This window comes from Micromonospora terminaliae (genome assembly GCF_009671205.1).
Taxonomy (GTDB): Bacteria; Actinomycetota; Actinomycetes; order Mycobacteriales; family Micromonosporaceae; genus Micromonospora; species Micromonospora terminaliae.
In genome coordinates, this window is sequence record NZ_CP045309.1 from 4254796 (window position 1) to 4364335 (window position 109540).

123 protein-coding genes, 1 tRNA gene and 1 pseudogene (2 of these 125 running past the window's edge) are annotated in these 109540 nt (G+C 72.8%); 59 read left to right on the top strand and 66 right to left on the bottom strand.

The window, feature by feature from the left end:
• The 11 genes in view from GCE86_RS19340 to GCE86_RS19390 are tightly spaced (at most 53 nt apart) and all read right to left on the bottom strand, a layout consistent with a single transcriptional unit that may run on beyond the window.
• A protein-coding gene (locus GCE86_RS19340) for an amidohydrolase family protein (RefSeq protein ID WP_154228257.1) crosses the window boundary here: on the bottom strand, positions 1 to 407 show its 5' portion. 595 nt of this gene lie to the left of the window's left edge; the window shows 407 of its 1002 coding nt (coding positions 1-407); the start codon lies at positions 405 to 407; its stop codon lies off the left edge, out of view.
• The gene (locus tag GCE86_RS19345) at positions 407 to 931 is read right to left on the bottom strand and encodes a 3-hydroxyanthranilate 3,4-dioxygenase (RefSeq protein ID WP_154228258.1); all 525 of its coding nucleotides are present in this window, start codon (positions 929 to 931) and stop codon (positions 407 to 409) included. Before GCE86_RS19345 ends, GCE86_RS19340 begins: the two co-directional genes overlap by 1 nt.
• Positions 928 to 1350 carry a RidA family protein gene (locus tag GCE86_RS19350; RefSeq protein ID WP_154228259.1) on the bottom strand — a complete coding sequence of 141 codons (423 nt, stop codon included), beginning with the start codon at positions 1348 to 1350 and terminating at the stop codon, positions 928 to 930. Before GCE86_RS19350 ends, GCE86_RS19345 begins: the two co-directional genes overlap by 4 nt.
• Positions 1347 to 2120, bottom strand: a complete 774-nt coding sequence (locus GCE86_RS19355; RefSeq protein WP_154228260.1) for a 2-keto-4-pentenoate hydratase — start codon at positions 2118 to 2120, stop codon at positions 1347 to 1349. Before GCE86_RS19355 ends, GCE86_RS19350 begins: the two co-directional genes overlap by 4 nt.
• Entirely contained in the window at positions 2117 to 3178 is a 1062-nt protein-coding gene (gene dmpG / locus GCE86_RS19360; protein WP_154228261.1) for a 4-hydroxy-2-oxovalerate aldolase, read from the bottom strand. The genes GCE86_RS19355 and dmpG overlap by 4 nt, the downstream gene beginning before the upstream one ends.
• The gene (locus GCE86_RS19365; RefSeq protein WP_154228262.1) at positions 3175 to 4164 is read right to left on the bottom strand and encodes an acetaldehyde dehydrogenase (acetylating); all 990 of its coding nucleotides are present in this window, start codon (positions 4162 to 4164) and stop codon (positions 3175 to 3177) included. Before GCE86_RS19365 ends, dmpG begins: the two co-directional genes overlap by 4 nt.
• Entirely contained in the window at positions 4161 to 4955 is a 795-nt protein-coding gene (locus tag GCE86_RS19370; RefSeq protein WP_154228263.1) for a 2-keto-4-pentenoate hydratase, read from the bottom strand. The genes GCE86_RS19365 and GCE86_RS19370 overlap by 4 nt, the downstream gene beginning before the upstream one ends.
• Positions 4956 to 5008: 53 nt before the next feature.
• Entirely contained in the window at positions 5009 to 6490 is a 1482-nt protein-coding gene (locus tag GCE86_RS19375; protein ID WP_154230590.1) for a 2-hydroxymuconic semialdehyde dehydrogenase, read from the bottom strand.
• Positions 6491 to 6510: 20 nt separating this feature from the next.
• Complete coding sequence (locus GCE86_RS19380) at positions 6511 to 7845, bottom strand: FAD-dependent oxidoreductase (RefSeq protein ID WP_154228264.1); 1335 nt, start codon at positions 7843 to 7845, stop codon at positions 6511 to 6513.
• The gene (gene kynU, locus GCE86_RS19385; RefSeq protein WP_154228265.1) at positions 7842 to 9119 is read right to left on the bottom strand and encodes a kynureninase; all 1278 of its coding nucleotides are present in this window, start codon (positions 9117 to 9119) and stop codon (positions 7842 to 7844) included. The genes GCE86_RS19380 and kynU overlap by 4 nt, the downstream gene beginning before the upstream one ends.
• Positions 9120 to 9133: 14 nt before the next feature.
• A complete protein-coding gene (locus tag GCE86_RS19390; RefSeq protein ID WP_154228266.1) occupies positions 9134 to 10018 on the bottom strand; it encodes a tryptophan 2,3-dioxygenase in 885 nt (294 codons plus the stop codon).
• Positions 10019 to 10160: 142 nt separating this feature from the next.
• Here GCE86_RS19390 and GCE86_RS19395 point away from each other — a divergent pair, with 142 nt between their 5' ends.
• The 3 genes from GCE86_RS19395 (at position 10161) to GCE86_RS19405 (ending at position 12094) form a co-directional block, all read left to right on the top strand.
• Positions 10161 to 10631: an Lrp/AsnC family transcriptional regulator gene (locus GCE86_RS19395; RefSeq protein ID WP_154228267.1), complete on the top strand. Its 471-nt coding sequence runs from the start codon at positions 10161 to 10163 to the stop codon at positions 10629 to 10631.
• Positions 10632 to 10723: 92 nt separating this feature from the next.
• Positions 10724 to 11233 carry a hypothetical protein gene (locus tag GCE86_RS19400; RefSeq protein WP_154228268.1) on the top strand — a complete coding sequence of 170 codons (510 nt, stop codon included), beginning with the start codon at positions 10724 to 10726 and terminating at the stop codon, positions 11231 to 11233.
• A 12-nt stretch (positions 11234 to 11245) separates the two neighbouring features.
• Positions 11246 to 12094, top strand: a complete 849-nt coding sequence (locus tag GCE86_RS19405) for a class F sortase (RefSeq protein WP_154228269.1) — start codon at positions 11246 to 11248, stop codon at positions 12092 to 12094.
• Positions 12095 to 12101: 7 nt separating this feature from the next.
• Here GCE86_RS19405 and GCE86_RS19410 read toward each other — a convergent pair whose 3' ends face one another.
• Together GCE86_RS19410 and GCE86_RS19415 are read right to left on the bottom strand one after the other, a co-directional pair.
• Positions 12102 to 12641, bottom strand: a complete 540-nt coding sequence (locus GCE86_RS19410; protein ID WP_154228270.1) for an HNH endonuclease — start codon at positions 12639 to 12641, stop codon at positions 12102 to 12104.
• A 316-nt stretch (positions 12642 to 12957) separates the two neighbouring features.
• Positions 12958 to 13353 carry a hypothetical protein gene (locus GCE86_RS19415; RefSeq protein WP_154228271.1) on the bottom strand — a complete coding sequence of 132 codons (396 nt, stop codon included), beginning with the start codon at positions 13351 to 13353 and terminating at the stop codon, positions 12958 to 12960.
• A 192-nt stretch (positions 13354 to 13545) separates the two neighbouring features.
• Here GCE86_RS19415 and GCE86_RS19420 point away from each other — a divergent pair, with 192 nt between their 5' ends.
• Positions 13546 to 14244 (top strand): hypothetical protein, encoded by a 699-nt coding sequence (locus GCE86_RS19420; protein WP_154228272.1) that lies wholly within the window; start codon positions 13546 to 13548, stop codon positions 14242 to 14244.
• 269 nt (positions 14245 to 14513) lie between these two features.
• Positions 14514 to 15110, top strand: a complete 597-nt coding sequence (locus tag GCE86_RS19425) for a hypothetical protein (RefSeq protein WP_167537055.1) — start codon at positions 14514 to 14516, stop codon at positions 15108 to 15110.
• A gap of 326 nt (positions 15111 to 15436) precedes the next feature.
• Here GCE86_RS19425 and GCE86_RS19430 read toward each other — a convergent pair whose 3' ends face one another.
• Positions 15437 to 15994, bottom strand: a complete 558-nt coding sequence (locus GCE86_RS19430; protein WP_154230591.1) for a DinB family protein — start codon at positions 15992 to 15994, stop codon at positions 15437 to 15439.
• A gap of 367 nt (positions 15995 to 16361) precedes the next feature.
• On the opposite strand from GCE86_RS19430, the gene GCE86_RS19435 reads away from it, so the two are divergent.
• From GCE86_RS19435 to GCE86_RS19465, 7 genes are all read left to right on the top strand, one after another.
• On the top strand, positions 16362 to 17150 hold the full coding sequence (locus GCE86_RS19435) for a maleylpyruvate isomerase N-terminal domain-containing protein (RefSeq protein WP_154228274.1): 789 nt from the start codon (positions 16362 to 16364) through the stop codon (positions 17148 to 17150).
• 154 nt (positions 17151 to 17304) lie between these two features.
• Positions 17305 to 18495: a GNAT family N-acetyltransferase gene (locus tag GCE86_RS19440; RefSeq protein WP_154228275.1), complete on the top strand. Its 1191-nt coding sequence runs from the start codon at positions 17305 to 17307 to the stop codon at positions 18493 to 18495.
• 109 nt (positions 18496 to 18604) lie between these two features.
• Positions 18605 to 19267 (top strand): tyrosine-type recombinase/integrase, encoded by a 663-nt coding sequence (locus GCE86_RS19445; protein WP_244317021.1) that lies wholly within the window; start codon positions 18605 to 18607, stop codon positions 19265 to 19267.
• A 299-nt stretch (positions 19268 to 19566) separates the two neighbouring features.
• Complete coding sequence (locus GCE86_RS19450; RefSeq protein WP_154228277.1) at positions 19567 to 20040, top strand: response regulator; 474 nt, start codon at positions 19567 to 19569, stop codon at positions 20038 to 20040.
• A 256-nt stretch (positions 20041 to 20296) separates the two neighbouring features.
• The gene (locus GCE86_RS19455; RefSeq protein WP_244317023.1) at positions 20297 to 21358 is read left to right on the top strand and encodes a mechanosensitive ion channel family protein; all 1062 of its coding nucleotides are present in this window, start codon (positions 20297 to 20299) and stop codon (positions 21356 to 21358) included.
• A 248-nt stretch (positions 21359 to 21606) separates the two neighbouring features.
• Positions 21607 to 22992 carry an MFS transporter gene (locus GCE86_RS19460; protein ID WP_154228279.1) on the top strand — a complete coding sequence of 462 codons (1386 nt, stop codon included), beginning with the start codon at positions 21607 to 21609 and terminating at the stop codon, positions 22990 to 22992.
• Positions 22993 to 23071: 79 nt separating this feature from the next.
• A complete protein-coding gene (locus tag GCE86_RS19465; protein WP_154230592.1) occupies positions 23072 to 23461 on the top strand; it encodes a globin in 390 nt (129 codons plus the stop codon).
• Between the two features lie 27 nt (positions 23462 to 23488).
• Here the strand turns inward: GCE86_RS19465 and GCE86_RS19470 are convergent, their stop codons facing one another.
• The 4 genes from GCE86_RS19470 to ettA all read right to left on the bottom strand — a co-directional run bounded on the left by GCE86_RS19470 (position 23489) and on the right by ettA (position 26982).
• Complete coding sequence (locus GCE86_RS19470; RefSeq protein WP_154228280.1) at positions 23489 to 24073, bottom strand: type III secretion system chaperone family protein; 585 nt, start codon at positions 24071 to 24073, stop codon at positions 23489 to 23491.
• A 149-nt stretch (positions 24074 to 24222) separates the two neighbouring features.
• The gene (locus GCE86_RS19475) at positions 24223 to 24873 is read right to left on the bottom strand and encodes a DUF8185 domain-containing protein (protein WP_154228281.1); all 651 of its coding nucleotides are present in this window, start codon (positions 24871 to 24873) and stop codon (positions 24223 to 24225) included.
• Positions 24870 to 25313, bottom strand: coding sequence for an acyl-CoA thioesterase (locus tag GCE86_RS19480; RefSeq protein ID WP_154228282.1), 444 nt, complete (start codon positions 25311 to 25313; stop codon positions 24870 to 24872). The genes GCE86_RS19475 and GCE86_RS19480 overlap by 4 nt, the downstream gene beginning before the upstream one ends.
• A complete protein-coding gene (gene ettA / locus GCE86_RS19485) occupies positions 25306 to 26982 on the bottom strand; it encodes an energy-dependent translational throttle protein EttA (RefSeq protein ID WP_154228283.1) in 1677 nt (558 codons plus the stop codon). The genes GCE86_RS19480 and ettA overlap by 8 nt, the downstream gene beginning before the upstream one ends.
• A 308-nt stretch (positions 26983 to 27290) precedes the next feature.
• On the opposite strand from ettA, the gene GCE86_RS19490 reads away from it, so the two are divergent.
• A complete protein-coding gene (locus GCE86_RS19490) occupies positions 27291 to 28694 on the top strand; it encodes an alpha,alpha-trehalose-phosphate synthase (UDP-forming) (protein WP_091319030.1) in 1404 nt (467 codons plus the stop codon).
• Between the two features lie 35 nt (positions 28695 to 28729).
• Positions 28730 to 31291, top strand: coding sequence for a trehalose-phosphatase (gene otsB, locus GCE86_RS19495; protein ID WP_154230593.1), 2562 nt, complete (start codon positions 28730 to 28732; stop codon positions 31289 to 31291).
• A gap of 63 nt (positions 31292 to 31354) precedes the next feature.
• On the opposite strand, the gene cobA is transcribed toward otsB, so the two are convergent.
• The 3 genes from cobA to cobC are packed head-to-tail and all read right to left on the bottom strand — an operon-like array spanning position 31355 to position 34778.
• Entirely contained in the window at positions 31355 to 32629 is a 1275-nt protein-coding gene (gene cobA, locus GCE86_RS19500) for a uroporphyrinogen-III C-methyltransferase (RefSeq protein ID WP_154228284.1), read from the bottom strand.
• A complete protein-coding gene (gene cobT, locus GCE86_RS19505; protein WP_154230594.1) occupies positions 32626 to 33696 on the bottom strand; it encodes a nicotinate-nucleotide--dimethylbenzimidazole phosphoribosyltransferase in 1071 nt (356 codons plus the stop codon). The genes cobA and cobT overlap by 4 nt, the downstream gene beginning before the upstream one ends.
• Positions 33696 to 34778 carry an Rv2231c family histidinol phosphate aminotransferase CobC gene (gene cobC / locus GCE86_RS19510; RefSeq protein ID WP_154228285.1) on the bottom strand — a complete coding sequence of 361 codons (1083 nt, stop codon included), beginning with the start codon at positions 34776 to 34778 and terminating at the stop codon, positions 33696 to 33698. The genes cobT and cobC overlap by 1 nt, the downstream gene beginning before the upstream one ends.
• A 133-nt stretch (positions 34779 to 34911) precedes the next feature.
• On the opposite strand from cobC, the gene GCE86_RS19515 reads away from it, so the two are divergent.
• A complete protein-coding gene (locus GCE86_RS19515; protein ID WP_154228286.1) occupies positions 34912 to 37047 on the top strand; it encodes a transglycosylase domain-containing protein in 2136 nt (711 codons plus the stop codon).
• A gap of 146 nt (positions 37048 to 37193) precedes the next feature.
• Here GCE86_RS19515 and GCE86_RS19520 read toward each other — a convergent pair whose 3' ends face one another.
• Complete coding sequence (locus tag GCE86_RS19520; protein ID WP_154228287.1) at positions 37194 to 37763, bottom strand: GNAT family N-acetyltransferase; 570 nt, start codon at positions 37761 to 37763, stop codon at positions 37194 to 37196.
• Positions 37760 to 39124, bottom strand: a complete 1365-nt coding sequence (locus GCE86_RS19525; RefSeq protein ID WP_154230595.1) for a cobyrinic acid a,c-diamide synthase CobB — start codon at positions 39122 to 39124, stop codon at positions 37760 to 37762. The genes GCE86_RS19520 and GCE86_RS19525 overlap by 4 nt, the downstream gene beginning before the upstream one ends.
• A 135-nt stretch (positions 39125 to 39259) precedes the next feature.
• Here GCE86_RS19525 and GCE86_RS19530 point away from each other — a divergent pair, with 135 nt between their 5' ends.
• A complete protein-coding gene (locus GCE86_RS19530) occupies positions 39260 to 40075 on the top strand; it encodes an SURF1 family cytochrome oxidase biogenesis protein (protein ID WP_154228288.1) in 816 nt (271 codons plus the stop codon).
• Positions 40076 to 40106: 31 nt separating this feature from the next.
• Here GCE86_RS19530 and GCE86_RS19535 read toward each other — a convergent pair whose 3' ends face one another.
• From GCE86_RS19535 to GCE86_RS19550, 4 genes are all read right to left on the bottom strand, one after another.
• Positions 40107 to 41690 carry an ATP-dependent DNA ligase gene (locus tag GCE86_RS19535; protein ID WP_154228289.1) on the bottom strand — a complete coding sequence of 528 codons (1584 nt, stop codon included), beginning with the start codon at positions 41688 to 41690 and terminating at the stop codon, positions 40107 to 40109.
• A gap of 113 nt (positions 41691 to 41803) precedes the next feature.
• On the bottom strand, positions 41804 to 42010 hold the full coding sequence (locus GCE86_RS19540) for a hypothetical protein (RefSeq protein WP_154228290.1): 207 nt from the start codon (positions 42008 to 42010) through the stop codon (positions 41804 to 41806).
• Between the two features lie 78 nt (positions 42011 to 42088).
• Positions 42089 to 43441 carry a dipeptidase gene (locus GCE86_RS19545; protein WP_204342502.1) on the bottom strand — a complete coding sequence of 451 codons (1353 nt, stop codon included), beginning with the start codon at positions 43439 to 43441 and terminating at the stop codon, positions 42089 to 42091.
• A gap of 36 nt (positions 43442 to 43477) precedes the next feature.
• Positions 43478 to 44131 carry a uridine kinase family protein gene (locus GCE86_RS19550; protein WP_244317025.1) on the bottom strand — a complete coding sequence of 218 codons (654 nt, stop codon included), beginning with the start codon at positions 44129 to 44131 and terminating at the stop codon, positions 43478 to 43480.
• A gap of 110 nt (positions 44132 to 44241) precedes the next feature.
• On the opposite strand from GCE86_RS19550, the gene GCE86_RS19555 reads away from it, so the two are divergent.
• Positions 44242 to 44643 (top strand): rhodanese-like domain-containing protein, encoded by a 402-nt coding sequence (locus GCE86_RS19555; RefSeq protein ID WP_154230596.1) that lies wholly within the window; start codon positions 44242 to 44244, stop codon positions 44641 to 44643.
• Positions 44644 to 44799: 156 nt separating this feature from the next.
• On the opposite strand, the gene GCE86_RS19560 is transcribed toward GCE86_RS19555, so the two are convergent.
• The 3 genes from GCE86_RS19560 to ssb form a co-directional block, all read right to left on the bottom strand.
• Positions 44800 to 46341 carry a cobyric acid synthase gene (locus GCE86_RS19560; RefSeq protein ID WP_154228292.1) on the bottom strand — a complete coding sequence of 514 codons (1542 nt, stop codon included), beginning with the start codon at positions 46339 to 46341 and terminating at the stop codon, positions 44800 to 44802.
• The gene (locus GCE86_RS19565) at positions 46338 to 47423 is read right to left on the bottom strand and encodes a cobalamin biosynthesis protein (RefSeq protein ID WP_154228293.1); all 1086 of its coding nucleotides are present in this window, start codon (positions 47421 to 47423) and stop codon (positions 46338 to 46340) included. The genes GCE86_RS19560 and GCE86_RS19565 overlap by 4 nt, the downstream gene beginning before the upstream one ends.
• A gap of 93 nt (positions 47424 to 47516) precedes the next feature.
• The gene (gene ssb / locus GCE86_RS19570) at positions 47517 to 48257 is read right to left on the bottom strand and encodes a single-stranded DNA-binding protein (RefSeq protein ID WP_154228294.1); all 741 of its coding nucleotides are present in this window, start codon (positions 48255 to 48257) and stop codon (positions 47517 to 47519) included.
• Between the two features lie 279 nt (positions 48258 to 48536).
• Between ssb and GCE86_RS19575 the strand changes: the two genes are divergently transcribed.
• Positions 48537 to 48947 (top strand): HPF/RaiA family ribosome-associated protein, encoded by a 411-nt coding sequence (locus GCE86_RS19575; RefSeq protein WP_154228295.1) that lies wholly within the window; start codon positions 48537 to 48539, stop codon positions 48945 to 48947.
• An 87-nt stretch (positions 48948 to 49034) separates the two neighbouring features.
• Positions 49035 to 50045: an alpha/beta hydrolase gene (locus tag GCE86_RS19580; RefSeq protein WP_154228296.1), complete on the top strand. Its 1011-nt coding sequence runs from the start codon at positions 49035 to 49037 to the stop codon at positions 50043 to 50045.
• Between the two features lie 10 nt (positions 50046 to 50055).
• On the opposite strand, the gene GCE86_RS19585 is transcribed toward GCE86_RS19580, so the two are convergent.
• Positions 50056 to 50793, bottom strand: a complete 738-nt coding sequence (locus GCE86_RS19585) for a hypothetical protein (protein ID WP_154228297.1) — start codon at positions 50791 to 50793, stop codon at positions 50056 to 50058.
• 167 nt (positions 50794 to 50960) lie between these two features.
• On the opposite strand from GCE86_RS19585, the gene GCE86_RS19590 reads away from it, so the two are divergent.
• A tRNA-Arg gene (locus tag GCE86_RS19590) sits at positions 50961 to 51033 on the top strand.
• 73 nt (positions 51034 to 51106) lie between these two features.
• On the opposite strand, the gene GCE86_RS19595 is transcribed toward GCE86_RS19590, so the two are convergent.
• Entirely contained in the window at positions 51107 to 52252 is a 1146-nt protein-coding gene (locus GCE86_RS19595) for a tyrosine-type recombinase/integrase (RefSeq protein WP_154228298.1), read from the bottom strand.
• The gene (locus GCE86_RS19600) at positions 52249 to 52815 is read right to left on the bottom strand and encodes a hypothetical protein (RefSeq protein ID WP_154228299.1); all 567 of its coding nucleotides are present in this window, start codon (positions 52813 to 52815) and stop codon (positions 52249 to 52251) included. The genes GCE86_RS19595 and GCE86_RS19600 overlap by 4 nt, the downstream gene beginning before the upstream one ends.
• A gap of 147 nt (positions 52816 to 52962) precedes the next feature.
• Here GCE86_RS19600 and GCE86_RS19605 point away from each other — a divergent pair, with 147 nt between their 5' ends.
• The 12 genes from GCE86_RS19605 to GCE86_RS19660 all read left to right on the top strand — a co-directional run bounded on the left by GCE86_RS19605 (position 52963) and on the right by GCE86_RS19660 (position 61430).
• Positions 52963 to 53166: an excisionase family DNA-binding protein gene (locus GCE86_RS19605; RefSeq protein ID WP_244317027.1), complete on the top strand. Its 204-nt coding sequence runs from the start codon at positions 52963 to 52965 to the stop codon at positions 53164 to 53166.
• Positions 53163 to 53624: an HNH endonuclease gene (locus GCE86_RS19610; protein ID WP_154228300.1), complete on the top strand. Its 462-nt coding sequence runs from the start codon at positions 53163 to 53165 to the stop codon at positions 53622 to 53624. Before GCE86_RS19605 ends, GCE86_RS19610 begins: the two co-directional genes overlap by 4 nt.
• 312 nt (positions 53625 to 53936) lie before the next feature.
• Positions 53937 to 56393 carry a DUF3987 domain-containing protein gene (locus GCE86_RS19615; protein ID WP_163636833.1) on the top strand — a complete coding sequence of 819 codons (2457 nt, stop codon included), beginning with the start codon at positions 53937 to 53939 and terminating at the stop codon, positions 56391 to 56393.
• Entirely contained in the window at positions 56390 to 56725 is a 336-nt protein-coding gene (locus tag GCE86_RS19620; protein WP_154228302.1) for a hypothetical protein, read from the top strand. The genes GCE86_RS19615 and GCE86_RS19620 overlap by 4 nt, the downstream gene beginning before the upstream one ends.
• On the top strand, positions 56722 to 57357 hold the full coding sequence (locus GCE86_RS19625) for a hypothetical protein (protein WP_154228303.1): 636 nt from the start codon (positions 56722 to 56724) through the stop codon (positions 57355 to 57357). Before GCE86_RS19620 ends, GCE86_RS19625 begins: the two co-directional genes overlap by 4 nt.
• Positions 57354 to 57623: a hypothetical protein gene (locus tag GCE86_RS19630; protein WP_154228304.1), complete on the top strand. Its 270-nt coding sequence runs from the start codon at positions 57354 to 57356 to the stop codon at positions 57621 to 57623. Before GCE86_RS19625 ends, GCE86_RS19630 begins: the two co-directional genes overlap by 4 nt.
• On the top strand, positions 57620 to 57820 hold the full coding sequence (locus GCE86_RS19635; protein ID WP_154228305.1) for a hypothetical protein: 201 nt from the start codon (positions 57620 to 57622) through the stop codon (positions 57818 to 57820). Before GCE86_RS19630 ends, GCE86_RS19635 begins: the two co-directional genes overlap by 4 nt.
• Positions 57821 to 57867: 47 nt before the next feature.
• Positions 57868 to 58632 (top strand): hypothetical protein, encoded by a 765-nt coding sequence (locus tag GCE86_RS19640; protein ID WP_154228306.1) that lies wholly within the window; start codon positions 57868 to 57870, stop codon positions 58630 to 58632.
• Between the two features lie 138 nt (positions 58633 to 58770).
• On the top strand, positions 58771 to 59013 hold the full coding sequence (locus GCE86_RS19645; protein WP_154228307.1) for a hypothetical protein: 243 nt from the start codon (positions 58771 to 58773) through the stop codon (positions 59011 to 59013).
• A gap of 41 nt (positions 59014 to 59054) precedes the next feature.
• On the top strand, positions 59055 to 60746 hold the full coding sequence (locus tag GCE86_RS19650; RefSeq protein WP_154228308.1) for a hypothetical protein: 1692 nt from the start codon (positions 59055 to 59057) through the stop codon (positions 60744 to 60746).
• A 20-nt stretch (positions 60747 to 60766) separates the two neighbouring features.
• Complete coding sequence (locus GCE86_RS19655) at positions 60767 to 61189, top strand: hypothetical protein (RefSeq protein WP_154228309.1); 423 nt, start codon at positions 60767 to 60769, stop codon at positions 61187 to 61189.
• A 7-nt stretch (positions 61190 to 61196) separates the two neighbouring features.
• The gene (locus GCE86_RS19660) at positions 61197 to 61430 is read left to right on the top strand and encodes a hypothetical protein (RefSeq protein ID WP_154228310.1); all 234 of its coding nucleotides are present in this window, start codon (positions 61197 to 61199) and stop codon (positions 61428 to 61430) included.
• A gap of 279 nt (positions 61431 to 61709) precedes the next feature.
• On the opposite strand, the gene GCE86_RS19665 is transcribed toward GCE86_RS19660, so the two are convergent.
• From GCE86_RS19665 to GCE86_RS31675, 8 genes are all read right to left on the bottom strand, one after another.
• On the bottom strand, positions 61710 to 61970 hold the full coding sequence (locus GCE86_RS19665; protein ID WP_154228311.1) for a hypothetical protein: 261 nt from the start codon (positions 61968 to 61970) through the stop codon (positions 61710 to 61712).
• Between the two features lie 143 nt (positions 61971 to 62113).
• Positions 62114 to 64129, bottom strand: a complete 2016-nt coding sequence (locus tag GCE86_RS19670; RefSeq protein WP_154228312.1) for an FtsK/SpoIIIE domain-containing protein — start codon at positions 64127 to 64129, stop codon at positions 62114 to 62116.
• A 1-nt stretch (position 64130) separates the two neighbouring features.
• Positions 64131 to 64319, bottom strand: a complete 189-nt coding sequence (locus GCE86_RS19675; protein WP_154228313.1) for a hypothetical protein — start codon at positions 64317 to 64319, stop codon at positions 64131 to 64133.
• Positions 64312 to 64461, bottom strand: coding sequence for a hypothetical protein (locus GCE86_RS19680; RefSeq protein ID WP_154228314.1), 150 nt, complete (start codon positions 64459 to 64461; stop codon positions 64312 to 64314). The genes GCE86_RS19675 and GCE86_RS19680 overlap by 8 nt, the downstream gene beginning before the upstream one ends.
• Positions 64458 to 65387: an ABC transporter permease gene (locus tag GCE86_RS19685; RefSeq protein ID WP_154228315.1), complete on the bottom strand. Its 930-nt coding sequence runs from the start codon at positions 65385 to 65387 to the stop codon at positions 64458 to 64460. Before GCE86_RS19685 ends, GCE86_RS19680 begins: the two co-directional genes overlap by 4 nt.
• The gene (locus GCE86_RS19690) at positions 65384 to 65560 is read right to left on the bottom strand and encodes a hypothetical protein (RefSeq protein WP_154228316.1); all 177 of its coding nucleotides are present in this window, start codon (positions 65558 to 65560) and stop codon (positions 65384 to 65386) included. Before GCE86_RS19690 ends, GCE86_RS19685 begins: the two co-directional genes overlap by 4 nt.
• Positions 65557 to 66156: a DUF6907 domain-containing protein gene (locus GCE86_RS19695; protein WP_154228317.1), complete on the bottom strand. Its 600-nt coding sequence runs from the start codon at positions 66154 to 66156 to the stop codon at positions 65557 to 65559. Before GCE86_RS19695 ends, GCE86_RS19690 begins: the two co-directional genes overlap by 4 nt.
• A 331-nt stretch (positions 66157 to 66487) precedes the next feature.
• Complete coding sequence (locus tag GCE86_RS31675; protein WP_163636831.1) at positions 66488 to 66652, bottom strand: hypothetical protein; 165 nt, start codon at positions 66650 to 66652, stop codon at positions 66488 to 66490.
• A gap of 368 nt (positions 66653 to 67020) precedes the next feature.
• Here GCE86_RS31675 and GCE86_RS19705 point away from each other — a divergent pair, with 368 nt between their 5' ends.
• Positions 67021 to 67629 (top strand): LysE family translocator, encoded by a 609-nt coding sequence (locus GCE86_RS19705; protein WP_244317029.1) that lies wholly within the window; start codon positions 67021 to 67023, stop codon positions 67627 to 67629.
• Between the two features lie 209 nt (positions 67630 to 67838).
• Here GCE86_RS19705 and GCE86_RS19710 read toward each other — a convergent pair whose 3' ends face one another.
• Positions 67839 to 67991, bottom strand: a complete 153-nt coding sequence (locus GCE86_RS19710; RefSeq protein WP_154228320.1) for a hypothetical protein — start codon at positions 67989 to 67991, stop codon at positions 67839 to 67841.
• Positions 67992 to 68368: 377 nt separating this feature from the next.
• Between GCE86_RS19710 and GCE86_RS19715 the strand changes: the two genes are divergently transcribed.
• The gene (locus tag GCE86_RS19715; protein ID WP_154228321.1) at positions 68369 to 68752 is read left to right on the top strand and encodes a VOC family protein; all 384 of its coding nucleotides are present in this window, start codon (positions 68369 to 68371) and stop codon (positions 68750 to 68752) included.
• A gap of 9 nt (positions 68753 to 68761) precedes the next feature.
• On the opposite strand, the gene GCE86_RS19720 is transcribed toward GCE86_RS19715, so the two are convergent.
• The 5 genes from GCE86_RS19720 to GCE86_RS32155 all read right to left on the bottom strand — a co-directional run bounded on the left by GCE86_RS19720 (position 68762) and on the right by GCE86_RS32155 (position 71671).
• A complete protein-coding gene (locus tag GCE86_RS19720) occupies positions 68762 to 69352 on the bottom strand; it encodes a dihydrofolate reductase family protein (protein WP_154228322.1) in 591 nt (196 codons plus the stop codon).
• Positions 69353 to 69455: 103 nt separating this feature from the next.
• Positions 69456 to 69992, bottom strand: coding sequence for a GrpB family protein (locus GCE86_RS19725; protein WP_167537056.1), 537 nt, complete (start codon positions 69990 to 69992; stop codon positions 69456 to 69458).
• Between the two features lie 58 nt (positions 69993 to 70050).
• Positions 70051 to 70485: a hypothetical protein gene (locus GCE86_RS19730; protein ID WP_154228324.1), complete on the bottom strand. Its 435-nt coding sequence runs from the start codon at positions 70483 to 70485 to the stop codon at positions 70051 to 70053.
• A 40-nt stretch (positions 70486 to 70525) separates the two neighbouring features.
• Positions 70526 to 71134 (bottom strand): dihydrofolate reductase family protein, encoded by a 609-nt coding sequence (locus GCE86_RS19735; protein ID WP_154228325.1) that lies wholly within the window; start codon positions 71132 to 71134, stop codon positions 70526 to 70528.
• Positions 71135 to 71257: 123 nt separating this feature from the next.
• A complete protein-coding gene (locus GCE86_RS32155) occupies positions 71258 to 71671 on the bottom strand; it encodes a methyltransferase domain-containing protein (RefSeq protein ID WP_338106353.1) in 414 nt (137 codons plus the stop codon).
• 338 nt (positions 71672 to 72009) lie between these two features.
• Here GCE86_RS32155 and GCE86_RS19745 point away from each other — a divergent pair, with 338 nt between their 5' ends.
• The 6 genes from GCE86_RS19745 (at position 72010) to GCE86_RS19770 (ending at position 77774) form a co-directional block, all read left to right on the top strand.
• On the top strand, positions 72010 to 72588 hold the full coding sequence (locus GCE86_RS19745) for an alpha/beta hydrolase (protein ID WP_244317031.1): 579 nt from the start codon (positions 72010 to 72012) through the stop codon (positions 72586 to 72588).
• A 367-nt stretch (positions 72589 to 72955) separates the two neighbouring features.
• Entirely contained in the window at positions 72956 to 73783 is an 828-nt protein-coding gene (locus tag GCE86_RS19750; protein ID WP_154228327.1) for a class I SAM-dependent methyltransferase, read from the top strand.
• 120 nt (positions 73784 to 73903) lie between these two features.
• The gene (locus GCE86_RS19755; RefSeq protein WP_154228328.1) at positions 73904 to 75079 is read left to right on the top strand and encodes a sensor histidine kinase; all 1176 of its coding nucleotides are present in this window, start codon (positions 73904 to 73906) and stop codon (positions 75077 to 75079) included.
• A gap of 22 nt (positions 75080 to 75101) precedes the next feature.
• Positions 75102 to 76271, top strand: a complete 1170-nt coding sequence (locus GCE86_RS19760; protein ID WP_154230598.1) for a hypothetical protein — start codon at positions 75102 to 75104, stop codon at positions 76269 to 76271.
• Positions 76241 to 76957: a response regulator transcription factor gene (locus GCE86_RS19765; protein WP_154228329.1), complete on the top strand. Its 717-nt coding sequence runs from the start codon at positions 76241 to 76243 to the stop codon at positions 76955 to 76957. The genes GCE86_RS19760 and GCE86_RS19765 overlap by 31 nt, the downstream gene beginning before the upstream one ends.
• Positions 76958 to 77030: 73 nt before the next feature.
• Positions 77031 to 77774 (top strand): hypothetical protein, encoded by a 744-nt coding sequence (locus GCE86_RS19770; protein WP_154228330.1) that lies wholly within the window; start codon positions 77031 to 77033, stop codon positions 77772 to 77774.
• 25 nt (positions 77775 to 77799) lie between these two features.
• Here the strand turns inward: GCE86_RS19770 and GCE86_RS19775 are convergent, their stop codons facing one another.
• A complete protein-coding gene (locus tag GCE86_RS19775; RefSeq protein ID WP_154228331.1) occupies positions 77800 to 78549 on the bottom strand; it encodes a lysophospholipid acyltransferase family protein in 750 nt (249 codons plus the stop codon).
• Positions 78550 to 78659: 110 nt separating this feature from the next.
• Between GCE86_RS19775 and GCE86_RS19780 the strand changes: the two genes are divergently transcribed.
• Positions 78660 to 79307, top strand: a complete 648-nt coding sequence (locus GCE86_RS19780; protein ID WP_154228332.1) for an alpha/beta hydrolase — start codon at positions 78660 to 78662, stop codon at positions 79305 to 79307.
• A gap of 19 nt (positions 79308 to 79326) precedes the next feature.
• On the top strand, positions 79327 to 79719 hold the full coding sequence (locus GCE86_RS19785; RefSeq protein WP_154228333.1) for a VOC family protein: 393 nt from the start codon (positions 79327 to 79329) through the stop codon (positions 79717 to 79719).
• 54 nt (positions 79720 to 79773) lie between these two features.
• On the opposite strand, the gene GCE86_RS19790 is transcribed toward GCE86_RS19785, so the two are convergent.
• The 7 genes from GCE86_RS19790 to GCE86_RS19820 all read right to left on the bottom strand — a co-directional run bounded on the left by GCE86_RS19790 (position 79774) and on the right by GCE86_RS19820 (position 87216).
• A complete protein-coding gene (locus GCE86_RS19790) occupies positions 79774 to 81834 on the bottom strand; it encodes an amylo-alpha-1,6-glucosidase (protein WP_154228334.1) in 2061 nt (686 codons plus the stop codon).
• Complete coding sequence (locus tag GCE86_RS19795; protein WP_154228335.1) at positions 81834 to 82205, bottom strand: SCP2 sterol-binding domain-containing protein; 372 nt, start codon at positions 82203 to 82205, stop codon at positions 81834 to 81836. The genes GCE86_RS19790 and GCE86_RS19795 overlap by 1 nt, the downstream gene beginning before the upstream one ends.
• Before the next feature lie 162 nt (positions 82206 to 82367).
• Positions 82368 to 82784, bottom strand: a complete 417-nt coding sequence (locus GCE86_RS19800; protein ID WP_154228336.1) for a CBS domain-containing protein — start codon at positions 82782 to 82784, stop codon at positions 82368 to 82370.
• Between the two features lie 75 nt (positions 82785 to 82859).
• Positions 82860 to 83291, bottom strand: coding sequence for a PPOX class F420-dependent oxidoreductase (locus GCE86_RS19805; RefSeq protein ID WP_154228337.1), 432 nt, complete (start codon positions 83289 to 83291; stop codon positions 82860 to 82862).
• A gap of 5 nt (positions 83292 to 83296) precedes the next feature.
• Complete coding sequence (locus GCE86_RS19810; RefSeq protein ID WP_154228338.1) at positions 83297 to 84322, bottom strand: aspartate-semialdehyde dehydrogenase; 1026 nt, start codon at positions 84320 to 84322, stop codon at positions 83297 to 83299.
• A 258-nt stretch (positions 84323 to 84580) separates the two neighbouring features.
• Positions 84581 to 85927 carry a M16 family metallopeptidase gene (locus tag GCE86_RS19815; RefSeq protein ID WP_154228339.1) on the bottom strand — a complete coding sequence of 449 codons (1347 nt, stop codon included), beginning with the start codon at positions 85925 to 85927 and terminating at the stop codon, positions 84581 to 84583.
• Complete coding sequence (locus GCE86_RS19820; RefSeq protein ID WP_154228340.1) at positions 85924 to 87216, bottom strand: M16 family metallopeptidase; 1293 nt, start codon at positions 87214 to 87216, stop codon at positions 85924 to 85926. Before GCE86_RS19820 ends, GCE86_RS19815 begins: the two co-directional genes overlap by 4 nt.
• An 81-nt stretch (positions 87217 to 87297) precedes the next feature.
• Between GCE86_RS19820 and GCE86_RS19825 the strand changes: the two genes are divergently transcribed.
• Positions 87298 to 88020 carry a phosphodiesterase gene (locus tag GCE86_RS19825; RefSeq protein WP_154228341.1) on the top strand — a complete coding sequence of 241 codons (723 nt, stop codon included), beginning with the start codon at positions 87298 to 87300 and terminating at the stop codon, positions 88018 to 88020.
• Here the strand turns inward: GCE86_RS19825 and GCE86_RS19830 are convergent.
• On the bottom strand, positions 87987 to 88199 hold the full coding sequence (locus GCE86_RS19830; protein WP_154228342.1) for a hypothetical protein: 213 nt from the start codon (positions 88197 to 88199) through the stop codon (positions 87987 to 87989). The genes GCE86_RS19825 and GCE86_RS19830 overlap by 34 nt on opposite strands.
• Before the next feature lie 264 nt (positions 88200 to 88463).
• On the opposite strand from GCE86_RS19830, the gene GCE86_RS19835 reads away from it, so the two are divergent.
• The 3 genes from GCE86_RS19835 to GCE86_RS19845 are packed head-to-tail and all read left to right on the top strand — an operon-like array spanning position 88464 to position 90088.
• Positions 88464 to 89549, top strand: coding sequence for a 3-deoxy-7-phosphoheptulonate synthase (locus GCE86_RS19835; protein ID WP_154228343.1), 1086 nt, complete (start codon positions 88464 to 88466; stop codon positions 89547 to 89549).
• A gap of 53 nt (positions 89550 to 89602) precedes the next feature.
• A complete protein-coding gene (locus tag GCE86_RS19840) occupies positions 89603 to 89836 on the top strand; it encodes a hypothetical protein (protein WP_204342497.1) in 234 nt (77 codons plus the stop codon).
• A 42-nt stretch (positions 89837 to 89878) separates the two neighbouring features.
• On the top strand, positions 89879 to 90088 hold the full coding sequence (locus GCE86_RS19845) for a hypothetical protein (RefSeq protein WP_154228344.1): 210 nt from the start codon (positions 89879 to 89881) through the stop codon (positions 90086 to 90088).
• A 58-nt stretch (positions 90089 to 90146) separates the two neighbouring features.
• Here GCE86_RS19845 and GCE86_RS19850 read toward each other — a convergent pair whose 3' ends face one another.
• From GCE86_RS19850 to GCE86_RS19860, 3 genes are read right to left on the bottom strand one after another with little or no spacing between them, the layout of a single operon-like run.
• Positions 90147 to 90686, bottom strand: a complete 540-nt coding sequence (locus GCE86_RS19850; protein ID WP_154228345.1) for a DUF1360 domain-containing protein — start codon at positions 90684 to 90686, stop codon at positions 90147 to 90149.
• A 33-nt stretch (positions 90687 to 90719) separates the two neighbouring features.
• The gene (locus tag GCE86_RS19855) at positions 90720 to 91043 is read right to left on the bottom strand and encodes a hypothetical protein (RefSeq protein WP_154228346.1); all 324 of its coding nucleotides are present in this window, start codon (positions 91041 to 91043) and stop codon (positions 90720 to 90722) included.
• Positions 91043 to 91342: a DUF6158 family protein gene (locus GCE86_RS19860; protein WP_091269715.1), complete on the bottom strand. Its 300-nt coding sequence runs from the start codon at positions 91340 to 91342 to the stop codon at positions 91043 to 91045. Before GCE86_RS19860 ends, GCE86_RS19855 begins: the two co-directional genes overlap by 1 nt.
• Before the next feature lie 121 nt (positions 91343 to 91463).
• Here GCE86_RS19860 and GCE86_RS19865 point away from each other — a divergent pair, with 121 nt between their 5' ends.
• Both GCE86_RS19865 and GCE86_RS19870 read left to right on the top strand, forming a co-directional pair.
• Complete coding sequence (locus GCE86_RS19865; RefSeq protein WP_154228347.1) at positions 91464 to 91883, top strand: hypothetical protein; 420 nt, start codon at positions 91464 to 91466, stop codon at positions 91881 to 91883.
• A 25-nt stretch (positions 91884 to 91908) separates the two neighbouring features.
• A complete protein-coding gene (locus tag GCE86_RS19870) occupies positions 91909 to 92238 on the top strand; it encodes a DUF3817 domain-containing protein (protein ID WP_154228348.1) in 330 nt (109 codons plus the stop codon).
• Between the two features lie 10 nt (positions 92239 to 92248).
• Here GCE86_RS19870 and GCE86_RS19875 read toward each other — a convergent pair whose 3' ends face one another.
• Positions 92249 to 92767 (bottom strand): DUF6232 family protein, encoded by a 519-nt coding sequence (locus GCE86_RS19875; RefSeq protein WP_154228349.1) that lies wholly within the window; start codon positions 92765 to 92767, stop codon positions 92249 to 92251.
• A gap of 497 nt (positions 92768 to 93264) precedes the next feature.
• On the opposite strand from GCE86_RS19875, the gene GCE86_RS19880 reads away from it, so the two are divergent.
• Complete coding sequence (locus tag GCE86_RS19880; protein ID WP_154228350.1) at positions 93265 to 94233, top strand: C40 family peptidase; 969 nt, start codon at positions 93265 to 93267, stop codon at positions 94231 to 94233.
• 71 nt (positions 94234 to 94304) lie between these two features.
• Here GCE86_RS19880 and GCE86_RS19885 read toward each other — a convergent pair whose 3' ends face one another.
• From GCE86_RS19885 to GCE86_RS19895, 3 genes are all read right to left on the bottom strand, one after another.
• Positions 94305 to 95294 (bottom strand): sigma-70 family RNA polymerase sigma factor, encoded by a 990-nt coding sequence (locus GCE86_RS19885; protein WP_189197923.1) that lies wholly within the window; start codon positions 95292 to 95294, stop codon positions 94305 to 94307.
• A gap of 460 nt (positions 95295 to 95754) precedes the next feature.
• Positions 95755 to 96699 (bottom strand): N-acetylmuramic acid 6-phosphate etherase, encoded by a 945-nt coding sequence (gene murQ / locus GCE86_RS19890; RefSeq protein ID WP_154228352.1) that lies wholly within the window; start codon positions 96697 to 96699, stop codon positions 95755 to 95757.
• Positions 96696 to 97610, bottom strand: a complete 915-nt coding sequence (locus GCE86_RS19895) for a MurR/RpiR family transcriptional regulator (protein WP_154228353.1) — start codon at positions 97608 to 97610, stop codon at positions 96696 to 96698. Before GCE86_RS19895 ends, murQ begins: the two co-directional genes overlap by 4 nt.
• A 301-nt stretch (positions 97611 to 97911) precedes the next feature.
• Here GCE86_RS19895 and GCE86_RS19900 point away from each other — a divergent pair, with 301 nt between their 5' ends.
• Positions 97912 to 98601, top strand: a complete 690-nt coding sequence (locus GCE86_RS19900) for an SDR family NAD(P)-dependent oxidoreductase (protein ID WP_154228354.1) — start codon at positions 97912 to 97914, stop codon at positions 98599 to 98601.
• On the opposite strand, the gene GCE86_RS19905 is transcribed toward GCE86_RS19900, so the two are convergent.
• Positions 98586 to 99248, bottom strand: coding sequence for a dTMP kinase (locus GCE86_RS19905; protein ID WP_154228355.1), 663 nt, complete (start codon positions 99246 to 99248; stop codon positions 98586 to 98588). The two genes, GCE86_RS19900 and GCE86_RS19905, sit on opposite strands and share 16 nt — an antisense overlap.
• Positions 99249 to 99399: 151 nt before the next feature.
• On the opposite strand from GCE86_RS19905, the gene GCE86_RS19910 reads away from it, so the two are divergent.
• From GCE86_RS19910 to GCE86_RS31680, 4 genes and pseudogenes are all read left to right on the top strand, one after another.
• A complete protein-coding gene (locus GCE86_RS19910) occupies positions 99400 to 99981 on the top strand; it encodes a nucleotidyltransferase (protein ID WP_091269725.1) in 582 nt (193 codons plus the stop codon).
• Between the two features lie 56 nt (positions 99982 to 100037).
• Positions 100038 to 100247, top strand: a complete 210-nt coding sequence (locus GCE86_RS19915) for a hypothetical protein (RefSeq protein ID WP_204342491.1) — start codon at positions 100038 to 100040, stop codon at positions 100245 to 100247.
• A gap of 10 nt (positions 100248 to 100257) precedes the next feature.
• Positions 100258 to 101035: pseudogene (locus GCE86_RS19920) on the top strand (metallophosphoesterase family protein).
• A complete protein-coding gene (locus tag GCE86_RS31680; RefSeq protein WP_167537057.1) occupies positions 101026 to 101169 on the top strand; it encodes a GPGG-motif small membrane protein in 144 nt (47 codons plus the stop codon). The pseudogene GCE86_RS19920 and the gene GCE86_RS31680 overlap by 10 nt, the downstream one beginning before the upstream one ends.
• Before the next feature lie 198 nt (positions 101170 to 101367).
• On the opposite strand, the gene GCE86_RS19925 is transcribed toward GCE86_RS31680, so the two are convergent.
• Positions 101368 to 102144, bottom strand: a complete 777-nt coding sequence (locus tag GCE86_RS19925; protein ID WP_154228357.1) for a M23 family metallopeptidase — start codon at positions 102142 to 102144, stop codon at positions 101368 to 101370.
• Positions 102145 to 102407: 263 nt separating this feature from the next.
• Between GCE86_RS19925 and GCE86_RS19930 the strand changes: the two genes are divergently transcribed.
• The 5 genes from GCE86_RS19930 (at position 102408) to GCE86_RS19950 (ending at position 108639) form a co-directional block, all read left to right on the top strand.
• On the top strand, positions 102408 to 103748 hold the full coding sequence (locus tag GCE86_RS19930; RefSeq protein WP_154228358.1) for an ABC transporter substrate-binding protein: 1341 nt from the start codon (positions 102408 to 102410) through the stop codon (positions 103746 to 103748).
• A gap of 71 nt (positions 103749 to 103819) precedes the next feature.
• A complete protein-coding gene (locus GCE86_RS19935) occupies positions 103820 to 104866 on the top strand; it encodes a carbohydrate ABC transporter permease (protein WP_154228359.1) in 1047 nt (348 codons plus the stop codon).
• Position 104867: 1 nt separating this feature from the next.
• Positions 104868 to 105827 carry a carbohydrate ABC transporter permease gene (locus GCE86_RS19940; protein WP_154228360.1) on the top strand — a complete coding sequence of 320 codons (960 nt, stop codon included), beginning with the start codon at positions 104868 to 104870 and terminating at the stop codon, positions 105825 to 105827.
• 62 nt (positions 105828 to 105889) lie between these two features.
• A complete protein-coding gene (locus tag GCE86_RS19945; RefSeq protein ID WP_154228361.1) occupies positions 105890 to 106960 on the top strand; it encodes a LacI family DNA-binding transcriptional regulator in 1071 nt (356 codons plus the stop codon).
• 35 nt (positions 106961 to 106995) lie between these two features.
• Positions 106996 to 108639 (top strand): glycoside hydrolase family 13 protein, encoded by a 1644-nt coding sequence (locus GCE86_RS19950; RefSeq protein ID WP_154228362.1) that lies wholly within the window; start codon positions 106996 to 106998, stop codon positions 108637 to 108639.
• A gap of 53 nt (positions 108640 to 108692) precedes the next feature.
• On the opposite strand, the gene GCE86_RS19955 is transcribed toward GCE86_RS19950, so the two are convergent.
• A protein-coding gene (locus GCE86_RS19955; RefSeq protein ID WP_154228363.1) for an MFS transporter crosses the window boundary here: on the bottom strand, positions 108693 to 109540 show its 3' portion. It continues 568 nt past the right edge of the window; 848 of the gene's 1416 nt are visible here — the last part of the coding sequence; the start codon falls outside the window, past its right edge; it ends in the stop codon at positions 108693 to 108695.

Below are 109540 nucleotides of genomic sequence, written 5' to 3' on the forward strand. Positions count from 1 at the left end.
AGGCAGCGGTCGAGTTCCGCGCAGGCGGCGTCCGGGTCCTGCAACGGCACCTGGCAGAACGGCACGAGCCGGTCACCGCCACCGGCGGTGACCTCCAGCGTGCGGTCGTTGAAGATCCGGGCCACCTTCACCGCCTGGTCGGCGGGCCGGTCGTAGCTGAAGAAGACCGGGGTGGGCGAGACGACCTGCACGTCCACGCCGTCCGCGGCCATGTCGGCGAGCCGGGTCTCCGGGTCCCAGCACTCCGCGCCGACCGGCCGGAACTCCGTCTCCCCCACCATGATCATGGCGGCCCGTTCGGAATCCACCCGGAGCCAGGGCCAGCCGGACCCGCCGCAGGCCGCGGCGAGGTCCGGCCACCCCTTGGGTACGACGTGCGTGTGCACGTCCACGACGGGCCCGGGCATCAGCCCTTGCCCGGGTGCAGCGCGCCGCAGTTGGTGCAGGTGCGGGCCTTCTCGTCGCCGTAGAACGCCGCGAAGACCGGCGGCAGGTCGGCGGCGATGTCGCGCACCTGGAGCTCGACCTCGTGCACCTTGTGGCTGCACTCGGGGCAGTACCACTGGAACTTCTCCAGCGTGCCCTCCTCGCGGACCCGCTCGATCACCATGCCGATCGAGCCGGCCTCGGGACGCTGCGGCGAGTGCGGGGTGTTGCGCGGCAGCATCCACATCTGGCCCTCGCGCACGTGCACCGTACGCGGACCCTCGGGCAGCATGAGGTTGATGTGCATGTTGCCCTTGACCTGGTAGAAGAACTCCTCGTACGGGTCGACGTGGAAGTCGGTCCGCTGGTTCGGGCCGCCGACCACCATGACGATGAAGTCGTCGCTGCCCGGCAGCATCTCCTTGTTGCCCACCGGCGGCTTGAGCAGGTGCTGGTTCTCCCCGATCCAGCCGGAGAAGCTGAACGGCTCGGCGATCTCACTCATGACGGACCTCCCGACGGAAGTAGGGCCACGGCCTGCATCTCGATGAGCAGGTGCGGGTGCGGAAGCTGGTGCACGGCCACCGTGGTGCGGGTCGGCCCGGTGGCGTCGAAGAACTCCGCCCACACCTCGTTGTAGCCACCGAAGTCGTTCATGTTGACCAGGTAGCTGGTGACCTGCACGAGGTCGGCCAGGTCGGCGCCGGCCGACCGGAGCAGGTCCCGGATGTTCTCGATCACCGCCCGGGTCTGCGCCCGGATGTCGAGGTCGGTGGTGCCGAACTCGTCCACCGCCACGCCGGCGAAGGTGTTGTCCGGCCGGCGCGACGACGTACCCGAGACGAAGACGAACCCGCCGGCGACCTTGACGTGCGGGAAGGCGCCGCGCGGCACGGCCTTCCCGGCGACCACCCGGGCCGTCATGCCGCCGCCTTCAGGGACGCCGTTCCCAGCTTCTCCACGACGGCCCGGACGTGCGCGCCGGGGCGCAGCGGCACGGCGGCGGTGGCCGCGCCGGCCAGGAAGACCCAGCCCTTGCGGAGCCGGACGCCGTGCCGGCCGGCCAGGCGGATGCCCTCGTCGAGTGCGCGGCGCGGGTCGCCGAGGATCGCCGCGGTCGAGCCGACCTGGGCCACCCGGCCGTCGATCTCCAGCAGCACGCCGAGGTTGTCCAGGCCGTCCGGCACCGGTGACCAGGGCCCGACCACGAACGCGGCGGCCGAGGTGTTGTCGGCCACGACGTCCGGGAGGGAGAAGGTGAAGTTCGCGTACCGGGAGTCGATCAGCTCGAGCGCCGGGGCGACCGCGCGCACGGCCCGGGTGAAGGAGCCGACCGGCTCGCCCGGGTCGGGCAGGCGGTCCAGCAGGAACGCCACCTCCGGCTCGACCCGGGGGTGGATGAACCCCGCCACGTCGACCGTGCCGCCGTCGGGCACCCGCATGGCGTCGGTGAGCCGGCCCCAGATCACCTCGTCCACGCCGACCTGCGCCATCTTCGCCTTGCTGGTCAGGCCCATCTTCAGCCCGACCAGCCGCTCGCCCCGGTCGAGGCGGCGCTGCAGCAGCGCGGTCTGCACGCCGTACGCGGCGTCGACGTCGAGGCCGGTCTCGGCCGCGAGCTGCGGGATCGCGGTGGCCGAGTCGGCAGCCGCGCCCAGCTTCTCGGCGATCCCTGCGATGTCCGGCCCGATCATGAGTTCTCCTTGCCGGCCAGGTCGAGTGCCACGTCCACGATCATGTCCTCCTGGCCGCCCACCATGCGGCGCCGGCCCAGCTCGACCAGGATCGAGCGGACGTCCACCCCGTACTTCGCCGAGGCGCGCTCGGCATGGCGGAGGAAGCTGGAGTAGACCCCCGCGTACCCGAGGGAGAGCGTCTCCCGGTCGACCTGGACCGGCCGGTCCTGGAGCGGGCGGACCAGGTCGTCGGCCGCGTCCATGAGCGCGAACACGTCGCAGCCGTGTTTCCAGCCGTGCAGTTCGGCGACCGCGACGAAGACCTCCAGCGGGGCGTTGCCGGCGCCCGCGCCCATGCCGGCCAGCGACGCGTCCACCCGGACGATCCGGCCGTGCGGTGCGTCCGCGCCGGCCGGCCCGGGGCCGGCGATCCGGCCGTGCTCGACGGCCAGCACGCTGTTGGCGACGCCGAGCGACAGGTTGTGGTGGGCGTGGATGCCGATCTGCGTCTCCGGGTCGAGCACCTGCCGGTACGCGTCGACCCGCTGCGCCACGTCGGACATGAGCAGCCGCCCGCCGGAGTCGGTGACGTAGACGCAGTGCGCCCCGTACGACTCCATGAGCTTGGCCTGGGCGGCCAGCCCGGCCGGGTCGTTCATGTGCGACATCATGAGGAACCCGGAGACGTCCATGCCGTTCTCGCGGGCCCAGGAGATGTGCTGGGCGGAGATGTCCGCCTCGGTGCAGTGGGTGGCGATCCGGACGCTGGTCACGCCGAGCGCCCGGGCGGCCTTGAGGTCGGCGATGGTGCCGATGCCGGGCAGCAGCAGGGTGGTGAGCCGCGCGCCGGTCAGCACCTCGGCGGCGGCGGCGATCCAGTCGGCGTCGCCGGCCGCCCCGTGGCCGTAGTTGACGCTGGAGCCGGCCAGGCCGTCGCCGTGCGCCACCTCGATGGCGGCCACCCCGGCCGCGTCGAGCGCGGCGGCGATCGTCCGCACCTGGTCCACCGTGTACCGGTGCGCGATGGCGTGCATGCCGTCGCGCAGGGTCACGTCCTGGATGTAGAGGTCGGTCATGCGATCCCCCCGTTGTTCGCGACTGCGGGGCTCCGCTCCGCTGCACTCCTCGCGCTCACCCCGACCCCCGTCGCGCGCAGGGCCACCAGTCGCTCCGCGGTGCGCAGCGCGGCCGAGGTCATGATGTCCAGGTTCCCGGCGTACGCGGGCAGGTAGTGCCCGGCGCCGGAGACCTCCAGGAAGACCGAGACCTGGAGCCCGGTGAAGTGCCGGCCCAGCACGGGCGCGCACGTGTCCACCCGGTCGAACTGCACGTCCTGCTTGAGCCGGTAACCCGGGACGTACTCCTGCACGGACTTCACCATGTCGGCCACCGAGGCGGCGATCGCGCCGCGGTCGGCGTCGGCGTCGGGGCACAGGCAGTAGACGGTGTCCCGCATGAGCAGCGGCGGGTCGGCCGGGTTCAGCACGATGATGGCCTTGCCGCGCTCGGCGCCGCCCACCACCTCGATGGCCCGGGCCGTGGTCTCGGTGAACTCGTCGATGTTGGCCCGGGTGCCCGGCCCGGCCGACTTCGAGGCGATCGATGCGACGATCTCCCCGTACACGACCGGGGTGACCCGGCCGACCGCGTGCACGATCGGCACGGTGGCCTGCCCGCCGCAGGTCACCATGTTCACGTTGGTCTCGCGCAGGTGCTCGTCGAGATTGACCGGCGGCACCACGTACGGGCCGATGGCGGCGGGCGTCAGATCGACCACGGTCCGGCCGTGCGCCCGCAGCACCGCATCGTGGTGCCGGTGCGCGCCCGCCGAGGTGGCGTCGAACACGAGCTCGACGTCGGCGAACTCCGGCATGGCGACCAGGCCGTCCACGCCCTCGGCGGTGGTCGCCACACCGAGCCGGCGGGCCCGGGCGAGGCCGTCGGACTCGGGGTCGATGCCGGCCATGGCCACCATCCGCAGGCTGTCACTGAGCCGCAAAACCTTGATCATGAGGTCGGTGCCGATGTTGCCCGACCCGAGCACCGCCACGCCGACGGTCATGAGGCCTCCTTGGAGAAACAGGTCCGCACCGAGCCGAGCCCGGAGATCCGCGCCTCGTACGCCGCCCCCGGCGTCACGGGCACCATCGGGCCGAGCGCCCCGGAGAGCACCACGTCCCCGGCCTTCAGCGGGTCGCCGGCGCGGGCCATGGTGCCGGCCAGCCATTCGAGCGCGTGCAGCGGGTTGCCGAGGCAGGCCGCCCCGGCGCCCACTGAGACCGGCTCGCCGGCGTGCTCCAGCACCATCCCGCACAGCCGCAGGTCCACGTCGGCCAGCCGGCGCGGCGCGGTGCCGAGCACGAACAACCCGCTGGAGGCGTTGTCCGCCACGGTGTCCACGATGGAGATGTCCCAGCCGGCGATCCGCGAGTCGACGATCTCGATGGCCGGCAGCACGTGGTCGACGGCCCGGATCAGGTCGACGGTGGTGACCCGCTCGTCGGGCAGGTCCGCGCCCAGCACGAAGGCGATCTCCGCCTCCACCCGGGGCTGGAGCAGCCGGCTCATGGGCACCTCGACGCCGTCGCCGACCGCCATGTCGTCGAAGAGCACCCCGAAGTCGGGCTGGAAGACGCCGAAGTTCTCCTGCACGGCCCGGGAGGTGAGACCGATCTTCGCGCCGACCCGGCGGTGGCCCTTGCCGAGCCGCTGCCGGGTGTAGACCTGCTGCACCTGGTAGGCGGCCGCGATGTCGCCCTCCGGCAGCAGCCGGCCGCGCAGCGGCGGGCACGGCTTCTCCTCCTGCCGGGCCACGGCCAGTTCCCGGTTGGCGGCTTCGATGTCCACGGTCATCCCGGCTCCTCGCGTTCGCTTGCGGCGCGAGCCATTCTGCCCCGAGTGCGCACTCATGAGAGGTCCACGCAGACGTTGGTGAGTTCGGAGTAGAAGTCGAGCGAGTGCACCCCGCCCTCCCGGCCGATGCCGGACGCCTTCACCCCGCCGAACGGCGTGCGCAGGTCGCGCAGGAACCAGGTGTTCACCCAGACGATGCCGGCGTCCAGCCGGGACCCGGCCCGGTGCGCCCGGCCCACGTCCCGGGTCCAGACCGTCGCCGCCAGGCCGTAGTCGGTGCCGTTGGCCAGGGCGTACGCCTCGTCCTCGTCGTCGAACGGCGCCACGTGCACCACCGGGCCGAAGATCTCCTCGCGGTTGGTGCGGGCGTCCGGGCCCAGCCCGGTGAGCACGGTCGGCTGCACGTACGCGCCGCCGTCGCGGGCGTCGCCGAAGCGCGGCGTCCCGCCCCCGGCGCGTACCTCGGCGCCCTCGGTGCGGGCCACGTCGTAGTGGCCGAGCACCTTGTCCCGGTGGGTGTGCGAGATCAGCGGCATGTTCGCGGTGGCCTCGTCGGCCGGCCAGCCGTACGCCAGCTCGTCGGCGCGCTTGGCCAGCCGGGCCGTGAACTCCTCGAAGACCGGCCGCTGCACGTAGATCCGCTCGGTGCAGAGGCAGACCTGGCCGCCGTTGGTGAAGCTGGACCGGACCGAGCCGGCGACCGCCGCGTCCAGGTCGGCGTCGGCGAAGACCAGGCCGGCGTTCTTGCCGCCCAGTTCGAAGCTGACCGCCTTCACTCCGTCGGCGGCGGCCCGCATGATGGCGCTGCCGGTGGCCGACTCCCCGGTGAAGGTGATCGCGTCGACACCCGGGTGCCGGGTGAGGTGCTCGCCGGCCGAGCCGGGGCCGAAGCCGTGCACCAGGTTGAACACGCCCTCGGGCACGCCCGCCGCGGCCATCACCTCGGCGAGCAGGGTCGCCGAGGCGGGGGTCTCCTCGCTGGGCTTCACCACCACGGCGTTGCCGCAGGCCAGGGCCGGGGCGACCTTCCAGGTGAGCAGCAGCAGCGGCAGGTTCCAGGGCACGATGATCGCGACCACGCCGACCGGCTTACGGACCGCGTAGTTCAGGGCCCGGCCGCCGGTCGGGGTGACCGTGGTGAACGACTCGGTCGGCGCGGTCGCCACGATCTCGGCGAACGCCCGGAAGTTGGCCGCCCCGCGCGGGATGTCCAGCGTGCGGGCCTGCGAGATGGCCTTGCCGGTGTCGGCCACCTCGGCGGCGACCAGGTCGTCGAAGCGGCGCTCCAGCTCGTCGGCGACCCGGCGGAGCACCTCGGCGCGCTCCCGCTCCCCCATCCGGCCCCACGGGCCGCGCAGCGCCGCCCGGGCCGCGGTGACCGCGTCGTCCACGACGGACTCGCCGGCCTCGACCACCTCGAAGACCGGCTCGCCGGTGACGGGGCTGCGCTTGACGAACCGCGGCCCGGCGTCGGTGAAGGAACCACCCACGAAGTTGCGCAGCAGGCCGGGGCCGTCCGGCGCGTGCCCGGCCATCAGCCGGGGATCCCAGAGCGTCATCCTCGCCTCCCTCGGCCGAGCGCCACCGCTGCCCCGGCCAGCGCCGCCACCGCCCCGGCGGCCACCGCCCCCACCACCCGGTACTGGCGGCGCACCCGGCGGCGCACCTCGGCGTACGGGGTGGTGGAGAAGGAGACCAGCTCGTACTGCGAGACGTAGCGGCCGGGCAGGGCCCGCTCCAGCGCGTGCTCGATCTTCTTGCGGGTCTGGAACACCGGGGAGGCGACCTTGTCCCGCATCTCCACGAAGTTGGTCAGCGCCATCCGGGCGATCGCCTCGGCGTTGGCCTGCCGGCGGTGCTGGAACAGCGGCAGCGCCGAGGCCCACTGGTCGCCGCACTCGTCCAGGCAGCGGTCCAGCTCGACCACGTCCTCGAACGCGCAGTTCGCGCCCTGGCCGTAGAACGGCACGATGGCGTGCGCCGCGTCGCCGAGCAGGCCCACCCGGCCGTCCAGCTGCCACGGGGTGCAGCGGACCGTGCCGAGCACCCCGACCGGGTTGTGCTGGTAGTCGTCGACCAGGTTCGGGGCGAGCGGCACCAGGTCCGGGTAGTGGGTGGCGAAGTACCGCTCGATGGCCGCCGGGCTGCCCAGCGACGCGAAGCTCTGCGTGCCGTGGGTCGGCCAGAACAGCGTGCAGGTGAACGAGCGGTCCGGGTTGGGCAGCGCGATCATCATGGAGGTGCCGCGCGGCCAGATGTGCAGCGCGCCCGGGTCCAGGGCGAACTCGCCGCCGATCGGCGGGATGGTGAGTTCCTTGTAGCCGTAGTCGAGGAAGTCCAGACTCTCGGTCAGCGCCCCGTACGCGAGCAGCTGCCCGCGCACGGCGGAGCCGGCGCCGTCGGCGCCCAGCACCACCGACGCGGTCTCGGTGACCTTGCCCTGCGGGGTCTCGAAGGTCATCTCGCCGGTGGCCGGGTCGAGCCCGACGAGCCGGTGGTCGAAGGCGATCCGCACGCCCGGCAGCGCGGTGGCGGCGTCGAGCAGCGCATTGTTCAGCGCGCCCCGGCTGATCGAGTTGATCGCCCGGTCGCCGGCGACGCTGTACGACTGGAACTGCGGCTCCCCCTCCACCGGGTGGATCATCCGGCCGCGCATCGGCAGCGCGTCGGTCATCACCTGGCGGTCCAGCCCGATCCGGCGCAGCGCGTCCAGGCCGCGCTCGGAGAGCGCCAGGTTGATCGAGCGGCCCCGCTCGACCTTCCCGGTGCGCGGGTCCGGCCGCCGCTCGTAGAGCGCGACCGGGTAGCCGCGCCGGGCCAGGAAGCAGGCCAGCAGGCAGCCGGCCAGCCCCGCGCCGACGACGGCGATCTCCTCGCGGTCCGTGCTCATGAGGTGGCCTCCACCGTCGCGGCCAGCGCGTCGGCGACCCGCCAGCAGTCGTGGTACGTCGAGTAGAGCGGCACCGGCGCGAACCGCACGATGTCCGGCTCCCGGGCGTCGGCGATCACGCCGTGCTCGTGCCGCAGCCGCTTGGTCAGCTCGTTGGCGCTGCCCGCGCCGATCCGCACGGAGAGCTGGCAGCCCCGGCGGGCCGGGTCGCGCGGGGTGACCACGGTCAGCGGCCGGTCGGCGGTCACCTCGTCGAGCAGGCCCTCCAGGTAGCCGGTGAGCCGGAGGCTGCGCTCGCGCAGCGCGGGCATGCCGACCGAGTCGAACAGTTCCAGCGAGGTGCGCACCGGGCCCATGGCGAAGATCGGCGGGTTGGAGATCTGCCACGCCTCGACGGTGGCCGGCGGCCGGGACACCGGGGTCATCTCGAACCGGGTGGCCGCCTCGGTGCTCCACCAGCCCTCGAAGCGCGGGAGTTCCGGGTCGCCCAGGTGGCGCTCGTGGACGAAGACACCGCCCAGCGCCCCGGGCCCGGAGTTCAGGTACTTGTAGGAGCACCAGGCGGCGAAGTCGACGTCCCAGTCGTGCAGGGCGAGGGGCACGTTGCCCGCCGCGTGCGCCAGGTCCCACCCGACGACGGCGCCGGCGGCCCGACCGGCGGCGGTGATCGCCGGAATGTCCATGAGCTCGCCGGTCAGGTAGTTGACGCCACCGAGCAGCAGCAGCGCCACGGTGTGCCCCTCGGTGGCCAGGAAGTCGAGCACGTCCTGGGTCCGCAGGGTGTCCTCGCCGGGGCGCGGCGCGAGGCGGACGACGGCGGTGTCCGGGTCCAGGCCGTGGAAGCGCGCCTGGCTGCGCACCGCGTAGCTGTCGGAGGGGAAGGCGCTGTCCTCGATGACGATCCGGGTCCGCTTCCCCGCCGGCCGGTAGAAGCTCACCATGAGCAGGTGCAGGTTGACCGTGAGGGAGTTCATCACCACGGTCTCCGCGGGGCGGGCGCCGACCAGTCGCGCGGCCGGCGCGGTCAGCAGTTCGTGGTACGGCAGCCAGGGCCGCTCCGCCTCCAGGTGCCCCTCCACGCCCAGCCGCCGCCAGGCGTCCAGGTCGGCGAGGAGTTCGTCACGGGTGGCGCGGGGTTGCAGGCCCAGCGAGTTGCCGGCCAGGTACGCCACCTCGGGATAGCGCCCACCCTCGGCCGGCGGAACGAGGAACAGGTGCCGGTGGCCGGGGTCGGCGGCGTCGCGGGCGCGGGCGTCTTCTTCGGGGGTGTGCATGCTGCTCTCTCCGGTCACATCGCGGTACGGGCGGACCACAGCTCCGGGAATACCACCCGGGCCATGCTCCGCTGCAACCAGGCCAGCCCGGCGGAGCCGCCGCTGCCGACCTTGGCGCCCATCGAGCGCTGCACCGCCTTGATGTGGTGCCAGCGCCAGTCGCTGAACCCCTCGGCCACCTCGCTCAGCGCGTCGCCGAGCAGGCGCAGGTGGTTGTCGGGGCCGCCGTCGGCGTAGATGCGCACCCAGGCCGCCTCGACGGCGGGGTGCGACTCGTGCTCGGTCGCCACGTCCCGCTCCAGCAGGTCGTCCGGCAGCTCGAAGCCGCGCCGGGCGAGCAGCGCGACCACGTCGTCCCACAGGCTCGGCGTGGCCAGCGCGGCGGTCAGCTCGGCGTGCACCTCGGTCTGCCGGCGGAACGGGCGGATCAGCGCCGGGTCGCGCAGGCCGAGCACGAACTCCAGCTGCCGGTACATGGCCGACTGGAAGCCGGACCCCTCGCCGAGCCGGTCGCGGAACCGGTTGAAGTCGGCCGGCGTCATCCAGCGCAGCCCCTGCCAGGCGGCGTTGAGGCCCTCCAGGTGCAGGGCGGCGCGGCGCAGCGGGGGCAGCGCGTCCCAGACCCGGTTGGCCCGCAGCTCGCGCTGGGCGTGGCGCAGCTCGTGGCAGGTCAGCTTGAAGTACAGCTCCATGATCTGGCTGACCATGAGGAAGGACATCTCGCCCGGGTCGTCGCTGAGCGGCTGCTGGAGCTGGTGCAGCGTGCTGGCGTGGACGTACGCGTCGTAGGGCACCCGCTCGGCGAACTCCAGGGTCGGTTTGCCACCGTTGCGCGCCGCCCTGGCCGCCCGCTGCTGCGGGGTGGCCGGCCGCACCGCCGTCGTCTGTTCCACCGTCATCTCCCTCCGTACGCCGGGGTAGACGACATGATGCCGCTGGTTGATCCGCAGATGGAATGCCTGTTCAACGGCGGTACGGTGGTCTCACCTGTCACGCCGAAGGCGTGTCCGGCCCTCGACTTCACGGAAGAAAGGTCACCGCGTGGACGACATGGACTGGGCGCTGCTGCGCGAACTCCAGGCGGACGCCCGGCTCTCCTACAGCGAGCTGTCCCGCCGGGTGCACCTGTCCCCGCCCGCGGTGGCCGAGCGGGTCCGCCGGCTGGAGGAGTCCGGGGTGATCACCGGCTACCACGCGCACGTGGACCTCACCCGCGCCGGCCGCACCGTGCTCGCCCTGATCCGGATGTCCTGCTACGGGTCCCGCTGCATCCTCAACGACCCCGAGGTGGCGGACTGGCCGGAGATCATGGAGATCCACCGGATCACCGGCGACGCGTGCAGCATGCTGAAGGTGGCCGCCGGCACGATGGGCGAGTTCGAGGGGGTCATCGACCGCCTCGCCCCCTACGGCCAGCCGTCCAGCACCATGGTGCTCTCCACCCCGCTCGACTGGCACCCGGTCACCCCGCTCCCGCCGCCCGGAACCTCCCCGGCCGGCCGGCGCCGCTGACCGCCCCCCGGGTTTGCCCCCACGTCAGGGGGAATGCAGCCCGCGCTGCCCGTCAGCAGGATTCCGGTGCGCCGCACCGGAAGGGGGGAATCATGCGAGGGCTTCTGTCACACCGCGCGCTCCGGGCCGTTCTGGGGCTGCTCGGCCTCGTCGCGGCGTTCGTCCTGACCATCGCCTCGCCGGCCCGCGCCGGGGAGAACGTCTTCGTCGAGGTCACGCCGAACAGCGTCCAGGCCGGCTCCCGGGTGAGCATCCGGGCGAGTTGCGACAACAACAACGACCGGCAGGCACAGGTGACGTCGGACGCCTTCGGCCGGGTGATGCTCCGGCCGGACAACGGCTTCCTCACCGGGGCGGTCACGGTGCCCGGGAACAAGGCGCCCGGCGACTACCCGGTGAACCTGGACTGCTCCAACGGGCGGACCGCCTCCACCATGCTCACCGTGCTGAACATGGCCCAGCCGAGCAAGGGCCCGGCGACCGGCGGTGGTGGCACGGCGGGCGGCCGGGGGCCCGGCTCGCTGCTGCTGGTCGGCGGCCTGGTGGCGGTGGCCGTGGTGGCCGGCGTCGGCGCCCGGCGCAAGACCGGTAGCCGCTTCTGACGAGGTGCGGCCATGGCCCGCTCACCGCGCCGCCGGACCGAGGACACCGGCCGCCGGGCGCGCCGGGGCCGGCACCGGGCCGGGTCCCGGGTCGGAACCGGCCTGCGGCTGGTGTCCCGCGCCTCGCGCCGGTTCGCCCGCGCCGCCGGGCACGCCTTCTCGGCGAGCGTCACCACCGCCGACCCGCACGCCCGCCCGCTGCCACCGGCCCGGCCGGCCGCGGCCGCCGGGCGCTGGCGGTACGCCGTCCAGCGCGGCCCCGGCGTCCCGGTGCTGGTGGTCGCGGCCGTGATGGCGCTGATCGTCGCCATGCTCGGGGTGGAACGGCTGACCGGCATCAGCGTGCTGCCCGCGCAGCTCACCGCCGGGCTGCGCCCGCCGCCGAAGAAGTTCCCGGTGCTGTCCGGCAGCCCGCCGACCGACCTCACGATCAACAAGATCGACCTGCGGGCGCCGGTGCACCGGGTCGGCATCGCACCGGACGGCAGCATCGCGGTGCCGGACGTCGGGCGGGCCGGCGAGGTCGGCTGGTACGACCAGGGGCCCACCCCCGGCCAGTACGGCCCGGCCGTCATCGTCGGGCACGTCGACACCACCACCGGGCCGGCCGTCTTCCACGACCTCAAGGACCTCGACGACGGCGACCGGATCGAGGTGACCCGGCAGGACCGGTCGGTGGCCGTCTTCGAGGTGACGTCGATCGAGCGGTACGGCAAGGAACGGCTGCCGGTCGGCGAGGTCTACGGCGACTTCAGCCGGCCCAACCTCCGGCTGATCACCTGTGGCGGGCGCTGGGTGGGCGGCGAGACCGGGTACGCGGACAACCTCGTCGTCTACGCCTCGCTCGTGAAGGCCCGGTGACCGCCGCTCAGGCCGCCTCGGGCTCCGGCTCGCGCAGGTCGAGCCAGTCGGCCCAGCGCGGGTCGGGCGCCCGGTGGCCGAGGACCCGCCAGGCCGTGCCCTTCGGGGCCGCCGGCAGGTTGTGCAGCCGCCACCCCAGCTCGGCCGGCGTCTTGTCGCCCTTCGTGTGGTTGCAGCGGGCGCAGGCGGCGACCACGTTCTCCCAGGCGTGCCGGCCGCCGCGGCTGCGCGGGAAGACGTGGTCGATGGTCTCTGCCGGGCCGCGGCAGTAGGCGCAGCGCCAGCCGTCCCGGGCGAAGATCGCCCGGCGGGAGAGCCCGACGTGGGTGCGGTAGGGAACCCGGACGTAGCGGGTCAGCCGGACCACCGAGGGAACCGGGAGCGCGTTGCGCGCGCTGTGCAGGATGCCGTCGCCGTCGGCCACGCAGACGGCCTTGGCGGAGAGGACGAGGATCGCGGCGCGACGCACCGACACGACACACAGGGGCTCGTAGGTGGCGTTGAGAACGAGTGCACCGGAGCCCACCGCGGGTCGTATGTCAGGCATCGTGCTCACCCTCCCGGTCCAGCCGCTCCTGCCGCCGCCGCGCCGGGACCGCCCCGCGGGCAGCGGGGAACGACACCGACGCCGGCCGGATCACCGACGTCCGTTGCGCCAATAGTCCCTGATCGCGCCTCGGATTGCACGCACTAATCCCTCCTCTGGTATGAGGATCATCCGCTTCGGGACGGATCACCGGCCCGACTTGGGCGAACTCTGCCGTCGCCTGACACTGTTTGACAGCCCTTGCCGACCTCAGTTGTGCCGGATCTGTGCCCGATGACCTCCATCGCCTACCCCTCGGGCTATGGCAGGAAGCCCGTCACTTGAAGACGCCGATGATCCCGGTGACCGTACCGACGACACCGCTGACGGTCGCCAGCTTCGCCGACGCTCCCGTCCAGATGCCCCTGGTCTTGTCGCGCCAGCCGAGGGTCCACCAGTCGCGCCCGAACTTCTGCCACTTGTGTTGCCGGAGGTGACAGCCCAAGACAAGACCGGTCGAGTTGTTGCGGCAGAACTCGACCACCCCACCGCGCTTCCGGTTGATCGCGCCGCAGTAGACGGGCGCCTGGAAGAGGACAAAGATGATCAAGAGGCCGACGAGAACGCCGTAGATCCCAGGGCCGACGGCGTTGTTGCCGAGAGACAGCAGGAGCACAGCCAGGACGCCGTAGCCCCAGTACCGCCAGAGGCTCGGCTTGCCGCGAGATGCCATGAGTGCGAAGAGTACCGACGTGAACGCGCGACGTGAAGATCCATCACGCGGCAACCAGGTCGGCTCCGGCCGGGACTGGAACTAGATGAAGTGCAGCCCATGTCTCGGCTCAACTCAAAGCACCATATGGGGTATCGTGCCAAGAATTGACCCCAGGAAGGACCCCTCGCGGCCAGTTAGGTTAGGCGCAAAGTGGCGATCGATATCTTATCCGGTAGTTACTTCAACCTGACAACCTTGGTCCTCGCGGGCATAGGCATCGTTATCGCATTCTTTGGCGCCAAATATGCGCGAGCAGCCCTCGCCCCGCCGCGCAGAGAGGTTCGAGTTCGCTGGGTTTCGCCCAGCCCCTTAATCGGGAAGAGCTCGACTGACCAGATCTCCTTCCTCTTCGAGGTCAACAATCATGTCTTGGAAGGGCCGCATCTTACCCATGTCGAGATATCGGTTGGCGGAAGGCATGACATCAAGTCAACCGACTTTGATCAGGGTAAGCCCTTCGAGCTAGACTTCGGAAAGACTGCCGCCCTCGCGTCACTCCAATCAGCCACCCCCGAGCTGGTGTCCGCGGAGCGCACGAAGGTGGTACTGCGGCCCGGCTTGCTGAAACGAGATTCGGTAATCCGTTTCGATGTAGTCACTGAGGGGCGGCCGGAACACATTCAACATGCGGACTCGTTGATTGACACTAAAGTTATCCTGTCGGAAGAGCCGACCGCAGCCGAGTATTGGCGGCGAGAGTTCCGTAGGTCGCTGGTCACGAACGGGGTTTGGGCAGTCCTGAGCTTTCTGCTGGTCGCTCAGTCATTCTGGATGCTGCACGACTACCGCGAATCAACTAATAGGTTGCTCCGTCTAAGCCGTGAAGTGATGGATCTCTGCTTTCCTTGATCATCGTTGGACCCGTAACTCCGACGCTTTCCCGCTTGCACCTAGCCATCCCGTCGGCCTTCGTCCGCACCTTGGTGGAGCGGGTGGGGCCTGCCCGGTCAAGGTGGAGCACCCCACTGTCTGACCGACCTTGACCGGGCAGGCCCCACCTGCTCGGCTTTGCCCGGACGGAGGTCGTCGGGATGGCGCCCACCATCCCAGAGCGCCCGAGCGCCCCGCCGGCGGCACCGGTTGATCGCGTGATCCGCTTTCGTAGGAGACAATGCCTCATGACCTGGGAATGGCTCGCCCCCACCACAACCGCCGTCGTGGGCCTGGCTGGTATCGCTGGCACGGTGGCCGCTGCCAGCTTGGCTAGACGGACGCAGATCGAGACGGCCCGCATGGCCTCGGTGAATGAGCTACTTCAAGAGAAGCGCGTCCTATACGCAAAGTACTTGCGTGCCGCGGAGGACTTCCGGGATGCCTCGGTTGAGCTACGGCGCCTCAACGAGGCCAAGGCTGCGATGATGGCACGCCTTGGCGACCATTTAGACCTGGGCGACGAACCTATACCTCAAGAGCTCAAAGTCGAGATATCAGCGCTAGCCGCCCGGGCCCAGGAGATGCAGAAGGACCTGCATGCTTCGGAGAAGAACCTTCGGCGCCTACGCGCCGAGCTCTCGGTCATCGGCGGCACCGCGCTGTCCATCATTGCCGTAACACTTGAGACCAAGCTCGCCGCTGCCGCGCTCGGCACAGCAGAAGACCATGACGAGTTGACCAACGCGATGAGCAACTTAACGGCCGCGATGCATGCTGATGTCGACCCCACCAACGACCGAAGCGAACAATTCATAAAGGCCTTGGCTGGCCTCAACAAGTAGGTAAGTGAGCCCGGATCTGCCACTACGCGTGGCGGCCCGGGGCTTCTTCGTATGTCGCGCCGCCGGCGGGCTATCACCGTCGCGCTGGCGGCCGAAGGCCAGAGGCGCGGCGGCGGGCCTCCGGCCCGGCCCAGGTTCGGCGGCGCGAGCGGCCTGCGAAGCGGGCCGCCTTGATCTCGTACAGAAAGTTCTCACACCTACAGTCAGAACGCTCTTGTCCTCCGTCGACTGATGCGCGACACTCGTTCGCCAACTGATCTGCGACACCTCAGTGCGCTGATCGGGACATGGGCAGCGTGCACCAGATGGCAACGGCTACCGGGAAGTCATGTCACCTTGGCCGCTTTCCATAGGTAGAGGTCCCGCAGCAGGCAGATCTCGGCACCGTGGTGAATGACCTCGCGGTGTACGTGCAGGATGAGCTTCGCCATCGGTGCATCCGCGTACTCCGGCGGATGGCCTTGTGGCCACGCTAATCCGGCCGCGCCGAGATGGCGGACATCGCCGATCCACGCATCGTGCCCCTCGTCGAGCTGCCGCAGTGCTGCCGAGGCGGTGCCTGCAAAGGCAACGGCCCGACGATCAGCAAGCGAGCCATCGAAGTGGGGTGCAGTCGGCGGCCCGAACACATCAATGAGATGGGCCAGCCGCCAAGCGATCGTGGTGACTGGCGCGCGGTCGGGTGGCGGGCTGGCGTAGTCCAAGGTGAATTCGCCTGCGCCGATCGAGATCGGCGCGGAACTTTGGCCGCGCCGGCTGAGGGTCCAGGAGCCCGGAACCGGCTTCCAGAAGTACTCGTCATCGGTCAGCCCGTCTAGCCGTGGTCGAAGCTGATGCTGCCAGTGCCACTCAAGTTGGTCGACCAACTCTGCGTTCCAGTTCACAGCCACCCTGAGACAGTAGGGATGGACAGGCGACCCGATCAACACTTGGGGTGAGCGGCCAGCCTGTCACCCCCTAGTTCGCCGGATCTGTCGCACATCACCTGGCGGAGCCGCGTCGCACATCAGCTGTCGGACCGCACAGTCAGAACGCTCTGTCCGACTCCGGTTGATGCGTTACACGATGGCTTCACTTGATGCGCGACACTCCCCTCCCATGGGGAACCAGCCAGCGAAGGTCGCGTTCGACTTTGAGCAGTAGGCGCGTCGGGTGAACGGAGGGGCCTTGCTTCGCCTGGGCGTTTGCGCCAGCCGCGTCGGCTGTGGAAATCGCTGTCCAGTCGTAGGAGCACACTGATAGAACGTCGGGGTGCACAAAACTCTCACGTTCCCTGATCATCTGCGGCTGATCAACGAACGGTCGGCCGCCTTCCGCGCTGCGGTCGCCGCGGCACCCAGCCTCGACCTGCAGGTGCCGACCCATCCCGAGCGGACGCTGTTCGATCTCGTGCAACACGTGGGCATGGCCCGCCGCAAATCGGCCGCCATCGTCGCCGCGGGGCCTGCGGACGCGCCCCCGGAGAAGTCGGCTTGGGACGACGGGATGGGTGCGCCTCGGGAACGCGAGGCGCTGCTGGCCTGGTGGACCGAGTCCGTCGAGCTACTGACGAGCGTGCTGCGTGAGGCCGGCCCGGATCGCGGTTGTTGGACGTGGTGGGATGACTCGCCGTCACCGCAAACCTCTGGTGCCTGGGCGCGGCGCCAGGTTCCCGAGATCGCGGTGTACACCTACGACGTCCAGCTCACCGGAGGTGCCCCGCAGCCGATACCGGAGGAGATCGCCCTCGACGGTTTCGACGACTGCCAGTTCACCCTCTGCGCGACGACGGTCGCCTGGCCACACGAACCCGCCGTCGTCGACTACCACGCCACCGAGGGCCACTCCTGGCGCCTGCGGCTGTCCCCCGACGGCGCACAGGTCGCCCGCCTCGGCGCTCCCGCTGCCGACAAGGACTCGGACACGGCCGACGCCTCCGCCCTGGGCACGGCCAGCGACCTGGTCCTGTTCTTCTACAGCCGCATACCGTTGGACTCCCTAAAGTTCGAAGGCGACCGTCGCATCTTCGATCAGCTCGCAGCCTGGGACCCGTCCGTGTAACGGCATCAAGTGGATCGGGGTCGTGAACATCCCGCAGCACTGATACCTGCGGGATTGCGGGACGCGGGGCCGGGCGAGGAGGTCGCACCGGCCCCGCGGGCGGTCCGACGAAAATCGCTGCACCGGCCCGATCAGGCGCGACTATGGTGGCGCGATGTCCGCCACCGCGCACGTGCGTGAGCTCACCCTCGACAACCTCACCGACGCCTGGCAGCTCGGCCGGCACGCCTTCGGCTTCGACCCGCAACCGCCACCGCAGGTCACCGTCGCGCTGCCCGGCCTGACCCGCTACGGCGCGTTCGACGCCACCGGCCGGATCCTCGGCAGGGCCGTCGACCTACACCACGAGCAGTGGTGGTCCGGGCGCGCGGTGCCGGCCGCCGACGTCGCCAGCGTCGCCGTCGCTCCCGAGGCCCGCGGCCGGGGCGTGGCCCGCGCCCTGCTCACCGGTCTGCTGCGCGGCGCCCACGACCGGGGCGCCGCCGTCAGCGCCCTGTTTCCGACCGTCATCGCCCCCTACCGCGCCTGCGGCTGGGATGTCGCCGGGGTGATGCGCACCGTCGACCTGCCCACCGTGGCGCTGCCCCGGCACCGCCCGGCCGCGCACCTGACCGTCCGCGGCGGTACGCCCGCCGACCTGCCCGCCGTCGCCGCCCTCTACGAACGACTCGCCCGGGACCGGCGCGGGCTGCTCACCCGACGCGGCGCCCTGTTCGACGCGCACACCACCGCCGACACCCTGCCCTTCGACGGCCTCACCCTGGTCGAGGAGGACGGTCGCCTCGTCGGCTACGCCGCCTGGGACCGTGGTCGCGGCTACGGCGACGACGCCGTGCTCACCGTCGAGGACGTCTTCGCCACCACCGCCGACGCCGCCCGGGAACTCGTGGGCGTCCTGGCGAGCTGGCACAGCGTCGCCCCGAAGGTGCGGCTCTGCCTGCTCGACGGTGACGCCGTCAGCGCCCAGCTGCCGCTGGAAGCCGCCCGGGAACACGAGTCGCAGCCGTGGATGCACCGACCGGTGGACGTCACCCGCGCCGTCGCCGCTCGCGGCTGGCCCGCCCACGTACGCGGCACCGTCGAGTTCCACCTCACCGATCCGCTCGCCGACTGGAACACCGGCACCTGGCGGCTGGCGGTCGCCGACGGGTCGGCCGAGCTGACCCGGATCAGCGGCGACGCCGACCTGCATCTGACCGTCCGCGGCTTCGCCCTGCTCTACAGCGGCGCCAGCACCGCCGCGTCCGTCGCCGACGCCGGTCTGCTGCACGCCGTCGGCGCCGACCCGCGGGCGCTGGACCTGCTCGCCGCCGGGGGAGCGGCGCAGCTGCTCGACTACTTCTGACCCGCACCGGCGCCGCGCCCGCCGTCGCCCCGCGCCCGGCGTCGGGCAGCTTGCGCAAGTCCTGCGGGGGATGTCACGGGCACCGAGGTGGGTGCCGACTGAGGACCAGGTGCTCACGCTCGTGGAGGTCGTGCCCCGCCGGTTCCGCGCCGCCATCTGGCTCGGGGCCGGTGAGGGTTTGCGAATCGGTGAGGCGTTGGGCATGGAGGACGACCCTCGGTGTTTCGACGTTGCTCGGGAAGAGCTGCATGTCGTCGAGCAGTTGCGGCACTCCGCAGAGCACTTCGGCGGCTTCTACCTCGCCCCGCCGAAGAGCGGATCGGCGGGAACGGTCGATCTGGATGCCGTTGTGGCTGAGGAAGTGGCAGCGCACATCAAAGAGGTCGGCCCCGTTGAATTCGAGCTCCCCGACATCACCAGGGAAGGACGGGCAACTCGTACCGCGGCTCTCCTGTTCACCACCAAGCGAGGAAAGCTGATAACCGACCGATATTGGTCTGAGCTGTGGGAGGGCTGGCGGTCCGCTGCGGGCTGGCCGAAGGAAGGCACTTTCCACTCGCTGCGCCACTTCTTCGCCACGACCCTGATGAGCAACGGCGTTGAGCCCCAGGAGGTGCAGCACGCCCTGAGACACGCCAGCCTGCGGATCACGCTGGAAACCTACGTGCACTGGCTACCCAAGAAGGACCGGCAGCGTGGCCTGTTGGGGCGGATCCTCCGGCCCGTCGCGGCTGTACAGCCGGTCACACCTCCCGGCCAAAATCACTGCTAGGTTGTGCCCTGGTTGTGCCGGATGATCTTTCCCGAGCGTTTTAGCAGGTCATGGCCCCTCTGCCCCCCGTTTTCAGGGATTGCACGCACTAATCCCTCCTCTGGTATGAGGATCATCCGCTTCGGGACGGATCACCGGCCCGACCCGGCGAACTCTGCCGTCGCCGGACACTGTTCGACAGCCCTTGTCGGCCTCGGTCGTGCCGGATCTGCGCCCGATGATCTTCACTCGCCACCACCGTCGCCAGGGTGGGAAGCCCGTGGGGGCCTGGCGTCAGATTCAGGAAGTACTCTTCGGCTGTGAACGCTGCCGGAGATATCGCTCGCGGCCGGTCCGAGCCGCTGCGGGTGCTGCTGGTCGAGGACGATCCCGCCGATGTCGCCCTCATCGAGGAAGCCCTCGATGCTCATGCCCTGCCCACCACGTTGCGCCACGTGCCCGACGGAGTGGAGGCGATGGCGTTCCTGCGTCATCAGGGCCAGTACGCTGACGCCCCGCGTCCGGAGCTGATCCTGCTCGACCTGAACATGCCCCGCATGAACGGCCGCGAGGTCCTGGCCGCGGTCAAGGCCGACCCGTGGCTGCAGTCGATCCCCGTCGTGGTCTTCACCACCAGCTCGATCGACGCCGACGTGCTGGCCAGCTACACCGCGCACGCCAACGCCTACATCAGCAAGCCCATCGACATGGACGACTTCGAACGCGTCGTCGGGCAGATCCACCGCTTCTACGGCCGCACCGCAACCCTGCCGCCCAGCCCTCGCGCCGACTGAACGAGCAGGTGCCGGCGGTTCGGTGGACGCCCCCCGGATCTTGTCGCAAGGGCCGCCCAAACGAGGCGGCGCAAGATCATCCGCGCCTGGCCTTCGCGACAGGGTCTCACGCACTAATCCGGGCTACCCTCGGGAAGCTTCGCCCGCCCGTGCCAAGATGACCGGTTCCGTCCCAGATGATTAGTTCGCCGCCCCGTGGGCGGGAGCCGGGCGGGTCGCCAGCGGGCGTCCAGCGGCATTGCGGTACGAAAGCAGGGTGAGCCCCGCCAACCTGCTACTCCACGCGCTGTCCGCCGTCGACCCCAGCCCGTCGCCGTCCCCGTCCGCCGACTGCCGCTCCGACACCTGGTGCAAGAACGTCTGGGACATCACGGGCTCGGCCTGGTTCGCCGAGGGCAGCTACTGGATCGTCCTGAAGCCGCTGCGGATCGCACTGATCCTGCTGCTCGCCGTGGCCGCCCGCTGGGCGCTGCACCGCACCATCAACCGGCTGGTCCGGACGACCACCGAGGGCGCGGTGCCCACCATGCTCCGCCCGCTGCGCGAGCGGATCCCCAGCGCCACGCTCGACCCGGAGCAGTTCGTGCCGGAGCGGCGGCGGCAGCGCGCCGAGGCGATCGGCTCGGTGCTGCGCAGCATGGTCACGGCGTTCATCTTCGGCATCGCCCTGCTCATGGTGCTGAAGGAGTTCAGCTTCGACCTGGCCCCGCTGCTGGCCAGCGCCGGCATCGCCGGCGTGGCCCTCGGCTTCGGCGCACAGAGCCTGGTCAAGGACCTGATCGCCGGCCTGTTCATGCTGATCGAGGACCAGTACGGTGTCGGCGACACCGTGGACCTGGGCGAGGCGACCGGCGTGGTGGAGGCCGTGGGCCTGCGGGTCACCACGGTCCGCGACGGCCGGGGCGTGCTCTGGTACATCCGCAACGGCGAGATCGTCCGGGTGGGCAACAAGAGCCAGGGCTGGGCCCTCGTCGTGGTCGACCTGCCCATCGGCTTCGCCGGCACCGAGGAGGCCACCGCGGTGCTGCGTACGGCCGCCGCCTCGGTCGCCCTCGACCCGGAGCTGGCGCCGCAGATCGTCGAGGAGCCGGAGGTGCTCGGCGTCGAGCAGATGACGGTCGACGGCGCGGTGATCCGTACCGTCGTGAAGACCACCGCCGACGGGCAGTTCGCGGTCGGTCGCGAGCTGCGCCGCCGGCTCGCCGAGGCGCTGGAGAACTCGGGCATCACGGCGCGGATCGCGGCGGCGCGGCTCTATTCCGGGCTGCCGACCCGCACCCCGGCCGGGGGCGAGACGGGGACCGGCGGGGCCACCTGACATGGGCCGCCGGCCGGCTGGCCGGGCCCGCCGATTTTCGGGGGTCGCGCACCGCGCGGCCCCTCGGGTATCGTCCGTTCGTTCAGTCGGAGATGCGACGATCAATCCGTTCACCCTAGCCAGTTGTCAGACGATCGGGCAGAATCCGGTGAACACGCTCCCCTAGGGAGCGTGCTCGTGTCCTCGCTGATCCGTAGATCTGACGACGGTTTCCAGGTCAGGCCATCACGAGTGGCGATCTGGAGACGATGGAGGCGACGGTGTCCGACGAGCGACCCGCCCAGGAGGGCCCGGCCACCTTCCGCGAACTGTTCAACCTCGTGGAATACCGCGTCCTCTTCACGGCAAGCGCTCTGTCCTGGATCGGTGACTACGTGGCGAAGGCCGCGGTCACGGTCCTGGTCTACCGGCAGACCGACTCGGTGGCGCTCTCCGCCGCCGCCTTCGCGGCCAGCTACCTGCCCTGGCTCGTCGGCGGCCCGCTGCTCTCCGCGCTCGCCGAGCGCTACCGGTACCGGCAGGTCATGGTGGCCTGCGACCTGGTCCGGATGGTGCTGATGGTGCTGGTCGCCCTGCCCGGGATGCCACCCTGGGCGGTCCTGGCCCTGATCTTCGCCGCGACCCTGGCCAACCCGCCGAGCCAGGCCGCCCGGTCGGCGCTGATGCCGCAGATCCTCGCCGGCGACCGGCTGGTGGTCGGCCTCTCGGTCTCGGCGAGCACCGGCCAGGCCGCCCAGGTCCTCGGTTACCTGCTCGGCGCCGCGGTGGCCGCGGTCAGCCCGGCCGCCGCGCTGCTGATCAACGCGGCCACCTTCGGCGTCTCCGCGGCGCTGGTCCGCTTCGGCCTGCGCGACCGGCCGCCGGCCATGACCGAGGCGCACCGCAGCCACCTGCTGAGGGAGACGGCCGAGGGGTTCGCGCTCGTCTTCGGCCGGCCGGTGCTGCGCGCCATCGCCGTGCTGGTGTTCAGCGCGATGCTCTTCTCGATCGTGCCCGAAGGGCTCGCCGCGGCCTGGGCCGCCGAGCGGGCCGGGGACGGGATGGACACCGGCACGGCCCAGGCGGTCATCATGGCCGCCAACCCGGTCGGCTACGTCCTGGGCGGGCTCGTCGTCGGGCGGCTCGTCGCGCCGGCCCGCCGGGTGGCCCTGATGCGGCCGCTGGCGGTGATCGCTCCGGCGGTGCTGATCCCGGCGCTGCTCGACCCGTCACCGATCGTGGTGGCAATCCTGGCCGCCGCGTGCGGCTTCGCGGTGGCCGGGCTCATCCCGGTCGCCAACGGCCTCTTCGTCCAGGCCCTGCCGGACGGCTACCGGGCCCGGGCGTTCGGCGTGATGGCCAGCGGCACCCAGATCCTCCAGGGCGCCGCCGTGCTGGCCACCGGTGCGCTCGCCGAGCGCTTCGCCATCCCGTCCGTGGTCGGCGCCTGGAGCGCCGCCGGCCTGCTGCTGATGATCCTCGCGGTGCTCACCTGGCCACGCCCGGCAACCGTCCAGGCGGCCATCGAGGCCGCCCGGATGGAGTCCGGCGCGACGGCCGCCTCCGGCGAGCGCGGCGGGCACTCCCCGGTCCGCGGGGCGGCGGTGGGCGACCGGTCCGGCGAGCGCAGCCGGCGCCGGCACGCGGTGACCTGAGTCCCGCTCCGGCGGTGGGCGCGGGCCGGCGCCCCGCGGCACCTGGCAGGATGGGAGCGTGACTTCCCCAGGCGAGTCGATGACCCTCTTCGAGGCGATCGGCGGCGAACCCGCCTTCCGCAAGCTGGTGGACGAGTTCTACGCCGGTGTCGCCACCGACCCGCTGCTGCGGCCGATGTACCCGGAGGAGGACCTCGGGCCCGCGGCGGACCGGCTGACCCTCTTCCTCATCCAGTACTGGGGTGGCCCGCACACCTACTCCGAGCAGCGCGGCCACCCACGGCTGCGGATGCGGCACGCCCCGTTCCGGATCGGCGCGGTCGAGCGGGACGCCTGGCTGCGCCACATGCGGCGGGCGGTGGACCGGCTGGACCTGCCGCCGCAGCTCGCCGCCGCGCTCTGGGACTATCTGGAGCGGGCCGCCTATTTCATGGTGAACGTGATGGAGGACCCGGCTGCCGAGGGCTGACCGGCGTCCCGGGGGCCCGCCCGGCCGTCAGAGCAGGGCGCCCTCGTCGTGCAGCCAGTCGACGAAGGTGGTGGCCACCGCCGCGCCGCAGTCGAGCATCTCGACCAGCAGCGCGTCGTGGGTGCCGGCGCCGAGCGGGACCTGGAGCTCCGCGTAGATGGGCAACTGGCCCCGCTCGGTCGGGTCGCCGATGTAGGCCTTGCAGAACCGCCGGGTGTGGTTCCACTCGTTGACCACCCGGTAGGCGCGGTCGGCCCAGTCCGGCGGGACCGTCGCGTGCGGCCGGGCCCGCATCACGAGGATCTCGTCCTCGGGGCCCTCCAGGGTGACCAGCACGGCGTGCCGCTCCCACATGGCCAGCAGGTTGCCGTCGCCGTCGGCCAGGTAGCGCACGTCGAGCAGGTCGAGCGCGTCGCAGACCCGGCGGAGGGTGACCGGGGCGACGGTCGCCGGCATGTCGGCGATCACGGGCCGCTCCGCGGCCGCCGCGTCGTCCCCCGGCTGACGGGGGGTCGGTGGTCCGACCCGGACGGTGTCATCCACTGTGATCCCGCTTCGAGTTTCCGAGTCGCCGCCGCCGACGGGACCTGGGCGCCATGACCACCACGGCATCGCTCGCGCACCTCACTCCCCAGCGGATCCAGCCGCCTACGGTGCGTTGGATCCGAGGATGGACGGTACCCGGACAGCCGGGATGAGGCATCCCCCCAACGGTCGCCCCAAACCGGAAGAACGAACTGGGGTCATCCGTTCGGATGAACTCAGATGGGCGTCAGGCCGAGGTCCGCGACCTTCCGCGACCAGGCTGCTCCGTACGGTCCGACGAGCCCGACCCAACGGGCGGCGACGCGTACCTGAACGTCGCCGGCGCCGAGGAAGCCCATCCGGACCAGCCCCTGCACCAGCCGCTGGGGCACCTCCACGGGGGCGTCGGGAGCGTCGTCGGGCGTCACCACGACCGCGACGTGGTCCAGCAGCGCGTCCCGCAGCGCCCGCTGGCCCACGGCGCGGCCCGCCACGCCATGGGTGGCCGCCTCGCGCAGCGTCCCGGCCGCCGCGGCGGCGATCCGCTGGACCTCGCCGGCGGGCAGCGCCTCCACGGCCCGGCTGGTTGCCGGCGGCAGCGGCCAGCGCCACCCGTCGTCCCGCCGCCGGGGCAGCGCGTCGCCGCCCGCCGACAGCTCCGCCAGCAGCTCCCCGGCCGCCACCGTGACGTCGCCCGGCGCCGTGCCGGGGACGGTCCGGACCACGAGCACGTCCCACGGCAGGCGGGCCCAGAGGGCGGTACGCCCGCCGCCGGGCACCGGCCGGAGCCGGACCAGGGTGGCCGGGTCCAGCCGGACCAGGCGGGCCAGGAAGGCGCCCGCGTCGGCCACCCCGTCCAGCCCGTGCCTGTCCGCCGGAGTGGTCATGCCGGGCGCCCGGGTGCGTACCGGAGCAGGAAGGCCCGCTCGTCCGCGGAGATCCGGCGGGGGCGCTGCGCGGCCAGGTCGAACGGGACCAGCACCGAGCGGGCGCGGCTGGCCAGCACGTCGCGGTCGTAGAGCTCGTACGCGACGGTGAACGACGCCGCCCGGATCTCCTCCACCCAGAGCTCGATCCGGACCGTGGGGGCCGCCTCCGCGGTGGCCCGGCCCAGCGCGTAGTCGACCGGGCGCAGGTAGTCGACCTCGTGCCGGCGGATGACCACCCCGTCGGCGAACGAGTCGACGCCCCACGCCCGGCCGCCGGCGAACATCATGGCCACCCGCGCCTCCTCGTAGAGGGTGAGGAAGCGCGAGTTGTTGACGTGGCCGTACGCGTCCAGGTCGGACCAGCGCAGCGTGCAGTCGTAGACGAACCGGTCAGTCACGGGTGAGCTTGCGGTACGTCACCCGGTGCGGCCGGGCGGCCTCCGCGCCGAGTCGGTCGATCTTGTTCTTCTCGTACGCCTCGAAGTTGCCCTCGAACCAGAACCAGCGCGCCGGGTTCTGGTCGTCGCCCTCCCAGGCCAGGATGTGCGTGGCGACCCGGTCGAGGAACATCCGGTCGTGGGAGATGACCACGGCGCAGCCGGGGAACTCCAGCAGCGCGTTCTCGAGGCTGCCGAGCGTCTCGACGTCGAGGTCGTTGGTCGGCTCGTCGAGCAGGATGACGTTGCCGCCGATCTTGAGGGTCAGCGCCAGGTTGAGCCGGTTCCGCTCGCCGCCGGAGAGCACCTTGGTCGGCTTCTGCTGGTCCGGGCCCTTGAAGCCGAACGCCGCGATGTACGCCCGGGACGGCATCTCGACCTTGCCCACGAGCAGGTGGTCCAGCCCGTCGGAGACCGTCTCCCAGACCGTCTTGTCGCCCGCCAGGCCGGCCCGGCTCTGGTCGACGTAGGACAGGGAGACCGTCTCGCCGACCCGGACCGAGCCGCCGGTCGGCTCCTCCAGGCCCACGATGGTCTTGAACAGGGTGGTCTTGCCGACGCCGTTCGGGCCGATCACGCCGACGATGCCGTTGCGCGGCAGCGAGAAGCTGAGGTCGTCGATGAGCACCCGGTCGCCGAACGCCTTGACCAGGTTCTTGACCTCGATCACGGTGTTGCCCAGGCGCGGGCCCGGCGGAATCTGGATCTCCTCGAAGTCCAGCTTGCGGGTCTGCTCGGCCGCCGTGGCCATCTCCTCGTAGCGGTCGAGGCGGGCCTTGGACTTGGTCTGCCGGGCCTTCGCGTTGGAGCGGACCCACTCCAGCTCCTCGTCGAGGCGCTTCTTCATCTTGGCGTCGCGCCGGCCCTCGACCGCCATCCGGGCGGCCTTCTTCTCCAGGTACGTGGAGTAGTTGCCCTCGTAGCCGATGGCCCGGCCCCGGTCCAGCTCCAGGATCCAGCCGGCCACGTTGTCGAGGAAGTACCGGTCGTGGGTGATCGCGATCACCGTGCCGGCGTACTTGGCCAGGTGCTGCTCCAGCCACTGCACGCTCTCCGCGTCCAGGTGGTTGGTGGGCTCGTCGAGCAGCAGCAGGTCCGGCGCCTCCAGCAGGAGCTTGCACAGCGCCACGCGGCGGCGCTCACCGCCGGAGAGCTGGGTCACGTCGGCGTCCGGCGGGGGGCAGCGCAGCGCGTCCATGGCCAGTTCGAGCTTGGAGTCGACGTCCCAGGCGTCGGCGTTGTCGAGCTCCTCCTGGAGCTTGCCCATCTCCTCCATCAGCTCGTCGGAGTAGTCGGTCGCCATCTGCTCGGCGATCTTGTTGAACCGCTCCAGCTTGGTCTTGATCTCGGCGACCGCCTCCTCGACGTTGCCGAGGACGGTCTTGGCGTCGTTGAGCGGCGGCTCCTGGGCCAGCATGCCCACGGTGTAGCCGGGCATGAGCCGGGCCTCACCGTTGCTCGGCTGGTCCCAACCTGCCATGATCTTGAGGAGGCTGGACTTACCGGCGCCGTTCGGACCGACCACACCGATCTTGGCCCCCGGCAGGAAGTTCAGCGTCACGTTGTCGAGCACGACCTTGTCGCCGTGCGCCTTGCGCGCCTTTTCCAGGACGTAGATGAACTGGGCCACGGTGCGGGCTACCTCCGTCGGTTGCGATCGCGAGCTGGCGGGCGCCGGCGCGGGCTGCGAGGTCCGCCCGCCGCCGCCGGCCGGGGCCGGCCGCGCGCACGCCGTCGTCAATCCTGACAGGTACACCCCGCTCCGCCCACATCACCCCGCCCCGGCGTGTGTGGCGGGCCCGGCTGTCGACAAGATCACGAACGAGGTTCGACCGGCGCGGGACGGGTAGGGAACTCCGGCACGGGGCAACAGAGGCCGCAGCTACGCTCAGTACGCTCAGCGCGGTGGACCCGTCAGCAACCCGGAGGTGGCCGATCGTGACCGTCCGTAGCTCCTTTGTCGTGGTGGCGAACCGACTGCCGGTCGACGAGGTGAGCACACCCGAAGGGGAGCGGCAGTGGCGACGCAGCCCGGGCGGCCTGGTGACCGCACTGCACCCGGTGCTCGCCGAGCACCAGGGCACGTGGGTCGGCTGGGCCGGCGGCACCGGCGCCGCCCCCGAGCCCTTCGACCTGGAGGGGATCCGGCTGCACCCGGTGCCGCTGAGTGCCGAGGAGCTGGAGCGGTACTACGAGGGGCAGTCGAACGCGACGATCTGGCCGCTCTACCACGACGCGGTCGAGACCCCGGCCTACAAGCGGCGCTGGCGCGAGGCGTACCGCCTGGTGAACGCCCGGTTCGCGGAGGCCGCGGCGGACGTCGCGGCCGAGGGCGCCACGGTCTGGGTGCAGGACTACCAGCTCCAGCTCGTCCCGGCGATGCTCCGCGAGCTGCGGCCGGACCTGCGGATCGGGTTCTTCCTGCACATCCCGTTCCCGCCGATCGAGCTGTTCATGCAGATGCCGTTCCGCACGGAGATCCTGCGCGGCCTGCTCGGCGCGGACCTGGTCGGCTTCCAGCAGCGGCTGGCGGCGCAGAACTTCGTGCGCCTGGCCCGGCACCTGCTCGGCCTGCGCTACGAGGGGCAGATGATCCAGGTCGACGGCCGGCAGGTGAAGGCCGGCGCGTTCCCCATCTCGATCGACACCCGGGAGATGGAGCGGCTGGCCGAGGACCCGGCGATCCAGGCCCGCGCCAAGCAGATCCGCGAGGAGCTGGGCAACCCGAAGACGATCATCCTGGGCGTCGACCGGCTCGACTACACCAAGGGCATCGAGCTCCGCCTGAAGGCCTTCCGCGAACTCCTCGCTGACGGAAAGTTGACAGTCCCGGACGCGGTTATGGTGCAGGTCGCCACGCCGAGTCGCGAGCGTGTGGAGCACTACCAGGCACTTCGGGTGAAGGTGGAACGCGAGGTAGGCCGGATTAATGGCGAATTCGGACGGGTCGGCGTGCCGGCGGTGCATTATCTGCATCAGTCGTACAGTCGCTCCGAACTGGCCGCGATGTACGTCGCGGCCGATGTGATGATGGTGACCCCGCTGCGAGACGGAATGAATCTGGTGGCCAAGGAGTACGTCGCATCGCGCGCCGACCAGGGCGGCGCGCTCGTGCTCAGTGAGTTCGCCGGCGCCGCCACCGAGCTGCGCCAGGCGTTCCTGTGCAACCCGCACGACCCCGACGCGGTCAAGGACGCGCTGCTGCGCGCCGTGCACGTCGAGAAACCCGAGGCCCGGCGCCGGATGCGGATAATGCAACGCCACCTGCGCAGCCACGACGTGGGCCACTGGGCCAAGTCGTTCCTGACCGAACTCGGCGTCACCGATGCGGAGGCGGCGTGACCTCTCCTGCCACCACCACTCCGCACGGCGGGGTGATGGATCCCGAGCTGCGCGCCGCCATCGGCCGGATCGCCCGGGTCCCCCAGCTCCTGGTCGCCTGCGACTACGACGGCACCCTGGCCCCGATCGTCGAGGACCCGAGCAAGGCCGTGCCGCTGCCCGAGTCGGTGGCCGCGGTCCGCGCCCTCGCCTCCCTGCCGCAGACCAGCGTCGCGGTGGTGTCCGGCCGCGCGCTGCGTGACCTGGCGACGCTCTCCCGGCTGCCCAGCGAGGTGCACCTGGTGGGCAGCCACGGCTCCGAGTTCGACATCGGCTTCGTCGAGCGGCTCACCCCGGAGCTGATCGCGGTCCGGCACCGGCTCCGCAACGAGCTGCGGGAGATCGCCGCGGCCCACCCGGGCGTACGCCTGGAGCGCAAGCCGGCCAGCGTCGCCGTGCACACCCGCGGGGTCGACCCGCAGATCGCGGCCGCGGCCATCGAGGCGGTCCGCAGCGGCCCCGCCACCTGGGACGACGTCACCGTCACCCAGGGCAAGGAGGTCATCGAGCTGTCGGTGGTGGCGACCCACAAGGGCACCGCGGTCGACCAGCTCCGGACCCAGCTCGCGGCCAGCGCCGTGCTGTTCATCGGCGACGACGTCACCGACGAGAACGCCTTCGGCAACCTGCACGGGCCGGACGTCGGCATCAAGATCGGCCCGGGTGACACCCAGGCCGACTACCGGGTGGCCGAGCCGATCGAGGCGGCCCGGGCGCTGGGCCTGCTGCTGGAGACCCGGCGACACTGGCTCTTCGGCGAGCGGGCGGTGCCGATCGAGCGGCACTCGATGCTGGCCAACGGCCGTACGGTCGCGCTCGTCACCCCCGAGGCCAAGATCACCTGGCTGTGCCACCCGAAGCCGGACTCGGCGGCGATCTTCGCCGACCTGGTCGGCGGCAGCCCGGCCGGGCACTTCACCGTCGGCCCGCAGCGCGGCGGCATCCCGCTGGGGCAGCGCTACCGCAGCAACACCATGACGGTGGAGACCCGCTGGTCCGGCCTCACGGTGACCGACTGGCTGGACCTGCCGGCGAAGGAGACCACGCCGGACGGCCCGGCGATCGTCACCGGCGACTCGAGCCTGGTCCGGGTGCTCAGCGGCACCGGGCGGGCCCGGATCGAGTTCGCCCCGCGTCCCGAGTTCGGCCAGGTCGCCGTGCAGCTCCAGCCGCTGGACGACGGGCTGCTGGTGCTCGGCTCCAACGAGCCGGTGGCGCTCTACTCGCCCGGCGTCGAGTGGGAGGTCACCAGCGACGCCGGCTACGAGACCGCCAAGGCCGTCGTGGACCTGTCGGCCGCCGGCGGCCAGGTGGTGCTGGAGCTGCGCTTCGGCACGCAGAGCCTGGAACACCACCGGGTGCCGATCCACGAGCGGCAGGCCGCCGCCGAGCAGCCCTGGAAGGACTGGGTGGCCTCGCTGCGGCTGCCCGCCACGGCCCGGGACCTGGTGGCCCGCAGCGCGCTCACCCTGCGCGGGCTCTGCCACGAGCCGACCGGCTCGATCCTCGCCGCGGCGACCACCTCGCTCCCCGAGGAGCTGGGCGGCGTCCGCAACTGGGACTACCGCTACTGCTGGTTGCGGGACGCGGCCATGACCGCCCGCGCGCTGGTCGACCTCGGCTCCACCGAGGAGGCCGAGGGCCTGCTGCGCTGGGTCGACGGCGTCATCGACCGCACCGGCGGGCACCCGGAGCGGCTGCACCCGCTCTACACGGTCGACGGCTACGAGCTGGGCGCCGAGGCCGTCATCGACACCCTGCCCGGCTACGCCGGCTCCCGGCCGGTCCGGGTCGGCAACCTCGCCAACCACCAGCTCCAGCTCGACGTCTTCGGCCCGGTCGCCGACCTGATCGCCGCGGTGGCCGACGCCCGGGGCTCGGTACGCGACGACGAGTGGCGGGTGCTGGAGAACATGGTCGAGGCGGTCCGCCGCCGCTGGCACGAGCCCGACCACGGCATCTGGGAGGCCCGCCTCCCACCCCGGCACCACGTCTTCTCCAAGGTCATGCTCTGGATGACCGTCGACCGGGCGCTGCACGTGGTGCGGCAGCACGGCGGCGAGGACCGGCCGGAGTGGGTCGAGCTGCGCGACCGGATCGCCGACAACGTGCTGGAGCACGGCTGGCACCCGGAGGCCGAGGCCTACAGCGTCGCCTACGGGTACGAGGAGATGGACGCCTCGTCGCTCTGGATCGGCATCTCCGGGCTGCTCGCCGGCGACGACCCGCGCTTCCTGTCCACGGTGCTGAAGATCGAGGCAGAGCTGCGCAGCGGCCCGGTCGTCTACCGGTACCACTGGGACGACGGCCTGCCCGGCCGGGAGGGCGGCTTCCACATCTGCACGGCGTGGCTGATCGAGGCGTACCTGCGCACCGGCCGGCGCACCGACGCGGAGGAGCTGTTCGCGCAGATGGTCGACACGGCCGGGCCGACCGGGCTGCTCCCCGAGCAGTACGACCCGCTGGCCGAGCGCGGGCTGGGCAACCACCCGCAGGCGTACAGCCACCTCGGGCTGATCCGCTGCGCCCTCATGCTGGACAACATGCTCAAGCAGTGACCTGAGCGGCGGCACGACGGCGGCCCGGGACCGGCTGGTCCCGGGCCGCTCGCCGTCCGGCGGTCAGGTGTCGAGAGTGCCGACCACGTCCCCGACGACGACGATGGCGGGCGGGCGGAGGCCGGCGGCCGCGACATCCCCGGCCACCGTGCCGAGGGTCGAGCGGAGGGTCCGCTGACCGCTCGTGGTGCCCTCCTGGATCACGGCGGCCGGCGTCTGGGCGGGCCGGCCGTGCGCCACGAGGGTGGCGCTGATCGCCGCGAGGTTCTTCAGGCCCATGAGGATGACCAGGGTGCCGCGCAGGCCCGCCAGGGACTCCCACCGGACCAGCGAGGCCGGCGAGTCGGGGGCCACGTGCCCGGAGACCACGGTGAACTCGTGCGCCACCGCCCGGTGGGTGACCGGCACCCCGGCCGAAGCGGGCACCGAGATCGCGCTGGTCACCCCGGGCACCACGGTCACCGGCACGCCGGCCTCGGCGCAGGCCAGCAGCTCCTCGCCGCCCCGGCCGAAGACGTACGGGTCGCCGCCCTTGAGGCGCACCACCACCTTGCCGGCCCGGGCGCGGTCCACCAGGATCCGGTTGATCTCCTCCTGGGCCCGCGACGGCCCGTACGGGATCTTGGAGGCGTCGACCAGCTCGACATCCGGTCGCAGCTCGTCGAGGAGCAGCCCGGGGACGAGCCGATCGGCGACCACCACGTCCGCCTCGGTGAGCAACCGCCAGCCCTTCACGGTGATCAGCTCGGGGTCGCCCGGCCCCGCGCCCACCAGCGCCACCCGGCCAGCCGACGGCGCGACCCCGGCGGCATCGGGCTCGCCGGCAGGCGGCGTGGCCGGCCGGGCCGGCGCGGCAGCACCCGGCTCCGGGGCCTGCTGCCCGGCGCGCGCGGCGAGCAGTTCGCGGACCGCGTCGCGGACGCTCATGGCGCGGCGGGGGTCGCCGCCGCCCAGCACGGCCACGGTGACCGGACCGTGCCGGGTCACCGCCGGGGTCCACGCGGTGGCGGCCGCCCGGTCGTCGGCGCGGACGCAGAAGATGCGGCGCTCCGCGGCGGCGGCGCTGACCGCGGCCGCGGCCACCCGGTCGTCCACGGCCACCTGGACCAGCCAGGCGCCGTCCAGGTCGTCGGGCACGAACCGGCGCGGCTCCCAGCGCAACCGGCCGGCGTCCACGTGCCCCCGCAGCGCCGGGGTCAGCTCCGGCGCCACCAGCAGGACGTCCGCGCCGGCGTCGAGCAGCGCGGGCACCCGCCGGGTGGCCACCGCTCCCCCGCCGACCACGACCACCCGCCGGCCGGCCAGCCGCAACCCGAGCGGGTACGGGTTGCCGGTCACTTCTCGGCCACTCCCGCCGAGTCGAAGGTGGCGACCTCGTGCAGCACCCGGACCGCGCCGGTGACGACGGGGAGCGCGAGCAGCGCGCCGGTACCCTCGCCGAGGCGCAGCCCGAGATCGATGAGCGGGTCCAGGCCGAGGTGCCGCAGCGCCGCCGTCGCGCCCGGCTCGGCCGAGCGGTGCCCGGCGACCATGGCACCGACCGCGTCCGGCGCGAAGGCGGCGGCCGCCAGCGCGGCGCTGACCGCGATGACGCCGTCCAGCAGCACCGGCACGCGGCGCGCCGCGGCGCCGAGGACCAGCCCGGCCAGCGCGGCGTGCTCCAGGCCGCCGACCGAGGCCAGCACCCCCAGCGGGTCGGCCGGGTCGGGCGCGTGCCGCTCCAGCGCGGCCCGCACCACGCCGACCTTGCGGTCGTACGTCTCGTCGTCCACGCCGGTGCCCCGCCCGGTGGCCGCCGCCGGGTCGACCCCGGTGAACGCGGCGATCAGCGCGGCGGCCGGGGTGGTGTTGCCGATGCCCATGTCGCCGGTGAGCAGGATGCCCGCCCCGGCGTCGACCAGGTCGCCGGCCACCCGGATGCCGGTCTCCACCGCCGCGCGGGCCTCGTCGCGGGTGAGCGCGGCGGTGACCGTCAGGTCCCGGGTGCCGCGCCGCACGTTCGCGGCGACCAGGCGCGGGCCGGCCGGGTCGCTCGCGGGGTCGGCCGGGAGCGGGGTGGCCACGCCGACGTCCACCACGGTGACCGAGGCGTCGGCCTGCCGGGCGAAGGCGTTGACCACCGCGCCGCCGGCCAGGAAGTTGCCGATCATCTGGGCGGTGACCTCCTGCGGCCACGGGGTGACGCCCTGGGCGTGCACGCCGTGGTCGCCCGCGAAGATCGCCACCGCGGCCGGCTCCGGCAGCGGCGGCGGGCAGGTCCCGGCCAGCCCGGCGAGGCGTACGGAGAGCGGCTCCAGGGCGCCCAGCGAACCGGCGGGCTTGGTGAGCCGCCCCTGGAGTTCGCGGGCCGCCGCCATAGCGGCCTCGTCGAGCGGGCGGATCGCCGCGAGGGTGGACTCCAGCATCATGCCTCCAGGATCTCGGCCAGCACGTCGGTGAAGGCGTCGGTCGTCGCCGGATCGCGCACCGCGATCCGCAGCCAGTCCGGGCCCAGCCCGGGGAACGTGTCGCCGCGGCGGACCGCCCAGCCGCGCTCGCGCAGCCGCTCCCGCACGGCCGCGGCGCCCGGCAGGTGGACCAGGACGAAGGCGCTGGCGGGACGGCCGGCGACGCGTACCCCGGGCAGGCCGGACAGGCGGCTCACCAGGTGGTCGCGGTCGGCGGCGAGCCCGGCGGCGATGGCGCGTTCGGCCGCCACGGCGGCCGGGGACGCGCAGGCGGTGGCGGCGGCGAGCGCCGGGGTGGAGACGGCCCAGAGCGGCTGGGCGGCGGCGAGCCGGGCGAGCAGCGGCGGCTCGCCGAGCAGGTAGCCGATCCGCAGCCCGGCCAGCCCCCAGGTCTTGGTGAGGCTGCGGACCACCAGGAGGCCGGGCAGGTCGCGGCGGGCGGCGAGCGACTCGGGCTCGCCCTCGACCCCGGCGGCCGCCGTGGTGTCGGCGAACGCCTCGTCGACCACCAGCACCCGGCCGGGTCGGGCCAGGGCGGCGACCGCCTCGGCGGGGTGCAGCACCGAGGTGGGGTTGGTGGGGTTGCCGAGCAGCACCAGGTCGGCGTCGGCGGGCACCCGGGACGGGTCCAGCCGGAAGTCGTCGCCCGCGTCGAGCAGTACCCGCTCGACGGTGTGGCCGGCGGCCCGCAGGGCGGCCTCCGGCTCGGTGAACTGCGGGTGCACCACCACCGGCCGCCGGGCCTCGCGCAACGCCCGGGCGATCAGCACGAAGCCCTCGGCGGCTCCCGCCGTGAGGAGTACCTCTTCCGGGGTACGCCCGTGGCGGGCGGCGACGGCGGCCCGAGCCGGGCCGGGATCGGGGTACGCGGCCAGCGCGCCCAGCGCCGTGACGAGCGGGTCGGCCAGCCAGTCCGGCATCGGGGCGCGGCGGACGTTGACGGCGAGGTCGACCAGACCGGGCGTGGCCTCGGCGTCCCCGTGGTGACCGAGGTCGGGCTCGTCCGCCGGGGCGGCGGTCCCGATGAGCTGAGCACGCATGTCCGCGATCCTGCCGGGAAGCCGCCGCCCGGGACAGCGGATCCCGGCGTGGGCCGCGTCACCACCGCTCGACCCCCTCGCCCGTTTATGAATTCTTCTCATTTCCGAATCGGAAATGTCATAGCTTGACCACGTGAGCAACCGACCCCTTGCCTCCGCTGGTCGTGCCGTGCCTCTCCTCCGCGCCGGGCTCATCGCCGGCATCGTGGTCGCCGCCGCGGCCTATCCGCTGGCCGCCGTCACCGGCATCGGTGCCAAGGCCACCGCGCACGCAGTGGAGCAGAAGACCAACATCCTCAAGACCGCGCTGCCCGCCGAGACCTCGTACGTGTACGCGCCGGACGGCAAGACCGTGCTGACGATGTTCTACGAGGAGTACCGCCAGTACACCAAGATCGAGGACATGTCCCCGAACATCCAGCAGGCGATCGTCGCCGCCGAGGACAACCGCTTCTACCAGCACCACGGGGTCGACCCGAAGGGCGTGGCCCGTGCCTTCGTGTCCAACGCCCGATCCGGCGGCGTCTCCCAGGGCGCCTCGACGATCACCATGCAGTACGTCCGGATGGCCCTGCGGGACAGCGCCCAGACGCCGAAGGAGGTCCAGGAGGCCACCCAGCAGACCAGCCTGCGCAAGGTCAAGGAGATGCGCATGGCGCTGGACATCGAGAAGCACGTCAGCAAGGAGCAGATCCTCGAGCGCTACCTCAACTCGGCCTACTTCGGCCACCGGGCGTACGGGATCTACGCGGCCTCGCAGATCTTCTTCTCGAAGACCCCGGCCACCCTCACCCCGGTCGAGGCGGCCACCCTGGCCGGCCTGGTGAAGTCCCCGTCGGAGTACGACCCGATCACCTCCGACCAGAAGGACGCCACCGCCCGCCGCAACTACGTGCTCGACAACATGGCCCGCCTCGGCTACCTCTCACCGGACGCCGTGGCGGCGGCCAAGGCCGAGCCGATCAAGCTGCGGCTCACCAACCCGCCCAACGACTGCGCCTCGCTCCTGGAGAAGTACCGGGGGACCTGGGGCTTCTACTGCGACTACCTGAAGAACTGGTGGAGTTCGCAGCCCGCGTTCGGGGAGAACCGGCTGGAGCGGATGGACAAGCTGCGCCGGGGTGGCTATCGCATCGTGCTCGCCCTCGACCCGAAGATCCAGGAGGCGGCCGAGAAGAACGTGGGCGCAAAGGACGGCACGGGCAGCCCGTTCGCCAACGGGATCGTGGTCGCCGAGCCGGGCACCGGGCGGATCAAGGCGATGGCGGTGAACCGGACCTACTCGCTCGACCTCAGCGAGAACCCGAACAGCTCCAACCCGGAGGCCGGCCCGAAGGTCAAGGCGAACTTCCCGAACACCGTGGCGCCGTTGCTCGGCGGGGGAACCCTCCCCGGGTACCAGGCCGGCTCGACGTTCAAGATGTTCACGATGCTCGCCGCGCTCAACAACGGGACGAAGCTCTCCGACACCATCAACTCGCCGTACCGCTACCAGTCCAGGGTCTACGACGGGTGGGCGCCGTCGAACGCCAGCGGCGCCATGACCGGCGTGCAGACCATGTGGTCCGGCTTCGGCAAGTCGGTGAACACCTTCTTCGTGCAGCTGGAGGAGCAGATCGGCGCGGAGAAGGGTGTGCGCCTGGCCGAGCAGCTCGGGCTGCGCTGGCGTACCGACGTGGACCGCGAGCACGCCGCGCCGGACAAGGCGAACAAGTGGGGCGCGTTCACCCTGGGCGTCTCCGATGCCACCCCGCTGGAGGTGGCCAACGCGTACGCGGCCGTCGCCGCCGACGGGCGGTACTGCGAGGCGATCCCGGTCAACTCGATCATGAACCGGGACGGCACGCCGGCCATGTACAAGACCGCCGGCGGGGTGGAGCGCGAGGTTGCCAAGCCGCGCTGCCGCCAGGTGGTCAGCGCCGACGCGGCCCGGGCGGCCACCGACGCGGCCCGCTGCCCGACGGGTGACACCCCGGCCAAGGGAGGTTGCGGCGGCTGGTCGACCGCGGACAGCGTGCGGGGCACGGTGGGCCGCCCGGTCGCCGGCAAGACGGGCACCACCGACAGCACCCGGTCCGCCTGGTTCGCCGGCTACACCCCGGAGCTGGCCGCGGCGAGCTTCATCGCGGACCCGGACAACCCGTTCAACGCGGTGGGTGACGGCTTGTCCCAGGTGCCCGTCAACGCGGTGGCGGAGACCCTGCGCGACGCGCTCAAGGGCCGACCCGTCCAGCAGTTCACCCCACCGTCCGACCAGATCGTGGGCTGACCCACCCTGGACGGCCCGGGGGTGCGCCCGGGCCAGTTGATCAAGAGGTTTGCGCGCGGAATCCTGCGATTCCCGACGCAAACCTCTTGATCAACGTCGGGGGTCAGGCGTCCGGGGGGCAGGTGTCCGGGGGCAGGCGTCCGGGGTCAGCGGAGGTCGGCACTCACGAAGGACCAGAGTTCCAGGTCCACCCGGGCGCCGTGGACGAAGCCGGCGTTGCGGAGGAGGCCCTCGTAGCTGAAGCCGGCCTTCTCCGCCACGCGCCGGGAGGCGACGTTGCCGGGGGCGACCCGCAGCTCGACGCGCTGGAAGCCGTGCTCCAGGAGCAGTGCGATGGCGACCGCGTCGACCGCCTCGACGGCCAGGCCGTAGCCCCGGGCGTGCGGGGCGATCGCGTAGGACACCTCGGTCAGCCGGGCACCCCAGTCGGTGCGGCGGGTCCAGAGACAGCCGACCACCCGCCGGTCCTCGCGGCGGACCACCGCCCAGTGGTCGCCGTCGCCGCTGTCCCGGCGCTGCCGGGCCAGCTCGGTGCACCAGGCCCGCCCGTCGATCTGCCCCGAGGAGTCGGCCAGCGGCAGCCACCGCTGGGTCTGCCGGTCCGCGAACACCTCGTCGACCGCCTCGGCGTCGGCCGCGACGAGCTGGCGTACCTCGGTGCGCGGGGTGGAGACGGTCAGCGCCGGGAACCGGCGCACCGCCACCTGCCCGATCACGCCGGGGCCTCCGCGGGGGCCAGGGCCGCCGCGACGAGCCGGGCCGCCACGTCCGGGTACGCGGCCCAGTGCGGCACGAGCTGCGAGGCGTGGACGCCCCGCCACACGAAGCCCTCCGGGGCGCCGCCCTCCCAGCGCCAGGCCGCCCGCTCGCCGGCCCGCGGGGTCAGCACCGCGGCGTGCTGCTTGTGCCCCACCACCGTGGTGCCCGCGCGGGCCACCACGCTGTCACCGGCCGCGGTCGCCTCCCGGTAGCCGACCACCAGGCCGTCCCGGCTGGCGCCCACGGCGTCGAGCACTCCGCACATCGGCCGGCCGTCGAGCTCTCGGGCCAGCCAGAGCAGGCCGGCGCCCTCGGCGACGACCGGACGGCCGGTGCGGGCCAGTTCGGCCACCGCGATGCAGAGCCGGCGGTTGGCGGAGAGCTGCTCCGCGTACGTCTCCGGGAGCCCGCCACCGACGACCAGCGCGCGGGTGCCGGCGGGCAGGGCCTCGTCGCGCAGCGGGTCGAGGGTGACCACCTCGGCGCCGGCGGCGCGCAGCAGCTCGGCGGTCTCCGGGTGGCTGTAGCTGCCGCCCGGGCCGCCGGCCAGCGCGACGACCGGCCGCTCCCCGGCGGGCGGGCCGGCCGGCTCCGGCGACCACGGCGCGGCGGTCAGCTCCGGTGCGGACCGGGCCAGCGCCAGCACCCGGTCCAGGTCGACCGTGGCGGCGACGCCCTCGCCGAGGCGGCGCACGGCCCGCTCGGCCTCGGCGTCGCGCTGGACCACCGGCACCACGCCGTGCCGGCGGGCAGGCAGCACCGCGGGCAGCTCGTGCCGGCGCAGCGCGCCGTAGACCGGCACCCCCACGTCGTCGAGCGCCTCGCGCAGCATCGTCTCGTGCCGGGGCGAGGCCACCCGGTTGAGGATCACGCCGCCCAGCCAGAGCTGCTCGTCGTAGGCACGGAAGCCGTGCACCAGGGCGGCCACCGACTGGCCCATGGCGGCCACGTCGACCACCAGCACCACGGGGCTGCGCAGCGCCGTCGCGACGGCCGCCGTGGACTCGGTCTCCGGGCGGCCGGCGATCGAGTCGTAGAGCCCCATGGTCCCCTGGACCAGCGCGAACCCGGCCCCGGCGGCGCCGTGCGCGAAGAGCGGGGCGACCCGCTCCGGACCGACCAGCCGCGGGTCGAGGTTGCGCCCCGGCCGCCCGGCGGCCAGCCCCAGATAGGCGGCGTCCACCTGGTCCGGCCCGATCTTGAACCCGGCGACGTCGAGCCCCCGGTCGGCGAGGGCCGCGAGCAGGCCGAGCGAGAGGGCACCGGTGCCGTGCCCCGAGGAGGGCGCGCTCAGCACGACGCGCGGCACGACGGTCATCATCGACTCCTGCTCTGGGGTGGTTTCCGCCCGCGTGACCATACCCGCCCCGACCGACGCGCGGCGGCCGGCGACCGGCCCGTTCCGGCCCGGCGCGGGCCAGTGGCGCCGCTCATACGGGTAGCCTTGGCCAACGTGTACCGGTTCCTGCTGACCCCGCGCTGGCTCGGCTATCTCGCGCTGACCCTGGTCGCGGCCGCGGTGATGGTCTTCCTCGGCAACTGGCAGCTGGACCGCTACCGGGGCCGGACGGCGATCAACGAGCGGATCGACGCCGGCGCCACCATGGCACCCGCCCCGCTGCGGGACGCCCTGCCGGCCCCGACCGGCGGCCCCGGCACCGCCGGCCCGGCCCCGGCCGACCGGCTCACCTGGACCCGGGTGACCACCACCGGCCGGTACGACAGCGCGAACGTCGTCCTGGTCCGTGGCCGCACCGTCGACAACAAGGTCGGCTTCGAGGTGCTCACCCCGCTGGTCCTCGCCGACGGCAGCGCCGTGCTGGTCGACCGGGGCTGGATCCCGCCCGTCCCCGGCGGGAACGCGACCACCCAGCCGCCGGTGCCCGCCGCGCCGACCGGCGAGGTGACCGTCACCGGCCGGCTGGTGGCCAGCGAGAGCGGCGGCGGCGCGGTCGACCGGCGCGACGGCAAGCTGGAGACCCGCCGGATCAGCATCCCCCGGCTGGCGAAGCAGCTGCCCTATGCGGTGTCCGGCGGCTACGTGCTGCTCGACCAGCAGACACCGGCCGCCGACCCGGCGTTCCAGGCGGTGCCCATCGGGCACACCAACAACTGGCAGAACTTCGGCTACGTGGTGCAGTGGTGGCTCTTCGCCGGGATGAGCCTGGTCGGCTACGGCTGGGTCGCCCGCCGGGAGGCGCGGCGGCTGGCCGGCCTCGACGGGCCGCGCGGGCCGGTGGACCGGGCCGCCGAGCCGGCCGCCACCTGACGCCCGCTCCGCACCGGACCCGGTCGCCGGGTCAGTCGGTGACCCGGCCCGCGTGGATGGCCCGTACCGCGTCGATGGTGTCGGCCTCGGCGGCGGTCTTGTCGTCCCGGTAGCGGATCACCCGGGCGAAGCGCAGCGCCATCCCGCCCGGGTAGCGGCTGCTGGTCTGCACCCCGTCGAAGGCGATCTCGACCACCTGCTCCGGCCGGACCCGCACCACCCAGTCGCCCTTCTCCACGGCCAGCCCGAGGAAGCGCTCGGTCTGCCAGCGCAGCAACTCGTCGGTGAGCCCCTTGAACGTCTTGCCGAGCATCACGAACTCGCCGGTGCGCGGGTCGCGGGCGCCCAGGTGCAGGTTGGAGAGCCAGCCCTGCCGCCGGCCGCTGCCCCACTCGACGGCCAGCACCACGAGGTCGAGAGTGTGCCGGGGCTTCACCTTGACCCAGGCCGCGCCGCGCCGGCCGGCGTCGTAGGGCGCGGCGGGATCCTTCACCACCACCCCCTCCTGGCCCGCGTCGACCGCCGCCGCGAAGGCGGCGCCGGCCTGCTCGGCGTCGTCCACCTCCACCCGGCCGACCAGCAGCGTCGGATCGACCACGCGGGCCAGCGCGGCCCACCGCTCCCGGCCGGGCAGGTCGATCAGGTCCACGCCGTCGAGGTGCAGCAGATCGAAGAAGTACGGCGTCAGCACCGTCTCGTTGGCCCGCTCGGCCGCGGCGAGCACGGCGGGCGCCACCGGCGTGCGCCCCGTGGTGCTCGCGGTGGTGCGCCGCGCGGCCCGGCTGGAGGTCTCCTGGAACGGCAGCGGGCGGCCCTCGGCGTCCAGCCCGATCGCCTCGCCGTCGAGCACCAGCTCCCGGGCGGGGAGCGCGCGGACGGCGGCCACCACCTCGGGCAGCCGCCCGGTGATGTCGTCCAGGCTGCGCGTGAAGACCGCGATGTCCTGGCCGGACCGGTGCACCTGGATGCGGATGCCGTCGAGCTTCACGTCGACCACGGCCGGGACGCCGGTGGCGGTGAGCGCCTCGTCGACCGTGGGCGCGCTCTGCGCCAGCATGGGAGCGAGCGGGCGGCCCACCTGGAGGCCGAACCCGGCCAGTGCGGCCGCCCCGCCGGAGAGCGCCGCGACCGCCACGGCCCGCAGGTCGCCGGCGAGCAGCAGGGCCCGCCGGACGGCCGCCACCGGCACGTCGGCGGCCCGGGCCACCGCCTCGGTGAGCAGGCCGGCCTGGGCGCCCTGACGCAGCTCGCCCCGGAACAGGCCGACCAGCAGCCGCTGCTCGTCGGCGGTCGCCGCGGCGAAGAGCCGGCCGACCAGCTCGCGGCGCCGGGCCTGCGAGCCCGCACCGCCGACCGCCGCGATCTCCTCGATCGCCGCGTCGACGCCGCCCACGGTCAGGGTCGGCTCGGCGGCCGGTGGGGGCAGGTCACGCAGGCTCGCCCAGCCCACGCCGGTCTGCCGCTGCCGCAGCTCGCCGGCCAGGTAGCCGGCGCCCGCCGGCACCTCGTCGGGGTCGAGTGACCGCAGCGCGGCGGCCAGCAGCTCCACCTTGGCCCGCCGGCCGCTGGTGGCCCCCACCGCTGCCGACGTGGCCGCCAGCTCAACAAACCGCACGTGCCTCATCCTGCCAGCCACCCCCGACACCGGGGCGCGTCCCGAGCGATCTTGGAGAGTTGGCGCCCCCCAGGTACGTCAACTCTCCAAGATCGCTGAAGCGGCGGGCCGGCTCAGGCCGAGACGGGCTCCTCGATGCGGAGGCCGCGGGCCCGCACCTCGTCGGCGACGCGGGTGAGCAGCGTGTCGAGCGTGACCAGCACGGCGGAGAGCTCGCCGAGCTGTTCCTTGAGCGCGTCCTCGGACCACGCGGAGACATCGACGTCCCCCAGAGCACTGACGGCGGCCTGGAGCCGCGACATCTCGTCGTTCGTACGCATGTTCGAGAGGCTATAACAGCTCACCGCCTGACACACCGCAAACTCCGACATCGGCCCCGAAGTTACGGTTTCGACACCTCAGGCCCGCTGCGCGCCCACCGCGGCGACCTTCGCCAGCAGCAGCGCCTCGGCCGCGCAGACCCGCGCGAACTCGCCCAGGTGCAGGCTCTCGTTCGGCCCGTGCGCCCGGGCGTGCGGGTCCTCCACGCCGGTCACGAGGATCGCCGCGGCGGGGAACATCTCCTGGAAGGTGGCGATGAACGGGATCGATCCGCCCACGCCGATGTCGACCGGGTCGGTGCCGTCCCAGGCCTCCCGGAACGCCGCCCGCGCCGCGTCGAACATCGGCCCGGTGGCGTCGATGACGCAGGGCGCGCCGTCGTGCTCGAAGGTCACCGTCACCTGGGCGCCCCAGGGGGCGTGCTTCTCCAGGTGCGCGATGAGCGCCGCGTACGCCTGCTTCGGGTCGTCGCCCGGCGCCAGCCGTACGCTCAGCTTCGCCTTGGCCGCCGGGACCAGCGCGTTCGGCGCCTCCGCGGTGGCCGGTGCGTCCACACCGAGGATCGCGAGAGCCGGCTTGGTCCACAGCCGGTCGGTGATCCGGCCGGTGCCGAAGAGCTGCGCGCCGTAGATCAGTCCGGCCTCGGCGCGGAACCGGTCCTCCGGGTAGTCGACGACGGCCCCCTCGCGACCGACCAGGCCCTCGACGGCCACGTTGCCGGCGTCGTCGTGCAGCGTGGCGAGCAGCTTCACCAGCGTGGTGAGCGCGTCGGGCACCGCGCCGCCGAACATGCCGCTGTGCACCGCGTGGTCGAGGGTGCGCACCTCCACGAAGCAGTTGACGATGCCGCGCAGCGAGGTGGTCAGCGCGGGCACCCCGATGTCCCAGTTGCCGGAGTCGGCGATGACGATGACGTCCGACGCCAGCTCCTCGCGGTGCGCGATGAGCAGCTGCTCCAGCGAGTCCGAGCCGTACTCCTCCTCGCCCTCGATGAAGAGGACCACGCCGACCGGGAGCCGGTCGCCGAACGCGCGCAGCGCCGCGACGTGCGCCATGATGCCGGCCTTGTCATCGGCGGCGCCGCGGCCGTAGAGGCGGCCGTCCCGCTCCACCGGCTCGAACGGGTCGGACTCCCAGAGCGACAGGTCGCCGACCGGCTGGACGTCGTGGTGGGCGTACAGGAGGACGGTGGGCGCGCCGGGCGGGGCCGGCTTCGTCCCGATCACCGCGGGCTGGCCGCCGGAGCGCACGATCTTCGTGTCGAGGCCGCAGCCGCGCAGCAGCTCCGCCACCGCCTCGGCGGAGCGCTCGACGTGCGAGTGGTCGAAGCCCTCGAAGGCGATGCCCGGAATGCGGACGAGTCGCTCGAGGTCGGCACGGACGCCGGGGAGTTCCCGCTCGACGGCGGCCCGCACCTCGGACTCGGACATGATCGGTGTGGTCATGACCGGAATCGTATGACGGCCTTACCTGCCCGCGCCGTCCGAGCCCGTCCTCCCGGACCGGCGGACGTAGTAGCGCTCGGCGTCGTGCGGCAGGTCAGGGGCGCCGTCGACGACCAGGTCCACCGCGGCCCCGGTGCCGTCGGCGGCGAAGTGCGCCCGCTCCCCGGTATGCCAGCGGCGCAGCTCGGGCAGGATCTCCGCGCCGTCGCGGGCGAGCGCCCGGGACAGCCGCAGGTCGGCCGGCGCGGTGACGAGCACCGACAGGGTCAGCTCCGGCCGGATCACCGCCCGGGCGGCGCTCACCCCCTCCACGATCAGCACCGGCCCGGCGGGCACCGGCACCGGCCGGTCCAGGAAGCGCCGGCGCACCCAGCTGTACCGGCGGTAGGCCCCCAGCCGGCCCGCCCGGACCGGCCCGAGCACCCACTCCTCCAGCCGCGGCCAGAAGGTGAACTGGTCGTCCCAACCGTCGAGCAGGTCGTCGGTGCGGACCACCGGCGGCCGCGCAGCGCCGGGCAGCGCCGCCACAGCGTCCGCGAGCCGCGTCGCGAAGACGCTCTTGCCCGCGCCGCTCGGCCCGTCGACGGCCACCAGTCGGGTACGCCCCAACCGCGCCGGCCCGGCCAGCACCCGCCGAGCCAACCCGGCGTACGCCTCGACCACCGCCACCGTCACCCGACCGACGCTAGCGGTCCCCCGTCCGCTGGAACCTGCCGCACCAGCAGACCGTTCGCCGGGCGGGTACGGGTCGCCGTGGGCATCATCGGGATGTGCTCCATGACGTGATGAGTCCGGGCGTCGACGCCCTCCTCGAACAGGCCCGGGCCGGCCTCCGCCGGCTCACCCCGCACGACGCCGTCGAGGCGGTCCGCACCGGCGCGCTGCTGGTCGACACGCGCACCGAGGCGCAGCGCCGCGAGCAGGGCGAGCTGCCCGGGGCGATCGTCATCGACCGGACCGTGCTGGAGTGGCGGCTGGACCCGGCCAGCGCCTGGCGCATCCCCGAGTCCACCAGCTACGACCGGCAGATCGTGGTGGTGTGCCGGCAGGGCTACAGCTCCAGCCTGGCGGCCGCCAGCCTCCAGGCGCTCGGGCTGCGGCAGGCCACCGACATGATCGGCGGGGTGCAGGGGTGGCGGGAGGCGGGCCTGCCGATATCCGACCGCCCCGCCGACGTCCGCTACTGACCCGACCCGGCGTCGGCGCGCCGGCCCTCTTTCAAGTGGTCGGCGCCCCGGCGCGCTCTGGTGGTCGGCGCGCCGGTCCCCTCAGGTGGTCGGCGCGCCGGTCCCCTCAGGTGGTCGGCACGCCGGTCCCCTCAGGTGGTCGGCACGCCGGTCCCCTCAGATGGTCGGCGCGCCGGGTGGGATGAACGGCAGGTCGGCGGGCGGCCCGGACTCGATGAGCCGCCACAGCGCGTCGGTGTCGAGGTGCTCCTCGACCAGGTCGCCGAGCAGGTCCAGGGTGCGCTCCCGGGCGGCGGCGAACGACGTGTCGGGCGCGACCTTGAACCCGGTCCGGCCGGACAGCGCGGCGACCTCGGTGAGGAACCGGCGCCGGAAGCCGTCGGACTCGAACGCGCCGTGCCAGTGGGTGCCCTGAATCGCGCCCAGCCGAGCGCCCTCGCCCGTGCCGTCGGTGTAGCGGAGCAGCGGCGGCAGGCCGGGGTCGGCGTCGGACACCTGGCCGTGGTGGATCTCGTAGCCGTGCACCGGCACGTCCCCGGCCGCGGTGCCGGCGGCCCGCCGGACCGTCTTGCGCGGGTCGAAGGTGATCTCGACGGGGATCAACCCGAGGCCGGGCACGCTCCCCTGGCGGCTCTCCACGGGGTCGTGGATGGCCCGGGACAGCATCTGGAACCCACCGCAGATGCCGAGCAGCGGCTTGCCCGCGGCGGCGTGCGCCAGGACGGCGTCGGCCAGGCCGGTCTCCCGCAGCCAGGCCAGGTCGGCCACTGTGGACTTGGAGCCGGGCAGTACGACCAGGTCGGCGGCGGCCAGCTCGGCCGGCTCGATGGTCAGCCGGACCCGGACGCCGGGCTCGGTGGCCAGCGCCTCGACGTCGGTGGCGTTGCTGATCCGGGGCAGCCGGACCACCGCCACGTCCAGCCAGTCGGTCCCCCGGGGCGCCGCCGGCCGGCCGAGCACCCGCCCGTACGCCAGCGAGTCCTCCGCGTCCAGCCAGAGGTCGAGCGCCCAGGGCAGCACGCCGAGGGTCGGCCGGCCGGTGACCCGGTGCAGCATGTCCAGCCCCGGCCGGAGCAGCCCGAGGTCGCCCCGGAACTTGTTGATCACGAAGCCGGCGACGAGGGCCTGGTCGGCCGGGTCGAGCAGCGCGACCGTGCCGAACATCGAGGCGAAGACGCCGCCCCGGTCGATGTCACCGACCACGACGGCGGGCAGGCCGGCGTGCCGCGCCAGCCCCATGTTCACGTAGTCGCCGGCCCGCAGGTTGATCTCGGCCGGGCTGCCGGCCCCCTCACAGATCACCACGTCGTACTCGGCCCGCAGCTCGGCCAGCGCCGCGTACGCCGTCTCGGCGAGCCGGGGACGCAGCTCCCGGTAGTTGCCGGCGGTGACCGTGTCGACCGCCTCGCCGAGCAGCACCACCTGGCTGGCGTGGTCGCTGCCCGGCTTCAGCAGCACCGGGTTGAAGCGCAGGTCCGGGGCGAGCCCGCAGGCGGCGGCCTGCATGGCCTGGGCCCGGCCGATCTCGCCGCCGCGCCCGTCCGGCCCGACCACCACGGCCGAGTTGTTGGACATGTTCTGCGCCTTGAACGGGGCGACCCGCACACCCCGGCGGCGCAGCCAGCGGCAGATGCCGGCGGTGAGCACGCTCTTGCCGGCGTCGGAGGTGGTTCCGGCGACCAGCAGCCCGCCGCTCATCGCCCGCTCCCCGCTGCGCGCCCGCTGTCCGCTGCTCGTCTGCTCCCCGCTGCTCGCCCGCTCCCCGCTGCTCGCCCGCTTCCCGGTCGTGTCCCGCCCAGCGCGCGCAGCGCGGCGCGGCCGGTCACGCCGACCAGGCGACCGACCGTCACCGGGTACGCCGCCGCGAGGCCCAGCGCGGCCAGCCCGACCGCGCCGGAGATCCGGGCGGCCCGCTTCAGGTGCCGCGCCTCGGGCCGGGGACCGTCCCCGAGGAACGGCCGGGTCTCCTCGCGGCCGAAGTAGACGTTGCGCCCACCAAGCCGGACGCCGAGCGCCCCGGCCATCGCCGCCTCGCACTGGCCCGCGTTCGGGCTCGGGTGGTCGTTGCGGTCGCGCCGCCAGACCCGCCAGGCGGCCGCGCGGTCCCCGTGCGCGGCCGGCGCCACGGCGACGGTGAGCAGCCCGGTCAGCCGGGCGGGGGCCAGGTTGAGCAGGTCATCGAGGCGGGCCGCCGGGGTGCCGAACCGGGCGTAGCGGGGCGAGCGGTGGCCCACCATGGCGTCGAGCGTGTTCGCCGCCCGGTAGCCGAGCAGGCCGGGCAGCCCGGCGACGGCGCCCCAGACCAGCGGGGCGACCACCGCGTCGGAGGTGTTCTCGGCGACCGACTCGACGGTGGCCCGGGCCAGTTCCGGCTCGTCGAGCGCCGATGGGTCCCGCCCGCAGAGGTGGTTGAGCCGGCCGCGCGCGGCGGGCAGGTCGCCGGCCTGCAACGCCCGGGCCATCAGCCGCGACTCGTGCCGCAGCGTGCGCCCGCCCAGCACGGTCCAGGTGCCGACGGCCACCAGCGCGGCCCGGGCCACCGGGTGACGCCGGGTGGCGAGGCCGGCGGCCACACCGAGCAGCACGGGCGCGCCGACCGCGAGCGCGGTGAACGCCGCGCCCGCCGACCGCTCGGGCCGGTAGATCCGTCGCTCCAGGGCGCCGGCGGCGCGGCCGAAGCCGGCCACCGGGTGCCACCGTTGGGGATCGCCGAGCAGCGAGTCCAGGGCGTAGCCCGCCACCAGTCCCGCCGCGTTCGCCATGGCGGTCGCCTGCCGCACCCGTCACCACCTCCGGCCGGCCAGCCTAGTCGTACGGCGGGGCGGCCACGCCGGCGTCGCCACCCCGCTCCCCCGTTGCACGATCCGGGCTGGTCAGGCGGGCACCGGGGCCCGTCCCCGGCCTCGCCGGGCCCGCCCGGTCCCGGTGACACCCGGCGCCGCACCGGCTGGATCCGGCTCGTCGGTGACCGCCTGACCCTCCTCCTCGCCAGCCAGGTCGTCCGCCTCGGCGGTCGGGTGGTCGGGCCGCTCGTCGAAGGGGTCGGCCAGCTCGTCGAGATCGTCCGCGGTCGGGTCCATCCCGGCGGAGAGCCCGACCCGCGAGGTGGCGGACTCCGGCCCGAACTCGTCGTCGAACGGCCGGTCGTCGAACGACACCGGCGCCTGTGCGACCGGCACCGGCTCGGTGGCCTCGCCGTGCACCCGGTGCTCCGCGTCGGCGTCCTCGACGCTGCTGGTCGTCATGCTGGGCCGGTTGCGCAGGAAGCGGGCCCGGCCCCGGGACAGGTCGTGCCCCACGGCCACCGCCTCCAGCTCGTAGAGGGTGCGGTGGTTGCCGGCGTCGTCGGTCCAGTCGCGCGTGTAGAGGCGGCCCGCCACCACCACCGGGTCGCCCACCGCCACCGACGCGGCCACCCCCTCGGCCAGCCTCCGCCAGCAGTTCACGCGCACCCGGAGGCTGTTGCCGTCGACCCAGCGGCCGCTCTCCCGGTCGAGCCGGCGGGCGGTCGAGGCCACCTTGAAGTTGGCCACCAGAGTGTTGCTCTGGGTGGTCCGGCGCCACTCCGGCGCGGTCAGCACGTTGCCGACGATCGTGACGTACGTATCGAACATCGCCCCTCCCAGGGGAACTCGGCTTGTGGGGCCGAGCCTCGGCCGTCGTACCCCGGCGGGCCAGCCGCCCCGGGCCGGCCTGTGGACGACTGAGGCGGCTGTGGACAACCACCTGATCAAGGTCCCGAGCTGCTAGGACCAGTGACCCTGTTGGCCCTGACCTGCGGAGCAGCATGATCAAGAAGCCGGGTTCCGGACGCGGCCCGAGTGGGTATGGCTTTGATCAACCGAGAGAAAGGGTGCGACGATGCTTCTCCGAGACGTCTGCGAGGCCCGCCGATGAGCGCCGTGGCGAACCCCGCGACCGTGGCCGAGTGCCTGCGGGTCGGCGCCGGGTTCTCCCAGGGCGACCGCAACTGGATCGCGGAGCAGTTCGCGACCCTCGACGCCCGGCTCGCCGGGTTCCACGCCGACGCCACCGAACTGGAGGTGTCGGTCAAGGACCGGAACGCCCGGGGCCAGAAGGTCACCCTGGAGTGCTGGGTGGCGGGCCGCCAGAAGATCGTCACCACCTCCGCGGAGGAGGACCTGCACGCCGCGCTCAACGACGTCCGGGACGACCTGCGCCGCCGGCTCAACGACGCGAAGACCCGGCAGGAGCCCCGCCACAACAAGCACCTGCGCGAGATCGACCAGCCCGAGGGCGTGCCCGCGCAGGCCGCCGAGCGGGCCGACGCCGAGACGGTCTGAGCCCACGCCCGCCCCCGCCCCCACGCGATACCGGCGGACGGGGGCGGGGGCTACCGCCGGGTAGCTTTGCGGCGTACCGTCGCGGTCGTGGAACCCGACGTGCTGGGACCGCCGTACGAGCGGCACACGATCGACCTGGGCACCGACGACGAGGGTCCGGTCGTCGCGACCCTGGTCCGCCGGCGGGCGGAGCGCCCGACCGGCCGGGCCGTGCTCTACGTGCACGGCTTCGTCGACTACTTCTTCCAGACCCACGTCGCCGACTTCTTCGCCGAGCGCGGTTGGGACTTCTACGCGCTCGACCTGCGGAAATACGGCCGCAGCCTGCAACCGCACCAGACCCCGAACTTCTGCCGCGACCTGAGCGACTACTTCCCGGAGCTAGACGCCGCCGCGAAGATCGTCCGCGAGGACGACGGCCACGACACCCTGCTCGCCATGGGCCACTCCACCGGCGGCCTGATCATCTCGCTGTGGGCGCACGCCCGCCGTGAGGCCGGCCTGGTCGACGGGATCGTCCTGAACAGCCCCTTCTTCGACATCAACGCCCCCTGGCTGGTCCGCCGACCCCTCGCGGCCGCCGTCTCCCGGCTGGGCCGCCGGGCGCCGCAGCGCATCCTCCCGTTCGGCCTGGGCACCGTGTACGGCGAGAGCCTGCACGCCGACCACCGCGGCGAGTGGCGTTACGACCTGGCCTGGAAGCCGCTCGCCGGGTTCCCGGTGCGGGCCGGCTGGATCAACGCGATCCGCGCCGGGCAGCGCCAGCTCCGGGCCGGCCTGGACATCCCCGTGCCGGTGCTGCTGGCCTGCTCGACCCGCAGCTACCGGGGCACGAAGTGGCACGAGTCGGCCACCCTTTCCGACGCGGTGCTGGACGTGGAGCACATGGTCCGCTGGGCGCCCCGCCTCGGCCGGCACGTCACCCTGGCCCGGTTCGACGGCGGGCTGCACGACCTGACCCTGTCCGGCCCCGCCGTACGCGAGAAGGTGTTCGCGGAGGTCGGGCGGTGGGCGGAGGGCTTCCTCGGCGCCGGGCCGACCCCTCCCGCGCCGCGGCGGCCGGCCGACGAGCCGGCCGGAGCGACGACCGAGGGCTGAGCCGGTCCGGTCAGTGGTGGTCGGCGGTCGCCGCCGCCAGAGCCGACCGGATGCGGTCGAACGTCGCGACCGGGTGACCGCCGCCGTCGGCCGGCAGCAGGAGGCCCAGGCAGCGCAGCGACAGCTCCCCGCCGGGCGCCTCGACGCCGAACACCGGCGCGCCCACGTACCCGGACGGCAGCTCCGTGGTGACCCGCACCTCGTCGCCGACCCGCGCCACCCGCTCGATGACCGCCTCCAATGGCCGCGCTCCGGCGTCGCCGACGCCGAGCGCCAGCACGAACGCCGAAGCCGGCTCCGCGCCGACCCGGGCGACCGCGTCGGCCGGCGCGGCCACCGCGTCGGTCACCTGCTGGGTACGCCAGCTCCAGCCCTCGTCCTCCGCGTGTCCGTGCAGGCCACCCGTGGGCATGGCGGCCAGGCCGAGCTCCGGCAGCTGCAACCACCGGTCGGCGAAGTCGGGCAGCCCGATCGGCTCCGCGGCCGCCTCCGCCGGCTCGGTGAGGCTCGGCCGCAGCCCGATCTCCCCGTACGGTGCCCGGGTGGTCGCGGCGGCCGTGAGCAGCCACTCGTGCACCACCTCGCCGTCGTCGGTCGCGCCGACCAGCTCGCTGTAGAAGAAGGCGGTGCCGTAGGTCGCGGCCGGCGCACCCCGCCCGTCCGACCCGCTCACCGGCAGGATGGCCCGGCCGAGGAGCTGGCACAGCTCGTACGCGATCTCGTTCTCGGTTTCCTGGTCGAGCAGCACGAGCCGAGGGTACGGTCCGGCCCGGCCCCGGCGGCCCGCGACCCGGATATCCGGGGTGCCTCCGGAGGGCCGGCCGTGGGACGCTGACCAGCGACGTGGCCACGACCACCCGTTCCCCCGGCCAGGCCCGGGTCGGCGGTACCCTCTTGGCGCGACACCGTCGACGCGCGCCCGTAGCTCAGCGGATAGAGCAGGGGACTTCTAATCCCAAGGCCGCAGGTTCGAATCCTGCCGGGCGCACCGCTATTCACCTGCGTCAACTGTAAACCATCGACGCCCGTCCGGGGAAGTCCGTTGCAGTTCCCGTTGCAATTTAGTTCCACAGGGCACCGCCGATGCCCTCCGCCGCAGCCCTCGAAAGCTCCGGCGCGACGTGCGAATACGTACCCAGCGTGAGCCCGATCTGGCTGTGACCGAGCAGCTCCATGACCACACGGGCCGGGACGCCCTGGGCTAGCAGGATGCTCGCGGCGGTGTGGCGGGCATCGTGCAACCTGGCTTCCCGCACGCCGGCATCCCGGCAAAGCTGCTTCCACTGTGCCCAGTCTCGCCGCGGCTCGATCGGCTTGCCGTTCGGCTGCGTGAACACAAGGTCGTGGTCCTGCCACAGCTCGCCGGCGAGCTGCCGCTCGGCGTCCTGCTCGGCCCGGTGCTTGCGCAGCGCGTCGACCAGCTGGGGCGGCACGGCAACCGAGCGCCGGCTGGCTCGCGACTTCGGCTCGACGAGGACCAGGCCGCGCCCGGTCAGTCGCTGCAACTGCCACCGCACCCGCAACAGGCCAGCGTCGAGGTCGACGAACTCCCACTTGAGCCCCAGCGCCTCACCCTGCCGCAGCCCCAACGCCAGCGCGACGGACCAGCGGGCGCCGTTCCGTCGACCAGCGGCCGCGGCGAGGATCGCGCGGGCGTCGGCCGCGGTGAGCGGCTGCACCTCCTCTCGGCTCACGCTCGGCGAGTCGACCAGGGCGCACACGTTGCGGGCCACCCGGCCGCGCTGGTGTGCCACCTTCAGCGACCGAGACAGGATGCGGTGCAGTTGCAGCACGGTCGCCGGCGCCATGCCGGCCGTCTCCAACGAGCCGTAGAACCGCTCGACGTGCTCCGGCTGGAGTCGGTCTAGCCGGTGCTCACCGAGTGCGGGGATCAGGTGCTTGGTCACCTTGGACCGGTAGCCCTGCAAGGTGGACGGCCGGACTTTCCGCTCGGCCACGTTGTCGAGCCAGTACGTCAGCCACTCCCCCACGGTCGGTGGCTTGCCGGCGCTGGTCACGTCGCCGGCGTCGCGCTTGCGCTCCAGCTCGCGCACCTTGGCGGTGACGGCTTTCTCGGTGCCTGCCTGAACGTGTCGGCGGTCGGTGCGGCCGTTGTCCTTGACGCCCATGGTCACGTAGCCATGCCATCGGCCGTCGGAGCCCTTGAAGATCGAGCTGCGGCCGTTCGCCTTCCGCCCGCTGGTCATCCCGCCCGCCCCTTCCGCGCCGGCGGCAGGAAGCCGCGGCGCCGCGCCTCACCGATCCAGCGGTGCACCGTGGGAATGGGCACCCCGGCTTCCTCGGCGATCATCGGCGCGACGGCTCGACTCTGCGCGACGCCCTCCCGGTACGCCTCGGCCACGGCCCGGTAGAAGCCGTCCGGGTCCGTCCCGTCCGGCCTTGTCAGCCGTGGACGGCCGGACGGGGCAGGTTCCGCCGGCGCGGCCGTAGCGCTGGCCAGCGCCTTGCGGGCGGCGGCGGCAAGCGGCTCCATCACGTCCGGATCGATGCCTGGCGGCGGGACCATGTTGACAGTCGTGGTGATCGAGCCGATGGGGAACCGCTTCAGCGTCGAGGAGTCGATCGGGTCGCCCACCAGCATCAAGGCGGTGATCTGTCTCCGGCCGCGGGGGTCTTCCTCAGCTCTGGCCAGCGCCAGGCAGTCGGCTACGTCGGCAGTCAGGGCGAACCACCCATCGGCCTGTACGGACTGCGCCAGCTCGCGTCGTCGGTGTTCGTCGTCAGTGAGAGTCACGGCGCCATCATGCACCGTGATCGGTTAACCGCGCAACACTCGGCGAACTACCGCGACTTGCGCGCGACTTGCGCGGACCGCAGCGGCGTGCTACTCCTATGGCTGACCGATAATTCCGCGCATCCTGATCGGTGAGGATGCGGCAAACCTCGGAGGTAAGCCGTGGAACGGGCCACCAGCGCCTTGATGCTGACGGTCGAGGAGGCCGCCCAGCAGTTGCGGATCGGCCGAACGCAGATGTTCGCCCTCATCAAGTCTCAGCAGGTCAGCTCGGTGAAGATCGGCCGCAGTCGCCGCGTGCCGCGTGCCGCCCTCGACACCTACGTAGAGCAGCTCGGCGACGAGCAACACGGAGCCGCCGCGTGACTTCCCTTGGCACCCTTGTCGCTCTGCTGCCCGAGGTGCTGCCGCTCGACGTACGCGAGGCGATCGACCGTTGCGCAGCCTGCCAGCACCCCGGCGAGCTCCATTTCGTGCCGGCGCGCCGGCCGTGGCGCTGCACCTACTGCAACTGCCCGGGGGTTCAGCATCGCGCCCTCGCGGAGTACGCCGAGCGGCGTTCGAACGTCCGGCGAGTCTCGCTTCCCGCCTCGCTGCGCGCCCGGGTCATCGCCCGGGATGGGATGCGCTGCCGGTACTGCGACCGCCGAGTGCACCTCCGGCGCAGTGGTCCGGGCCGCCTCCACATCGACCACGTCGAGCCGTACTCGCTGGTTCGGCGGCACACCCTCGACAACCTCGTCGTGAGCTGCCAGCGCTGCAACCTCTCGAAGGGCGCAGATCCGCTCGTCAAGCCGCGACCCCTGCCATTGGAGGCGGCCTGAGATGCCCCAGACGCGACAAAGCCCGGGGGTGGGATCCCGGGCTTCATCAGAGGTCATGTCGGCGACCAGGACCAGCGTAGCGGCACTGGACGAACTTCCGCACGCCCGCGCCTACGCCGGGCCGCCGTGTCGAGGCCGCGGCCTGTGGGCCGTCACCGTCCTGACGTGCCCCTGGTGCACCGGAATGCACCACCACCGCGTCGGCCAGGCCGGGCAGCTGCTCTCCAACCGCATCACGAAATGCTGCCCGGTCACCGGTCGGTGGTACCGGCTCGGCCCCGTCCAGCGTCGCAAGCAGGCAAGGAGCCACGCGTGACCCCCGCCATCGACCGCATCATCGACGCGCTGCGCGACGCCACCGGCCTGGTTCGCCAGTCCGGCGGCCAGTGGCAGGCGCGATGCCCGGCGCACGAGGACCGGAACCCGAGCCTGTCCGTGCGGCCGATCGAGGGGTCGGTGCTGCTGCACTGCCACGCCGGCTGCGACACGCTCGACGTGCTGGCCGCCATCAACATGACGCCGCGCGACCTGTACGACGAGCCGAGCGGCAATGAGTTGGCTCGCTACCAGTACACCGACGCCACTGGCCGTCCCACCCGGACCGTGCACCGGCTCGACGGCAAGCGGTTCACGCAGTCCGGTGACAAGCGGGTCTGCCAGCTGTACCGGCTGCCCAAGGTGGTCGAGGCCGTCACGTTCGGCCGCACCATCTATCTGGTCGAGGGCGAGAAGGACGTGCACGCCATCGAATCGCTGGGCGAGGTCGCCACCACTGGCCCGCAGGGTGCGGAGAACTTCGGCAAGGTCGACGTCTCCCCGCTCAAGGGTGCCCGGGTCGTGGCCATTGTCGACCGGGACGCCGCCGGCGAGAAGTGGGCGGCGCTGGTCCGCCAGCGCCTCGCCGGGTACGCCGCCGAGTTGACGCTCGTCGAGGCCGCCGAGGGCAAGGACGCCGCTGACCACATCGCCAGCGGCCGGACCCTCGCCGAGCTGGTCGAGCGGCCTGAGCCCGACCCTGCCGGCCAGTGGGACGACCCGCTGCCGCTGGGCTGGCAGGCCGACCTGCCGCCGTTCCCTATCGACGCCCTACCCCCAACCCTGGCCCGGTTCGTCCGCGGCCTGGCGCTCGAGGTGCAGACGCCGGCGGATCTGCCCGGGTCGGTGGTGCTCGGCATCCTCGCCGCCTGCGTCGGTGGCCGGGTCGTCGTCGTGGTGCGTCGAGGCTGGCACGAGCCGACGAACCTGTTCGTCGTGCCGGTCATGCCGCCCGGCTCCCGCAAGAGCGCCGTCATCGCCGTGTGCCGCCGACCGCTGACCGAGGCCGAGATGGCCCTCGCCGAGCGGGTCGCGCAGGTCATCATCGACCGGCGCACCGAGCGGGAGATCCGCGAGCAGTACGCCGACGCGGCGAAGCGGGTTGCGGCCAAGGACGGCGACCCCGTAAAGATCATGGAGGCGCAGGAAGCCGTACGAGCCGCCGAGCAGGTCACCGTTCCGTCGTGGCCCCGGTTGAGCGCCAGCGACGCCACCCCGGAAGCCCTCATCACGCTGCTGGCCAACCAGGGCGGTCGCATCGCCGCCATCTCCGCTGAGGCGGGCATCTTCACTGCGCTGACCGGCCGCTACAGCAAGACGCCCAACCTCGACCCGATCCTGATGGCCCACGCCGGTGACGCGATCCTCGTCGACCGACGCGGCCGGGAACCGGAGCGGGTCGACGCCCCGGCGCTGACGCTGGTCGCGTCCATCCAGCCGTTCGCGCTGCGCGAGATGGTCGAGCGGCCCGACTTCGGCGGCCGGGGCGTGCTCGCCCGGATCCTCTGGGCGCTGCCCGTCGACAACACCGGCCACCGGGACGTCGAGCCGCCGGAGATGCCCGAGCGGGACCGAGAGGCGTACCAGGCCCTCATCTACGACCTGGCGCTGTCCATGGCCGAGCGGGACGCCCCCGCCCTGGTCGTGCTCAGCGAGGCGGCCCGGAAGGTGCACCTGGAGTACCACCGCACCGTCGAGCGTCGCCTGCGCCGCGGCGGTGAACTCGGCGCCGACCTGGTCCGCGAGTGGGGATCCAAGTTGGCCGGTGCTGTCGCCCGCATCGCCGGGTGCCTGCACGCCGCGAGCGCGCCGCTCGGCGATCCCATCAGCGAGGCCACCATGCGTGCCGCCGTCGAGCTCGGCGACTACTACCAGGCTCACGCCGTCGCGGCCCTCGCCCCCGGTGGCGACGACAAGGAGACGAGCAACGCCCGGCTGCTGCTGGCCTGGCTGATCGACCGGGGGCTCACGCGATTCAAGCTGCGCGACCTCCAGCGCACCGGGCCCAAGTCGCTGCGTAAGGCACCCGACGCCCGGCCGGTCCTCGACGACCTGACCGAGAAGGGCTGGATCCGCGAGCACCAAGACGGCGGGTGGGAGGTGCACCCGCACGCCGGCCGACTGCTGAAGGCGGGCGACACGGGCGACAGGGGCGACAACCCGAGCGTTTCCGCAGGTCAGAGCCTGCCGCACCCTGTCGCCCCCGCTGTCGCCCCGGCGGGCGACACGGGCGACAACATCGCCCCGGACGCATGGTCTGTCGCCCGTGTCGCCCCGGCGGGCGACAACCCGGGCGACACCTCGCCGCACCCGCTGAGCAGCGGAAACGCCGAACTTGTCGCCCCTGTCGCCCCTGTCGCCCCGCTCTGGCCGGACACCGACGACACCTGCCCCTCCTGCCGCTGGCCGCTCGACTCCAGCGCGCACTACCAGAACTGCGAGGCCACCCGATGACGTCCACTACCAACGCCGCTCCCTCCTGCTGCGGTGTCCGGCTCCCCGGCGCTGCCGGTGCTTTGCTGGTGAACGCCTGCCAGCTCTGCCCGAGCTCGCCCACCTACTGGCGCAACCGGCCACCGAGCCCGGCCCCGACCGGGCAGGCCACCCCGACAGCCACCGCCCTGCCGGAGCGCACCGGCGGTCTGGTCTGGTCCGGCCACGCCACCGGCGACCCGATGCCCTGCCGGCTCTGCGGTCGCCCCGCACTCATGCGCGACGCCGAGGGGCGCCCCTGTCACAAGGTCTGCGCAGAGCAGGCCACGCAGACCCCGGAGGCCGACCGATGACCCCCGCCCTGGTGCTGGAGCGGCTCATGCTCCACCCGTCCTACGACCAGTTCGTCCAGCGAGCCCGACAGGTCGCCCCCGTCGCGCTGCTCGACCAGGCCGACGCCGCCGCCACCGACGCCCACCGGATCCTCGCCGACGTCGCCGTCCGGCTGTCCGACAACCCGGCCCGGCCCACCACCGCCGGCGACCTGCCCGGCTGGCTGCGGCTGTCCCTGCTGGACACCCTCACCGCGTTCGCCGACGGCTGGGCGACAACCTGCCGGCACAACCCGGCAGCGGACCGACCGAGCCCCGTCGTGGGCGCCGCATGGAAGCCGCACACGGTGGTCTGCCCGACCTGCATCCACCTGCTCAGCCTCAAGCACAACCCGGACGCCGACGCCCTCTGCGACGGCTGCGGCCACCGCTGCGCCGGACCCGAGCACGGCGACGGCATCTACCCCGGCATGGTCCAACTCGGGCCGCTGCTCTACCAGTACGGCACGTGCGGAGGGTGCCGGCCGGAGGTCGCCGGAAATGGCCCGCTGAGAGCCACGCAGACGGCCGAACAGGACCGGCCGAGGGGTACGGGAAGGGTCAAGCCGCGAGGCTCACGCGGACGCAGCCGCGGGCGAGGGGGTCGCGCGTGAAGCCCCGGCCCCCGCGCTACGACTTCCCCGACCGGATGCGCGGCGTCTCCAGCGCCGAGCGCGAACTCAACCGGCTCGAACGGTCCATGTCCGTGGCCTACGACCGACGCGACAAGTTCGCCCTGGACTACCTCACCCGCCGGCACCAGCGAGCCACCCGAGCCCTCGCCGTGCTACGCGCCCAACAGACCTTCACCGAGCAAGAAAGCCCCGCACGAGACGCGGCACCAGCCGCGGCCGGGGCCGACGAAAGGACCACGCCATGACCGACGAGTACCGCGAGTACGTCCGCAAGCTGTTCGGCGACCCCGCGCCCGAGCCGGACCCCGAACCGGCCGAACCCAACCGCGGCAACCACGTACCCCGCGAGGGCAGCACCCCGGACAACAAGCCGACCGGCGACGAGGCGACCCGCCAATGGGTGCGCGACCTGTTCGACCACTCCGGAGTGCCGGGGTGGTAACCGCCGCCGACCAGACCCACGACCACCTACCGAAGGAGCAAGCCAGCATGTACGCCGACGACACGATGGTCTCCGCGACCGTCCAGCAGATCCGCCAGAACTACCCCCGCTTCGGCCTCCAGCTGCCCGAGGGCATGGCCGACGACCTCGCCCAGCTCGACGCGCGGAAGGACGAGCCGCAGTTCGCCGCCGACCCGGCCGCGCTGCGTGCCGCCGTGGCCGCCGCTCGCGACGCCGGACAGGACCCGGCCACCGACGAGACTGTCCGCACCGAGCTGGCCCGCCAGCAGCTCGCCTCCCTCAACCTCGGGCAGCTGCCCGACGGGCGTGCCGGGCAGCGCCTCGCCGACGTGCTGCACAAGCACACGCCCGCGATCCTCGCCGACCTCGCCCAGGTCGTCGAGCAGGGCGACGCCGTGCTGGCCCGAGCGCGGAAGGCCGGTGTTAACCCCGCCGAGGCTTACGTGAACGGAGCCGGCCAGCGGGTGGAGCTGTGGGAGAAGGGGCAGGAAGCCCTCACCCGCATCACCCACGCGGCGAAGATTTGGGGGCTGCTCGTCGCCGCCTTCCGCCTCGCCGAGCGGGATCCGCGCCGCCGGGCGCTGGCCCTCGCCGACCTCACCCCCGAGCAGCTGTTCGCTCTCGACGGGCGCGACGTGATCGCGGCAGCCCGCGCTGGGCACCCGCTCTCGCTGGCCACCCCGGAGGAGTACACGCAGCGCTGCCGGCGCATCGACCAGCACCTGGCCGAGCAGGAAGCGCGACGGGAACGCGAGCTGCACACCGGACGGCGCGAGGTCACGGCCGCCTAGCCCGATGGGGGTGGGGGAGGTCCCCCCACCCCCGCCCGCCTTTGCACTTCCCGGCTTAGGCGGCATCTCTCTCCGCCAGAACCACAGATCGGACAGGAAGCCCCAAGGTGGGCCGGAACATCCCAAGGAGGTGCCGCTATGGCGGACCTGATGAGCATCACCGAGGCTGCCGAGAGCGGCGACATGCGCGCGCTTCTGGTCGCGTTGCGTGGCCGCCTCGCCGCAGCGGTCGACAACCCGACCACCTCGGCGCGCGACCTGACTGCGCTCTCCCGGCTCCTACGCGAGATCGTGCAGGAGATCGAGCATCTCGACGCCCGCGAACCGCGGCGCCTGGCGTTGGTGCCGTCGGACAGAGTCTTCGACGCCTCCGCTCTGTGAGCTGGCCTCCCACCATCGAATCGAGAGCAAGGAGCAGGCACATGGCATGGCCCGACGATGAAGACCTGACCGTGAAGGTGGAGGCCGCTTTCGGCGCGGACGTCACCGCCGACCCCGACACCTGGTCGTGGACCGACCTTTCCTCTCGGCTGCGCGCCGAACCCATCCGCATCCGCGCCGGCAAGTCCAGCGGCGCCAGCGTCGCGACGCCGTCGACCTGCGCGGTGACGCTGGACAACCCGGACTCGGCCCTCATGCCGGGCCATCCTCAGTCGCCCTACTGGCCGAATGTGCAGCTCGGCACCCCGCTGCGCGTCCGCGTCCAGTGGAACGGCGTGTGGCACGACCGGTTCTCCGGGTTCGCCGACCAGTGGGAGCCGCGGTTCGTGCCGACGACCACCCCGGGTGAGGCCGACGCGTACGTCATCGTCACGGCATCGGGAATCCTGCGCAGGCTCGGGCAGGGCAGCCCGCGGGCAATGTCGGCCATGCGGCGCAGCCTGGCCGCCTCGGGTCCGGTCGCTTATTGGCCGGTGGAGGACGGCGACGCGGCCTCGCGGGTGGGGTCGGCGGTTGCTGGCGCTGCGCCGCTGACGATCACCGGTACGGCGAAGTTCGCTGACATCGAGACGTGGACCGAGGGTCAGGGTTACGAGGTGCGGTACGGGTCTGCTGCGCTGGTCGACCTGTCCGGCGGCGCCGTCCTGTCGGCGCTGCTACCGGCCGCGGCCACCGCGGCCACCGCTGGCGCCGGCGGGTGGACTGCCGCGCTGGCCGCTGATGTGCCAGCCGCCGCATCCAACAACATGACGTTGCTCGAGGTTCACACGCCGACCGGCAGCATCACCGCCTGGCGGCTGGTCATCACCACCACCAGCCACACGCAGATCCACGCCTGGACCGGAGCGTCGTGGACCGTCGTGGTGGACAGCTCGTCCGTGTTCATCTCGATGAGCCCGCACAACTTCGCGGTGTGGCAGTCGTCGCCGGGGGTCATCACCGCCGCCTACGGCTGGTCGTCCGTCGGAGGGTGGAAGGCGACAGGCACTATCGCCGGCACCGTCGCCGGGGTGACCCAAGTAGTCGTCAACCCCGCTGGCACGACAGCGACGGAGCCTGTCCCTGCCGGCCATATCGCCGTGTGGGCCGGGCACGGCCTCAACGTCGTGGACAAGGCCGATGGGTCGATGATCCGGGCGCTGTACGCCTACGAGTGGTCGGGGCTGGCGGGGTCGGGTCAGCGGACGGGTGAGGGGGCCACGCAGCGCCTCGCGCGCCTCGCCGCTGAGGATGGCATCGCCCTCGACATGCCGCCGGTGGATCCGGCCTCCGAGGTGATGATGGGCCGTCAGGGGCCCGGCACCCAGCTGGATCTGTACCAGGAATGCGCCGAGGCGGACATGGGTGTGCTGTACGAGAGCGGGTTCGGGCTGGGCTACCTGCCCCGTCAGGACCGGTACAACCCTCCTGTAGCCCTCGCCGTCGACCTGGCCGCCTACTGCGTCACCCGTGGCTCCAACGACGTGCTCAGCCCGGTCCTCGACGACCAGGGCATGGTCAACGAGCTGACGGTGGAGCGCCGCGACGGGTCGACTGTGGTTGTGGCCGACGAGGACAGCCAGCGGCAAAGCGGCGTCTACAGCACCTCGGTGGAACTCAACCTCGTGGACGACAGCGCGCTGCCCGACCAGGCGGCGTTCCGGCTCTACCTGGCCCGCCGGCGGGCGTCGTGACGCCGGAGATACGGCGCCGGGTGGCTGTGCACGAGGCTGGTCACGCGGTCGCCGCGGTGGTGCTCGGTGCGCCGGTGGCGTGGGTGGACGTGGAGTGGCGGCCGGGTGAGGGCGGGACGCTGGTGCGCGAGGTGGACCCGCACACCGACGCGGTGGTGGCCCTGGCCGGCTACGAGGCGTCCGGTGGGGCGCTCGCGTTCTCCGGGGACACCCACGACACCCTCGCCGCCCGGGAGCTGGTCGGCGAGGCAGGGATACCCGCCGCGACGCTCGACGCTCGACGCATCCTCATAGCTCACCGCTACCGGCTGCTGGTGGTGGCGTCCGCGCTGCTCGACCACGGCCGGATCACCGGCGAGCAGGTCACGGCTTTGGTTCGGTCCGAGTCGCAGCTCAGCCAGCAGCAGTTGCTTCGGGTAACTACCGTCAGTCGCCGGGGGTGAATCGTCCGTGAACCGAGCGACGATCTTTCAGGCCGCGGTCGCGGTCATCCTGGCTGGCCTGTTCCTGATGCTGGCCGGCTCGCAGCCGCCGCTGCCTCGCCCCGGTCCGGTCCGCTCGTACCGTCCGGCGACCGAGGCGGAGAAGCGTCAGCGCGAGGTGGAGCAGCTGCGCGAAGAGTTGGAGCGTTACTCGCGCGAGATGGACCGCAAGGCCTCGCCTACTCCGTCGGCGGCTCGCTGACCGCCCCCGCCCGCCGACGGCGAGCATCCCGGGCGGCCAGCTCGTCGACGAGCTGGGCGAGGCTGGCGCCGCTGCGTAAGGCGGAGCCCACCCAACGCGCAGAGGGCGTCACCACGACGGTGACGCCCTCTGTCAGCGGGTGCATGGGTGGAGGCTACCGCCGGTTGCCGAACATCGACCCGAGGAGGCAGGCGAGCAGGATGAAGAACACGATTCGGCCAACCGGTGGCGGCTTCTTTGGCCAGGGCCGGTCACCCCGTCTGCTGTAGCGACTCCGCGTCATCGCGCGATCCTCGCACCCGCGGCGGCGTCACGGTGTACCCGGCGAGCGCGGTTCCACAGCCGCCGGCCGAACCGGAGACGCTTCCCGCTGGCCCGACACCAGCGGCACGGGCGGGACAGCTTGCTCTTGCGCTTGCTGCGGTGGTGGCCCTTCCCGTCGCACAGCCAGCAGTCGCGGAACGGTCGGATGATGCACGAGCCGGCGTACCAGACCAGCGCGGCGAGGATGATGCCGGCCGCGGTGAGCGTGCCTCTCACAGATGCCTCCCAGGAGCGGATTTCGGGGCCTCGGCGGGGGTGCCGCGACCACGCGACCAACAGGGGTTTGCGCTGGTGGGGGCTGGTCGCGCCCCTGGTCGCACTTCCGCGACCAGGGGCACACCCGCGACCACCCGTGCGACCTACTCGGCTTCGATCTCGCGGCGCTGCTGCGCGGCGTCGAGCGACGTGCGCCGGGCGCCCTTGATGTTCTTCCGGCCGACCTTCACGTCCTGGCTGTCGACCCCGTACCGGGCCAGCGACTCACGCACCATGTCGGCGGTGATCCCGGCGTACATCTCCGGCGCCAGCTCGGCGAGCCGCTCGGCGAGGACCGCCCACGGCACACCCGACTCACCGGGCCGCAGCACCGCGCGAGCGTCGGCGAGCATGTCGCGGGCCTCGACCCGCTCGACGTCCTCGCCGATGACCTGGCCGCGCAGCTGCGCCGCGCGGGCCACGATCGCCGCGGCTGTCTTCGGGTCGGGGAAGAACGACCGCACCGAGCCGGCCTTGCCGTTGCCGGTGATGACGCCCCACCCGGCGTCGACGCCCGGCTGGTAGACGGTGGCGGTCAGGCCCCGCTTGTACGCCCCGGTGCCGAGGATCATGTCGTTCTCGACCTGGCCGCCCACCGACAGGCACCAGCGGGTGACCACGCAGCGGGTGATGTTCGGCGGCACGCTGTCCCGGTCGGCGATCTGCGTGGCCAGCACGAGGATGATGCCCAGCGCCCGACCCCGCTTGGCGACCCGCTCGGCCATGTCCGCGGCGTCCGGGTAGGCCAGGAACAGCTCGTGCACCTCGTCGAGCAGGATGAACACCGGGTGCAGCCCACTGCCGCGCTTGGCGGCCAGCTCTGGCGTGACCTTGCCGAGCGGTGCCTCACCGCGCTCCCGGGCTCGCTTGATGCGCTCGCCGCGGCGCTCGCACTCGGCCAGCGCCCACGCGATCACGTCGCGGCCGGTCGACAGGGCCTCATCGTCGACACCGCAGGCGTACGTGCTGCACAGCGGCGCCATGTCGAGGAAGTCACCCGTGCCCTTGAACTCGGCAATCTTGAGCTCGCACGTCGGGTCGAGCGCGGCGATGGTGGCTAGCGTGCGGGCCGCGTAGGACTTGCCGGAGCCGGGCTGCCCGCCGATGAGGACGTTCCGCTCGAACAGCACCGTGGACACGGGCCGCTGCCGGGCGTCGGTGCCGAACGGCTGCGGCTCGAAGATGCTGGTGCGCGCCGTGTCGCCGGCCAGCGCCCACCGCGGCTGACCCATCTTGGACGACGGCTGGTAGCCCACCCACAGGTCGACCTGCCCGGGGTGGTCGGGGCCGACCTCCGGCCACACCTGGTCGACGGGCAGCCGGAGCGCGGCCGCGAGGTTGTCGCGCTTCTCCAGCACGGTGGTGGCGACGATGGCGCCAGGCAGGTTGAAGCGGGCCAGCCAGCCCGGCCCGTCCTTGTGGATGCCCGGCGGCGGGAACGTGATCTGCCCGGGTTCCTTCACGCCGATGCTCAGCGCGACGACGGCGTTGCGGACCATTTCGCCCGTGAGCTTGGTGAACGCGGCCTTGGTGGTCACCCGGTCGACGATCGGCTTGTCAGCGGGCCGCCCGTAGTGCGCGGCGAGCAGGACCAGGCCGACGACGGCGGCCCACCAGCCGACCGGCGGCATACCGGCCACCTCGACGCCCACCAGCAGCGCGGCGAGCAGCACCACGGCGGCGCCGACCACCCACCAACGGGCACCGGATGCCTTCTCCCGCCGGCGGTCGAGCTGCTGCCAGGTGTGCGGGTCGTTCTTGCTGGCCGCTTCCTGCCGCAGCTGGAAGTTCTCCCGGCCGCCCACCGCCCACCACAGCACGGCGGCGCTGGCCCGCCACGCACCGCGCGGGGCGTAGACGGCGACCTTGGCGGCGTACTTCGGCGAGCGGGTCAGGTGATAGAGGGCGGTGTGGCCGCCGTAGCCGGCGGACCAGCGGACCAGCGCCCGGCGGGCGTCCGGGTTGCGGAGGGCAGCCGGAACGATCGGCCGGCGGGCATCGGTGCGCGACACGACGTCGGCGAAGGTGGCCCGGCGGTCGGCCGGGTCGACGGCACCGCCCACCTGGTCGGCCTCGATGATGTGCCGCTCGTCGTCGTACTCGATGGGGAGCGTGGTCATGTCAGTACCTCCCTGACGCTTGCTCGGCGAGGTTGGTCACCCGCACGGCGGCCACGTCGAGCAGCTCGCGGCGGGACATGGTGGCCTCGGTCAGTTCGTTGTCGATGAGGTCGGCGAGGGCGCGCAGCCCGCCGGCAACACCGGCGAGCCGCGCCTCCAACGTCGGGCAGTACGTGCAGTCGTTAGCCACGGCTCGCCCCGCGACGGCGACGCATGTGGAAGGCGACACCGGCCGCCGCCGCACCGATCCCGGCGGCGATGGCGGTAGTGGTGTGCCCGGTCAGGTTGGCGGCCACGGAGACGGCGGCGAGGATGGCGGCGATGACGCTCACTTGGTCACGTCCTCTCGCACGAGGTGGGCCAGCGCGGCGCCCATGCCGAGCACAGCCACCGGCAGGCAGGAAACAAGGGTGGTGATCCACCACGGGGCCGACGTGACGCCCGCGGCCACGAGCAGGTGATACGCCACCTGGCCGAGCGCGCCCACCGCCAGCGAGGCGATGGCAGACCACTTCGCGAACGTCCGGGCTCGGTTCGGCACCCGGCCGGACAGCCACACGTACAGCGCGTACGCCCCGTACGTCTCCACCCCGATCGGCAGGGTGATGGCGGTGTTCAGGCTCACCCCGTCGGCGATCCCGGGAAGCGGGTGCACGACGCCGAACCCGGTGAGTCCGCCGAGTCCGACCCAGCCGGACCAGATGGCCACGAACGCCGGGAGCGCGAGCAGGATCACCGGCCAGGCGACCGCCCGCCGTCCCGGCTGGGCGACGGTCGGCGTACCCGGGTGACCGGGTGCCGTGACCTGCTCGACCGGCTCGGCGACGGGAGCCGCCGGGGCGGGCTGCGGACCCGGTACGGGCGCGTCCTCGGGGCGGGTGTCCGCCGGGTCCGTGCGGGGTGTCAGGAGCGCGCCCCGGACGATCATTGCGTGCCGCAGCGTCTCCGCCCGGTCGTCGACCGGGGCCGGGTCGGGGCCGATCGGCTCGGCGTAATCCCACGGGTCCGCCGTCGGCTTGTCGGCGGGGCGCTCGTCGGGCGGCGTGTATCCGAACTGCTCGGCGAGCTGGCGGCGCAAGTGCTCCTCGCGCAGCCGGGTCAGCAGCTCGTCGGCCTTCGGGGCGCCGATGCGGTACTCACGCATCAGGCGGTTCCGCGACGGAACCTCGCCCAGCTCGTCGACGAGCTTGCGGGCCGCGGGCAGCAGCGCGTCGACCGGCTGCGGGTAGCGGGTGCCGTTGATGGTCGGCGCGGTCATCGGGTCAGCTCCTTCGGGCGGTCGGCGGGCTGCCGGGCGTGCTTGCGGAGGATGGCGGCGGCGGCCTCGTCGGCGTGCTTCTCGACCAGGTGCCGGGCGACCAGGACGACGACCAGGACGACGACGGGCAGGCCGACGGCGGCGAGCAGCAGCGGGAACAGGGCGTCCTTCACCGGGCACCCCCGTCCACGAGGTCGGCGGCGGCCAGCAGCGCGGCGGCCAGCGCGCGGGCCTGCTCCGGCGTGCCCGACCAGCCCCCGGTGTTCTCGCCGCCGGCGTAGTCCCCCTCCGGGCCCTCGGCGACGGTCAGAACCACCCGCGGCGCGGTGATGAGCTCGGCGACGGCGCTCTCACCGGCCTCGGTGGTGCTCTCGACGTACACCGTGGCGGTCGCCGGGTCGTCGAAGGTGGTCGGGTCGAGCGCGGTCAGCTCGCTGACGATGCGCTCGTGGACCAGGCCGATCGAGAAGCCGTCGACCTCGCTGATGTGGCCGCGGTGGTCCTTGGAGCACCACGGCGGGCAGCCGGTGCGGATCGCGTCGGCCAGCTGGTGCACGCCGGTCGGGTTGACGGCGGCGGCCCGCTCGACCAGGGCGACGTCCTCGGCGGACGGCAGGTGCACGACGGCGGCGTGGCCGGTGTACTGCTGGTTGGTCGGGAAGCGCCCGGCGTTGGTGTCCGTCCGGCGGATCGCCGTCAGGTTGGGGGCGGTGTCGGCGTCGATGAGGCGGTTGGCCGCGGGGACGGGTGCGGATGCGATGATGCTCATGGGTCGGGGTCCTCTCCCGATCTAGGGCCCGGCCGGTGTTACCAGCACCGCGTTTCCGGGCCCGCCTACGTTGTGTAGCCCTGTCGGGCCGTTGCAGATCCTGTTGCAGTTCGCAGTAGTCCTAGATCGTCTAGGGCGGTCCGCGTAGCTGCTCTGACCTGCAATTTCGTACGTAGGTGAATCTCAGTGGACCCCCGACGGGGAAACTTCTAATCCCAAGGCCGCAGGTTCGAATCCTGCCGGGCGCACCACCGTCACCCCAGGTCAAGGGCCTGCCGCTCCCAGCCCGGTCAGTCGCCACCGGTCACGTACAGCCATTCGTACAGCCAAGTCAGCCGAAGAAGTGCTTCGCGGCCTCGTCCACGGCGGCCCGCTCGATGTCCGGCAGGACATGGGCGTAGGTGTTCACGGTCAGCCCGATCTGGCTATGACCGAGCACCTTCATCACCGTCCGAGGTGAGGCACCGGAGACGAGCAGGAACGTGCCGCAGGTCATGCAGACGAAGCCAGTCGAGGCCAGCCGCAGCCCGGATCTTGTGCCGGGTCCGGTCGATATGGTCCGGGTCCCTCGGAGTTCCCACCGTGGACAGCAAGACACGAGCACTAGAGCACCAACGCTCATTCGGTCTTCCTGCTTCATGCCGGTGAGTATGACCTGACTTTCGCGCCAAGGACCTCGGGGCTCCGCCCCGAACCCCGGCGCTCCTCAGAGATGCCGCCGCGGATCACCTCGTCAGTCTCGCCGTTGTTCGCACAATGCCCCTTCGGCCTGCTTGTGTCCCAGGTTGCGGTGACGGGCGAGACCTGCCGGGCTGTGGCGACATGTGGAATGGTCTTGTCATGCCGATAGATCAGCACCTACTCGTGGCCTTCACCCTTACCACGATCATCGCGATGGTCAGTCCCGGGCCGGACATGTTGTTCGTCTTAGGGTGTGGGATGCGCGGCGGTCCGCGGGCCGGCCTGCTCGCCACGGCAGGGGTGGCAACGAGCGAGGCCGTTCACGTCGCCGTGGCGGCCGCTGGGCTGGCCGCTCTCTTCGCGGCAGTGCCGACCGCCTTCACGGTGGTGCGGATCGTCGGAGGCGCCTATTTGATCTACCTTGGTGTGCAGATGATTCGGCACCGCAAGAGCGAGCAGAGCGAGTTGCCAGTCGTCGGCGGAGGCATTTCGGGCCGCCGTGCTTATCTCAGTGGATTGTTAACCAACCTACTTAACCCGAAGATGGTCACCTTCACGATCGCGTTCCTCCCACAGTTCATCAACCCACAACTGGGTCAGGTCTGGGCGCAGTTCGCGATCCTCGGCACCATTCTGATCGTCCTGGAGTTTATCGTCGACGGCACGGTGGGCGTGCTCGCAGGGCGGATCGGGGGATGGCTCCGTCGCCGGCAGGCCGCTCGCCGCCGAATCGACACAGCGACGGGAGGCGTATTCATAGGGCTGGGCGTGCGACTGGCCGTCGAGCGATGATGCCCCTTCCAAGTCAGACAGGGTTGAGGGACGTCATCCGGCCCGAGTGGACGGGGCGCCCGGGGGCCGGTAGCCGATGGCGCCCGCGGTCACGAGCGGGCATGAACGGTCAGGGGCGACAGTCGCCGTGAGCAGGCGTTTCGGGCATCACAGCCCGTTGAGTGCGCTCTTCCAAACTGGCGCTCCGGGTCCAGCGCAAGGACGGCCAATTAGTTGTACAGCCAGAAGGCAGCACAGCCGAGACACAGCACCAGCAGAACGGCCGAGACGAGCAGCAGCACGAGTAGTGTGAGCAGCTCCTTGCGCGCCGTCGGCGCAGACTCCGGCGGCGGACTGCCGTCGGTGGGCTCGGGGTCGGGCACCTCGTGATCATGTCAGAGCCAACCGCGTCTGGGAGCCAGGCGTGGGAGCCACCGGGGCGGACTGGACCGAACGGGACGGGACCGATCGAGTTGCCGAGCGCTTGAGGACCAGGACCAGGCGGACGACGTGTCGTCGAAGGAGCGTGCAGAGATCGCAGGGCCGGGACAGCGACGTACAGCCATTCGTACAGCCAAGCCTGCCAGCCAAGGCCGACGCGGTCCGACAACGACGGACGGCCTGAGCAGGGTCCCTGCAAGCTGACCAGCCGTCCGCCTTCTTCTTCTAATCCCAAGGCCGCAGTTTCGAATCCTTCCGGGCGCACCATGTCACGCAGGTCAGCGGAGCCGTCACCGGCGAAGCCTCGTACGTTGGCACCATGGCGACCTTCTGGACCTTGGGCTGCGATGCCGACGACCCGCAGCGGATCGCTGCTTTCTGGGCGCTGGCCCTGGGCTATGTCAAGGAGCCCGGTTTCGACGAGCCCGACAACGCATCGATTGTCGACCCGGATGGCCGCGGCCCCGCCATCAGTTTCCTCAGGGTGCCCGAGGGCAAGTCCAGCAAGAACCGCGTGCATATCGACGTCCGGGTGGCCGGTCCGGGCCCCTGGGACATGGTCGAGCGCGCCCGCCTGATCCGGCAGAAGGTCCCCGAGCTGGTCGCCGCCGGCGCGACGGTGACCCGCGAGGAGTGGTACGGCGACGTGCTCGGCCACGTCGTCATGCGGGACCCCGAGGGCAACGAGTTCTGCGTCGCCTGAGGCCGGCCGTCAGGGCTGCGGGGCAGCCGGCCGCCGGACCCGGTAGCGCAGGTGGGTCACGTGCGGCGAGTCCACCGTGGCGAGCCGCTCCAGTTCGATGTGCGCGTCGCCGAGGTGCTCGAACAGGCGCCGGCCCGCGCCGAGCAGCACGGGCGCGAGCTGGATGCGAATCTCGTCGACCAGACCCGCGGCCAGGAACTGCTGGCCGACCGTCGCGCCCATGAGGCGTACGTCGCGGTCGCCCGCGGCGGCGGTGGCCCGGTCGCAGGCGTCGCGGACATCCGTGACGAAGGTGAAGGTGCCGCTCTTCTCGACCCGCTCGGTGAGGGGGTGGTGGGTCAGCACGAGGCAGGGCACCGGGAAGGGGGTGTCGTTCCAGACGTCGATGCCGACGTCGAACGTCCGCCGGCCGAGCACCACGGCGCCCGTGCCCGCCTGCATGTCACGAAAGATCTCGGCGTCCACCTCGTTCGACGAGGCATCGAAGATCCACTCGTGCAGGCGGAGCCCGCCGACGCCCATCGGATTCTCGACGCTGACGTCCGGGCCGGCCATGAAGCCGTCCAGCGACATGGTGATGTCCAGCAGTACCCGTGCCATGGCAGCCCTTCGTCGAGGGACGCCGGGGCGTCCGGGAGCGGCAGGTGCTCGAAACCGTAACGCCGAGGTACGACAGGTAGGCCTCGGCGGACGGCCGGAACGGTCACTCTCCTGGTGACTGTTGCCCGGCGGACTCGCTCCACCGGCGGGCCTCAGCCGACAACTGCGTCATCACCTCCTCCTTCGCGGCGCCGTACTGGGCCCGGCTGTGGCGACACCGCTCGGCGGCGCGTCTCTTTGCCGCCTCGTAGCGACGGGCGGCGTCGGGGTTGGCCGCGAGGTAGGCGCGGAAGACCCGGTTCGCCTCCGGCACCGGCGACGTGACGCGGAAGACGTGCAGGTGGTGAGTTCGCTTCCCGGCGGTGTCCTTGGCGAAGAACAGGTGGTCACCGTCCTCGGGGAAGGCCAGCGGCCGGTAGACGTACCCCAGCTGCTCGAGTGGCCGGAGGTGCGCGACGACGGCGCCGACCTCAGCCACCGCCACCTGGATGTCGATGATGGGCTTGGCCGCACATCCGGGAATGCTGGTCGATCCGATGTGCTCGATGCCCAACGCCGCAGGCAGTGCCTCCGACAACAGCCCTTGTTCGACCGTGAATCGCTGCGGCCAGGCCGGGTCGTAGGGCACGATCTCGACCACCGGTGCATCGTCCTTCACGGCGGTCACCGTATCGGGCCGACGGCCGATGCTCGGAGCCCTATTTCCAGGGTGGGGTGTACCGGCTCACGTAGTCACGGGCACGCGGCAGCGGGTCACGCCAGTACCGGTCCGGCATGCGGCTGTGGTGCGTTTCGCAGAACTCGGCAAGACTCTCGGCGATCGTCACGCGCTCCAGCGGGCGGCCCTCGAAGGCCGTGTTGGCGGTCAGCAGCTGCGGCTCCGGATTCCAGCCCGAGTGATCGAACGCCCAGCCGTCCCACACCGCGTAGACGTGGAAGATCTGCCAGTCGCCGGCGAAGCGCACCCCTGCCATCTCCATCGGCCGGTCGGGGTAGAAGTCCCGGCAGACCCACGCCAGGATGTGACACGCTCCGGCAGCGAAGAAGGCCTGGTCCGTCCGCTCCCAGGCGATCCGCTGATCCGACCGCTCGATCGCCGTCCTCCGGAAGATTCCCGCTGCCTCGGCCGTCACGACACGGGACGATAACCCAGCGGCAACCGCGCGTCCGCTCTCACACGTTGCCGAAGGTCGGCGTGCCCGCGCTGTCGTAGGTCAGCATGGTCACCCCGGTGCCGGAGGTGCGGGTGCCGGTGAGCCGCAGGCCCGCCGGGGGCACGCCGTCGGCGAAGAGTCGCTGCCCGCGCCCCAGCACGACCGGGAAGACCAGCAACTGGTACGTGTCGATGAGCCCCTCCCGCATCAGCGACCGGGCGAGCGCGCCGCTGCCGTGCACCTGGAGTTCCCCGCCGGGGCGGTTCTTCAGTTCGGCGACGGCGGCGGCCAGGTCGCCGTCGAGGCGGTGCGAGCCCGACCAGGTCAGCTCATCGTCGCGGGTGGTGGCGACGTACTTCGGCAGCCGGTTGAGCGGGTTGTCCGGGCCGCCCTGGGCCGGGTCGGTCACGTGCGGCCAGTAGGCAGCCATGATGTCGTAGGTGCGACGGCCCAGCAGCAGGGCCTCGGCCCGCTCGAAGGTCTCGCCCATCCACCCGCCGACCGTCTCGTCGAAGTGCGGCGGCAGCCAGCCACCCAGGTCGAACCCGCCGCTGCGGTCCTCCTCCTGGCCGCCGGGGGCCTGCATGACGCCGTCCAGGGTCAGGAACGTGGTGATGGTGAGTCGCATGGTGCTGCCTCCCTCCTCGTGACCGGCCCCGCGCCGGTCTCCACTCTGCCGACGGCCGGGGACCGACCGATTCGACAGCCCACCCGGATCAACGATGTGACCTGGGCCACACCGGCTCAGGGCTTACGCGCGAACAGGTACGCCGCCGGACGCCTGCCCTCCTCCGGCGCCTGCCAGGTGCTCGCGGTGACCGGAAGGCCCGCCGCCGCGAGCAACGCCGCGATCCCCTCCGGCCGGGCGTAGTACCGCGAAGCGCAGTTCCGGGTACGCGCGCCGGGCCAGTGCGACCATCCGTGGCGACAGGTCGACGCCGAACGCGTCGACGCCCAGGGCCGCCAGGTGGGCGGTGACGTGGCCGGGGCCGCAGCCGAGGTCGGCCACCACCCCGCCGGTCGCCCGGGCCAGTTCGGCGAAGGCGCCGAGCAGCGCCCGGTCCAGCGGCAGCTCGGACAGTTTGGTGGGGACCAGCGCCGCGTAGTCGGCGGCGACCGTGTCGTAGGCGGCCCGGGTCTCGGTGAGGTGGGCGCGCTCGGTCACGCCCCGACCGTACCGGGCGGCGGCGCGGTCGGCGGCGACGTACCCTCCGCTCATGGTGACCGAGACGGATCTCCAGCTGGCCGACGGCCGCACGCTGCACGTCTACGACACCGGCGGGTCCGATCGGCTCGCCGTCTTCTGGCACCACGGCACGCCGAACATCGGTGCACCACCCGCGCCGCTGTTCGCCGCGGCCGACCGGCTCGGCCTCCGTTGGATCTCGCACGACCGCCCCGGCTACGGCGGGTCGACGCCGCTGCGGGGGCGTGACATCGCCTCGGCCGCCGCCGACGTCTCCGCGGTGGCCGACGCAATGGGCGTCGACCGGATTCGCGACGATGGGCCACTCCGGCGGCGGTCCGCACGCGCTGGCCTGCGCCGCGCTGCGGCCCGACCGGGTGGTCGCCGTAGTGGTCGGCGCCGGCCTGGCCCCGTACGGGGCGGACGGGCTGGACTGGTTCGCCGGAATGGTGCCCGCCGGGGTGGCGTCGCTGCGGGCCGCCGCCGCGGGACGGGCGGCCAAGGAGGCGCACGAGGCGTCGGGCGCCGTGTACGACCCGGAGTTCACCCCGGCCGACCTGGCCGCCCTGCACGGCGAGTGGTCCTGGTTCGACAGTGTGGTGGGTCCGGCGACGCAGGCCGGCCCGGGCGGGCTCATCGACGACGACCTGGCGTACGTGCACGCGTGGGGCTTCGACCCCGCCGACGTGACGTCGCCGGTGCTGCTGGTGCACGGCGAGCGGGACGGCATCGCCCCGGTGGCGCACGCCGAGTGGCTGGCGCGGCGCTGCCCCTCGGCCGAGCTGCGCCGCTACCCGGACGACGGGCACATCTCGGTGCTGCGGCACGCCGGGGCGGCGCTGGAGTGGCTGCGCCGGCGCGCCGACGAGGCGTCCGCCGGGAGCCGGCAAGGTTGAGTCGTTGACGACATCAGCTCGACAGGGGTGCACACCCAACGCGCCCGGGCCGGTAGGTGGCGGTGGGTGAGGCGGCGGCCGGGGTGCCCGGCCGCCGCCTCGCCGCGCCGGATCGGGCGCGGACCGCGGCCCGGCACGGGGACCTTGGAAGGTCTCCCGTGCGGGCCGTGGTGCCGGCGCCGGCCGGGTGGAGGGTCGAAGTGGCCCGCCCCGGCGCCGGAGTTCGGTGGGTCGACCGGCCGGCCTCGCCGTGGGCGCGCCGGTCACCGACCTCATGCCCCTCAGCGCTCACCCCACCGGGGATGTCACAGCGGGCACCCGCGGTAAACCGGATGACCGGTCGCCGCGCGGCGGTCACCATCGACGGATGCCGCAGCATCGACCCGCCGAGCCGGACATCCGGCGCTACTACACCGAGGTCTTCGCCGAGGCGGACCGGCTGGACCGGTCGCCGCAGGGACGGCTGGAGGCGTGCCGCACGCGCGACCTGCTCGCCCGGCTGCTGCCGCCCCCACCGGCCGAGGTGCTGGACATCGGCGGTGGCCCCGGCGCGTACGCCGGCTGGCTCGCCGCCGCGGGGCACCGGGTGCACCTGGTCGACCTGGTGCCGGCGCACGTGGCGGCGGCACGGGCGGCGTACCCGGGAATCACGGCGACCGTGGGTGACGCCCGGCACCTGCCGCTGCCCGACGGCCGCGCCGACGCGACCCTGCTGCTCGGCCCGCTCTACCACCTGCCCGACCGGGCGGACCGGGTGGCGGCGCTGCGCGAGGCGGCCCGGCTGACCCGGCCCGGTGGCCCGGTGCTCGCGGCCGCCATCAGCCGCAACGCCGCCCTCATCGACCTGACCGCGCAGGGGCGGGTGGACGAGCACAACCGTGCGCTGCTGCGTGAGGAGTACGCGACCGGGGTGAACGATCCGCGGACCGGCTTCACGACGGCCTACTTCCACCGCCCGGAGCAGCTGGCGGACGACTTCGTGGCGGCCGGCCTGCCGGCCCCCGCCGTGTACGGGGTGGAGGGTCCCCTGTGGCCGTTGCTGAACGCGCTCGGCACCGGCCCGGCCGAGCGGCTCTTCGCCGACGCGGCGGCCTGTGCCGAGACGTTCGAGCGGGATCCCGCGGTGCTCGGGGCCAGCGCGCACCTGATCGCCGTGGCCCACACGGGAGTGGACCGGAGCCGGCCCGCCGGCTGAAATCGCCACAGCGACGCGCCGCGCACCGAGGGTGACCGGCCCCGGACGCACGTGTTATTCTCCGGCGTCGATCCACCGTGCGGACCCGACCGGGTCGCTGCCGGAAGGACACCTCCCCCGATGCCGGTCGTAGCCGCCACGACCCTGCCGCCGTCCGCGCTGGACCGGCCGGCGGGCGGCGCGTTCACCCTGATCTTCACCACCCTGCCGGCGCTGCTCCGGCTCACCTGCGGCCTGGTCGCCGCGGTGGTGGCGCTGTCGGTGCGCACGCCGCCGGTCCGGGTGGCCCTGCTGGTGCCGGCGGTCGTCGCGCTCACGGCCTGGTCGGTCTGGTACGCGGTCCGCGCGCTCCGGTACGGGTTCACGGGCCCGCTGGTGGCCGGCGACGTGGCGCTGACCACCGCGGCGGGGCTGGCGATCCCCTGGCTCGTCGCGCCGGAGGTGCTGCCCGGCGAGGGCAGCTGGCTGGCGGTGCTGGCCAGCACCACGGTCATCAACGCGCAGGCCACCGCCCCGGCCCGCTGGTCGGTCCCGGCCGGGCTGCTCGTCACCGCGGGCTACGCGACCGGCGCCACCCTCGCCCGCAACCCGGTCGAGGCGCGGGCGCACACCGCGACGCTGCTCGTGCAGATCGGCTGCACGGCGGTGACGACCGCGGTCATGCGCCGCCGGATCGGGCGCGCCGACGCCGCTTTCGGGGACTACCAGCGGCTGTCGCGGGAGGCCGTGGTGGGGCGGGCCGCCCGGGAGGCCGAGCGGCGGCAGAACCGGGACCTGCACGACACCGTTCTCGCCACGCTCACCATGGTGGGTCTGGGCGCGGTGCCCGGTCCGTCCGCCGCGCTGCGCGAGCGGTGCGCGGCCGACCTGCGTACCCTCGCCGCCCTGGCCGACGCGCGGGCGACGCCGGCCGGCGCGGTCGCCCTCGACGAGCGGCTGCGGACGGTCCTCGCCCGCCTGCCCGAGCTGACCGTGGACGCGAGGCTCGTGCCGTGCCGGGTGCCCGCCACGGTCGCCACGGCGCTCGCCGGCAGCGCCGCCGCCGCGCTGGCCAACGTGGTCCGGCACGCGCCGGGCGCCACCGCCACGCTGCGCCTGACCTCGGACGCCGGCGCCGTCGTGGTCGAGGTGGCCGACGACGGCCCCGGCTTCGACCCGGCCGCCGTCCCGGCCCACCGGTACGGGCTGCGCGAGTCGATCCACGGCCGGATGGCCACGGTGGGCGGCCGCGCGGTCGTGACCTCCGCCCCTGGTGCCGGCACCCGGATCCGGCTGGAGTGGTCCGGTGTCCACTGAGTCGGGAACGGTCGGGACCGGCATGGCCGCCCCGGCGATCGTGCGGCAGCGGGCGCCGGAGCGCGCCGGGCCCGGGGCGCCGGCGACCGCGGCGCACGCGGTGGGCGACGCCTCGGACCGGGGCGCCCGGATCGTGGCGGTGGGCATCGCGCTGGCCTGGCACCTGGCGATCGGGTTGCCGGCGCTGCTCGGCTCCTGGTCCCGGCTGGCCGCCCCGCCGGTGGTCGCCGCCGGCTGGCTGCTGACCACGGGGGTCGGTGTCGCGGCCGGCGTACGCCTCCTGCGCGGCGGGCTGCCGCCCGCGCGGCTGCCGGCGGTGGCGCTGCTGGTGGTCGACGGGGTGGTCTTCGCGGCGGCCGGTGAGCGGCAGCTCTTCACCGCGGCCAACTGGGTGTGGGGCGGGCTGGCCTGGTTCTTCCTGCTGGTGCTCTGGCGGCGGCCGTTGAGCTGGCTGCTCGTGCTGCTCGCCGCGCACGCGACGATCGCCCTGGCCGCGGTGGTCCTGCACGGCGCCACCGCCCCGGCCGACCTCAGCCGCTACGCCATGTACGTCTACGGCACCTCGTCACTGCCGGTGGCCGTGTTCGCCGGGGCGGCGGCGATCGCGGCGCTCGCCCGGGACCGGGCCTCCACGGCCGCGGCGGCCCTGGCCGTGGCGGCGGAACGGGACGCGGCGGAACGGGCCCGGCGGGAGCGGCAGGCGCGGCTGGCTCTGGTCAGCGGCACGGCCGAGGAGGTGCTGGCCGCCCTCGCGTCCGGCGAGGCCGACCCGGCCGACCCGGCGGTGCGCCGCCGTGCCGTGCTGGCGGCCGCCCGGCTGCGCCGGTTGATCGCCGAGTCGGACGACGTGCCGGATCCGCTGCTGCACGAGCTGCGCGCCGCCGCCGACCTGGCGGAACGGAACGGCCTGCCGATCGAGCTGGTCGCCGTCGGGGCCCCGCCGGAGCTTCCGGTCGAGGTCCGGCGGAAGCTGGCCGACCCGGCGACCGCCGCGCTCGCCGGCGCCCGCGGCTGGGCGCGGCTGACCGTGGTGGCCGGCCCGGACGAGGTGGTGGTCAGCCTCGTCACCCCCGACCACGACGGGCCGGACGCGACCGGCCCGCCCGACGGGGACGGGAACGGGTCGGTGGAACACCTGCACGAGCGCGACGGGGAGATCAGATGGACGCAGACGCGGTGGCGGAGGACGTGACCGGCGGGCCGCCGGTGGGCGTGGCGATCGTGGACGACCACCCGGTCGTGATCGACGGGGTACGGGCCTGGCTGGCCGGTGAGCCGCGGCTGCGGGTGCTGGCCACCGGGGACGACCCGGACGTGGTGCTGCGGGCCGCCCCGGAGGCCGAGGTGGTCCTGCTCGACCTGCGGCTGCACGGGCGCATGGTGCTCGACAAGCTCGCCGAGCTGAGCGCCGCGGGCCGCCGGGTGGTGGTCTACTCCGAGCACACCGACCCGGAGACCATGCTGGCCGCGCTCGACGCCGGCGCGGTGGCGTTCCTGGCCAAGCACGAGGGCCGGGAGCACTGCGTGGCCACGGTGCTCGCGGCGGCGAGCGACCGGCCGTACGTGCCGCCGGCGCTGGCCGGCGCCATCGTGGGCGACGCCCGCCCGGACCGGCCCGCCCTGTCCGACAAGGAGCGCGAGGCCCTGCTGCTGTGGTTCCAGTCGATGTCGAAGGCGTCGGTGGCGCGCCGGATGCGGATCAGCGAGCACACCGTGAAGCAGTACGTGGACCGGGCGCGGATCAAGTACACCCGGGCGGGGCGGCCCGCGGCCACGAAGGCGGCGTTGCTCGCCCGGGCGATCGAGGACGGCCTCGTCCGGCCGGAAGATATCGGCATCTACCGGCCACAGGCGTCCGCCGACCGGCCGACCCCCTAACGGGTGTCATGACAACTGCCCCGGGGTGCGGGAGGCTCGACGTATCGCCAACCGCCACCGGGAGGTCGTCACCGTGCAGGAGGACGCCGCACCCTTCTTCATCGGGCCCCACCGCTTCGACGCGGACGACGATCGCACCCGTCCCCTGCTCGACCGGCGCTACGCCCTGCTCCCCGAGCCGGGCGAGCAACTGCTGGGCCAGCACCGGCTGCTGGTGGCGGGTCACCTGCTCGGGCCCACCGACGACCTCCGGTCCTGGGCGCTGCCCACCCCGGCGGCGGTCACCCTGACCGACCGCCGGCTCGCGTACGTCTGCACCGGCTCCGAGCTGTCCCTGGTCTCCGGGCGGGACGGCCGCACGGACGCCCGGCACCGGCGCCCGGTCCGGCTGTCCCGCCTGGTCAGCGGGCAGATCCGCTGGCAGTGGCCGTCGCGGCTGGAGGTGTCCGAGGGCCCGGACGGCACCGGCGAGCTGCGGGTGGTCTGCGACGCGCTGCGCACCATCCGCCAGCCGGCACTGGCGCTCGCCGGCCCGGCCGGCCTGATCGCCGCGCTGGCCCAGCAGGTACGCCGCTCGGTGGCCGCGTACCGGCTGGCCCGCCCCGACCTCGTGGACCTCTCCCCGCCGGAGCGGGACACCCTGGTGGTCCGGATGGGCCCGGCGCCGGGCCCGACCCGGGGTGCCCTGACCCTGCCGGGTTCGCTGCCGGTCGAGTTCCTGTCCCGCGACGACTACTACCGCCCGGCCCTGGCCGAGCCGCCGGCCTGGCCCCGCCAGGACGTCCCGGCGCGGGACCGCCCGGGCTCCGCCTGCTGACCCGCCCGACGGGCGCCGCCGCGGATCAGGAGGCGGGGGTACGGCGACCCGGGCGGTCCAGCTCGGCGGCCTGCTCCGGGGTGGGCGCGGTGCCGCCCAGGTGCGCCGGCTGCCACCAGGCGTCGTCCGGGCCGGCGGGCTGGTCGGGATATTCCCGCTGGGCGCGGTCGACCAGCGCGGTGAGCCGGGTGCGCAGCTCGGCGGTGAGGGCGTTGCCGTCCGCGTGGGCCGCCGGGTCGATGGGCTCGCCGACCAGGATGGTGATCGGGGTGTGCCGGCGGGTCAGGGTGCGCGGCCGGCCCTTGGTCCACAGCCGCTGGGTGCCCCAGAGCGCCACCGGCAGCAGCGGCACGGCGGCCTCCTGGGCCATCCGGGCCGCACCGTTCTTCAGGTCCTTCACCGTGAACGAACGGCTGATCGTCGCCTCCGGGAAGACGCCGACCACCTCGCCGCGGCGCAGCGCGCCCACCGCCGAGGCGTACGAGCCGGCGCCCGCGGCGCGGTTCACCGGGATGTGCTTCATGCCGCGCATCAGCGGGCCGGAGACCTTGTGCCGGAAGACGGCGTCCTTGGCCATGAACCGGACCAGCCGGCCGGAGTCGCGCGCGCCGTAGCCGCAGAAGATGAAGTCGAGGTAGCTGACGTGGTTCGAGGCCAGCACCGCCCCGCCGGTGCGCGGCACGTGCTGGCTGCCCTCCACCCGCAGGCGCAGGTCGAGAGCGCGGAACATCGTCTTGGCGGCGAGGATCACGGGCGGGTACACGAGTTCCGGCATCCGCCAACTTTACCCCGAGTAGGTTACGGGACCGTAGGGGCGAAGTCGCCCCGCTCTGCCGTCGGCAGAGCGGCTGGCCGTGGCGGGGGCACTGCGGTCAGCATGGCCGGATGACCGATCGCGCCGTACTGCTCTGGATCCACGGCGGCGGGTGGCGGGCCCGCTCCGAGGAGGACGGGGGCGCGCTCGCCCCGCTCGGGCTGCGGGTGGTGCCCGCCACCTACCGCTTCGCGGCCGAGGCCCGCTGGCCGGCCCAGCTCGACGACGTACGCGCCGCCGCGCGGGACGCCCGGGCCGCGGCGGGCGGGCTGCCGCTGCTGGTCGGCGGCGACTCGGCCGGCGCCATGCTGGCCCTGCACCTGGGCCTGCGCGGGGTGGACCGGCCGGGCGACGTCCACGGGGTGCTGGCCTACTGGGCGCCGGTCGACCCGCTGGACCCGGACTGGCGGCGGCTGCGCCGGCACGACGACCCCTGGGCGGGCCTGCTGGGCCACCCGCCCGCCCCGGGCGACGCGGCGACCGCCGACGCCACGGTCGCGAGCCACCTGGGTTCGGGCGTACCCGTGCTGCTCGTGCACGGTCGCGACGACGCCGCGGTGCCGGCCGCCCAGTCGGTCGGGCTGGCGGGCCGGCTGCTGGCCGCCGGCCACCCGGCGCACCTGTGGCTCACCCACGGCGGGCACGCGCTGGACCTGGACCGCCCCGACATCCGGGCGGTCACCGCCGCGTTCCTGGACCGCGTCCTGCCGCCGGCCTGAGCCGACTACGGTGCAGGGCATGCCCGATCTCACCGCGATCGTCATCCACTGCCGCGACCCCTACCTGCTCGCCCCGTTCTGGAGCACGGTGACCGGGCTGCCCGTGGTCGAGGAGGACCGGGTGAAGCTCGGTGACCGGTCGCTGGAGCCGGACGAGTCGGTGCTGCTGCGCGACCCCGCCGGCCACCGGCCCGACGTCTGGATCAGCCCGGTCGACGACCTGCCCGGCCCCGGCCGGATCCACCTCGACCTGGTGGGCGACGCCGAGGAGCGGGCCGCCGTGCTGGAGGCGGGTGCCACGGTGGTGCGCGAGCTGCCCCGGTGGACCGTGCTGGCCGACCCGGAGGGCAACGAGTTCTGCCTGCTGCCCCGCAGCGAGGCGCACGGCGACACGCTGCTGCCCGGGCACTGAGCCCACGACAGCGCGCCGCCGGCCGGTCGGCCGGCGGCGCGTCGGCGCCTCGGGTCAGGAGGCGAGTTGGTGCAGGTCCAGCCGGCCCCGGGCGAAGGCGTCCACCCGCCCCCACCGGCCGGGGATGTCCAGCACCTCGATGCGCCCCATGCCGACCGGCAGCCGCGGGTCCACCGCGAGGTGCCCCTCGTGCGGCTCCAGCCCCAGCATGGTCCGGATCAGCAGCAGCGGGGTCCCGGTCGACCAGGCCTGCGGGCTGCACGCCGTCGGGTACTCCACCGGGAACTTGGTCAGCTCACGCTGGTAACCGCCGAACGCCTCGGGCAGCCGCCCGTCGAAGTACCGCGCCGCGTCCAGGATGCCGCTGGCGATGGTGGCGGCCTCCTCGGCGAAGCCGTACCGGCGCAGGCCCCAGGCGATGAAGGAGTTGTCGAACGGCCAGATCGTGCCGTTGTGGTAGCCGATCGGGTTGTACCGGACCTCGCCCTCGGCCAGCGTGCGCACGCCCCAGCCGGAGAAGAGCCGTGGGCCGACCAGGTGCGCGGCGATCTGCTCCGCCCGGTCCTCCTGCACGATGCCGCTCCACAGCAGGTGGCCGATGTTGGAGCTGAGCACGTCGCACTGCCGGCCGTTCGGGTCCAGCCCCAGGGCGTAGAAGCCGCCGTCGGCCACCCACCAGTCCCGGTTGAACCGCTCCTTGAGCTCCGCCGCCTCCCGTTCCAGCTGGTCGGCGAACGCGGGGTCGTCCCAGAACTCCCGGGCCATCCGGGCGGCCCGCATCTTCGCGTCGTACGCGTACCCCTGCACCTCGCAGGTGGCCCGGGGGAACGGCGGCAGCGTGCCGTCGGAGTACGACAGGGAGTCCCAGGAGTCCTTCCAGCACTGGTTCTCCAGGCCGGTGTCGGTGTTGCGCCGCTCGTACCAGATGTAGCCGTTGCCGACCAGGTCGGCGTAGTCGTCGATCCACATCAGCGCGGCCCGGCACTCCCGTTCCAGCTCCTTGACCAGCGCGACGTCGCCGCTCCACTTCTCGTACTCGTCGAGCAGCACGATGAACAGCGGCGTCGCGTCCACCGAGCCGTAGTACGGCGAGTGCGGCTGCTCCTCGAATGCGGCGGTCTCGCCGTAGCGCATCTCGTGCAGGATCCGGCCCGGGTCCTCGTCGCGGAAGTCGTCGAACCGGGTGCCCTGCAACGCGCCGAGGATGCGCAGCGTGGTCTTCGACATCGCCGGCGCGAACGGCAGCGCCTGAAGGCAGGTGAAGATGCTGTCCCGGCCGAACATGGTCATGAACCAGGGCAGGCCGGCGGCCGGCAGGGTCTGCCCGCCCAGCGAGAGCGGTGAGAACCGCAGCGCGGCCAGGTCGATGAGGCTGCGCCGGTACGTGGAGGCCACCTCGCCGTGCTCGCTGTTCACCTTCGGCGCCTTGGCGATCCACTGCTCCAGGTCGTGCTGGAGGGCAAGCCGTTCGGTGCCGTGCGCCCGCAGCCCCATCCGCAGGTCCCGGCCGCCCGGCCCGATCGCGTACGTCTGCACGTCGATGGCCGTGTCCCACTGCTCGTTCGGTTCGAGGTGGATGCTCCACGCGAACCCGTTGCGGTCGTAGCGGGCCGGTCGGGAGGCGGAGATGACCGTCTCGCGCCGGAAGTTGCCCCGGCGGTAGCCCAGCCGCAGCTTGTCCCGTTCGGCCTCCGAGTAGGTCTCGCCCTTCTTGTTCAGGATCTCGTCCTTGACCTGGAACAGGTCGGCGAAGTCGGCGCCCGCGTCCATCCGGATCTCCAGGTCGACCGCCTTCTCGTCGTGGTTGAGGATGGTCAGCGACTCCCGGAAGCTGCCACCCACCGCCCGCTCCCGGATGATCGACAACTTGGCGTCGATGTAGTGCGTGGCCATTCCCGGCACCAGGAAGAAACGGGCCTCGTAGTACTGCAGGTCGTCGTAGGAGAGCGCATTGAGCCGCTCGCCGTTGACGGTCAGGACCCACTTCGACAGGAACCTCATGTCGAGCGAGAAGAGGCCGGTCGGCTCGCTGGGAGTGGCCTCGATGTCACCGGTGTCCTCGGAGACCACGAACGTGTTGCCGTCCAGGATGCGGATGGTGTTGCTCGCGGCCATCAGGCAGCCCTCCTCTGAAACACGTGGTGCGGCCCCCGGGAGTCCGGCGGACCGGGAAAGAGCCGTTCGATCTGCAACACCAGGCGCAGGTCCCCGGCGACCGTCATGTCCCCACGCAGCAGCGCCGCGATGGTGTTCTCCTCGCCGCTGACCAGCTGGCCGAAGAGCCGCGGTTCGACGCCCACCACGGTGTCGGCCTCCTGGTCCTCCTGGCGGACCCGGAGGTTGCCCCGGTCGATCTCCAGCAGCCAGTGCGTGGTCTGTGGCCCCTCGTGCAGGTCGAACCGGAGGGTTCCGGAGGTCTTGGCCAGCAGCGGTTCGAACCCCCGCCGGTCCAGCTCCTCGAAGAATCTGGTGGTGGTCATGTCCATCGGGCGACTCCTCCCGCGATCCGCACCCTCCGACGTCCGAGGACGGGTCCCCGCCGAGGTACGGGGTCAACCTCGCCCGGTTCGGGTGAGTCACCCACCAGGGGCCCGGACGCGCGAACGCCGGCCCCCGAACCGGGGGCCGGCGTCACCGCGGCGGACGAGTCAGTTGTTCGGGTCGTCGGCGCTGACGTCCGCGAGCACGGACTGGGGTTCCCGCTCGACGGCCAGGTCACCCATCGACACCAGGCCGATGAGGCGGCCGTCCTCGGTCACCGGCAGCCGGCGGACCCCGTAGGTGCGCATGAGGTCGGTGGCGGCCACCGCGTCGTCGTACTGGCTGACCGTCACCACGTCCTTGCTGGTGATCTGGTCGAGCTTCGTGGTGTTGGGATCCAGGTTCTCGGCCACGCCCCGGACCGTGATGTCCCGGTCCGTGACGATGCCGACCACGTTGTCACCATCGGTCACCACCACGTCGCCGATGGCGCTGTCGCGCATCTCCTGTGCCGCGGCGGTGAGGGTGTCGCTGCCGTTCATCGTCACCAACCGGGTCGTCATGAACTCTCCGACCGTTGTCATGGTGCTCCCCTCTCGTGTCGGCACCGCGGTCTACCCGGCGGCGCGAACGAGGTAACGCCGCCGGGCACCCTGCGGTCAGCCGCGCGGGGGCATTCCGTAGAGCCGCTCGACGTGCAGCCGGAGCACCAGCCGGCGCTCGGCCACCATGGCCCGCCGGAAGTCGTCCCAGTCCGGGTGTTCGCCCTGCACCGCCCGGTAGAGCCCGACCAGTTCCCCGACGGTCGGGTCGTCCGGCCGCTCCGCCACCGGGGTCAGCTCGGCCCGGGCCTCCACCACCGCGTACGCCCAGCCGTCCGCGCTGCTCACGTGGAAGCTGGCCCGGGGGTCGCGCCGCAGGTTGGCGGTCTTGGCCCGGCCGTCCGTGACCGAGATACGGATCAGCCCGGCGTCCCGGTCGAAGGAGTAGACCACCGTGGACAGTTGGGGCCGGCCGTCCCGCTTCAGGGTGGCGAGCACGCCGAGCCGGCGGTCCGCCACGAGGTCGGTCAGCGCCTGCTCGTCCGCCACGGGGATCAGCGCCCTTCCGCGGCGACGAGCTCGGCGAGCTGCACGGCGTTGAGCGCCGCGCCCTTGCGCAGGTTGTCGTTGGCGCAGAAGAGAGCCAGGCCGTGCTCGACGGTCTCGTCGGCCCGGATCCGCCCCACGTACGTCGGGTCCTGGCCGGCCGCCTGGAGCGGGGTCGGCACGTCGGAGAGCGCCACGCCCGGCGCGCCGTCGAGCAGCTCACGGGCCCGGGCCGGGGTGATCGGGCGGGCGAAGCGCGCGTTGATCTGGAGCGAGTGGCCGGTGAAGACGGGCACCCGGACGCAGGTGCCGGAGACCTTGAGGCCGGGGATGTCCAGGATCTTGCGGCTCTCGTTGCGCAGCTTCTGCTCCTCGTCGGTCTCGAACGAGCCGTCGTCGACGATCGAGCCGGCCAGCGGGAGCACGTTGAACGCGATCGGACGGGCGAAGGACCGCGGCGCCGGGAACTCCACGGCCGACCCGTCGAAGGCGAGCCCGGCGGCGTGCTCGGCGACCTTGCGGACCTGCTCGTCCAGCTCGGCCACGCCGGCCAGGCCGGCCCCGGAGACCGCCTGGTAGGTGGCGACCACCAGGCTGATCAGCTCGGCCTCCTCGTGCAGCGGGCGCAGCACCGGCATGGCGGCCATGGTGGTGCAGTTCGGGTTGGCCACGATGCCCTTGGGCCGGTCGGCGATGGCGTCCGGGTTGACCTCGGCCACCACCAGCGGCACCTCCGGGTCCATCCGGTACGCCGAGGAGTTGTCGATGACGACCGCGCCGGCCTCGGCGACCCGGGGGGCCAGCTCCTTGGCGGTGCCCTTGCCCGCCGAGAAGAGCACGATGTCCAGGCCGCGGTAGTCCGCGGTGGCCGCGTCCTCGACGGTGACCTCGCCGTCGCGCCAGGGCAGCGTGCGCCCCGCCGACCGGGCCGAGGCGAACAGCCGTAGCTGCTCCGCCGGGAACCCGCGCTCCGCCAGCACCTGCCGCATCACGCCACCGACCTGGCCGGTGGCCCCCACAATGCCGATCCTCATGCCCGCGAGGCTACCCAGCCGGGCGGGCCCGGCGGGAAGCCTTTCCCAGCGCGCGGGCCGCCGGCCCACGGGGCGCCCTTCGGCGATCGGGCCGTCGACCGGCAACGACCCGGGCGATCGGCGGGCCGCCGGCGGAGAATCCCCGGCCGTCCGGGGCCCGGGCCGGAGCATCCGCGCCCGCGGCCCGGGCGCCGGCGACCGGCGGACGCGACGGGAATCACACCCCCCGGACGCCCGTCGGCACGGCACGGGAACCCGTCAGGACGTGTGGTCGACCACCTCGCCGAGGCCGGCGGCCACCAGCTCGTCCCGGATCACCGCCGAATCGCCCTCGACGACCAGCGTGAGCGACTCCGGGTGTAGGTGGGCGGCGGCCGCCGCGGAGACCTCCTCGACGGTCGCCGCGAGCAGCGCCTCGCGCAGCCGGGCGTGGTAGTCGTCCGGCAGGTCGTGCACGACCAGCGTGGTCAGCGCCGAGGCGATCGCCCGAGGGCTCTGCAGCTCGACCGAGAGCTGGCCGGCCCGCCACGAGCGGGCAACCGCCAGCTCGTCCTCGGTCACCCCGGTCAGCTGGGTACGCGAGACCTCGCCGACCGCCTCCACCAGGGCCGGCGCGGTCACCGCGGTCTGCACCCCGGAGCTGATCGCGAACCGGCCGAACCGGCGGGACGAGGCGAAGTCGCCGCGGATCCCGTACGTGTAGCCGCGCACCTCGCGGATCAGGTGGTTGAGCCGGGAGGTGAAGGCCCCGCCGAGCACCGTGCCGGCCAGCGTCATCGGCACGTGGTCGGGGTGGGCGCGGTGCGGCGACGGATGCCCCAGGCGGAGCGTGGACTGCACCGAGCCGGGACGGTCGACCAGGATGATCCGCCGCCGCTCGGACAGCGGCACCTCGATGGGGCCGCCCTTGTCCGCCGCCGCGCCCCCGGCCCCGGTGAACGCCGTGGCGGCGAGCGCGTCGAGGTCGATCCGGTCCAGGTCACCGGCGACGATCAGCGTGCCGGGGCGGATGAACCACTCGGAGTGGAAGACGGTCACGTCGTCGACGTCGAGGGCGGCCACGCTCTCCGGGTCGCCGTACAGGGGGCGGCCCCAGCGGTTGTCCGCCCCGAACAGGTCGGCGCGCAGCACGGCGTCGGCCCGGGGGCCCGGGTTGGCCCAGTCCATCCGCAGCGCGGTCGCCTCGTCGTCGCGGACCCGCCGCACGTCGGCCGGGTCGAGCTTCGGCGTACGCACCGCCTCCGCGAGCAGCTCCACGGCGGCGCCCAGCCGGTCCACCGGCACCTGCACGCTCACCTGGAACGAGTCCCAGTCCAGACCGGTCACCAGCTCGGTGCCGAGCGCCTCGATGGCCAGGGCGTACGCCGTGGCGTCCCGCTGCGCGGTCCCCTCCTCCAGCGCCTTGGCCAGCACCCCGCCGAGCCCCTCCTTGCCGACCGGCTCCCGGGCGGCGCCGCCGTCGAGCAGCAGCAGCGCGACCGCGAGGTTCTGCCCGGGCAGGTGCGCGGCGACGACCTGCCCGCCGGCGGCGGCCCGGCGGACCACCTGCGGGAACCGGTACGGGCGGGCCTCGCCCGGCCCGGGACGGGTGGCGATCAGCGTCATGAGTTCTCCTCGGGCAGGTAGATGAGGGTCGCCCGGTCGGCCGCGCCGAGCAGCTCGGCGGCCTGCTCGGCGATCTGCTCGGCGGTGACGGCGAGCCAGGCGGGCAGCCGCTCGCCGGCCCTGGCCGGGTCACCGAACTGGGTGGCGTACCGGCCGAGGGTGTCGGCCCGGCCGTCCACCGTGGACATCTGCCGCCACCACATGGTGCTCAGCAGCGCCTTGGCCCGGTCCAGCTCGGCGGCGGTGACCGGCACGGTGGCCAGCTCGTCGACCACCTCGGCCAGCCCTTCGCGCAGCCGGTCGCCGGACACGCCGGGGCGGGCCGTGGCGGTGGCGATCAGCGGCGCCGGGGCGTGCGCCAGGTCCACCCCGTACGCCCCGACCAGATCGGGCTGGGCGATCCGCTCGCCGTCGGCGAGGCGCTGGTAGAGCCGGCTGCCCCGGCCGCTGCCCAGCACGGTGGCGAGCACCGTCGTCACGTCGTAGCCGGGGGTGCCGAACGGCTGGGTCCGGTGCGCCACGTAGACCCGGGGAGCGGGCACGTCGGCGGTGACCGTCTCGACGGCGGGCCGGCCGGTGGCCGGGACGGTACGCCCGTCCGGACCCGCCGGGATGTCCTCCCGCGGCGGCAGGGCGCCGAAGTACTTGTCGGCCAGGGCGAACACCTCGGCGGCCGTGGTGTCGCCGACCACGGTGAGCACCGCGTTGTTCGGGGCGTAGTAGGTGCGGTGGAACGCCTGGAAGGTGGCCAGGTCGGCCGCGTTCAGGTCGGCCATCGAGCCGATCGTGGCGTGGTGGTAGGGATGCCCGGGCGGATAGAGCAGCGGCAGCAGCCGCAGCCAGGCGTCGCCGTACGGCACGTTCTCGTAGCGCTGGCGGCGCTCGTTCTTCACCACGTCCCGCTGGTTGTCCAGCGTCTCCTGGGTCAGCGCCGGGACCAGCCCGCCCATGCGGTCGGCCTCCAGCCAGAGCGCCAGCTCCAGGTGCTCGGCCGGTACCGTCTCGAAGTAGTTGGTCCGGTCCGGGTTGGTGGTGGCGTTGAGCGAGCCGCCGGCGCCCTGGATGAACCTCATGTGCTCGGTCTTCGCCACGTTGACCGAGCCCTCGAACATGAGGTGCTCGAAGAGGTGGGCGAAGCCGGTCTGGCCCGCGGGCTCGTGCCGGGAGCCCACGTCGTACCAGAGGTTCACGGCCACGGCGGGGGCGGTGCGGTCCTCGCTCACCACCACCCGCAGACCGTTGTCCAGTCGGGTCGTCTCGATCGGCCAGGGGTAACCGCTGTCGGGCATGGCACGACGCTATCCGATCTCGCGGGTGGAAAGGTGACGTGCGGGGAGCATCGTCGCCGCGCGCCGGGGTACTCGCCCGGCATGTCCTCCCCCGCAACGTCGGCCGTCGAACGCGCCGCCCTCGCGCTGGCCCGGCTCCGGCGTGGCCGGCTGCTGCACCCCGCCGGCCGCACCTTCGCCGCCGAGGTCCTCATCTGGGGTACGCCGGGCCCGCCGACCGGAGTGCCGCTGCTCGACCTGCCCGGCCGGTGGCCGGCGACGGTCCGCCTATCCAAGGGGGTGCCGACGCCCGGGAGCTGGCCGGACGTACTGGGGGTGGGGATCCGGCTGCACCGCGATCCGGAGCCGCCGGTGGACCTGCTGGCCAGTTCCAGCGCGGCCGCGCCGGTGCTGCGCCACCTCCCACTGCCCCGGCGCGACTTCACCGGGACGTACAGCTCGATCATGTCCTTCCGGGCCGGCCGGCGGCGGCTGTACCTGGCGGTGCTGGCCGATCCGGACTCGCCGGAGCTGGGCCGCGGCCTGGCCGAACTGCCGGCGGTGGCCGGCGACGGCGGGCCGCGGCTGGTGCTGGCGGTGGGCTCCGCGGTCGGGCCATGGCGGCCGTTCGGCGAGGTGCGCCTGGACGGCCGGCGCGGCGCCCGGGAGGACGCCGCGCTGGCCTTCGATCCGATCGGCAACGCGCCGCCGGGCCTGCGGGTGACCGGCCCGTTCGCGTGGTTGCGGGCGACCACCTACCGGGGTTCCCGGCGGGCCCGGGGCGCCACCGCTCAGTCGGGGGGCTCGACGGGGGTGACGGTCTGATCGGAGGTCCGGTGCTCCAGCACCGTGTCCGGGGCAACGTTCCGGTCCTCCCGGATGTCCGATTCGGCGAGGATCGCGTCGGCCTGCGCCTCCGGATCCTCGCTGCCCACCGCCGCCTCCTCGGGCAGCAGGTGGGCGCGGGACTCGATCCGCTCCTGGTCGCTCTGGTCCTGACTCATGGCGTCCCCATACCCCCACGGGGCGTGGCGTACGCGACGAGCGGGTGGGACACGCCCCGGGCGTCGGGTACGCTGACGGGCGTGACGCGGTCGTATCGATGGTTTAGGCAGCCGGCTGGAGGAGCCGGTGACTCGACCATGAGCTGACGTCACCACCTCTTCGAGCCGGCCGGGCAGGGATGATTCCCTGCCCTTTCGCTTTTCGAGCAGCCGGCTCAATCCCGGGCGCCGGCCCCGGGCACGGTCGGCGGAAGGAACCCCACCGTGACGACCCCGGACGCCCATCGGGTCATCGACCAGCGGATCGACCGTGTCGTGCCGCTGACCACCCCGGCCCTGCTGCACCACCACCTGCCCCTGGAGGAGTCCCTGGCCGAGGCCGTGGTGGCCGGCCGGCGCGCCGTGGGCCGGGTGCTGGACCGGGCCGACGATCGACTGCTGGTCGTGGTCGGCCCCTGCTCGGTGCACGACCCCGCCGCCGCCCTGGAGTACGCGGGCCGGCTGCGCCAGGTCGCCGACCGGCTCGCCGACGACCTGCTCGTGGTGATGCGGGTCTACTTCGAGAAGCCGCGCTCGACCGTGGGCTGGAAGGGCCTCATCAACGACCCCGGCCTGGACGGCTCGGGCGACGTGAACACCGGGCTGCGCACCGCCCGGGCGCTCCTGCTCGACGTGCTGCGGCTGGGCCTTCCGGTGGGCTGCGAGTTCCTCGACCCGATCACCCCGCAGTACATCGCCGACACGGTGGCCTGGGGCGCGATCGGCGCGCGGACCGTGGAGAGCCAGGTGCACCGCCAGCTCGCCTCCGGCCTGTCCATGCCGATCGGCATGAAGAACCGCCCCGACGGCAGCATCGCCACGGCGGTGGACGCGATCCGGGCGGCCGGGGTGCCGCACGTCTTCCCCGGCATCGACGTCTCCGGCACCCCGGCGATCATGCACACCCGGGGCAACGCCGACGGGCACCTGGTGCTGCGCGGCGGCGGCGGCCGGCCCAACTACGACGCGGAGTCGGTGGCCGGGGCGCTGGACCTGCTGCGGGCGGCGGGGCTGCCGGAGCGCGTGGTGGTCGACGCCAGCCACGCCAACAGCGGCAAGGACCACCGCAACCAGCCGCTGGTCGCCGCCGACGTGGCCGCCCAGCTCGCCGCCGGCCAGCGGGGCATCGTCGGCATCATGCTGGAGAGCTTCCTCCAGCCGGGCCGCCAGGACCTGGACCCCACCCGCGACCTGGAGTACGGCAAGTCGGTGACCGACGCGTGCATCGGCTGGGACACCACCGCCGAGGTCCTCGACCACCTGGCCGCCGCGGTCCGTGCCCGGCGCGCCACCCTCCCGACCCCGGCCTGACCCCACCGTGGGGCGGCCGGGTGGGGACGTTTGACCGATTCGGGCCCGGGTAGCTGGTCGGCGTGACCGATGACGCGCCCGTGACCGAGCAGCCGGACACCCGCCCGCTCGACGAACTGCTCGACGACATCTACCACGGCCAGGAGCGGATCAGTCAGGCGGACATCTACCGCCGGGCGGTGGCCGCGGAGCTGCCCGCCGAGCTGCTCACCCGGATCGCCGCGCTGCCGCAGGGCGAGTACGCGGTCGACGAGGCGGCCGACCTGCTCGGCGGGACGGTTGCCTGAGCCATCCGGCGAAGGCGGCCCGAGGACGGAGAGGACAGCGCGATGACCGACCGCAACGAGGAACACGAGCACCCGCCGGCGCTCGGCCAGCCCCCCGAGGGCACGGACACGCTGCCGGATCCCGACTTCTCCGGCGAGCACGACCAGACGGCGGTCTCCGACGACATCATCACCGGCGAGGACCGCGACGAGCGGGAGCCGGAGGCGGCGCGCGGCTGGGCCGGCGAGGACCACGGCACCACCCCGACCTGAGCCGACGGGTACGCGAAAGGGGCCGGCGCAGCGCGCCGGCCCCCTTTCTGACGTGCCGTCAGTCCTCGTGGTGCCCGCCCTCGGCCGCCTGCTGGGCCACCGCGTACCCCATCTGGAGGAAATCGGAGGCGGCCACCGCGGTCAGCGCGGTGGCGACCAGCCGGGTCAGCCGGGGCGCCAGCACCAGCCCGCCGGTGAGGCCGGTAGCGACCCAGACCGCCAGGCAGAACGGGCAGCTCACCAGCTCGCCGAGCGCGTGCCGGGTCGGGCTGCCCTGGTCGCGGACCTGCTCCATCACCTCGCCGCTGCCGATCGGGTGGTCGTAGCGGGTGAACGGCGCGCGGAGCGGGCTGGTGATCGCGTCCTTCGTGAGCAGCCGGCTCAGCTTGTGCGTAGCGATCGAGAGCAGCACCACGTCGCCGGCCGAGGGCCGCTCCGGCACCGGGCGGCCGGTGGCCTTGACCAGGCCGACGAGCGACGCGGTCACCGCCCCGTACGTGCCCATCGCCACCAGGTAGCCGCCCAGCGGCCGGTGCTCGTGCGGCGCGTACGCCTGGCGCAGCCGCGCCACCTTCTGCTTCAGGCCACTCCCGGTCACCCGGCCTCCCTCCTTCTCGTCGGCGGCACCGGCTCAGCCGGCGTTCAGGTTGTCGGACACCTCGCGGGCGAGGCTGGCCAGGATCTCGTCGGCCATCCCGTGATCGGTGCCGGTCAGGTCGAGCCGCACCCGCGCACCTCCGGCGTCGGCCGGCTCCACGTCGATGTCCGCCGACCAGCCGGCGGACTCGGAGCTCCAGCGGGCCCGCAGGTCCTCGGCGTCGAGCACCTCCACCTGGTGCGTGCCGGAGCGGCGCAGTTCCTCGGGCAGCCAGGCCGACGACCGGTCCGGGTCGGTGGCGGTGTTGAAGACCACCTCGGGCGGCGCGGACATGCCGCGCTCGGCGTGGTTGCTCATCAGGCGTCCCGCAGGCGGCTCGGGTCGACCTCCCGGCCCGGGTGCCGGGCGAGGTACTCGGTCTCCAGCTCGGCGGTGCGGCGCAGGTGGTTGGCGAGCGCCGAGTCGGTGGCGTGGCGGAGGGTGTCCAGCCGGGTCCGGTGCAGGCTCTGCATCTCCCGGATCAGGTCCTCGTCACCGAGCTCGGCGGGGTCCACCCCGAGCAGCTCACCGTCGACGTCCTGGGTGCGGGCGTGATCGCCGTCCCATTCCGTCACCCGCTGTTCCGGGCTGGCGTCACGGCGTACTGATTCGGTCATCGTCGCCCCCTCGTCTCGTTCGGGCTGGCGTCTAGACGGATGCCCAGCCGGGGTGTCACCAAACCCACCCACCTACGACACCGTGTCGGAGACGGCCGGTGGGCCCGGTACCCTCGAGGGCATGGAACGGCTCTGGACACCGGCGTGGATCGCCCGCCACGTGGCCATGGTCGTGCTGGTGGTGGGCTTTCTCGGGCTGGGCTGGTGGCAGGTCACCCGGGCGGCCGGTGGCAACACGCTGAGTTTCGGCTACGCGATCGAATGGCCGGTCTTCGCGGCCTTCGTGGTCTTCGTCTGGTGGCGTGAGGTGCGGCACACGCTGCGGGCCGCGCGCGAGCAGGCGACCGTTCCGGCGCCGTCGGCGGCCGCCGACGCCGAGCCGGCCGTCGCCACCCCGGCGGTACGCCGGCCGGTGCGGGTCAGCCGCGTGCCGGCCGCGCCGGCCGACGGGGTCGACGACGGCGAACTGGCCGCGTACAACCGCTACCTTTCCTGGTTGAACGCCAACCCGGGCGCCAGGCCCGGCGACTATCCCGGCTGAGGCCGGTACGGAAGGACGGACGACGGTGGGCGGAGCCCTTACCCGGTACCGCGTGATCGCCTGGATCGTGGGCGTGGCGCTGGTGGTGCTGGTCCTCATCGGCATGCCGCTGAAGTACGGCTTCGACAACCCGACCGTGGTGGCCGTGGTCGGCACCGCCCACGGCTGGCTCTACATGATCTATCTGGCGCTCACCTTCGACCTGTCGCGCCGGGCCGACTGGCCGCTGAAGCGGATGCTGCTCGTGATGCTCGCCGGCACGGTGCCGTTCGTCTCGTTCTACGCCGAGCGCAAGGTGAGCCACTGGCTGGCCGCGGAGCGGCCGACCCCGACCCCGGAGCCGGTCGCCGGCTGACGCCGCCGGGTCAGCGGTTCGGCCGCCACGCCTCGGCCGCGGGCGGGTCCGTCCAGCCACCGTGGCGCACGCCTTCGCGGGCCCGCTTCAGGGCCCGGGTGACCTGGCCGAACTGCCGCTCGTCGTCGCTGCTGAAAAGCAGCACCTCGGTGCCGCCGAGTCGGCCCCACAGCTCGTACGCCGGGGGCCGCCAGCGGTCGCCGATCAGCACGAGCAGCAGCGGCAGCAGCCCGACCGCGCCCAGCGTGAGGTACGCCGCCGCGGTGAGCCGTTGCAGCCCGCCGGTGAAGCCGAGCAGCACACCGACTGCGCCGATCAGCGCGGCGGAGACGGCGACCGCCCGGAGGGCGAGCCGGTCGTGGGGACCCCGGGTGGTCCAGAGCTGGGTGATCTCGGCGACCGGCCAGCTGTTGCGGCCCACGGTGAAGCGCTCGCCGGTGACGACGATGCCCGGCCGGGCGTAGAGCAGGGTGGAGCCGGCCGCCCCCGGCGACCGGGGCGGGCGGGTGCTGGAGCCATCGGTCTGCACGGCTGGCCTCCCGGGGATTCGCGGGCCCGGTCTCCCTGCGCGCGCCGGCCCTGCCGCGCGACGGGATTCCCGGACTCCGCGCTTCATTGTGTTGCGGGTGCGCCACCCGGCCGGACGTTTTCCCTGCCCACGCGCTTGCGACAGCGCGACCGCCGCGTCGGAAAACCAGAGTGATTTCCGTCTTTGTCATGACTTTGCGGCGCGTTGCCTGGCGACATCCGCCCAGAACGACGAATCGGGCCAGTGGTGTGATCCGCCCACCGAGCGCCAGCGCGACGACGGGCAGCTCCCGATCCGGTCACCGAGCGTCACCAGCACCAGTGGCACTTCCTGGCACTTTGCCAACTTTCGCCCCCGCTTCAACTCCCGGTCACTCCGGTCCCGGGTTAGGTTGGGCAGGCCGGTCCGGTCGACCGCCGTCCACCCGGATGGCCCCGGGCCGGTGTCGCGGGTGCGCGCACGCACCCGGCGAAAAGTCGGAGAGGAGCTTTCCGCTCTTGTCGTCCTTACGGATCCTGCTGCGCTCGCTGGCGGTGGCCGGCCTCTCGGCCGCGCTGCTCGCCCCGGCGTCGGTGGCTCGGGCCGAGCCCACCCCCGCCGAGCTGACGAAGCAGATCGAGAAGTCCTCGACTGAGCTGGAGCGAATCGTCGAGTCGTACAACAAGCTCAACGAGGAGATCAAGGCCAACAAGGCCACCGCGGCCACGTTGCAGGCCAGGATCGGTCCGTTGCAGGAGCAGGCCGAGCGGAGCCGCGCCGATGTCGGCGTCCTCGCCGCCACGGCCTACAAGACCGGGGGCATGCGCACCGTGCAGGCCCTGCTGGAGCCGGGCGGCCCGGCCACGCTGCCGGACCGGCTGGGCACGCTCGACCAGCTCACCCGCCAGCGGCAGCAGACCATCGCCGGGTTCACCGACAGCCAGCGCAAGCTGATCGACCAGAAGACCCGGCTCGACGCCACGCTGGCCCGGGAGGCGGCGCAGGCCAAGCAGCTGGTCGCCGGCAAGAAGAAGATCGAGGCGGACCTGGCCCGCCTCTACGAGCTGCGCCGGCAGGCGTACGGCCGGGCCACCGAGGCGCCCGCCAGGTCCAGCTCCGCCGGCAGCGCCCCGGCCATCTCCGGCTCGGCCGGCGTGGCCGTGCGCTACGCCTACGGCGCGATCGGCAAGCCGTACGTCTGGGGCGCCGACGGCCCGTCCGGCTACGACTGCTCCGGGCTGACCCTGGCGGCCTGGCGGGCCGCCGGCAAGTCCCTGCCGCACAACGCGGCGATGCAGTGGGACGCCACCTCACGGATCAGCCGCAGCTCGCTGCAGCCCGGCGACCTGGTGTTCTACTCCGGGCTCGGCCACGTCGCGCTCTACGTAGGCGGCGGTCAGGTGATCGACGCGCCCAGCGCCGGCCGGAACGTCAGCAAGCGAGGCATGAACATGATGACGATCCAGGGCTACGGCCGGGTGCGCTGACCCCGAAAACAGCGAACGGCCGGCGTCCCCCTATCGGACGCCGGCCGTTCGTCGATTCCATTACTACCAGCTCAGGCCGCCTGCAGCCCCTCGGCGCGGGCCAGCTCACGGAGCCGGCCGAGAGCCTGGATCTCCAGCTGGCGGATCCGCTCCCGGGAGAGCGAGAACCGCGAGGCCACCTCGGTGAGCGAGTGCTCGCGCCCGTCCTCGAGGCCGTAGCGGGCCCGCATGATGCCGGCCGAACGGTCGTCGAGGTGGTTGAGCAGACCCTCGATCCGCTGCCGCTCCAGGCCGGTGAGGACGATCTCCTCCGGCGACGGGGCGTCGCTGTCGGCGACCAGGTCGCCGAGGTTGGTGTCGCCGTCGTCGCCCACCGGGGTGTCCAGCGAGACGGTGTCCTGCGACCAGCGGCGCAGCTCGTTGACCCGCTCGACGGTGACGCCGAGCGCCGCCGCGATCTGCTCCGGCTCCGGGTCGCTGCCCAGCTCGCGGGTGAGCTGCCGGGCCACGTTGCGCATCCGGTTGACGTCCTCGACCAGGTGCACGGGCAGCCGCACGGTGCGCTCCTGCTGGGCGATCGCCCGGCTGATGGCCTGGCGGATCCACCAGGTCGCGTAGGTGGAGAACTTGTAGCCGCGCTCGTAGTCGAACTTCTCGACGGCCCGGACCAGGCCGGTGTTGCCCTCCTGGATCAGGTCCAGCATGGGCATGCCCGACCGCACGTACCGGCGGGCGATCGAGACGACCAGCCGCAGGTTCGCGCGGATGAACAGGTCCTTCGCGCGCTCGCCCTCGACGACCAGCCGCTCCAGGTCCTCCCGGTCGACGCCGTCGGGTACGCGGTCCTCGCCGAGCAGGTGCTCGGCGTAGAGGCCGGCCTCGATCGCCTTGGAGAGATCGACCTCCTTGGCGGCGTCTAGCAGCGGCGTCCGGGAGATCTCGTGCAGGTAGACGCCGACCAGGTCCCGCTCCTCGGCGACCTCGTCGGTACGCATGCCGATGTTCTTGTCCACGATTGCCACGGTCCCCTCGCTCGCGCCGGTTGCCCGGTTCCTTGCCATCCCCACGTTCATCAGCCCTCCCCGTAACCTCCGCTGTGCCCGCAGGTGCTGACACCTACACAACAGATGAGACGCGTCGGGGATTCCATGTCGTGAGTCGAAACTGTCACGAATGCCTGAGTAGTAGCTGAGAGCCCGGTCCATGTTTGCTGTCAGGACCCCTGCCCGGGTGGCTCCCGTACGCCCCGGTGAGGGGGCGTCGGAGCAGCGGAATCGTCGTCCGCTCAGGAAATCGCACCATTGCGAATTCCATGAACACAGCGACCCGCGTCACCGCCTCAATGCGATCCTGGTCACTGCGAGATACGCGCCTGCGGACCCGTCGGTTCAGCCACGGGTGAGGATTACCCCACGGCTGGTTGAACAATCCGCAGGGCGCAGGACGTCCCCACCGGCCACGTGATGCGCGTCGCACCCCTGGTGCGGGGCCGGCCGGGAGGGGATCCGGCCGGCGGCGGCGTCAGGAGGCGAGCAGGGCGAGCGCGCCGCGCACCTGGTCGGCGGAGCGGGCCAGGGCGGCGCGGGCGGCGGACACCCCGGCGCCGGAGACCAGCGAGACGAGGGCGGTCTTGAGGTCGCCGTCGGCCTCGTTGAGAGCCGTGCGGCAGATCTCCTCGGCGCAGCCGGTCGCCTCCATGAGGATCGAGATCATCCGGCCGCGCAGCTTGGCGTTGGTGGCCACCATGTCGATCATCAGGTTCGAGTAGACCCGGCCGAGGCGCACCATGACCGCCGTGGAGAAGGTGTTGAGCACCAGCTTCTGCGCGGTGCCCGCCTTCATCCGGGTCGACCCGGTGACCACCTCGGGTCCGGTGTCCACCCCGATGAAGACATCCACCGACGCGGCGGCTTCGGCCTCCGGATTGGCGCAGAGCAGCACTGTCGCGGCCCCCTGCGCCCGGGATGCGGCGAGCGCCCCGAGGACGTACGGGGTGCGCCCGCTGGCGGCCAGCCCGACCACCAGGTCCCCGGGCCGTACGCATTCGGCGGCCTCGGCGGCGCCGCCGCGCTCGTCGTCCTCGGCGTCCTCGACGGCCCGCCACATGGCCTCGGGGCCGCCGGCCAGGTGCGAGCAGAACCAGTGCCGCGGCGAGTTGAAGGTGGGCGCGAGTTCGGCGGCGTCGAGCACGCCGAGGCGGCCCGAGGTGCCGGCGCCGAAGTAGTGCACCCGGTTTCCGGCGCGGAGCGCGGCCACGGCCAGGTCGACGGTCGCGGCGATCTCGTCGAGGACGGCGGCCACCGCGTCGGGCACCCGCCGGTCCGCCTCGTTGATGACGGTGAGCACGTCCCGGGTCGACATCAGGTCGAGGTCGACGCTGTGCGGGTTGCGCCGCTCGGTGGGGGCGCCCACCCGGACCACCGGCCGCACGGCCATCTCGTCCCGCTCCACCCGTCCCGCCGTCATGCCCGCCTCCGGCCGGCGCCCACCCGGTGCGACTGGACGGCCTCGGCGGTCGCCTCCAGGGCCTTGCGGGCCTTGGCCCGGTTCCGTGCGGCCACCCCGACGAAGAGGCAGTCGACCACGGTCAGCTGGGCCAGCCGGCTGGCCATCGCGCCGGAACGGTAGGTGGTCTCGCGGGCCGCGGTGGTCAGCACGTGGTCGGCGACCTCGGTGATCGGCGAGCGGGGGAAGTTGGTCAGCGCGACCGTCGTGGCGCCCCGGGCGCGGGCCTGTTCCAGCACCTCGATGACGTCCGACGTGGTGCCGGTGTGCGAGATGCCGACCGCGACGTCACCCCGGCCGAGCAGGGCGGCCGAGGTGAGCGCGGTGTGCACGTCCGGGAAGTAGAAGGCCGTGCGGCCGATGCGGTGCAGCTTCTGCTGGAAGTCCGAGGCGACGAAGCCGCTGGCGCCGGCGCCGTAGACGTCGATCCGGCCGGCCGCGCCGATGGCCTCGACCACCTGCTCGCAGACGGCTGGGTCGAGCTGCTCAGCCGTCTCCTCGACGGCCCGCGCGTCGTTGAACGCGATGGTGGCGATGATCTGCGCCAGGTCTGCGCCGGGTGGGATGTCGCCGCCCACCACCCGGGCGTCCGGCGGCTCGACCCGGCGGGCGGCCTCGGCGGCGAGCCGGATGCGCAGCTGCGGGTAGCCGTCCATGCCGACCGACCGGCAGAACCGGATGACGGTGGCCTCGGATGTCTCGGCGGCGGTGGCGAGGTCGGTGATGGTGCGCCGGGCGGCGTCCGCCGGGTCGGAGACGACCAGCCGGGCCACCCGCTGCTCGGCCGGGGACAGCGAGGGGAGCAGGCCGCTGATGTGGACGATCAGTCCACCGGGCTCGTGACTCGCAGAAATCTTCGGACTCTTCGCCACGGCTGAAACTTACTTTCATGAGGCGTGACCGTCAACCATGACGGCGCGTATCCGGAAAAGTACCGCGTTCCACGCCCGTTTCCCGTGCCAAGGGTCCCATTCCCGCAGCCGGACCGCCTCCCCCGCTCCGGTCGACTCCGGCCGCGCGGCCGACGGCCCGCTCGGCCGTCGCGCCTGCCACCCCCGCCGGACGGCCGCACCGGGGTCACCGGTCGGCCGGGGCCGCGCGCCGTCGGGCATCGACAGGCAGGAATCGCGCCCCGGTCACCGCCGCGCCGGCCGGGCGGCTAGCGTGGTGCCCATGGCGGAGCGCACGGTGCTGGTGACCGGGGGCACGGGCGGGCTGGGCGGCGCGGTCACGACCGCCTTCCTCAAGGCCGGCTGGCGGGTGGTCGTACCCGAACGGGAGGGTGGCGGGACGGCGCCGGCGGGCGCCGGGCCGGTCCGCGTCACCTCGGACCTGCTGGACCCGGAGGGTGTCGCGCGGGCGGTGGCCGTCGCCGCGGCCGAGCCGGCCGCGCCGCTGCGCGCCGTGGTCAACCTGGTCGGCGGGTACGCCAGCGGCGGCCTCGTGCACGAGACCCCGATCGAGGAGTTCGACCGGATGCTGCGGATCAACCTGCGGCCGACGTACCTGGTCACGCAGGCCGCTCTGCCGCACCTGGTCGCGGCCGGCGGCGGCGCGGTGGTCTGCGTGTCGGCGCGGGCCGCGGTGGCGCCCTTCCCCGGCGCGGCCGGCTACGCCACCGCCAAGGCGGCCGTGCAGGCCTTCGCCAACGCCGTGGCGGTGGAATACCGGCAGCGCGGGGTGCGCAGCAACACCGTGCTGCCCAGCGTCATCGACACCCCGGCCAACCGGGCCGCGCAGCCGGACGCCGACCACCGCCGCTGGGTCCCGCCCGCCGAGATCGCCGCGGTGATCCGTTTCCTGGCCTCCGACGAGTCGGCGCCGACCAGCGGGGCGAGCATCCCGGTCTACGGGCGGGCCTGAGCCGGCACCGGTTCGCCCGGGAGCCACTCGGTCAGGTGCGCGCGGATCCGGTGGGACACCTCCTCCGGGGTGCCGCTGCCGTCCACCACCACGAAGCTGCCGTACTCCGGCAGGGTGCGGTAGGCGGTCGCGGCGGCGCTGAGCCACTGCATGGTCTCGTGGTCGGTGCCCCGCCGCTCGATCCGCCGGTAGGCCTCGGCCGGATCGAGGGTGAGCAGAAAGGTGACCCGGGGCGGCGGGAAGACGCGGTAGCCGGCCCGGGCGAGCCGCTCCCACCGCTGCCCGCCGTGCGCCCGGATGCTGGCGTACTGACAGGCGGACCAGCGGTCCATCACGGCCGTCCGGCCGGTCACCAGACAGGTCACCAGGGCGAGCGCGATGGCCAGCCAGCGGAGCAGCGATTCCAGGGCGAGCAGCCCGTTGCGCCCGACGAGCCGCTGCGCGTCGGGGCGGCCGACCCGCTGGGCGAGCCGGCCGAGCCAGCGGCGGCCGCCGGCGTTGCGGTGGTAGGTGGCGGGGTGGCCCGCGGCGGTGAGCGCCTGGGCGAGCCGGTGGGCCTGGGTGGTCTTGCCCGAGCCGTCGATGCCGATCAGGGCGACGGCGCGCAGTCGGGCCCCGCCGCGCCGCACCCGCAGTGACCTGGCCACCCTCCCGAGGCTATCCGACCCGTGCTCGCCTTCGGTGGTTTGTCCGCATTGTCACCACCACGTCGGGCCCCGTCCCCAACAGGTGTGGCCGACCCGTTCGCCGGGTACGCAACTTCATTCCCACCGCCACCTACGACGACGGGAGACCCAGATGGCCGAGCGCGGGGACGAGACCCTGGTGCACACGCTGAAGAAGGTCGCCGCCGTGCTCAAGCAGTCCGAGATCCCCTTCGCGCTGGGCGGCAGCTTCGCCGTGTACGCCCACGGCGGCCACTCCAGCGACCACGACGTGGACTTCCTGATCCGGCAGCAGGACGTCGACCGCGCCCTGGAGGCCCTGGTCGAGGCCGGCTTCACCGCCGAGCGGCCGCCCGAGGACTGGCTGGTCAAGGTCTACGACGAGGGCCGGATGGTGGATCTGATCCACCGCCCGATCGAGACCCCGGTGACCGAGGAGACCTTCGCCGACACCATCGTGCGGCCGGTCGACGCCATCCACATGCCGGTGCTCTCGGCCAGCCAGCTCATGGTGCACAAGCTGCTCAGCTTCTCCCAGCACTACTGCGACTTCGCCCGGGCCCTGCCGCTCGCCCGCTCGCTGCGGGAACAGATCGACTGGGAACGGGTACGGAAGGAGACGCAGCACTCGCCGTACGCCGAGGCGTTCCTGGTGCTGCTCGACCGGCTCGACGTGCTGCCCGGCGGCGCGTCCGGAGGAAGGGAGACCCCGTGACCGGACAGCACGGCGGCGCGCCGCCCGACGAGTACGTCGAGGCGGAGATCCAGAGCATGTTGGCCGAGGACCCGGACGTCGCCGAACAGGGCATCACCGTGGTGCGCCGCGAGCGCGGCCTGGTGCTCTACGGCGAGGTGGAGAGCCCGCACCGGCGGGAGGAGATCCTGCGCCGGGTGGCCGAGCGCTTCCCGGACCTGCCGATCACCAGCGACATCGGGGTGATCCGCACCCAGGCACCCAGCCAGGTCGAGGAGCTGCCGTGAGGGAGGTTCGATGGTGATCCGCATCGCCGCCGTCGGCGACGTGCACCTGGACGAGGACGTGGTCGGCCGGTTCCGGCCGGCACTGGAGGAGTTGCCCGACTGCGCCGACGTGCTGCTGCTCGCCGGGGACCTGACGCGGCACGGCACCGAGTCCGAGGCGCGCTGCGTGGCGCAGGAGTTCGGCGACCTCGGCGTACCGGTGATCACCGTCCTCGGCAACCACGACCACCAGTGCGACCAGGTGCCACAGGTGGTGAAGGTGCTGGAGGACGCCGGGATCACCGTGCTGGAGGGGACCGGCGTCGTGCTGGAGTGCGCCGGCGGGCGGCTGGGCGTGGCCGGCGTGAAGGGGTTCGGCGGCGGGTTCGCCGGGCGGTGCGCCAGCGACTTCGGCGAGCCGGAGATGAAGGCGTTCGTCCAGACCACGAAGGACAGCGCGGACGCGCTCGCCGCGGCGCTGCTCGGGCTGGACTGCGACCTGCTGGTCGCGCTCACCCACTACTCCCCCGTGCCGGACACCCTCGCCGGCGAGCCCCTGGAGATCTACCCGTTCCTCGGCTGCTACCAGCTCGGCCAGGCGATCGACTCGGCGCCCACGGCGCTGGCCCTGCACGGGCACGCCCACCACGGCACCGAGCGCGGCACCACCCCGGGCGGCGTACGCGTCCGCAACGTCGCGCACCCCGTGATCAAGCAGGCGTACAGCATCTTCCACCTGGGTGATCATCTGGAGTGAGAAGCAGGTTTCCCGGATCCGACGAACGGGTATCCGGCCGACATGGAGCTGATTCTCTGGATTCTCGCAGTCGTACTGGTGGTCGCCGGCATCCTTGCGCTGTTCCGCCGGCAGATCCTGTGGGGCATCGTCCTCATCATCGTCGGCCTGCTGGTCGGCCCGGGCGGCGTCAGCATCTTCAGTTAGCCGTCGACCTCCCACCACCCCTGACCCGCCGGGGTCGTCGGGTCCGAAAGCCTCGTCCTCCCAGACAGGGGCGTCCGGACCCGGCGACCCCGGCGCCGTGCTGCCGGCCGCCGGTCTGGAGTGTGCGCGCTCAATTTCGCCATCTGGCAGCTCGACCGGTGAGCGGCGCGGGGCGGAGCGCCCCGCGCCCACCCGGGGTCAGCAGCGTGGCACGCCGGGGATGTACCCGTCGTAGCCGGTGTAGACGTACGCGTCGGAGATGAAGCGGCCGGTGCCGATCCGGTCCCAGATCGAGCTGGTCCCGTAGGTGCCGGTGACGCTGGTGCCGCTGGTCTGGCAGTAGATGGTGACGCTCGCGCCGTCGGCCACGGTGCCGACCGCGCTGTAGCCGGTGCCCGGGCCGGACCGCACGGTCAGCGCGACGCCGGAGGTGGTGTTGACGGTGCCGGCGCCGGTGTTCGCCCCGGAGCAGCCGTTGTCGCTGGTGTAGGTCTTGGTTCCCCAGTAGAGGGCGAGCGCCCCGTTGAACCGGGCCTGGATGTCGTTGCCGTTCAGCCGCTGCTCGTAGTGCAGGTGCGGGCCGGTCGAGCCGCCGGTGCTGCCCACGTAGCCGATGACCCGGCCGTAGCCGACGGTCTGCCCGACCGAGACGTTGAAGCTGCTCAGGTGGGCGTAGTAGGTCGTGTACCCGTTGCCGTGGTCGATCCGCACGTATTTGCCGTAGCTGGTGCCGCCGAGGTCGGTCACCCGGTCGACGGTGCCGGGCGCGCTGGCCACCACCGGGTCGCCGAGGTCGTCGGTGCGGTTGAAGTCGATGGCGTAGGCCGGGCTGTGGTCGGACCGGGTCTGCCCGGACCAGGACTGGTTGCACGGGAACGGAACCTTGAAGGTCGGCGCGGCCATGGCCGGCGCCGCCGGGACCAGCGCCACGAGGACGGCCGCCACCGCCGCGAGGCTGAACCAGCGTTTGCGCATCCACTGCCTCCTATGTTGAAAGTTTTCGATCCGATACGGACAGCGTGGCAGAAAGTTCCATCGATGGGAAGGGGCCTCCCAAGGGATCGTTCAGCAGAGCGTGGGAGCGCGCCCACGGCCGGTGAGCGGGTTTCGGGATTGTTACCGGGCCGTGTCCGGCAGGGGGGTGGACCGGACGGGATGCAAGCGCTTACATGTGGGGACGACCATCGGACCGGCGCGGGTTCGATTTCCCCCACGCGCCGGCAAGGAAGGAGATCGGCATGGCGTTTGCCAGATCGCGCCAGGCTCTCGCGATCGCCGGCGTACTGGGGCTGGCGCTCGGCGTCACCGCCTGCGGCACCGGCAACGACAAGAAGAGCGGCAACGCGAGCAAGCCCGAGTGCGCCCCTTACGCGAAGTACCAGGGCCACGACGGCAAGAAGGTGACGATCTACTCGTCGATCCGGGACATCGAGGCCGACCGCCTCGACCAGTCCTGGAAGCAGTTCGAGGACTGCACCGGCATCGACATCGACCACGAGGGCTCCGGCGAGTTCGAGGCTCAGCTGGGCGTCCGGGTGGACGGCGGCAACGCCCCGGACCTGGCCTTCATCCCGCAGCCGGGTCTGCTCAAGCGGTTCGTCGACTCGGGCAAGATCAAGGAGGTCGGCGCCGACACCAAGGCCATGGCCGAGCAGAACTTCACCCCGGACTGGCTGAAGTACAGCACCGTCAACGGCAAGCTCTACGGCGTGCCGCTCGGCTCCAACGTGAAGTCCTACGTGTGGTACTCGCCGAAGACCTTCAAGGAGAAGGGCTGGACCGTCCCGACCACCTGGGACGAGCTGATCAGCCTGAGCGACAAGATCGCGGCGAGCGGCACCAAGCCGTGGTGCGCGGGCATCGAGTCCGGTGACGCCACCGGCTGGCCGGCCACCGACTGGATCGAGGACGTGCTGCTGCGCACCCAGGGGGTGGAGGTCTACGACCAGTGGACCACCCACGGCATCCCGTTCAACGACCCGAAGGTCGCGGATGCGGTCGACAAGGCCGGCACCATCCTCAAGAACGAGAAGTACATGAACGGCGGCTTCGGCGGTGTGAAGAGCATCGCCACCACCTCCTTCCAGGAGGCCGGCACGCCGATCACCACCGGCAAGTGCGCCATGCACCGCCAGGCGTCCTTCTACGCCAACCAGTGGCCGCAGGGCACCAAGGTGGCCGAGGACGGCGACGTCTTCGCGTTCTACTTCCCGGCCGTCGACCCGGCGAAGGGCAAGCCGGTGCTGGGTGCGGGCGAGTTCGTCTCGGCGTTCGCCGACCGTCCCGAGGTCCAGGCGGTGCAGACCTACCTGGCCTCCGGCGAGTACGTCAACAGCCGCGCCAAGATCGGCGACTGGCTGTCGGCGAACAAGAAGCTCGACATCAACAACGTGCCGAACCCGGTGGACAAGCTCTCCGTGCAGATCCTCCAGGACCCGAAGACCGAGTTCCGGTTCGACGGTTCGGACCTGATGCCGGCCGCGGTCGGCGCGGGCACCTTCTGGAAGGGCATGGTCGACTGGATCAACGGCAAGGACACCACCACGGTGCTGAACGGCATCGAGAGCAGCTGGAAGTGATCTGAGACGGTGGCCCGGGCCGCGACGCGGCCCGGGCCACCGCCCGCAACCGAACCCTTGAGGGAGGGTCGATGGAGTTCGACTTCGCGGCGGAACAGCCGAAGTTCCTCATGCTGATGTACGGGCTGATCGCTTTCGTCGCGGTGGTGGGCGGTCTGCTCCTGCTCCTCGATGTGGTGCCGACCTGGTTCGCCCGCCGCCGGGAGGAGCGGCTGGTCGCGGCCGTGGCGAGCGGCGCCCCCCTGCCCCGCCGGCGCAAGCCGCGGGAAGGCGCGATCGCGATCTTCTTCCTGTTGCCGACACTGCTGTTCCTCGCCGTCGGGCTGGTGGTGCCGGCGATCCGGACCACCCTCCTGTCGTTCATGGACAAGGACAGCAGCAACTGGGTCGGCCTGGCCAACTACGCCTGGATGTTCTCCGAGGACTCGATCGTCCGGGTGCTGATCAACAGCCTGATCTGGGTGCTGCTGGTTCCGCTGGTGGCCACCGCGTTCGGCCTGATCTACGCCGTCCTCGTGGACAAGGCCCGGTTCGAGTCGGTCGCCAAGTCCCTGATCTTCCTGCCGATGGCGATCTCGTTCGTCGGCGCCGCCATCATCTGGAAGTTCGTCTACGCGTACCGCGGCGACGGCGACCAGATCGGCCTGCTCAACCAGATCGTGGTCAGCCTGGGCGGGGAGCCGAAGCAGTGGCTGCTGGAGTCGCCGCTGAACACCCTGCTGCTCATCGTGATCATGATCTGGATCCAGGCCGGCTTCGCCATGGTGGTGCTCTCCGCCGCCATCAAGGCCATCCCCGCGGACATCGTGGAGGCCGCCCGCCTCGACGGAGTCTCCCCGTGGCAGATGTTCTGGCAGATCACCATGCCGAGCATCCGGCCGGCGGTGATCGTGGTGGTGGTGACGCTCTCGATCGCCACGCTGAAGGTCTTCGACATCGTCCGGACCGCCACCAACGGCAACTACGACACCAGCGTCATCGCGAACGAGATGTACAACCAGGCGTTCCGCTACGGCGAGCCCGGGCAGGGTTCCGCCCTCGCGGTCTTCCTCTTCGTCCTGGTCATCCCGATCGTGATCTACCAGATCCGCAACCTGCGCCAGCAGCGGGAGGGCTGAAATGACCACCGCCACCCCCACCGTCGGAGCCGGCGTCCAGGCCACCGCGAAGCCCGGCCGGGCCGCCCGGGTCCGCAAGCGGCTGAACAGCCGCACCGCCACACTGGTCTCGATCGTGCTCGCGCTGCTCTGGACGGTCCCGACCTTCGGCCTGTTCATCTCCTCGTTCCGGCCCGAGAACCAGATCAAGACCACCGGCTGGTGGACGTTCTTCAGCGACCCGCAGTTCACCCTGGAGAACTACCGGGAGGTGTTGTTCAGCACCGGCTCGTCCGGGCAGCTGGCCAGCTACTTCATCAACTCCCTGGCGATCACCATCCCGTCGGTGCTCTTCCCGATCGCCTTCGCCTCACTGGCCGCGTACGCGCTGGCCTGGATCAACTTCAAGGGGCGGGACTGGATCTACATCGCGATCTTCGCGATGCAGATCGTGCCGCTGCAGATGGCGCTCGTGCCGCTGCTGAAGTTCTTCTCCACCGGCGTGACCATCGCCGGGATCCAGGTGCTTCCCGCCTGGGACCTGGTCGACGAGCAGAAGTTCGCGCAGGTGTGGTTCGCGCACACCTGCTTCGCCCTCCCGTTCGCCGTCTACCTGCTGCACAACTTCATCTCGCAGCTGCCGGGCGAACTGATGGAGTCGGCCCGGGTCGACGGGGCCACTCACCCGAAGATCTTCCGGACCATCGTCCTGCCGCTGATCACCCCGGCACTGGCCGCGATCGGCATCTTCCAGTTCCTCTGGGTCTGGAACGACCTGCTGGTCGCGCTGATCTTCGCGGGCGGCGGCAACGAGACCGCCCCGCTGACCGTCCGGCTCGCCGAGCTGGCCGGCACCCGGGGCAACGAGTGGCAGCGGCTCACGGCCGGCGCGTTCGTGTCGATCGTCGTACCGCTGATCGTGTTCCTGTCCCTCCAGCGCTTCTTCGTGCGAGGCCTGCTCGCCGGCAGCGTCAAGGGCTGATCCGCTGCTCCGCCGCCGCCGGTCCCCCGGCGGCGGCGGGCGCGGCTCGGAGCGGGGAACCTATGACGAAGATTGACGATGTGGCCCGCCTGGCCGGGGTCTCCACGGCCACCGTCTCCCGGGCGCTGCGCGGCCTGCCCACGGTCTCGGCCGCGACGCGGCGCCGGGTGCTCGCCGCCGCCGAGCAGCTCCAGTACGCGGTCTCGCCGAGCGCCTCCCGGCTGGCCGGCGGGAAGACCGGCACGGTCGCGGTGGTGGTCCCCCGGATCACCCGCTGGTTCTTCGGCACGGTGGTCGAGGCGGTCGAGGACTACCTTCACCAGAACGGCTACGACCTGCTGCTCTACAACCTCGGCGGGCGGGAGCAGATCCGGCAGCGGGTGCTGCGCCCGGCCAGCCTGCAGAAGCGGGTGGACGCCATCATCCTGGTCGCCACCCCGCTGCGCCCGGCCGACCTCTCCGCGCTGACGAAGCTGGGCCTGCCCGGCGTGACGATCAGCTCCGGCAGCGGGGTGCCCGGCTGGCCCTGCGTCCGCATCGACGACGTGGCCGCGGCGCGGACCGCCACCCGGCACCTGCTCGACCTCGGCCACACCCGGATCGCGCACATCTCCGGCGACCCGGACGACGAGCTGGCCTTCACCACCCATCTGGACCGGCGGCGCGGCTACGAGGAGGCACTACGCGCGGCCGGGCTCCGGCCCGACCGGAGCCTGGACGTCGAGTCGCAGTTCACCGTCGACGGCGGCACCCGGGCGACCGCCGAGCTGCTGGCCCGGGGCGAGCCGCCGACCGCGATCTTCGCCGCCTGCGACGAGATGGCCATGGGCGCGATGACCGCCCTGCGCGACGCGGGCCTGCGGGTGCCGCAGGACGTCAGCGTGATCGGCATCGACGACCACGACCTGTCCGGCGTGCTCGGGCTCAGCACCATCGCCCAGCCGGCGGCGGAGCAGGGGCTGCTCGCCGCCCGGATGCTGCTCGACCCGCTGGGCGGGCGGGTCGCCGACCCGTACGCCGGGCGGGTGCCGGCCCAGCGCGGCCCGGAAACCGACCCGCGGGCACCGACCTCGGTGATCCTGCCCACTCGCCTGGTGGTGCGCGAATCGACCGCACCGCCGCGGGCAAACTGAAACATTCGTCCCGTACGCACGACAGGGAGAAGGCGCTGAACACCGACGCGACGCAGGAGACCCCGGCCACCGGCTGGTGGACCGAGGCCGTCATCTACCAGATCTACCCACGCTCGTTCGCCGACGCGAACGGCGACGGCATCGGCGACCTTCCCGGCATCACGGCCCGCCTCGACCACCTCAGCGAGCTGGGCGTCGACGCGATCTGGCTGTCGCCGTTCTACCCGTCCCCCCAGGCCGACGCCGGCTACGACGTGGCCGACTACCGGGACGTCGACCCGCTCTTCGGCACCCTCGACGACGCCGACAAGATGATCGGCGAGGCGAAGGCGCGCGGCCTGCGGGTGATCGTCGACCTGGTGCCCAACCACACCTCGTCGGAGCACCGCTGGTTCCGCGCCGCGGTCGCGGCCGCACCGGGCAGCCCCGAGCGGGACCGGTACATCTTCCGCGACGGCAAGGGCCCGCAGGGCGCCGAGCCGCCGAACGACTGGACGAGCGTCTTCGGCGGGCCGGCCTGGACCCGGCTGCCGGACGGCCAGTGGTACCTGCACCTCTTCGACTCCGGCCAGCCCGACCTCAACTGGGGTAACCCGGAGGTGCGCGCCGAGTTCCTGGACATCCTCCGGTTCTGGCTGGACCGGGGCGTCGACGGGTTCCGGGTGGACGTGGCGCACGGCCTCATCAAGCAGGCCGACCTGGCCGACTGGCAGGAACCGCAGGAGATCCTCTCCGGCCAGGACGTGGACAAGCCGCGGCCGCCCATGTGGGACCAGGACGGCGTGCACGACATCTACCGGGAGTGGCGGCGGCTGCTCGACTCCTACGACGGGGAGCGGATCCTGGTCGCCGAGGCGTGGGTGGAGCCGGCCGAGCGGCTGGCCCGCTACGTGCGGCCGGACGAGATGCACCAGGCGTTCAACTTCGAGTACCTGCTCGCCGCCTGGACCGCCCCCGCCCAGTACGCGGTGATCACCCGTTCGCTGGAGGCCACCGACAGCGTCGGCGCCCCGACCACCTGGGTGCTGTCCAACCACGACGTGGTCCGGCACGCCTCCCGGCTGGGGCTGGCCGTCGGCGGCGGCCGGCCGAACGGGATCGGCATCGGCGACCCGCAGCCGGACGCCGCGCTCGGCCTGCGCCGGGCCCGGGCGGCCAGCCTGCTGATGCTCGCCCTGCCCGGCTCCGCCTACCTCTACCAGGGCGAGGAGCTGGGGCTGCCGGAGCACACCACGCTGCCCGACGAGGCCCGGCAGGACCCGACCTGGGAGCGCAGCCTGCACACCCAGCGCGGCCGGGACGGCTGCCGGGTGCCGATCCCGTGGGAGGCCGACGCCCCGTCGTACGGCTTCGGGCCGACCGACGCGAGCTGGCTTCCCCAGCCGTCGAGCTGGGCCGAGTACGCGCTCGACCGGCAGCGCGGGGTCGACGGCTCGACCTACGAGCTGTACCGGACGGCCCTGCGGCTGCGCCGCGAGCACGGCCTGGCCCGGGGGCCGTTGCGCTGGCTCTCCTCCGGCGACGAGGTGCTGACCTTCACCAACCGGGAGCTCACCGTGCTGACCAACTTCGGCGCGGAGCCGGTGCCGCTGCCGGCCGGCGCCGAGGTGCTGGCGTCCAGCGCCCCGCTGGACGGCGGGACCGTCCCCACCGACGTCACGGTCTGGTACCGCGCCTGACGGTGTAGGCAAAGGGCCCCTCTACAACGCGAGGCGTTGAGAGGGGCCCTTCCTCACAGGCGGTCGGCGCGGGCGTGCAGGAGGTCGTGGACCGACTCGATGTCCCCCGGCGAGGTGCGGGCGGCGCGCCAGTACATGACGCCGGTCGGGATGAAGAAGAGCTGGAACGCGGCCAGCCCGACGGCGTAGTTCAGCGGCGGCGGGAAGGCCGCCCGCAGCGCCCCGAAGGCGACCCCGACCAGCCCGTTGCCGGCGGCCCGGCCGACACCGTTGACCAGGTTGCCGAGGCTGTAGACCGTGCCCCGGTGCTCGGGCGGGTTGACGTCGGCGATCAGCGCGAACCAGTTGGGCGAGTTGGCCGAGGTCAGTGCGAGGGCGACCACCGCGGTGAGCAGGCTCAGCCCCACCGTGGGTTCGGTGAGCACGCTGGCCAGCACCGCCGCGATCACCGCGCCGCCGCTGCCGCCGTCCGGCACGTCGATCCGGATCGGCACGAAGAACAGGACCAGGTAGAACGGCACGGCCGCGAGGATGCCCACGGCCGCGACCAGCGCCCGGCCGCTCGGCGTACGCCGTTGCAGCGCGTCGCCGGCCAGGCCGCCCACGATGGAGAGCACCCCGCCGAGCTGGAACAGGGTGGCGAAGACGCTGCCCACCACCACGGCGGTGGCCGCCGAGTACCCCTGCGCCTCGGCCCGCTGGCTGAACAGCACCGGCAGCCAGACCAGCGAGCCGAACGCGGCCTGCGCGGTCAGCCCCTGGAGGACCAGCCAGCGGTTGGTCCGGCGGGCCAGGATCCGGGGCAGGTCGGCGCGGCTGATCCGGTAGTCGTACTCGCCGCCGGCGTCGAGCGCCGCGGCCAGTTCCGGCTCGCTCTGCCCGCGCCGGATGTCGTAGGTGA

Excerpts from the sequence above, each read along its gene's own strand:
- GCE86_RS19345 (WP_154228258.1), bottom strand. The coding sequence starts at position 931 with ATGAGTGAGATCGCCGAGCCGTTCAGCTTCTCCGGCTGGATCGGGGAG.
- GCE86_RS19350 (WP_154228259.1), bottom strand. The coding sequence starts at position 1,350 with ATGACGGCCCGGGTGGTCGCCGGGAAGGCCGTGCCGCGCGGCGCCTTC.
- GCE86_RS19355 (WP_154228260.1), bottom strand. The coding sequence starts at position 2,120 with ATGATCGGGCCGGACATCGCAGGGATCGCCGAGAAGCTGGGCGCGGCT.
- dmpG (WP_154228261.1), bottom strand. The coding sequence starts at position 3,178 with ATGACCGACCTCTACATCCAGGACGTGACCCTGCGCGACGGCATGCAC.
- GCE86_RS19365 (WP_154228262.1), bottom strand. The coding sequence starts at position 4,164 with ATGACCGTCGGCGTGGCGGTGCTCGGGTCGGGCAACATCGGCACCGAC.
- GCE86_RS19370 (WP_154228263.1), bottom strand. The coding sequence starts at position 4,955 with ATGACCGTGGACATCGAAGCCGCCAACCGGGAACTGGCCGTGGCCCGG.
- GCE86_RS19375 (WP_154230590.1), bottom strand. The coding sequence starts at position 6,490 with ATGGCCGGGCACGCGCCGGACGGCCCCGGCCTGCTGCGCAACTTCGTG.
- GCE86_RS19380 (WP_154228264.1), bottom strand. The coding sequence starts at position 7,845 with ATGAGCACGGACCGCGAGGAGATCGCCGTCGTCGGCGCGGGGCTGGCC.
- kynU (WP_154228265.1), bottom strand. The coding sequence starts at position 9,119 with ATGCACACCCCCGAAGAAGACGCCCGCGCCCGCGACGCCGCCGACCCC.
- GCE86_RS19390 (WP_154228266.1), bottom strand. The coding sequence starts at position 10,018 with ATGACGGTGGAACAGACGACGGCGGTGCGGCCGGCCACCCCGCAGCAG.
- GCE86_RS19400 (WP_154228268.1), top strand. The coding sequence starts at position 10,724 with ATGCGAGGGCTTCTGTCACACCGCGCGCTCCGGGCCGTTCTGGGGCTG.
- GCE86_RS19405 (WP_154228269.1), top strand. The coding sequence starts at position 11,246 with ATGGCCCGCTCACCGCGCCGCCGGACCGAGGACACCGGCCGCCGGGCG.
- GCE86_RS19410 (WP_154228270.1), bottom strand. The coding sequence starts at position 12,641 with ATGCCTGACATACGACCCGCGGTGGGCTCCGGTGCACTCGTTCTCAAC.
- GCE86_RS19415 (WP_154228271.1), bottom strand. The coding sequence starts at position 13,353 with ATGGCATCTCGCGGCAAGCCGAGCCTCTGGCGGTACTGGGGCTACGGC.
- GCE86_RS19425 (WP_167537055.1), top strand. The coding sequence starts at position 14,514 with ATGACCTGGGAATGGCTCGCCCCCACCACAACCGCCGTCGTGGGCCTG.
- GCE86_RS19440 (WP_154228275.1), top strand. The coding sequence starts at position 17,305 with ATGTCCGCCACCGCGCACGTGCGTGAGCTCACCCTCGACAACCTCACC.
- GCE86_RS19460 (WP_154228279.1), top strand. The coding sequence starts at position 21,607 with ATGGAGGCGACGGTGTCCGACGAGCGACCCGCCCAGGAGGGCCCGGCC.
- GCE86_RS19465 (WP_154230592.1), top strand. The coding sequence starts at position 23,072 with ATGACCCTCTTCGAGGCGATCGGCGGCGAACCCGCCTTCCGCAAGCTG.
- GCE86_RS19470 (WP_154228280.1), bottom strand. The coding sequence starts at position 24,073 with ATGCCGTGGTGGTCATGGCGCCCAGGTCCCGTCGGCGGCGGCGACTCG.
- GCE86_RS19475 (WP_154228281.1), bottom strand. The coding sequence starts at position 24,873 with ATGACCACTCCGGCGGACAGGCACGGGCTGGACGGGGTGGCCGACGCG.
- otsB (WP_154230593.1), top strand. The coding sequence starts at position 28,730 with ATGGATCCCGAGCTGCGCGCCGCCATCGGCCGGATCGCCCGGGTCCCC.
- cobT (WP_154230594.1), bottom strand. The coding sequence starts at position 33,696 with ATGCTGGAGTCCACCCTCGCGGCGATCCGCCCGCTCGACGAGGCCGCT.
- cobC (WP_154228285.1), bottom strand. The coding sequence starts at position 34,778 with ATGCGTGCTCAGCTCATCGGGACCGCCGCCCCGGCGGACGAGCCCGAC.
- GCE86_RS19525 (WP_154230595.1), bottom strand. The coding sequence starts at position 39,124 with ATGACCGTCGTGCCGCGCGTCGTGCTGAGCGCGCCCTCCTCGGGGCAC.
- GCE86_RS19540 (WP_154228290.1), bottom strand. The coding sequence starts at position 42,010 with ATGCGTACGAACGACGAGATGTCGCGGCTCCAGGCCGCCGTCAGTGCT.
- GCE86_RS19545 (WP_204342502.1), bottom strand. The coding sequence starts at position 43,441 with ATGTCCGAGTCCGAGGTGCGGGCCGCCGTCGAGCGGGAACTCCCCGGC.
- GCE86_RS19555 (WP_154230596.1), top strand. The coding sequence starts at position 44,242 with ATGAGTCCGGGCGTCGACGCCCTCCTCGAACAGGCCCGGGCCGGCCTC.
- GCE86_RS19560 (WP_154228292.1), bottom strand. The coding sequence starts at position 46,341 with ATGAGCGGCGGGCTGCTGGTCGCCGGAACCACCTCCGACGCCGGCAAG.
- ssb (WP_154228294.1), bottom strand. The coding sequence starts at position 48,257 with ATGTTCGATACGTACGTCACGATCGTCGGCAACGTGCTGACCGCGCCG.
- GCE86_RS19575 (WP_154228295.1), top strand. The coding sequence starts at position 48,537 with ATGAGCGCCGTGGCGAACCCCGCGACCGTGGCCGAGTGCCTGCGGGTC.
- GCE86_RS19595 (WP_154228298.1), bottom strand. The coding sequence starts at position 52,252 with ATGACCAGCGGGCGGAAGGCGAACGGCCGCAGCTCGATCTTCAAGGGC.
- GCE86_RS19620 (WP_154228302.1), top strand. The coding sequence starts at position 56,390 with ATGACGTCCACTACCAACGCCGCTCCCTCCTGCTGCGGTGTCCGGCTC.
- GCE86_RS19625 (WP_154228303.1), top strand. The coding sequence starts at position 56,722 with ATGACCCCCGCCCTGGTGCTGGAGCGGCTCATGCTCCACCCGTCCTAC.
- GCE86_RS19635 (WP_154228305.1), top strand. The coding sequence starts at position 57,620 with ATGACCGACGAGTACCGCGAGTACGTCCGCAAGCTGTTCGGCGACCCC.
- GCE86_RS19640 (WP_154228306.1), top strand. The coding sequence starts at position 57,868 with ATGTACGCCGACGACACGATGGTCTCCGCGACCGTCCAGCAGATCCGC.
- GCE86_RS19645 (WP_154228307.1), top strand. The coding sequence starts at position 58,771 with ATGGCGGACCTGATGAGCATCACCGAGGCTGCCGAGAGCGGCGACATG.
- GCE86_RS19650 (WP_154228308.1), top strand. The coding sequence starts at position 59,055 with ATGGCATGGCCCGACGATGAAGACCTGACCGTGAAGGTGGAGGCCGCT.
- GCE86_RS19670 (WP_154228312.1), bottom strand. The coding sequence starts at position 64,129 with ATGACCACGCTCCCCATCGAGTACGACGACGAGCGGCACATCATCGAG.
- GCE86_RS19685 (WP_154228315.1), bottom strand. The coding sequence starts at position 65,387 with ATGACCGCGCCGACCATCAACGGCACCCGCTACCCGCAGCCGGTCGAC.
- GCE86_RS19695 (WP_154228317.1), bottom strand. The coding sequence starts at position 66,156 with ATGAGCATCATCGCATCCGCACCCGTCCCCGCGGCCAACCGCCTCATC.
- GCE86_RS31675 (WP_163636831.1), bottom strand. The coding sequence starts at position 66,652 with ATGACCTGCGGCACGTTCCTGCTCGTCTCCGGTGCCTCACCTCGGACG.
- GCE86_RS19715 (WP_154228321.1), top strand. The coding sequence starts at position 68,369 with ATGGCGACCTTCTGGACCTTGGGCTGCGATGCCGACGACCCGCAGCGG.
- GCE86_RS19720 (WP_154228322.1), bottom strand. The coding sequence starts at position 69,352 with ATGGCACGGGTACTGCTGGACATCACCATGTCGCTGGACGGCTTCATG.
- GCE86_RS19735 (WP_154228325.1), bottom strand. The coding sequence starts at position 71,134 with ATGCGACTCACCATCACCACGTTCCTGACCCTGGACGGCGTCATGCAG.
- GCE86_RS19745 (WP_244317031.1), top strand. The coding sequence starts at position 72,010 with ATGGGCCACTCCGGCGGCGGTCCGCACGCGCTGGCCTGCGCCGCGCTG.
- GCE86_RS19750 (WP_154228327.1), top strand. The coding sequence starts at position 72,956 with ATGCCGCAGCATCGACCCGCCGAGCCGGACATCCGGCGCTACTACACC.
- GCE86_RS19755 (WP_154228328.1), top strand. The coding sequence starts at position 73,904 with ATGCCGGTCGTAGCCGCCACGACCCTGCCGCCGTCCGCGCTGGACCGG.
- GCE86_RS19760 (WP_154230598.1), top strand. The coding sequence starts at position 75,102 with ATGGCCGCCCCGGCGATCGTGCGGCAGCGGGCGCCGGAGCGCGCCGGG.
- GCE86_RS19765 (WP_154228329.1), top strand. The coding sequence starts at position 76,241 with ATGGACGCAGACGCGGTGGCGGAGGACGTGACCGGCGGGCCGCCGGTG.
- GCE86_RS19775 (WP_154228331.1), bottom strand. The coding sequence starts at position 78,549 with ATGCCGGAACTCGTGTACCCGCCCGTGATCCTCGCCGCCAAGACGATG.
- GCE86_RS19780 (WP_154228332.1), top strand. The coding sequence starts at position 78,660 with ATGACCGATCGCGCCGTACTGCTCTGGATCCACGGCGGCGGGTGGCGG.
- GCE86_RS19785 (WP_154228333.1), top strand. The coding sequence starts at position 79,327 with ATGCCCGATCTCACCGCGATCGTCATCCACTGCCGCGACCCCTACCTG.
- GCE86_RS19790 (WP_154228334.1), bottom strand. The coding sequence starts at position 81,834 with ATGGCCGCGAGCAACACCATCCGCATCCTGGACGGCAACACGTTCGTG.
- GCE86_RS19795 (WP_154228335.1), bottom strand. The coding sequence starts at position 82,205 with ATGGACATGACCACCACCAGATTCTTCGAGGAGCTGGACCGGCGGGGG.
- GCE86_RS19800 (WP_154228336.1), bottom strand. The coding sequence starts at position 82,784 with ATGACAACGGTCGGAGAGTTCATGACGACCCGGTTGGTGACGATGAAC.
- GCE86_RS19810 (WP_154228338.1), bottom strand. The coding sequence starts at position 84,322 with ATGAGGATCGGCATTGTGGGGGCCACCGGCCAGGTCGGTGGCGTGATG.
- GCE86_RS19815 (WP_154228339.1), bottom strand. The coding sequence starts at position 85,927 with ATGACGCTGATCGCCACCCGTCCCGGGCCGGGCGAGGCCCGCCCGTAC.
- GCE86_RS19820 (WP_154228340.1), bottom strand. The coding sequence starts at position 87,216 with ATGCCCGACAGCGGTTACCCCTGGCCGATCGAGACGACCCGACTGGAC.
- GCE86_RS19825 (WP_154228341.1), top strand. The coding sequence starts at position 87,298 with ATGTCCTCCCCCGCAACGTCGGCCGTCGAACGCGCCGCCCTCGCGCTG.
- GCE86_RS19830 (WP_154228342.1), bottom strand. The coding sequence starts at position 88,199 with ATGAGTCAGGACCAGAGCGACCAGGAGCGGATCGAGTCCCGCGCCCAC.
- GCE86_RS19845 (WP_154228344.1), top strand. The coding sequence starts at position 89,879 with ATGACCGACCGCAACGAGGAACACGAGCACCCGCCGGCGCTCGGCCAG.
- GCE86_RS19855 (WP_154228346.1), bottom strand. The coding sequence starts at position 91,043 with ATGAGCAACCACGCCGAGCGCGGCATGTCCGCGCCGCCCGAGGTGGTC.
- GCE86_RS19860 (WP_091269715.1), bottom strand. The coding sequence starts at position 91,342 with ATGACCGAATCAGTACGCCGTGACGCCAGCCCGGAACAGCGGGTGACG.
- GCE86_RS19865 (WP_154228347.1), top strand. The coding sequence starts at position 91,464 with ATGGAACGGCTCTGGACACCGGCGTGGATCGCCCGCCACGTGGCCATG.
- GCE86_RS19885 (WP_189197923.1), bottom strand. The coding sequence starts at position 95,294 with ATGGCAAGGAACCGGGCAACCGGCGCGAGCGAGGGGACCGTGGCAATC.
- murQ (WP_154228352.1), bottom strand. The coding sequence starts at position 96,699 with ATGACGGCGGGACGGGTGGAGCGGGACGAGATGGCCGTGCGGCCGGTG.
- GCE86_RS19900 (WP_154228354.1), top strand. The coding sequence starts at position 97,912 with ATGGCGGAGCGCACGGTGCTGGTGACCGGGGGCACGGGCGGGCTGGGC.
- GCE86_RS19910 (WP_091269725.1), top strand. The coding sequence starts at position 99,400 with ATGGCCGAGCGCGGGGACGAGACCCTGGTGCACACGCTGAAGAAGGTC.
- GCE86_RS19915 (WP_204342491.1), top strand. The coding sequence starts at position 100,038 with ATGTTGGCCGAGGACCCGGACGTCGCCGAACAGGGCATCACCGTGGTG.
- GCE86_RS31680 (WP_167537057.1), top strand. The coding sequence starts at position 101,026 with ATGGAGCTGATTCTCTGGATTCTCGCAGTCGTACTGGTGGTCGCCGGC.
- GCE86_RS19925 (WP_154228357.1), bottom strand. The coding sequence starts at position 102,144 with ATGCGCAAACGCTGGTTCAGCCTCGCGGCGGTGGCGGCCGTCCTCGTG.
- GCE86_RS19930 (WP_154228358.1), top strand. The coding sequence starts at position 102,408 with ATGGCGTTTGCCAGATCGCGCCAGGCTCTCGCGATCGCCGGCGTACTG.
- GCE86_RS19935 (WP_154228359.1), top strand. The coding sequence starts at position 103,820 with ATGGAGTTCGACTTCGCGGCGGAACAGCCGAAGTTCCTCATGCTGATG.
- GCE86_RS19940 (WP_154228360.1), top strand. The coding sequence starts at position 104,868 with ATGACCACCGCCACCCCCACCGTCGGAGCCGGCGTCCAGGCCACCGCG.
- GCE86_RS19945 (WP_154228361.1), top strand. The coding sequence starts at position 105,890 with ATGACGAAGATTGACGATGTGGCCCGCCTGGCCGGGGTCTCCACGGCC.